111 protein-coding genes and 1 pseudogene (1 of these 112 cut by a window edge) are annotated in these 110,191 nt (G+C 66.1%); 55 read left to right on the top strand and 57 right to left on the bottom strand.

All coding sequences use genetic code 11. The features are described 5' to 3' along the window. The 7 genes from HNQ66_RS09640 to HNQ66_RS09615 form a co-directional block, all read left to right on the top strand. Positions 1-1,051, top strand: the end of a protein-coding gene (locus HNQ66_RS09640; RefSeq protein WP_184143534.1) for a TonB-dependent hemoglobin/transferrin/lactoferrin family receptor. The gene continues 1,205 nt to the left of window position 1, outside the view; 1,051 of the gene's 2,256 nt are visible here — the last part of the coding sequence; the start codon falls outside the window, past its left edge; the stop codon is at positions 1,049-1,051. 295 nt (positions 1,052-1,346) lie between these two features. Then, positions 1,347-3,536, top strand: a complete 2,190-nt coding sequence (locus tag HNQ66_RS09635) for an anthranilate synthase (RefSeq protein ID WP_184143532.1) — start codon at positions 1,347-1,349, stop codon at positions 3,534-3,536. A gap of 297 nt (positions 3,537-3,833) precedes the next feature. Further along, the gene (locus tag HNQ66_RS09630) at positions 3,834-4,754 is read left to right on the top strand and encodes a cation diffusion facilitator family transporter (RefSeq protein ID WP_184143530.1); all 921 of its coding nucleotides are present in this window, start codon (positions 3,834-3,836) and stop codon (positions 4,752-4,754) included. A gap of 139 nt (positions 4,755-4,893) precedes the next feature. Then, positions 4,894-5,472, top strand: coding sequence for an ATP-dependent Clp protease proteolytic subunit (locus HNQ66_RS09625; protein WP_184143529.1), 579 nt, complete (start codon positions 4,894-4,896; stop codon positions 5,470-5,472). A 192-nt stretch (positions 5,473-5,664) separates the two neighbouring features. Continuing rightward, a complete protein-coding gene (locus HNQ66_RS23710; RefSeq protein WP_281396979.1) occupies positions 5,665-5,790 on the top strand; it encodes a hypothetical protein in 126 nt (41 codons plus the stop codon). Between the two features lie 163 nt (positions 5,791-5,953). After that, positions 5,954-7,660, top strand: a complete 1,707-nt coding sequence (leuA, locus tag HNQ66_RS09620; protein WP_184143527.1) for a 2-isopropylmalate synthase — start codon at positions 5,954-5,956, stop codon at positions 7,658-7,660. A gap of 135 nt (positions 7,661-7,795) precedes the next feature. After that, positions 7,796-8,269, top strand: a complete 474-nt coding sequence (locus HNQ66_RS09615; RefSeq protein WP_184143525.1) for a VOC family protein — start codon at positions 7,796-7,798, stop codon at positions 8,267-8,269. A 51-nt stretch (positions 8,270-8,320) separates the two neighbouring features. On the opposite strand, the gene HNQ66_RS09610 is transcribed toward HNQ66_RS09615, so the two are convergent. The 4 genes from HNQ66_RS09610 to HNQ66_RS09595 form a co-directional block, all read right to left on the bottom strand. Continuing rightward, a complete protein-coding gene (locus HNQ66_RS09610; RefSeq protein WP_184143523.1) occupies positions 8,321-9,175 on the bottom strand; it encodes an anti-sigma factor in 855 nt (284 codons plus the stop codon). Between the two features lies 1 nt (position 9,176). Continuing rightward, a complete protein-coding gene (locus tag HNQ66_RS09605) occupies positions 9,177-9,695 on the bottom strand; it encodes an RNA polymerase sigma factor (protein WP_184143521.1) in 519 nt (172 codons plus the stop codon). Between the two features lie 156 nt (positions 9,696-9,851). Continuing rightward, complete coding sequence (locus tag HNQ66_RS09600; protein ID WP_184143519.1) at positions 9,852-10,451, bottom strand: tetratricopeptide repeat protein; 600 nt, start codon at positions 10,449-10,451, stop codon at positions 9,852-9,854. 65 nt (positions 10,452-10,516) lie between these two features. Next, a complete protein-coding gene (locus HNQ66_RS09595) occupies positions 10,517-11,419 on the bottom strand; it encodes a metallophosphoesterase family protein (RefSeq protein ID WP_184143517.1) in 903 nt (300 codons plus the stop codon). 110 nt (positions 11,420-11,529) lie between these two features. On the opposite strand from HNQ66_RS09595, the gene HNQ66_RS09590 reads away from it, so the two are divergent. Next, complete coding sequence (locus HNQ66_RS09590) at positions 11,530-12,027, top strand: NUDIX domain-containing protein (RefSeq protein ID WP_184143515.1); 498 nt, start codon at positions 11,530-11,532, stop codon at positions 12,025-12,027. 1 nt (position 12,028) lies between these two features. On the opposite strand, the gene HNQ66_RS09585 is transcribed toward HNQ66_RS09590, so the two are convergent. Further along, positions 12,029-13,015: a glutathione S-transferase family protein gene (locus HNQ66_RS09585; protein WP_184143513.1), complete on the bottom strand. Its 987-nt coding sequence runs from the start codon at positions 13,013-13,015 to the stop codon at positions 12,029-12,031. A gap of 281 nt (positions 13,016-13,296) precedes the next feature. Between HNQ66_RS09585 and HNQ66_RS09580 the strand changes: the two genes are divergently transcribed. After that, entirely contained in the window at positions 13,297-13,821 is a 525-nt protein-coding gene (locus HNQ66_RS09580) for a GNAT family N-acetyltransferase (RefSeq protein WP_246434259.1), read from the top strand. Positions 13,822-13,994: 173 nt separating this feature from the next. On the opposite strand, the gene HNQ66_RS09575 is transcribed toward HNQ66_RS09580, so the two are convergent. The 5 genes from HNQ66_RS09575 to HNQ66_RS09555 form a co-directional block, all read right to left on the bottom strand. Then, positions 13,995-14,531, bottom strand: a complete 537-nt coding sequence (locus HNQ66_RS09575; RefSeq protein WP_184143511.1) for a glyoxalase superfamily protein — start codon at positions 14,529-14,531, stop codon at positions 13,995-13,997. Positions 14,532-14,706: 175 nt separating this feature from the next. Next, positions 14,707-16,779 carry a hypothetical protein gene (locus HNQ66_RS09570; RefSeq protein ID WP_184143509.1) on the bottom strand — a complete coding sequence of 691 codons (2,073 nt, stop codon included), beginning with the start codon at positions 16,777-16,779 and terminating at the stop codon, positions 14,707-14,709. 1 nt (position 16,780) lies between these two features. Beyond that, on the bottom strand, positions 16,781-19,579 hold the full coding sequence (locus tag HNQ66_RS09565; RefSeq protein ID WP_184143507.1) for a DUF4159 domain-containing protein: 2,799 nt from the start codon (positions 19,577-19,579) through the stop codon (positions 16,781-16,783). Continuing rightward, entirely contained in the window at positions 19,576-20,496 is a 921-nt protein-coding gene (locus HNQ66_RS09560; RefSeq protein ID WP_184143505.1) for a DUF58 domain-containing protein, read from the bottom strand. The genes HNQ66_RS09565 and HNQ66_RS09560 overlap by 4 nt, the downstream gene beginning before the upstream one ends. Positions 20,497-20,507: 11 nt before the next feature. Continuing rightward, the gene (locus tag HNQ66_RS09555) at positions 20,508-21,521 is read right to left on the bottom strand and encodes an AAA family ATPase (RefSeq protein WP_184143503.1); all 1,014 of its coding nucleotides are present in this window, start codon (positions 21,519-21,521) and stop codon (positions 20,508-20,510) included. Positions 21,522-21,699: 178 nt separating this feature from the next. Between HNQ66_RS09555 and HNQ66_RS09550 the strand changes: the two genes are divergently transcribed. The 3 genes from HNQ66_RS09550 to HNQ66_RS09540 are packed head-to-tail and all read left to right on the top strand — an operon-like array spanning position 21,700 to position 24,241. Next, positions 21,700-22,317: a DUF1285 domain-containing protein gene (locus HNQ66_RS09550; protein WP_184143501.1), complete on the top strand. Its 618-nt coding sequence runs from the start codon at positions 21,700-21,702 to the stop codon at positions 22,315-22,317. Next, positions 22,314-22,946, top strand: a complete 633-nt coding sequence (locus HNQ66_RS09545; RefSeq protein WP_184143499.1) for a CoA pyrophosphatase — start codon at positions 22,314-22,316, stop codon at positions 22,944-22,946. The genes HNQ66_RS09550 and HNQ66_RS09545 overlap by 4 nt, the downstream gene beginning before the upstream one ends. Continuing rightward, positions 22,943-24,241 carry a CCA tRNA nucleotidyltransferase gene (locus HNQ66_RS09540; RefSeq protein ID WP_184143497.1) on the top strand — a complete coding sequence of 433 codons (1,299 nt, stop codon included), beginning with the start codon at positions 22,943-22,945 and terminating at the stop codon, positions 24,239-24,241. Before HNQ66_RS09545 ends, HNQ66_RS09540 begins: the two co-directional genes overlap by 4 nt. A gap of 111 nt (positions 24,242-24,352) precedes the next feature. On the opposite strand, the gene HNQ66_RS09535 is transcribed toward HNQ66_RS09540, so the two are convergent. From HNQ66_RS09535 to hemF, 3 genes are all read right to left on the bottom strand, one after another. Then, positions 24,353-24,544, bottom strand: coding sequence for a DUF1059 domain-containing protein (locus HNQ66_RS09535; protein ID WP_184143495.1), 192 nt, complete (start codon positions 24,542-24,544; stop codon positions 24,353-24,355). Between the two features lie 105 nt (positions 24,545-24,649). Next, the gene (locus tag HNQ66_RS09530; protein WP_184143493.1) at positions 24,650-24,856 is read right to left on the bottom strand and encodes a hypothetical protein; all 207 of its coding nucleotides are present in this window, start codon (positions 24,854-24,856) and stop codon (positions 24,650-24,652) included. A gap of 91 nt (positions 24,857-24,947) precedes the next feature. Then, complete coding sequence (hemF, locus tag HNQ66_RS09525; protein WP_184143491.1) at positions 24,948-25,859, bottom strand: oxygen-dependent coproporphyrinogen oxidase; 912 nt, start codon at positions 25,857-25,859, stop codon at positions 24,948-24,950. Between the two features lie 187 nt (positions 25,860-26,046). Here hemF and HNQ66_RS09520 point away from each other — a divergent pair, with 187 nt between their 5' ends. Both HNQ66_RS09520 and HNQ66_RS09515 read left to right on the top strand, forming a co-directional pair. Then, positions 26,047-26,304 carry a hypothetical protein gene (locus HNQ66_RS09520; RefSeq protein ID WP_184143489.1) on the top strand — a complete coding sequence of 86 codons (258 nt, stop codon included), beginning with the start codon at positions 26,047-26,049 and terminating at the stop codon, positions 26,302-26,304. Between the two features lie 133 nt (positions 26,305-26,437). Further along, on the top strand, positions 26,438-27,718 hold the full coding sequence (locus tag HNQ66_RS09515; RefSeq protein ID WP_184143487.1) for a hemolysin family protein: 1,281 nt from the start codon (positions 26,438-26,440) through the stop codon (positions 27,716-27,718). On the opposite strand, the gene soxR is transcribed toward HNQ66_RS09515, so the two are convergent. Beyond that, on the bottom strand, positions 27,711-28,181 hold the full coding sequence (soxR, locus tag HNQ66_RS09510) for a redox-sensitive transcriptional activator SoxR (protein WP_184143485.1): 471 nt from the start codon (positions 28,179-28,181) through the stop codon (positions 27,711-27,713). The two genes, HNQ66_RS09515 and soxR, sit on opposite strands and share 8 nt — an antisense overlap. A 72-nt stretch (positions 28,182-28,253) precedes the next feature. Between soxR and HNQ66_RS09505 the strand changes: the two genes are divergently transcribed. Together HNQ66_RS09505 and HNQ66_RS09500 are read left to right on the top strand one after the other, a co-directional pair. Then, complete coding sequence (locus HNQ66_RS09505; RefSeq protein ID WP_184143483.1) at positions 28,254-28,826, top strand: NADPH-dependent FMN reductase; 573 nt, start codon at positions 28,254-28,256, stop codon at positions 28,824-28,826. Then, positions 28,823-30,037: an MFS transporter gene (locus HNQ66_RS09500; protein ID WP_184143481.1), complete on the top strand. Its 1,215-nt coding sequence runs from the start codon at positions 28,823-28,825 to the stop codon at positions 30,035-30,037. The genes HNQ66_RS09505 and HNQ66_RS09500 overlap by 4 nt, the downstream gene beginning before the upstream one ends. Before the next feature lies 1 nt (position 30,038). On the opposite strand, the gene HNQ66_RS09495 is transcribed toward HNQ66_RS09500, so the two are convergent. After that, positions 30,039-30,500, bottom strand: a complete 462-nt coding sequence (locus HNQ66_RS09495) for a tRNA (cytidine(34)-2'-O)-methyltransferase (protein ID WP_184143479.1) — start codon at positions 30,498-30,500, stop codon at positions 30,039-30,041. Between the two features lie 347 nt (positions 30,501-30,847). On the opposite strand from HNQ66_RS09495, the gene HNQ66_RS09490 reads away from it, so the two are divergent. The 8 genes from HNQ66_RS09490 to HNQ66_RS09455 all read left to right on the top strand — a co-directional run bounded on the left by HNQ66_RS09490 (position 30,848) and on the right by HNQ66_RS09455 (position 39,002). After that, on the top strand, positions 30,848-32,707 hold the full coding sequence (locus HNQ66_RS09490) for an ABC transporter ATP-binding protein (RefSeq protein ID WP_184143477.1): 1,860 nt from the start codon (positions 30,848-30,850) through the stop codon (positions 32,705-32,707). 110 nt (positions 32,708-32,817) lie between these two features. Then, complete coding sequence (locus HNQ66_RS09485) at positions 32,818-33,090, top strand: type II toxin-antitoxin system ParD family antitoxin (RefSeq protein WP_184143475.1); 273 nt, start codon at positions 32,818-32,820, stop codon at positions 33,088-33,090. Beyond that, positions 33,087-33,398, top strand: a complete 312-nt coding sequence (locus tag HNQ66_RS09480; protein ID WP_184143473.1) for a type II toxin-antitoxin system RelE/ParE family toxin — start codon at positions 33,087-33,089, stop codon at positions 33,396-33,398. Before HNQ66_RS09485 ends, HNQ66_RS09480 begins: the two co-directional genes overlap by 4 nt. Before the next feature lie 50 nt (positions 33,399-33,448). Continuing rightward, the gene (locus HNQ66_RS09475; protein ID WP_184143471.1) at positions 33,449-35,317 is read left to right on the top strand and encodes an ABC transporter ATP-binding protein; all 1,869 of its coding nucleotides are present in this window, start codon (positions 33,449-33,451) and stop codon (positions 35,315-35,317) included. Between the two features lie 265 nt (positions 35,318-35,582). Then, positions 35,583-36,161, top strand: coding sequence for a ubiquinol-cytochrome c reductase iron-sulfur subunit (gene petA / locus HNQ66_RS09470; RefSeq protein WP_184143469.1), 579 nt, complete (start codon positions 35,583-35,585; stop codon positions 36,159-36,161). A 14-nt stretch (positions 36,162-36,175) separates the two neighbouring features. Further along, the gene (locus HNQ66_RS09465) at positions 36,176-37,435 is read left to right on the top strand and encodes a cytochrome b (RefSeq protein WP_184143467.1); all 1,260 of its coding nucleotides are present in this window, start codon (positions 36,176-36,178) and stop codon (positions 37,433-37,435) included. A gap of 26 nt (positions 37,436-37,461) precedes the next feature. Further along, entirely contained in the window at positions 37,462-38,340 is an 879-nt protein-coding gene (locus tag HNQ66_RS09460) for a cytochrome c1 (protein WP_184143442.1), read from the top strand. Positions 38,341-38,447: 107 nt separating this feature from the next. Beyond that, positions 38,448-39,002, top strand: coding sequence for an adenine phosphoribosyltransferase (locus HNQ66_RS09455; protein ID WP_184143440.1), 555 nt, complete (start codon positions 38,448-38,450; stop codon positions 39,000-39,002). 192 nt (positions 39,003-39,194) lie between these two features. On the opposite strand, the gene HNQ66_RS09450 is transcribed toward HNQ66_RS09455, so the two are convergent. Both HNQ66_RS09450 and HNQ66_RS09445 read right to left on the bottom strand, forming a co-directional pair. Next, the gene (locus HNQ66_RS09450) at positions 39,195-39,662 is read right to left on the bottom strand and encodes a MaoC family dehydratase (RefSeq protein ID WP_184143438.1); all 468 of its coding nucleotides are present in this window, start codon (positions 39,660-39,662) and stop codon (positions 39,195-39,197) included. After that, positions 39,649-40,149: a MaoC family dehydratase gene (locus tag HNQ66_RS09445; protein WP_184143436.1), complete on the bottom strand. Its 501-nt coding sequence runs from the start codon at positions 40,147-40,149 to the stop codon at positions 39,649-39,651. The genes HNQ66_RS09450 and HNQ66_RS09445 overlap by 14 nt, the downstream gene beginning before the upstream one ends. An 84-nt stretch (positions 40,150-40,233) precedes the next feature. Here HNQ66_RS09445 and HNQ66_RS09440 point away from each other — a divergent pair, with 84 nt between their 5' ends. Then, complete coding sequence (locus HNQ66_RS09440; protein WP_184143434.1) at positions 40,234-41,352, top strand: hypothetical protein; 1,119 nt, start codon at positions 40,234-40,236, stop codon at positions 41,350-41,352. Between the two features lie 34 nt (positions 41,353-41,386). On the opposite strand, the gene ychF is transcribed toward HNQ66_RS09440, so the two are convergent. Further along, positions 41,387-42,490 carry a redox-regulated ATPase YchF gene (ychF, locus tag HNQ66_RS09435; RefSeq protein ID WP_184143432.1) on the bottom strand — a complete coding sequence of 368 codons (1,104 nt, stop codon included), beginning with the start codon at positions 42,488-42,490 and terminating at the stop codon, positions 41,387-41,389. A 155-nt stretch (positions 42,491-42,645) separates the two neighbouring features. Here ychF and clpS point away from each other — a divergent pair, with 155 nt between their 5' ends. Beyond that, positions 42,646-42,957 carry an ATP-dependent Clp protease adapter ClpS gene (gene clpS, locus HNQ66_RS09430; RefSeq protein WP_184143430.1) on the top strand — a complete coding sequence of 104 codons (312 nt, stop codon included), beginning with the start codon at positions 42,646-42,648 and terminating at the stop codon, positions 42,955-42,957. 156 nt (positions 42,958-43,113) lie between these two features. Here clpS and pth read toward each other — a convergent pair whose 3' ends face one another. From pth to HNQ66_RS09410, 4 genes are all read right to left on the bottom strand, one after another. Further along, a complete protein-coding gene (pth, locus tag HNQ66_RS09425; RefSeq protein ID WP_184143428.1) occupies positions 43,114-43,830 on the bottom strand; it encodes an aminoacyl-tRNA hydrolase in 717 nt (238 codons plus the stop codon). Positions 43,831-43,901: 71 nt separating this feature from the next. Next, complete coding sequence (locus HNQ66_RS09420) at positions 43,902-44,651, bottom strand: substrate-binding periplasmic protein (protein ID WP_184143426.1); 750 nt, start codon at positions 44,649-44,651, stop codon at positions 43,902-43,904. Between the two features lie 19 nt (positions 44,652-44,670). After that, positions 44,671-47,064 (bottom strand): putative bifunctional diguanylate cyclase/phosphodiesterase, encoded by a 2,394-nt coding sequence (locus HNQ66_RS09415; protein WP_184143424.1) that lies wholly within the window; start codon positions 47,062-47,064, stop codon positions 44,671-44,673. A gap of 227 nt (positions 47,065-47,291) precedes the next feature. Further along, positions 47,292-47,900: a 50S ribosomal protein L25/general stress protein Ctc gene (locus HNQ66_RS09410; protein ID WP_184143422.1), complete on the bottom strand. Its 609-nt coding sequence runs from the start codon at positions 47,898-47,900 to the stop codon at positions 47,292-47,294. Positions 47,901-48,130: 230 nt separating this feature from the next. Between HNQ66_RS09410 and HNQ66_RS09405 the strand changes: the two genes are divergently transcribed. Beyond that, complete coding sequence (locus HNQ66_RS09405; RefSeq protein ID WP_184143420.1) at positions 48,131-49,585, top strand: hypothetical protein; 1,455 nt, start codon at positions 48,131-48,133, stop codon at positions 49,583-49,585. Positions 49,586-49,588: 3 nt separating this feature from the next. On the opposite strand, the gene HNQ66_RS09400 is transcribed toward HNQ66_RS09405, so the two are convergent. From HNQ66_RS09400 to lgt, 8 genes are all read right to left on the bottom strand, one after another. Beyond that, positions 49,589-50,773 carry a benzoate/H(+) symporter BenE family transporter gene (locus tag HNQ66_RS09400; protein WP_184143418.1) on the bottom strand — a complete coding sequence of 395 codons (1,185 nt, stop codon included), beginning with the start codon at positions 50,771-50,773 and terminating at the stop codon, positions 49,589-49,591. 151 nt (positions 50,774-50,924) lie between these two features. Next, the gene (locus HNQ66_RS09395; protein WP_184143416.1) at positions 50,925-51,533 is read right to left on the bottom strand and encodes a Kazal-type serine protease inhibitor family protein; all 609 of its coding nucleotides are present in this window, start codon (positions 51,531-51,533) and stop codon (positions 50,925-50,927) included. A 134-nt stretch (positions 51,534-51,667) separates the two neighbouring features. Continuing rightward, positions 51,668-52,600 (bottom strand): ribose-phosphate pyrophosphokinase, encoded by a 933-nt coding sequence (locus HNQ66_RS09390; RefSeq protein WP_184143414.1) that lies wholly within the window; start codon positions 52,598-52,600, stop codon positions 51,668-51,670. 126 nt (positions 52,601-52,726) lie between these two features. Continuing rightward, positions 52,727-53,518, bottom strand: a complete 792-nt coding sequence (locus HNQ66_RS09385) for a hypothetical protein (RefSeq protein ID WP_184143850.1) — start codon at positions 53,516-53,518, stop codon at positions 52,727-52,729. Between the two features lie 102 nt (positions 53,519-53,620). Further along, positions 53,621-54,772 (bottom strand): M24 family metallopeptidase, encoded by a 1,152-nt coding sequence (locus HNQ66_RS09380; protein ID WP_184143412.1) that lies wholly within the window; start codon positions 54,770-54,772, stop codon positions 53,621-53,623. A gap of 27 nt (positions 54,773-54,799) precedes the next feature. Beyond that, complete coding sequence (gene pgeF, locus HNQ66_RS09375) at positions 54,800-55,591, bottom strand: peptidoglycan editing factor PgeF (protein ID WP_184143410.1); 792 nt, start codon at positions 55,589-55,591, stop codon at positions 54,800-54,802. 98 nt (positions 55,592-55,689) lie between these two features. Continuing rightward, entirely contained in the window at positions 55,690-56,790 is a 1,101-nt protein-coding gene (locus HNQ66_RS09370; RefSeq protein ID WP_184143408.1) for a class I SAM-dependent methyltransferase, read from the bottom strand. 8 nt (positions 56,791-56,798) lie between these two features. Continuing rightward, positions 56,799-57,611: a prolipoprotein diacylglyceryl transferase gene (lgt, locus tag HNQ66_RS09365; RefSeq protein ID WP_184143849.1), complete on the bottom strand. Its 813-nt coding sequence runs from the start codon at positions 57,609-57,611 to the stop codon at positions 56,799-56,801. A gap of 236 nt (positions 57,612-57,847) precedes the next feature. Between lgt and HNQ66_RS09360 the strand changes: the two genes are divergently transcribed. The 4 genes from HNQ66_RS09360 (at position 57,848) to HNQ66_RS09345 (ending at position 60,326) form a co-directional block, all read left to right on the top strand. Further along, entirely contained in the window at positions 57,848-58,105 is a 258-nt protein-coding gene (locus HNQ66_RS09360) for an accessory factor UbiK family protein (protein WP_184143406.1), read from the top strand. A gap of 391 nt (positions 58,106-58,496) precedes the next feature. Beyond that, on the top strand, positions 58,497-58,997 hold the full coding sequence (locus tag HNQ66_RS09355; RefSeq protein ID WP_184143404.1) for a type III secretion system chaperone family protein: 501 nt from the start codon (positions 58,497-58,499) through the stop codon (positions 58,995-58,997). A gap of 2 nt (positions 58,998-58,999) precedes the next feature. Further along, a complete protein-coding gene (proC, locus tag HNQ66_RS09350) occupies positions 59,000-59,818 on the top strand; it encodes a pyrroline-5-carboxylate reductase (RefSeq protein WP_184143402.1) in 819 nt (272 codons plus the stop codon). 166 nt (positions 59,819-59,984) lie between these two features. Further along, entirely contained in the window at positions 59,985-60,326 is a 342-nt protein-coding gene (locus HNQ66_RS09345; protein ID WP_184143400.1) for a tRNA-binding protein, read from the top strand. Here HNQ66_RS09345 and HNQ66_RS09340 read toward each other — a convergent pair whose 3' ends face one another. The 5 genes from HNQ66_RS09340 to hppD all read right to left on the bottom strand — a co-directional run bounded on the left by HNQ66_RS09340 (position 60,327) and on the right by hppD (position 64,919). Continuing rightward, positions 60,327-61,709: an ATP-binding protein gene (locus tag HNQ66_RS09340; protein ID WP_184143398.1), complete on the bottom strand. Its 1,383-nt coding sequence runs from the start codon at positions 61,707-61,709 to the stop codon at positions 60,327-60,329. Positions 61,710-61,887: 178 nt separating this feature from the next. Beyond that, entirely contained in the window at positions 61,888-62,595 is a 708-nt protein-coding gene (locus HNQ66_RS09335) for a response regulator (protein WP_184143396.1), read from the bottom strand. A gap of 20 nt (positions 62,596-62,615) precedes the next feature. Then, the gene (locus tag HNQ66_RS09330; RefSeq protein WP_246434265.1) at positions 62,616-63,092 is read right to left on the bottom strand and encodes a MarR family winged helix-turn-helix transcriptional regulator; all 477 of its coding nucleotides are present in this window, start codon (positions 63,090-63,092) and stop codon (positions 62,616-62,618) included. Between the two features lie 221 nt (positions 63,093-63,313). Beyond that, positions 63,314-63,577, bottom strand: coding sequence for a hypothetical protein (locus HNQ66_RS09325; RefSeq protein ID WP_184143394.1), 264 nt, complete (start codon positions 63,575-63,577; stop codon positions 63,314-63,316). 238 nt (positions 63,578-63,815) lie between these two features. Beyond that, positions 63,816-64,919 (bottom strand): 4-hydroxyphenylpyruvate dioxygenase, encoded by a 1,104-nt coding sequence (hppD, locus tag HNQ66_RS09320; RefSeq protein ID WP_184143392.1) that lies wholly within the window; start codon positions 64,917-64,919, stop codon positions 63,816-63,818. Positions 64,920-65,006: 87 nt separating this feature from the next. Here hppD and HNQ66_RS09315 point away from each other — a divergent pair, with 87 nt between their 5' ends. The 3 genes from HNQ66_RS09315 (at position 65,007) to HNQ66_RS09305 (ending at position 66,522) form a co-directional block, all read left to right on the top strand. Further along, positions 65,007-65,507, top strand: a complete 501-nt coding sequence (locus tag HNQ66_RS09315; protein ID WP_184143390.1) for an Lrp/AsnC family transcriptional regulator — start codon at positions 65,007-65,009, stop codon at positions 65,505-65,507. A gap of 132 nt (positions 65,508-65,639) precedes the next feature. Continuing rightward, positions 65,640-65,804 (top strand): hypothetical protein, encoded by a 165-nt coding sequence (locus HNQ66_RS09310; protein WP_184143388.1) that lies wholly within the window; start codon positions 65,640-65,642, stop codon positions 65,802-65,804. A gap of 76 nt (positions 65,805-65,880) precedes the next feature. Next, positions 65,881-66,522: an MBL fold metallo-hydrolase gene (locus HNQ66_RS09305; protein WP_184143847.1), complete on the top strand. Its 642-nt coding sequence runs from the start codon at positions 65,881-65,883 to the stop codon at positions 66,520-66,522. A gap of 238 nt (positions 66,523-66,760) precedes the next feature. Here HNQ66_RS09305 and HNQ66_RS09300 read toward each other — a convergent pair whose 3' ends face one another. The 6 genes from HNQ66_RS09300 to HNQ66_RS09275 form a co-directional block, all read right to left on the bottom strand. After that, the gene (locus HNQ66_RS09300) at positions 66,761-67,186 is read right to left on the bottom strand and encodes a BA14K family protein (RefSeq protein ID WP_184143386.1); all 426 of its coding nucleotides are present in this window, start codon (positions 67,184-67,186) and stop codon (positions 66,761-66,763) included. A 133-nt stretch (positions 67,187-67,319) separates the two neighbouring features. Continuing rightward, positions 67,320-67,535, bottom strand: a complete 216-nt coding sequence (locus tag HNQ66_RS09295) for a cold-shock protein (RefSeq protein WP_064330734.1) — start codon at positions 67,533-67,535, stop codon at positions 67,320-67,322. A gap of 413 nt (positions 67,536-67,948) precedes the next feature. After that, the gene (locus tag HNQ66_RS09290; protein WP_184143384.1) at positions 67,949-68,851 is read right to left on the bottom strand and encodes a DMT family transporter; all 903 of its coding nucleotides are present in this window, start codon (positions 68,849-68,851) and stop codon (positions 67,949-67,951) included. Positions 68,852-68,934: 83 nt separating this feature from the next. Then, positions 68,935-70,104, bottom strand: coding sequence for a PQQ-dependent sugar dehydrogenase (locus HNQ66_RS09285; RefSeq protein ID WP_184143382.1), 1,170 nt, complete (start codon positions 70,102-70,104; stop codon positions 68,935-68,937). A 72-nt stretch (positions 70,105-70,176) separates the two neighbouring features. Beyond that, positions 70,177-70,365: a hypothetical protein gene (locus tag HNQ66_RS09280; protein ID WP_184143380.1), complete on the bottom strand. Its 189-nt coding sequence runs from the start codon at positions 70,363-70,365 to the stop codon at positions 70,177-70,179. A 171-nt stretch (positions 70,366-70,536) separates the two neighbouring features. Beyond that, positions 70,537-71,445, bottom strand: a complete 909-nt coding sequence (locus tag HNQ66_RS09275) for an EAL domain-containing protein (RefSeq protein ID WP_184143378.1) — start codon at positions 71,443-71,445, stop codon at positions 70,537-70,539. 313 nt (positions 71,446-71,758) lie between these two features. Between HNQ66_RS09275 and HNQ66_RS09270 the strand changes: the two genes are divergently transcribed. Next, positions 71,759-72,961 carry a pyridoxal phosphate-dependent aminotransferase gene (locus HNQ66_RS09270; protein WP_184143376.1) on the top strand — a complete coding sequence of 401 codons (1,203 nt, stop codon included), beginning with the start codon at positions 71,759-71,761 and terminating at the stop codon, positions 72,959-72,961. 266 nt (positions 72,962-73,227) lie between these two features. Continuing rightward, a complete protein-coding gene (locus HNQ66_RS09265) occupies positions 73,228-73,461 on the top strand; it encodes a hypothetical protein (RefSeq protein WP_184143374.1) in 234 nt (77 codons plus the stop codon). A 6-nt stretch (positions 73,462-73,467) separates the two neighbouring features. On the opposite strand, the gene HNQ66_RS09260 is transcribed toward HNQ66_RS09265, so the two are convergent. The 5 genes from HNQ66_RS09260 to trxB all read right to left on the bottom strand — a co-directional run bounded on the left by HNQ66_RS09260 (position 73,468) and on the right by trxB (position 78,832). Then, on the bottom strand, positions 73,468-74,562 hold the full coding sequence (locus HNQ66_RS09260; protein WP_184143372.1) for a calcium:cation antiporter: 1,095 nt from the start codon (positions 74,560-74,562) through the stop codon (positions 73,468-73,470). 305 nt (positions 74,563-74,867) lie between these two features. After that, a complete protein-coding gene (locus HNQ66_RS09255; RefSeq protein ID WP_184143370.1) occupies positions 74,868-75,989 on the bottom strand; it encodes an alkene reductase in 1,122 nt (373 codons plus the stop codon). 34 nt (positions 75,990-76,023) lie between these two features. After that, positions 76,024-76,329: an ArsR/SmtB family transcription factor gene (locus HNQ66_RS09250; RefSeq protein ID WP_184143368.1), complete on the bottom strand. Its 306-nt coding sequence runs from the start codon at positions 76,327-76,329 to the stop codon at positions 76,024-76,026. A gap of 503 nt (positions 76,330-76,832) precedes the next feature. Then, a complete protein-coding gene (locus tag HNQ66_RS09245) occupies positions 76,833-77,729 on the bottom strand; it encodes a LysR family transcriptional regulator VtlR (protein ID WP_184143366.1) in 897 nt (298 codons plus the stop codon). Between the two features lie 113 nt (positions 77,730-77,842). After that, the gene (gene trxB, locus HNQ66_RS09240; RefSeq protein WP_184143364.1) at positions 77,843-78,832 is read right to left on the bottom strand and encodes a thioredoxin-disulfide reductase; all 990 of its coding nucleotides are present in this window, start codon (positions 78,830-78,832) and stop codon (positions 77,843-77,845) included. Positions 78,833-79,080: 248 nt separating this feature from the next. Here trxB and HNQ66_RS09235 point away from each other — a divergent pair, with 248 nt between their 5' ends. After that, entirely contained in the window at positions 79,081-79,548 is a 468-nt protein-coding gene (locus tag HNQ66_RS09235; protein ID WP_184143362.1) for an Lrp/AsnC family transcriptional regulator, read from the top strand. Between the two features lie 22 nt (positions 79,549-79,570). Here HNQ66_RS09235 and HNQ66_RS09230 read toward each other — a convergent pair whose 3' ends face one another. Together HNQ66_RS09230 and greA are read right to left on the bottom strand one after the other, a co-directional pair. Further along, positions 79,571-80,620 carry a glycosyltransferase gene (locus tag HNQ66_RS09230; RefSeq protein ID WP_184143360.1) on the bottom strand — a complete coding sequence of 350 codons (1,050 nt, stop codon included), beginning with the start codon at positions 80,618-80,620 and terminating at the stop codon, positions 79,571-79,573. 25 nt (positions 80,621-80,645) lie between these two features. Further along, entirely contained in the window at positions 80,646-81,122 is a 477-nt protein-coding gene (gene greA / locus HNQ66_RS09225; RefSeq protein ID WP_184143358.1) for a transcription elongation factor GreA, read from the bottom strand. Between the two features lie 229 nt (positions 81,123-81,351). On the opposite strand from greA, the gene HNQ66_RS09220 reads away from it, so the two are divergent. The 3 genes from HNQ66_RS09220 to HNQ66_RS09210 all read left to right on the top strand — a co-directional run bounded on the left by HNQ66_RS09220 (position 81,352) and on the right by HNQ66_RS09210 (position 83,162). After that, the gene (locus tag HNQ66_RS09220; protein WP_184143356.1) at positions 81,352-81,615 is read left to right on the top strand and encodes a hypothetical protein; all 264 of its coding nucleotides are present in this window, start codon (positions 81,352-81,354) and stop codon (positions 81,613-81,615) included. 208 nt (positions 81,616-81,823) lie between these two features. Then, on the top strand, positions 81,824-82,186 hold the full coding sequence (locus tag HNQ66_RS09215; protein ID WP_184143846.1) for a hypothetical protein: 363 nt from the start codon (positions 81,824-81,826) through the stop codon (positions 82,184-82,186). Between the two features lie 10 nt (positions 82,187-82,196). Further along, the gene (locus tag HNQ66_RS09210) at positions 82,197-83,162 is read left to right on the top strand and encodes an SDR family oxidoreductase (protein ID WP_184143354.1); all 966 of its coding nucleotides are present in this window, start codon (positions 82,197-82,199) and stop codon (positions 83,160-83,162) included. A 189-nt stretch (positions 83,163-83,351) separates the two neighbouring features. On the opposite strand, the gene carB is transcribed toward HNQ66_RS09210, so the two are convergent. Both carB and blaOXA read right to left on the bottom strand, forming a co-directional pair. After that, positions 83,352-86,834 (bottom strand): carbamoyl-phosphate synthase large subunit, encoded by a 3,483-nt coding sequence (carB, locus tag HNQ66_RS09205; RefSeq protein WP_184143352.1) that lies wholly within the window; start codon positions 86,832-86,834, stop codon positions 83,352-83,354. 208 nt (positions 86,835-87,042) lie between these two features. Next, complete coding sequence (gene blaOXA / locus HNQ66_RS09200; protein ID WP_184143350.1) at positions 87,043-87,849, bottom strand: class D beta-lactamase; 807 nt, start codon at positions 87,847-87,849, stop codon at positions 87,043-87,045. Between the two features lie 109 nt (positions 87,850-87,958). Here blaOXA and HNQ66_RS09195 point away from each other — a divergent pair, with 109 nt between their 5' ends. Further along, complete coding sequence (locus HNQ66_RS09195) at positions 87,959-88,846, top strand: LysR family transcriptional regulator (protein WP_184143348.1); 888 nt, start codon at positions 87,959-87,961, stop codon at positions 88,844-88,846. A 4-nt stretch (positions 88,847-88,850) separates the two neighbouring features. On the opposite strand, the gene HNQ66_RS09190 is transcribed toward HNQ66_RS09195, so the two are convergent. Next, positions 88,851-89,510, bottom strand: a complete 660-nt coding sequence (locus tag HNQ66_RS09190; RefSeq protein WP_184143346.1) for a dihydrofolate reductase family protein — start codon at positions 89,508-89,510, stop codon at positions 88,851-88,853. Between the two features lie 79 nt (positions 89,511-89,589). Then, entirely contained in the window at positions 89,590-90,381 is a 792-nt protein-coding gene (locus tag HNQ66_RS09185) for a LytTR family transcriptional regulator DNA-binding domain-containing protein (protein ID WP_184143344.1), read from the bottom strand. 91 nt (positions 90,382-90,472) lie between these two features. On the opposite strand from HNQ66_RS09185, the gene HNQ66_RS09180 reads away from it, so the two are divergent. The 4 genes from HNQ66_RS09180 (at position 90,473) to HNQ66_RS09165 (ending at position 94,980) form a co-directional block, all read left to right on the top strand. Then, positions 90,473-90,994, top strand: a complete 522-nt coding sequence (locus HNQ66_RS09180; RefSeq protein WP_184143342.1) for a DUF2306 domain-containing protein — start codon at positions 90,473-90,475, stop codon at positions 90,992-90,994. A gap of 109 nt (positions 90,995-91,103) precedes the next feature. Next, complete coding sequence (gene ypfJ, locus HNQ66_RS09175; RefSeq protein WP_184143340.1) at positions 91,104-92,042, top strand: KPN_02809 family neutral zinc metallopeptidase; 939 nt, start codon at positions 91,104-91,106, stop codon at positions 92,040-92,042. A gap of 168 nt (positions 92,043-92,210) precedes the next feature. Continuing rightward, entirely contained in the window at positions 92,211-93,464 is a 1,254-nt protein-coding gene (locus HNQ66_RS09170) for a TCR/Tet family MFS transporter (protein WP_184143338.1), read from the top strand. Between the two features lie 148 nt (positions 93,465-93,612). Continuing rightward, positions 93,613-94,980 (top strand): MATE family efflux transporter, encoded by a 1,368-nt coding sequence (locus tag HNQ66_RS09165; protein ID WP_184143336.1) that lies wholly within the window; start codon positions 93,613-93,615, stop codon positions 94,978-94,980. Between the two features lie 64 nt (positions 94,981-95,044). On the opposite strand, the gene carA is transcribed toward HNQ66_RS09165, so the two are convergent. Beyond that, a complete protein-coding gene (carA, locus tag HNQ66_RS09160; protein WP_184143334.1) occupies positions 95,045-96,253 on the bottom strand; it encodes a glutamine-hydrolyzing carbamoyl-phosphate synthase small subunit in 1,209 nt (402 codons plus the stop codon). A gap of 317 nt (positions 96,254-96,570) precedes the next feature. On the opposite strand from carA, the gene HNQ66_RS09155 reads away from it, so the two are divergent. Then, complete coding sequence (locus HNQ66_RS09155; protein ID WP_184143332.1) at positions 96,571-97,020, top strand: GatB/YqeY domain-containing protein; 450 nt, start codon at positions 96,571-96,573, stop codon at positions 97,018-97,020. 11 nt (positions 97,021-97,031) lie between these two features. On the opposite strand, the gene HNQ66_RS09150 is transcribed toward HNQ66_RS09155, so the two are convergent. Together HNQ66_RS09150 and HNQ66_RS09145 are read right to left on the bottom strand one after the other, a co-directional pair. Further along, a complete protein-coding gene (locus tag HNQ66_RS09150; protein ID WP_184143330.1) occupies positions 97,032-97,367 on the bottom strand; it encodes a BrnA antitoxin family protein in 336 nt (111 codons plus the stop codon). Next, a complete protein-coding gene (locus HNQ66_RS09145; RefSeq protein ID WP_184143328.1) occupies positions 97,333-97,623 on the bottom strand; it encodes a BrnT family toxin in 291 nt (96 codons plus the stop codon). Before HNQ66_RS09145 ends, HNQ66_RS09150 begins: the two co-directional genes overlap by 35 nt. Positions 97,624-97,787: 164 nt before the next feature. Here HNQ66_RS09145 and dnaG point away from each other — a divergent pair, with 164 nt between their 5' ends. From dnaG to HNQ66_RS09130, 3 genes are all read left to right on the top strand, one after another. Further along, the gene (gene dnaG, locus HNQ66_RS09140) at positions 97,788-99,743 is read left to right on the top strand and encodes a DNA primase (protein ID WP_184143326.1); all 1,956 of its coding nucleotides are present in this window, start codon (positions 97,788-97,790) and stop codon (positions 99,741-99,743) included. A gap of 231 nt (positions 99,744-99,974) precedes the next feature. After that, on the top strand, positions 99,975-101,807 hold the full coding sequence (gene recQ / locus HNQ66_RS09135; RefSeq protein ID WP_184143324.1) for a DNA helicase RecQ: 1,833 nt from the start codon (positions 99,975-99,977) through the stop codon (positions 101,805-101,807). Between the two features lie 71 nt (positions 101,808-101,878). After that, positions 101,879-102,352, top strand: coding sequence for a VOC family protein (locus tag HNQ66_RS09130; RefSeq protein WP_184143322.1), 474 nt, complete (start codon positions 101,879-101,881; stop codon positions 102,350-102,352). Positions 102,353-102,537: 185 nt separating this feature from the next. On the opposite strand, the gene HNQ66_RS09125 is transcribed toward HNQ66_RS09130, so the two are convergent. Then, positions 102,538-103,308, bottom strand: a complete 771-nt coding sequence (locus HNQ66_RS09125) for an SDR family oxidoreductase (RefSeq protein WP_184143320.1) — start codon at positions 103,306-103,308, stop codon at positions 102,538-102,540. Between the two features lie 121 nt (positions 103,309-103,429). On the opposite strand from HNQ66_RS09125, the gene HNQ66_RS09120 reads away from it, so the two are divergent. From HNQ66_RS09120 to rpoD, 6 genes are all read left to right on the top strand, one after another. Further along, the gene (locus tag HNQ66_RS09120) at positions 103,430-104,158 is read left to right on the top strand and encodes a class I SAM-dependent methyltransferase (protein WP_184143318.1); all 729 of its coding nucleotides are present in this window, start codon (positions 103,430-103,432) and stop codon (positions 104,156-104,158) included. Positions 104,159-104,285: 127 nt separating this feature from the next. Continuing rightward, the gene (locus HNQ66_RS09115) at positions 104,286-104,741 is read left to right on the top strand and encodes a GFA family protein (RefSeq protein ID WP_184143316.1); all 456 of its coding nucleotides are present in this window, start codon (positions 104,286-104,288) and stop codon (positions 104,739-104,741) included. Between the two features lie 46 nt (positions 104,742-104,787). Continuing rightward, positions 104,788-105,975, top strand: coding sequence for a glycine C-acetyltransferase (locus HNQ66_RS09110; RefSeq protein WP_184143314.1), 1,188 nt, complete (start codon positions 104,788-104,790; stop codon positions 105,973-105,975). 33 nt (positions 105,976-106,008) lie between these two features. Next, positions 106,009-107,046: an L-threonine 3-dehydrogenase gene (gene tdh, locus HNQ66_RS09105; protein ID WP_184143312.1), complete on the top strand. Its 1,038-nt coding sequence runs from the start codon at positions 106,009-106,011 to the stop codon at positions 107,044-107,046. Positions 107,047-107,058: 12 nt separating this feature from the next. Next, on the top strand, positions 107,059-107,406 hold the full coding sequence (locus tag HNQ66_RS09100) for a GFA family protein (RefSeq protein WP_184143310.1): 348 nt from the start codon (positions 107,059-107,061) through the stop codon (positions 107,404-107,406). A gap of 416 nt (positions 107,407-107,822) precedes the next feature. Next, positions 107,823-109,877, top strand: a complete 2,055-nt coding sequence (rpoD, locus tag HNQ66_RS09095; RefSeq protein ID WP_184143308.1) for an RNA polymerase sigma factor RpoD — start codon at positions 107,823-107,825, stop codon at positions 109,875-109,877. A 197-nt stretch (positions 109,878-110,074) separates the two neighbouring features. Here the strand turns inward: rpoD and HNQ66_RS09090 are convergent. After that, a pseudogene (locus HNQ66_RS09090) lies at positions 110,075-110,191 on the bottom strand (IS110 family transposase); the annotation flags it as partial.

Here is a 110,191-nt window from a genome sequence, read left to right as displayed (position 1 = left end):
CGACGGCTGCATCGCCGGCACCTATGTGGGGGCGACCTGCGCCTCGTTGCATGCCGACCAGTCGGAAATGCCCGACGTCAACGGCAGCCGCCTCGGCCTGACACTTGATGACAAGATTCGCTACGGCGATTCCGCATGGTCCGTCACGCCGGGCCTCGGCTTCGACTGGTTCAGCTACAACCCGAAGGAAACAGCGGGCTTTACTGGCAATCCGGGATATTCCGGCCTGCCGGACTCGCGCGATGGTGCACGTCTTTCGCCCAAGCTTCTGGTCGGCTACGACGTGAATGAGGATATTGAACTCTTCGGCCAGTGGTCGATGGCTTATCGCGCACCGACCGTCGATGAACTCTACCTGCTCTATACCGGTCAGGGCGGTCCGTCTCAGTATGCCGTCGTCGGCAATCCGGACCTCGAGCCGGAGACCGGCATGGGCTTCGAGCTCGGCGGAAACTACGACGCCGGCGATACCAAGATGCGAATGGTCGGCTTCTACAACAAATACCGCAATTTCATCGATAGCGATGATATCGGGCCGGTCGCGCCTTACACGAACTACACGCAGTACTTCAATCGCGCCCATGTGCGCGTCTCGGGCATCGAATTCAGCGCCTATCACGAACTTGACAATGGCCTGCACCTCAACGGGTCGTTCACCTATACCAATGTGCGGGACACGGATACGGACGAGATGCTGCGTACCGCCGTGCCGTTCAAGGCCATTGCAGGCATCGGCTACGGCCAGGAAAGCTGGGGCGTGGACCTGACGGGCATCTTCGCCACGGCCATGAAGGAGAGCAAGGACGCCACCAAGTTCAACGCACCGGGCTATGGCATCGCCAACCTCACCGCCTGGTGGGAGCCGCCGCAGACCAAGGGGCTGCGCATCCAGGCCGGCATCTACAACCTCTTCGACAAGGAATATTGGGACGGCGTGGCGTTGCGCGACGTGAGCACCGCGACGCCCTCCAACAGCAACACCAACCAGCCGCTCGGCTTCTATTCGGAGCCCGGCAGATCGTTCCGCGTGTCCATCACCAAGACGTTCTGAGCGGATCGCGGCTGAAGCTGCCGGCGGTGCCTGTGGCGCCGCCGTTTTCATTTGGGCCGGAGGCGGCGGTCGCGGATTTACGCGGACAGCGAGATTCCCCGTTGCGCTTGCCCTCATCTACCGCTAACACTTCCGCCATGACGAACATGAACAACATCGCTGGTTGGTGGTGGGCTCGCTGAGGCGGCCTTGACCAGTCATGCGTGATTGAGACGACAAGCCGCCCGAGACCTTCGAGGCGGCTTTCTTGTTTTCGGCCGCCTTGCCGGAACCGGGCCCGAAACGGAGTTGGGGAATGGCCACGAGAATTCTGGAAGACGGCGCGGAAGCCTATGAGACGAAGGGCGGGGTGACCGTCACGCGGCGGCGGCGGGCGGCCGACTATGCCCATGCGATTTCCGCCTATATCGACAAGCTCGACGAGCGGCGCGGCGCGGTCTTCTCGTCGAACTACGAGTATCCGGGCCGCTATACGCGCTGGGACACGGCCGTGGTCGACCCGCCGCTTGCCATCTCCTCCTTCGGCCGCGCCGTGTGGATCGAGGCCTATAACGGGCGGGGCGAGGCGCTGCTTTCCCTCATCGCCGACCGCCTTGCCGCCGTGCCGGAACTGGCGCTGGGCGCGCGCACGGCAACCCGCCTCGACCTCGACGTGAAGCTGCCCGACCGGGTCTTCACCGAGGAGGAGCGCTCCAAGATGCCGACGGTCTTCACGGTGCTGCGCGCCGTGACCGACCTCTTCCATTCCGACCAGGATGCCAGCCTCGGCCTTTACGGCGCCTTCGGCTACGATCTCGCCTTCCAGTTCGACGCCATCGACCTGAAGCTGAAGCGGCCGGACGACCAGCGCGACATGGTGCTCTTCCTGCCGGACGAGATCCTCGTCGTCGACCACTATGCCGCGAAAGCCTGGATCGACCGCTACGATTTCGCCAAGGGCGGGTTTTCGACCGAGGGCAAGGCGGAGACGATCGCACCCGAGCCGTTCCAGACCGTCGACGTCATTCCCCCGCATGGCGACCACCGCCCCGGCGAATATGCCGAGCTCGTCGTCAAGGCGAAGGAGAGTTTCAGGCGCGGCGACCTCTTCGAGGTGGTGCCGGGGCAGAAATTCTTCGAACGCTGCGAGAGCAGGCCGTCGGAAATCTCCCGCCGCCTCAAGGCGATCAACCCGTCGCCTTATTCCTTCTTCATCAATCTCGGCAACCAGGAATATCTCGTCGGCGCCTCGCCGGAAATGTTCGTGCGCGTGTCGGGCCGGCGCATCGAGACCTGCCCGATCTCGGGCACGATCAAGCGCGGCGACGATCCCATCGCCGATAGCGAGCAGATCCTGAAGCTGCTGAATTCCAAGAAGGACGAATCCGAGCTGACCATGTGCTCGGACGTCGACCGCAACGACAAGAGCCGCGTGTGCGAGCCGGGCTCGGTGAAGGTCATCGGCCGCCGGCAGATCGAGATGTATTCGCGCCTCATCCATACGGTCGACCATATCGAGGGCCGCCTTCGCGACGACATGGACGCCTTCGACGGCTTCCTTTCCCACGCCTGGGCCGTCACCGTCACGGGCGCGCCGAAACTCTGGGCGATGCGCTTCATCGAGGCGCATGAGAAGAGCCCGCGCGCATGGTATGGTGGGGCGATCGGCATGGTCGGCTTCAACGGCGACATGAACACGGGCCTCACGCTGCGCACCATCCGCATCAAGGACGGCATCGCCGAAGTGCGCGCCGGCGCGACGCTGCTCTACGATTCCAACCCGGAAGAAGAAGAAGCCGAAACCGAACTGAAGGCCTCCGCCATGATCGCAGCCATCCGGGACGCAAGGTCCGGCAATTCCGCCAAGGTGCAGCGCGACGTCGCAGCCGTCGGGGCAGGGGTGAACATCCTCCTCGTCGACCATGAGGACAGCTTCGTCCACACGCTCGCCAATTATTTCCGCCAGACGGGCGCGAGCGTCACGACCGTGCGCACGCCCGTGCCGGAAGAGGTGTTCGACCGGGTCAAGCCGGACCTCGTCGTGCTCTCGCCCGGCCCCGGCACACCGAAGGATTTCGACTGCAAGGCGACGATCAGGAAGGCGCGGGCGCGGGGCCTGCCGATCTTCGGCGTCTGCCTCGGCCTTCAGGCGCTTGCCGAGGCCTATGGCGGGGAGCTGCGCCAGCTTGCCGTCCCCATGCACGGCAAGCCCTCGCGCATCCGCGTGCTGGAGCCGGGCATCGTCTTCTCCGGCCTTGGCCGCGAGGTGACGGTCGGCCGCTACCACTCGATCTTCGCCGATCCCGCGACCCTGCCGCGCGACTTCGTCATCACGGCGGAGAGCGAGGACGGTACGATCATGGGCATCGAGCATGCCAGCGAGCCGGTCGCCGCCGTGCAGTTCCACCCCGAATCCATCATGACCCTCGGCCATGACGCCGGCATGCGCATGATCGAGAACGTCGTGGCGCATCTGTCGAAGAAGGCGAAGGTGAAGGCGGCCTAGTTTTTCGGCAAGGTCTTTGCCCCTCACCTGCCTGCCGGCATCCTCTCCCCGTAAACGGGGCGAGGAGCGACGGGCTCACCGCTTTCCTCCTTCGCCCCGCTTGCGGGGAGAAGGTCCCGGCAGGGGGATGAGGGGCCATTCCATCGCCTGCTTTCGCGCCGGAAGCCTTTGACAAACCCGCCCCGCTGGTCCATAGCGGACCCATGAGAAAGAACCGCGTGCACGTCCCCGTGCGCGCGGTTTTGCGTTGATGGGCCAGGCTTTTTGCAACTCGTTTGCATGCGCATGGAGAACGGCATGGAAGATTCGAACACGGTCGGGCGGCTCGCGCTCTGGAGCATTCCGCTCGCGCTCTTCGTGATGGGGCTGAAGCTCGTGGCCTGGTGGGTGACGGGCTCGGTGGCGCTTTTGTCGGACGGGCTGGAATCGAGCGTCAACGTCGTGGCGGCCATCGTCGCCTTCGCGGCGATCACCTATGCGGCAAAGCCCGCCGACAAGACGCATCCCTTCGGCCATCACAAGGCGGAATATCTCTCGGCTGTTCTGGAAGGCGTGCTCATCGTCGTGGCGGCGCTGCTGATCGTCATGGAGGCCCTGCCGGCGGTGCTGGCGCCGACCGCCATCGAGGCCCCCGCGCTCGGCCTTGCCATCAACTTCGCCGCCGGCGTGATCAATGCCGGCTGGGCGTTCCTGCTCATCCGCGCCGGGCGCCGTCATCGCTCGCCGGCGCTCTCGGCGGACGGGCAGCATATCCTCTCGGACGTCGTCACCTCCATCGGCGTTCTGATCGGCCTGGTGCTGGCGATTGCCACGGGCTATCCGGTGCTCGACCCGCTGCTGGCGATCCTCGTCGCGCTCAACATCCTCTACCAGGGCTGGAAGGTCATCGCCCATTCGGTCGACGGGCTGATGGACCATGCGGTGGAGGCGGGGGAGGCCGATGCGATCAAGGCGGCCATCGCGGCGAACGGCGCGGGCTCGCTCGGCGTGCACGACCTCAAGACCCGCCGGGCGGGGGCGGCGACCTTCGTGGACTTCCACCTCGTCGTGCCGGCGGCCATGCCCGTGGGCGAGGCGCATGACATCTGCGACCGGCTGGAGGACGCCATCCGCGCCGTGCAGCCGGGCGCGCAGATCGCCATCCACGTCGAGCCGGAGACGGAAAAGGCCCATGGCGAGCGCGTGCGCGTCGCCCCGCCCGCCGAGGCCGCGTCCTGAAGACCGGCGCGTTTACCGTGTTTTCCGGTGGCGCGGGGAGGGCCTATCGCCGGCAATCGGTTTTGTTGCATTGTCTTGGCAGGTGAGTCGCATTATCTGACAGCGACAGGACCATTGACGAGCAATCCGGAGACTTTGGATGAGCGACGAGGACGACAAGAAGACGGAACTGCCCCTGGGCAAGGAAACGGAGGCGAACCTTTTCAAGTCGCGTTCGATCTTCATCTACGGGCCGATCAACCAGGAACTGGCGCAGAAGGTGTGCTCGCAGCTCGTGGCGCTCGCCGCCGCCAGCGACGACGACATCCGCATCTACGTCAATTCGCCGGGCGGGCATGTCGAATCGGGCGATTCGATCCACGACATGATCAAGTTCATCAAGCCGAAGGTCTGGATGATCGGCACGGGCTGGGTCGCCTCGGCCGGCGCGCTGATCTATGTCGCCGCGCCCAAGGAGCAGCGCCTGTGCCTGCCCAACACCCGCTTCCTGCTGCACCAACCGTCGGGCGGCACCCGCGGCATGGCGTCGGACATCGAGATCCAGGCGCGCGAGATCATCAAGATGAACGAGCGTCTCAACAAGATCTTCGCCGACGCCACCGGCCAGCCGATCGACAAGATCGCCAAGGACACGGACCGCGACTACTGGCTCTCCGCCGAAGAGGCCAAGGGCTACGGCCTCGTCTCACGCATCGTGACCTCGCAGGCGGATATCTGAGGGCGCGATTTGCCCCTCACCTGCCTGCCGGCATCCTCTCCCCGCAAGCGGGGCGAGGAGCGCTGGGCGCGCCGTTCTGCCCCTTCTCCCCGCTTGCGGGGAGAAGGTCCCGGCAGGGGGATGAGGGGCAGTTCCGCCAAAATTTCGCGCCGACTTGCGCTCTCCCATCCCAACCGCTATAAGCGCCCCATCATGTTGAAGACCAGCGCACACATCATCGAACGCATTTCCCGTGGCGGCATTGCTGTCGCCGAGCGCTCGCGCGGCTTCTCCTCGCTTCTTCTTCTCGGCCTTACGCGCGGTTGCCGGGTTCGCTGAGGAGCGCCCGGCGGCCGAAAAGCCCGCCCGGCAATAGCTCCTCGTTTCACCCCATGCATTAATTCCGGTTTCGGCCGCCCACGGCCAGCATTCGCCGTCGCAAAATGCGCATTGTTGCGCTAAGACGCTTTCGCGAATGCCGGGACGACGAAGAGAAGACGCGATGATTCTGAAGACCCACACCCCCAAGCAGGGCATGCCCGACGCGGCCACCAAGTACCAGCCCTATCCGACGATCAACATTGCGGACCGCACCTGGCCCGGCAAGACGATCACCGAGGCGCCGATCTGGTGTTCGGTGGACCTGCGCGACGGCAACCAGTCGCTGATCAACCCGATGGGCCACGACCGCAAGGCCCGCATGTTCCAGCTCCTGCTGGACATGGGCTTCAAGGAAATCGAGATCGGTTTCCCCTCCGCCTCGCAGACCGATTTCGACTTCGCCCGCTGGTGCGTGGAAGAGGGCAACGTGCCCGACGACGTCTCCCTGCAGGTGCTGGTCCAGTGCCGGCCGGAGCTGATCACCCGCACCTTCGAGGCGCTGGAGGGCGCGCGTAACCCGATCATCCACTTCTACAATTCCACCTCCGAATTGCAGCGCCGCGTCGTGTTCGGCAAGGACGTCGCCGGCATCAAGCAGATCGCGACGGATGCGGCCAAGATGATCACCGACATGGCCGCGAAGGCCGGCGGCGGCTACCGCTTCGAATATTCGCCGGAGAGCTTTACCGGCACGGAGCTGGAAGTGGCGCTGGAGATCTGCAACGCGGTCGTCGAGATCGTGAAGCCGACAGCCGACAACAAGCTGATCCTCAACCTGCCGTCCACCGTCGAGATGGCGACGCCGAACATCTATGCCGACCAGATCGAGTGGATGTGCCGCAACATCGACAACCGCGAGAACGTCATCGTCTCGCTGCACCCGCACAACGACCGCGGCACGGGCATCGCCGCGACGGAACTGGCGCTGATGGCCGGTGCGGACCGCGTCGAAGGCACGCTCTTCGGCAACGGCGAGCGCACCGGCAATGTCGACGTCGTCACGCTGGCGCTCAACATGTACACGCAGGGCATCGATCCGAAGCTCGACTGCTCGGACATCGAGCGCATCAAGGCGGTCTACGAATATTCCAACGAGATGGCCATTCCGGAGCGCCATCCCTATGTCGGCGAGCTGGTCTACACCGCCTTCTCCGGCTCGCACCAGGACGCCATCAACAAGGGCATGAAGGCCATCAAGAAGGCCAACAAGCCGCTCTGGGAAGTGCCCTACCTGCCGATCGACCCGCAGGACGTCGGCCGTTCCTACGAGGCGATCATCCGCATCAACTCGCAGTCCGGCAAGGGCGGCATCGCCTATATCCTGCAGGAGGACTACGGCATCAACCTGCCGCGCAACCTGCAGGTGGAGTTCCGCGAGGAGATCCAGCGCATCACCGACGAGGAGGGCGTCGAGCTGCCCTCCAAGCGCATCTACGAGAGCTTCATGGAGCGCTACGTGACGCAGCCGGGCACGCGCCTGCGCTTCGTCGACCACCACACCTATCCCGAGACCGGGCAGAAGGGCCTCAGGATCGTCGCGGCGGACATCACCGACGGCGGCGAGAACAAGCGCATCGAGGGCAAGGGCACCGGGCCTATCGACGGCTTCATCAACGCGCTGTCGATCTATCTCGGCATTCCGATGTCGGTGGCCGATTATTCCGAGCACTCGCTGCAGCAGGGCTCGAACGCGGCGGCCATCGCCTATGTCGAGGTGGAATATCCGGGCGGCAAGCTGTTCGGCGTCGGCATCAACACCAATATCGTGACGGCCTCGCTCGAAGCCATCGTCTCGGCCGCCAACCGGGTGCTGGCGACGCGCCGCTGACCGGCCGGAAATCGAAACGATAAAAACCCGGCAGCTCGGCTGCCGGGTTTTTCTTTTGGCGCATGTCGGACTGGAGAAGCCGGGTTCGTCTTCTACCTACAGGATCACGAAACCCACGCTCGAAAGGACGAGACAATGGCCAAGAACACCATCTGCGTTTGGTACGACAAGGATGCCGAGGCGGCCGCCCGCTTCTATGCCGAGACCTTCCCCGACAGTTCCGTCGACGCCGTCATCCGCGCGCCGGGGGATTATCCGTCCGGCAAGGAGGGGAACGTCCTCGTCGTCGAATTCACCGTCGCGGGCATTCCGTGCGTCGGCCTCAACGGCGGCACGACCTTCCGGCAGACGGAGGCCTTCTCCTTCCAGATATCGACGGAAGACCAGGCGGAAACCGACCGCTACTGGAACGCGATCGTCGGAAACGGCGGGCAGGAGAGCGAATGCGGCTGGTGCAAGGACCGCTGGGGCGTCTCCTGGCAGATCACGCCGCGCGTGCTGCTGGAGGCGCTCAAGGTCGGCGGCGCGGAAGCGAAGCGCGCCTTCGATGCCATGATGACGATGAAGAAGATCGACGTCGCGGCGATCGAGGCGGCGCGCCGAGGATAAGCTTTGCCGAAAAGACGGAGCGGCGTCCGGCCCGGCCGGACGTCCACGGCGCTAGATGTTCGCCGATACCACCTCGGCGATGCGCTCGAGGTCCGGATCGGCCGAGGGGCCGACGACCACGTAGGAGGCCTTGCCCTTCTGCCAGGTGACGAGGCCGATGTCGTTGCGCATGCTTTCGGCAAGCGGCGTCGTGCCTTCCACCGGTTCGCTTTGCAGGAAACAGATGGCGAAGATCTCGTTTTCCGCATCGCGGTAGAGGAGCTGCGCGGTCGGCTTGCCGCCGGCCACCAGCAGGCGCGCGCCCTCGAAGGTCAGCTTCTGGGCGGACAGATCGGGCAGGGCGAACGGCACGCCGGTGCTGGCCGAGAGCCAGTCCACGATATGCCCGCTCTCGCTCGCCGGCACTTCCACCAGATGGCGCGCCTGGCGCGAATAGATGCGATGGTATTCCGCCACGTCGTCGAGCCAGGTGCGCGCCGGGGCGAACTGGTTGGAGGCGGCCTGGAAGGAGGTCTGCTTCTGCTCGGAGATGAGATAGCCGGCGGCCCCGCCCGCAAGGAAGATCACCAGCGAGGCGGAAAGCGCCTGCGGCCAGAAGGCGCTGCGGCGGTTTGCGGGAATCTCTGCTGCGGGAACGGCGGCGAAGCCGAGCTTCGACGGGTCGTCCTCGTTCCGGCCGGCTTCCTTGATGTTGCGCACGAGATCGAGCGGGATCGGGTCCTGCAGCATCCTGTCGAAGGCGCGCGCGCCGAACTCGCTGCCGAGCTTGAGCTTCTCGTAGACCACGCGCGCCTCGTCGTCGCCGGCGAGGATGGCGTTGATTTCTTCCACTTCCGCTTCGGGCAATTGGCCGTCGAGATAGGCCGACAACCGTACTTCGAGCGGGAGACCCTGTGTGCTTTCCACGTCAGGCCCTCCTTTCTGTCTGTTCGGAGATCATGGTCGCAAGCCGGATGCGCGCGGCCGAAAGCCGGCTCATCACGGTGCCGATCGGTATGCCGAGGATATCGGCGGCCTCGCGGTAGCTGTGGCCTTCCACGTTCACCAGGAGAAAGACGCTGGAAAGGCCTTCCGGCATGGTCATGATCAACTTGTGCAACTGTTTGGCATAGACCGCCTTGTCGGCCGATGCCTCGATGTGCAGGTTATCCTGCTCGGCGACATCTACGGTTCCGGACCCTGTGCGGACCTTTCGCTTGCGGATCTCGTCCACCCAGAGATTGCGCGTCATGGCATAAACCCAGCTTTCCAGCCGGCCTTCCCCGTTCCACAGATGGCTCCGCGTGATGGCGCGCTCGCATGCCTCCTGCACGAGATCGTCCGCGTCGCTGCCGTTGCGCGTCAGCGTCATGGCGAAACGGCGCAACTTCGGCAGCAGATTGACCAATTCTCGCCGGAACTCATTCGCTTCTGCCGTCGGACGCATTGCTTTTCCAAGGAAACGTTCGGGATCAAAACTCTATTCGCCCCCGGCCGGGCAGCGACCGTCTGATATGAAACATTCTTCCCGTGAACTGCAAGCGTGAACGGCATCGGGGAGCGCAGTTTCCCGCGCTCCCTTTCGATATCGGCGCTGATGCGCTCAATAGGTGGTGCGTTCGCCGCCCAGCGACTGGAGAAGCGCGCGATAGGCCCAGGTGCCTTCGCCGCCGCGGTCGCGGATCTCGACGAGCTGGACGCGGGCGCCCTCGATGTCGCCCTGCTCGATCAGAGCCTGGCCCATATAGGAGCGGGCGAGGATGTAGTTCTCGTCCTTCTGGAGCGCGCGCTTGTAGTAGGTCATGCCCAGCGCCATGTTGCCGAGCTTGCGGGTGTTGTAGCCCATGTAGTTGAGGATGCGCGGGTCCTCCTGGTCGTAGGCGGCGCGCAGCGCCTTCAGGGCGTTCTCGTACTGGCCGGCATAGGCGAATTCGCGGGCGGCCGCATAGAGCTTGTCGTCGATCAGCCGCTCGGTCTTCTTTTCCTCTTCGGGCTTCGTGCCCTCGGCCGGCTTCAGGTCTTCCGGCGCGACGCATTCCTTCTTCTCGTCGCTCCAGATCTTGCCGTCGGTGCAGGTCGTCGTGGTTTCCGTCGCGACCGGCGGGGTGGTCGTGTCGGAATCGGCGGCGCGCGCGGCCGGCAGCGCCGTCAGCGACATGGCGGTGCAGAATGAAAGCAGCATGGTGTGGCGAAGCATGGTCATGGGTTTCCTCCTGGTCGGGCCGGAAAGTATGACGATTGGAGCGGGCGTTTTATTCCCCGGTCCGGCTAGAAATGCGTCGTCTCGGCGAGCGACAGGCCGAGCCCGTCGGCCGTCAGGGCGTAGCGCTCGCGCGTGACGCTCCAGCTTCCCGGGCCGCCGGAGATCGAAAAGAGGTTGTAGCCGGCCGGCGGCTTGTGGCCGCCCGGTCCCTGCGAGGCCGAGGCGATGCCGACCACCGGCACGGGCTTCGTCTGCCCCGCCAGCCAGTGCACCGTGTCGAGATGGGTATGGCCGTGCAGCACGAGCTCGGCGCCGCCCGTCGAGATCGTCGCGGCGAAGCGGCGGATGCCGATCATGCGCTTGTGGAAGGCGGTCGCGCCGCGGATCGGCGGATGGTGGATGAGGACGACGCGGAAGAGCCCGGCTTCGCCGGCCGCGCGCAGCATGTTGACCGTCTCGCGCGCCTGCCGGCTGCCGAAATAGCCGGAGGCGGAGAAGGGCGGGGTGGCGACGGCCGTCGAACAGCCGACGATGGCGACCGGCCCGCGCACGCGCAGGTACGGGAAGACGTGCATGCCCTCCTGCCATTCCTCCGGCGCCGCATCGCCGCGCATATAGGGATACCAGGCGCGGGTCGCCTTCTCGTAGGCGCCGCGCACATAGGCGTCGTGGTTGCCCGGAACGAGCGAGACGTCCTCCGGCGGGCCTGCCTCGGGCAGCCAGCGCCTGACGGCGGCGATCTCCAGCGAGGAGGCGAGGTTCACGAGGTCGCCGGTGATGGCGAGATGATCGGGCGCCTGCCGCCCGATATCGTCCAGCACCACGTCGAGCGTGTTGGTGAAGAGGTGCCGGCGGCGGTTTCGGTGCCAGTTGACGAAGCCGGTGATGCGCTTGGAAAACAGCTCCAGGAAGGTGAGGGCAGGCAGCGGCCCGAGATGGACGTCCGAGATATGGGCAAGTCTGAACATACCCCTCCTTAGAGCATAAGGGGCTTCAGGGAAACGCGAGGCGTGGATATTCCCGGGCTTTGGCCGCGCGCGGGCTTGATTTGGCGGGAAGGTTCCGGCGAAGTGCCGGCATGGAGCAGGACCCGCCTTCGGAACTCCCGACCCGCAGCCCGCTCGCGCGGCTCGTGACGCGCGTGCTGCACGTCTATTTCGCGCTGTCGCGGGGCATGACGATGGGCGTGCGCGCGGCCTGCTTCGACGAGGCCGGCCGCGTCTTCCTCGTGCGCCACAGCTACGTGCCCGGCTGGTATCTGCCGGGCGGCGGCATCGAGCGCGGCGAGACGGCGCTGGAAGCGCTCGCCAAGGAGATGCGGGAGGAGGGGAACCTCGTCCTCGGCGCGCCGCCGCGCCTCGTGCATGCCTATTTCAACAGCCGGATCAGCAGGCGCGACCATGTGCTCTTCTATCGCTGCGACGGCGTCACGCAGACGGCGCCGCGCCTGAAGGACCGCGAGATCGTCGAGGCCGGCTTCTTCGCGCTCGATGCGCTACCGGCCGACGCGACCGTCGCCACCCGCCGGCGGCTCGACGAGCTTGCCGGGCGGGTGCCGTTCACGGATTTCTGGTAGGTCAGGCCGCTTTCAGCCGTTCCCGGCCGTGCGGGGAGGCAAGGTCGATCTCCGGGCCGACCGGCACCACGCCCGTCGGGTTGATCGTGGCGTGGCTGCGGTAATAGTGCTCCTTGATGTGGCGCATGTTCACCGTCTCGGCGACGCCCGGCACCTGGTAGAGGTCGCGCAGGTAGCCGTAGAGGTTCGGATAATCGGCGATGCGGCGGATGTTGCACTTGAAATGGCCGACATAGACCGGATCGAAGCGCACCAGCGTCGTGAAGAGCCGCCAGTCGGCCTCGGTGATGCGCTCGCCGGTGAGGTAACGCCGGCGCGACAGCCGTTCCTCCAGGCTGTCCAGCATGGCGAAGAGCTTCGTCACGTTCTCCTCGTAGGCTTCCTGGGTCGTCGCGAAGCCCGCCTTGTAGACGCCGTTGTTGACCGCGTCGTAGATCGTCCCGTTCAGGGCGTCGATCTCGGCGCGCAGGTCTTCCGGGTAGAAATCCTCGTGCGAGCCGGTGATGCCGTCGAAGGCCGAGTTGAACATGCGGATGATCTCGGCCGATTCGTTGTTGACCAGCCGGTTCTCCTTCTTGTCCCACAGGACCGGCACGGTGACGCGGCCCGAATAGTGCGGATCGGCCCTGAGGTAGACTTCGTAGAGCGTGGAGGCGCCGAACAGCGGATCGAGCGTGCCGCCGTTCTCGCCCTTGAATTCCCAGCCCTTCGACAGCATCAGCGGGTCGACGACGGAGACGGTGATGAGGTCCTCCAGCTTCTTCAGCTTGCGCAAGATCAGCGTGCGGTGCGCCCAGGGGCAGGCGAGCGAGACATAGAGGTGGTAGCGGCCGGCCTCGGCGGCAAAGCCGCCTTCGCCGCTCGGGCCCGGCGCGCCGTCCGGGGTGATCCAATTGCGGAACTGCGAGGCCGATCGCTGGAAATGGCCCTTCGTCGCCTTCGTATCGTACCAGACGTCGTGCCAGACGCCGTCAACGAGCATGCCCATGGTCTTCTCCTTTGCCGTCAGCGCGGCCTGAACTTGCGTCCATAGATAGCGCACGGGGGCGGGCTGGATAGGCGCTTTTTGGTGAACGGTGCGTTTTGCTCTTTGACAGAAGGAAAAATTCTGCTATCCGCGCTGGTCAGGACCGGCACTTGCGCCGCCAGGGAAGACGACTTCATGTTCTACACGGGAACCCCACGACGACGCTGATGCTTCAGGCTGCGCCCCCTTCGGCGGCGGCGCGATAACCCGCATCCACAGCTTCGTATCCGGTTCCCCGATCCATGAACATGCTCAAGCACGATATCGTCTACCTGACGGAAGATACCTCCCACGACGCCGCCATCGAACTCATCAACGAGGAAGCCTTCGGCCCCGGCCGGCATGTGCGCGCCGCCGCCCGCATCCGCGAGCAGGGCCCGCACGACCTGTCGCTTTCCTTCGTCTGCACGGACGACGGCGAGACCATTGCCTCCGTGCGCATGACGCCGGTGATGGCGGGCGGCGTGAAGGCCCATCTCCTCGGCCCGCTCGCTGTCCGGCCCTCGCACAAGAACCGGGGCATCGGCCGCGAGCTCCTGCGCATCGCCTGCGCCGCCGCGAAACGCAAGGGCTCGGAGGCCGTCGTGCTGGTCGGCGACCCGCCCTATTACGGCCCGCTCGGCTTCGAGAAGGTCGCCTGGAACGCGCTCGCCTTTCCGGGACCTGTCGATCCGGCGCGGGTGCTCGTCATGCCCTTTGCGGAAGATACGCATGAGCGGCTGAAGGGCGTGATCGCCTGGCGGGACGATGCGGCGGACGGGCAATAGTTCCCTTTTTGAGATGTGGCTTTGCCCCTCACCCTAACCCTCTCCCCGCAAGCGGGGAGAGGGGACGTGCCCCACGAACGGTCGTTGCTTGAGGAAAACGGTTCGGCGTCCCCTTCGCCCCGCTTGCGGGGAGAAGGTGGCGGCAGCCGGATGAGGGGCAGCTTGAAAGACCTTCACTCCTTCAATTCCATGAACCGTATCCGGTTCTGGAACGGGTCGGTCACCGTCACCTCCAGTCGTGAGCCTTCGTCCTCCAGCCCCGGCTTCATGTAGCGGTAGTCCTTGCCGATCAGTTCCTTCTGGAAGGCGCGGATGCCCTTCATGTAGACGACCATGTTGCCGCCGGGCGTGGCGTCGCCCGCGTGCTCGGAAAGGTGCAGGCGCAGGCCCGCGCGGGAGACCTGCGTGTAGAGCGGGAAATTCTCGCCGTAGCGGTGCTCCCAATCGACGGAAAAGCCGAGGAAGCCGAGGTAGAATTCCTGCGCCTTTGCCACGTCGAAGATGCGCACGATGGGCACCGCCTGCTCGAAGGCGATACCGGTTTCCGGCGGTTTCGTTTCTATTTTCGAGGACAGGACGTTCCAGGTCTCCATGCCGAACTGGCGGGCGACGATCTCCAGGGCTTCGCTGTGGGGGATGTCGAGATTGCGGGCGGCGAGCGCCTCCCGCATGGCCTTGGCCATAAGCTTGGCATCGCGAAAATCGCGCATGTCCGTTCCTTCCGTTGCGGCGAAGCCTTCGTCAGTGCCCGCATTGCCGACGCCTTCGCCCACGATGAACGGGGGGATAAGGTTTTGGGGGAGGCGTTCGCCATGCCTGGAAAGGCGCGGGTCTGCCGGCCGCCTCCGGCCGTGCGGCAAGACTAGCCGAAACGGGAAATCGCGGTCAACGCCCTTCGCGGTACCACATGGCAGAGAAGGCGAGGAGCAGGAGGCCGATGCCGCCGAAGCCGGCGAAGAGCGGTAGAGAATCGATGCCCTTCAGCACCGTCTCGTCCGTCATGCGCAGCGACAGGCGGTTCTCGTCGGCGGTGCGCACCGCGCCCGAGACGGGCAGCAGCGGCGGCAGGGTGAGCGCCTTGCCGTTCTCGCCGATGAGCCGGCGCACCGTGCCGCGCGTCGCCTCGGCGAGCGGCTTCAGGGTCTCGGTCGTCGAGATCGTCGCCTTGAATTCCGGCGCATCCACCGCCCCGACATGGACAAGGGCGCTGAGGTCGCCGTTGGTGACCTCGTAGAGGCCGGTTTCGCTCGTCGGCACCTCGGCGCGGTAGAGGCCGGGTTCGGCCTCCTTGAGCGCGACGGACTGCGTCTTGCCGGAGGGCAGCTTGAGCGTGGCTTCGCCCGGCGCATCGCCGATCGTCTGGCGGTCGATCCGGAGCGTGCGGCCGAAGGCGCGGGCCGTCAGCGCCTCCTCCTCCAGCGCCGGCTCCTGCATCAGCCAGTGGGCCGTGCGCCGGTAGAGCGAGACATGCGGGCCGCCGCCCTCGAAGCCGCGCGCCCAGAGCCAGCCCTGGTCGGAGAGCAGCATGGCGACGCGCCCCTTGCCGGCGCGGTTGAGCACCAGCAGCGGCTTGCCGTCGTTGGCCTCCATCACGACATTGCCCTGCGGCGGGTCGACGTCGACGGTGCGGAACCAGCGGCCCCAGTGCGGCGGCTCGTCGCCTGCCCCTTCGAGGCCGCGGGTGACGGGATGCTTGCGGCCCTGCTCGGACAGGCGCGGATAGAAGGGCGCGACGTTCATCGTGCCGGTCGGGCTTGCCGGCAGCACGGCCGAGAGCGGCGTTCCGGCGATGGAGTCGGCGCCCGCATGCTCCGGCCCTGCGGCGATCAGCAGCGCGCCGCCGTTTTCCACGTACTGCGCGATGTTGTCGTAGTAGAGGATCGGCAGCACGCCGCGGTGCTGGTAGCGGTCGAAGATGATGAGGTCGAATTCGTTGATCTTGTCGACGAAGAGCTCGCGCGTCGGGAAGGCGATGAGCGAGAGCTCGTTGATCGGCGTGCCGTCCTGCTTTTCCGGCGGACGCAGGATGGTGAAGTGGACGAGGTCGATGGCCGTGTCCGACTTCAGGAGGTTGCGCCAGGCCCGCTCGCCGGCATGCGGCTCGCCGGAGACGAGCAGCACGCGCAGGTTCTCGCGGATGCCCTCGATGACGTGGACGGCGCGGTTGTTCGCCGTGGTGATCTCGCCCTCGAGCGGCGCGACCTCGAATTCAAGGATGTTGTTGCCGCCGCGCGGCACGGTGAAGTCGAGCGGCATGTCGGTGCCGGGCTCGACGGTCTCCGTCGCGATCTCGTTGCCGTTGAGGCGCACCGTCACGCGGGCCGTCTCGCCGGGGCCGGCGCCGTCGTCGACCACGCGGAATTTCAGCTCCTGCGGTTCGCCGACGATGCCGAAGCGCGGCGCGCTGACGACCTCGATGCGCCGGTCGAACTCGTCCGGCCGGCCGGTGATGAGCGCATGGACGGGCGCGTCGAAGCTGGAGAAGGCGGAGGGCGCGGGAATGTCGTGCACCTGGCCGTCGGTGATGAAGATCGCCCCGCCGACGCGCGAGCGCGGCACGTCGGCGATGGCGGAATTGAGGGCGTCGAAGAGGCGCGTCGACGGCGTGTCGGAGGTGCCGTCGTCGCCGGCTTCCACGATGCGCGGCTCGATGCGCGGATAGTGGGAGAAGCGCTCCTTCAGGCCTTCCAGCGCGGCATCCGTCTCGGCCGTGCGCTCCCCGCTCTCCTGGCTCTGGCTGCGGTCGACGATGACCGGCACGACCGTGGAAAGCGCCTCGCGGTCCTCCTGCATGACGACGGGATTGGCGAGCGCCAGCACGAGGAGGCCAAGCGCGAGGGTGCGGATGACGGCGCCGCGCAGGCCCCGCCACAGGCCGATGCCGGCCAGCACGAGGGCCGCAAGGCCGATGGCGGCGATGGCGATCCAGGGCAGGAAGGGGGCGAACTGGAGCGTCATTCTACTGCCCCAGCCGTTCGAGGAGGGCGGGAACGTGCACCTGGTCCGCCTTGTAGTTGCCGGTGAGCATGTACATCATGATGTTGACGCCGGCGCGGAAGGCGTGCTCGCGCTGCGTCTCGTCCGCCGGCACGGTCGGCAGCAGCGGCGCGCCGCTGGCGTCGATCGCCCAGGCGCCGGCAAAGTCGTTGCCGGTGATCATGATGGGCGAGACGCCGTCGCCCGCGCGCGCCGGCCGGGAAGGGTCCTCCTTGCGGTCCAGCTGCGCCTCCACCCAGAGCGGGCTTCCGGCATAGCGGCCGGGGAAATCGGCAAGCAGGTAGAAGGCCTTGGTCAGCACATGGTCCGCCGGCACGGGCTCCAGCGGCGGAATGTCGAGATTGGCGAGGATCGCCTGCAGGCGCTCGGTGTTCGGGCTGGTGGAGCTGCCGTCGAGCGTTGCGTACTGGTCGCGCGTGTCGAAGAGCACGGTGCCGCCGCTCCTCATATAGGCGTCGATGCGGCTGATCGCGGCGCTGGAAGGCATTGCGGCCGTGGCGCTCACCGGCCAGTAGATGATCGGGTAGAAGGCGAGCTCGTCGCTCGCGATATCGACGCCGACCGGCTCGCCGGGCTCCAGCGTCGTGCGGTAGGTGAGGAATTCCGTGAGGCCCGCAAGGCCGCGTTCGGAAATGCGGTCCACATCGGTCTCGCCGGTGACGACATAGGCAAGATGCGTCGTGTCGAGCCGCGACAGGATGTCCTCGTCGCCGGGTTTTGCGTCGTCCGCGCGGCTCTGGCCGGGAACGGCGAGGAGCGCGCCCGCCGCAAGCACCATCAGCAGGACGGCGGCGCTGCGCTTCGGCAGGCGGCGGGAAAGGGCGAAGGCCCCGCCCATGAAGAGCACCACGGCGCAATCGACGAGCAGCAGCAGGGCGGCGAGGGTGAGGAGGTGCGGTTTTGCCGACCATGTCTCCTTGCCGGCCAGCGGCTCGCGGGCAAGCGAAGCGGCCTCGGCGACCGGCAGCGGGCGGATCGTGTAGCCGGCGGGCAAGAGGTTGTGGGCGACGTAGCCGTCCTCCGTGCCGTAGAGGCCGGGCGGGTTGTCGTAGGTCGCGATCTTGCCGCTGCCGGCGGCGGCAAGGGGCTTGGCCTCGCCCGTGGCGGCGGCGAGCGTGCCGCTGGCCGTCATCAGGCGGTAGGGCGGCAGGCCCTGGGCGTCGCCGGCCTTGGCCGAGGCGCCGCCGCCGCGCGAAAGCTGCACGGTGCGGCGAAGCATTTCCACGAAATCGCCGGAGAGCGGCAGGTTGGACCAGCCCGTCTCCGCGCTGACATGGAAGAGCACGATGCGGCCGGCGCCGAGCGGGCCGGTCGTCACCAGCGGCGTGCCGTCGGCAAGACTCGCCCAGGTGCGCCCGGCAAGGTCCGGCGTCGGCTCGGCCAGCACCTGGCGCTTGACGAGGATATCCTCCGGCGCGCGCATGCCGAAGAAGGGACTGTTTGCCGGATAGGCGGAGAGCGGCTGCGGCTCGGACCAGGAGAGCGCGCCGCCGAGCGCGCGTTCGCCCTTGCGCAGGAGGACGGGCACCAGCGGGTCGTCGGCGGGGGCGGCGGCAAGGCGCGGCCCGGCGAAGCGCACCAGCATGCCGCCCGCCTCGATCCAGCGCTCCACCTTGTCCTGCGCCTCCTCCGGCAGGCGGCCGATATCGGCCATGATCAGCACGGACGGGTTCTGGTCGAGGAGTTCGGGAATGGCGACGGACAGGTCGGCGACGCTCGGCTCGATGAGGTCGGCATAGGGGGCGAGCGCGCGGTTGATGTAGTGGAGCGGGGAGAGCAGCGGCTGGCTCGCATCCACCACGTCGCCGGAGAGGAAGGCGACCCGGCGGCGGCGGAAGCCGTCGTCGAGGAGATAGGTGCCGCCGGCATTGGCAAGACCGTCGACGGTGATGCGGGCGAAGTCGTTGCGCAGCTCGAAGGGGGCCGTGATCGTGCCGGTCGCCGCCCGCTCGCCTGCGGCGAAGGTGGCGGTGCCGGTGGCGATGGGCCGGCCGCGCATATCGTGCGCCGTGAGGTTCAGGCTTCGCGGCGCGCCGCCGTCGAGGCGGGTGAGCGTGAGGGAGAGCGCGTCCGCGCCGTTCGCCGCTGCGGTGACGGCGAGCGCGGGCGCGCCGTCGCCGGCGATCAGGCGGAAGTCTACGGGGGAAAGCCCTTGCAGGGCCGCGACCGTGTCGTCCTTCTCGCCGCCGGCCACGCCGTCGGTGATGAAGGCGAGCGTGCCCGGCGCGGTGCCGGCAAGCGCGGTGGCAAGCGAAGCGACGGCGCCGGCCCGGTCGGCCGGCAGCGGACGCGGCTCGGCGGCGGCAAGGCGGGTGCGGGCGGTCGCCGCGTCCACCGGCACGGCGTCGTGCTGGCGCTCGGCGGTCAGCACCAGCGAGATCGGCAGGTCGCGGCTTTCCGCGTCGTCGATCAGCATGCCGGCGGTCTCGACGCGCCGCGGCCAGTCGCTCGCCGCCGCCCAGCTGTTGTCGAGGACGAGGACGAGCGGGCCATTGCCGGAAAGCGTGTTGGTGCGCGGGTTGAAGACCGGGTTTGCGATGGCGAGGATGACGGCGGCGGCCATCAGCATGCGCAGCAGCGTCAGCCACCAGGGGCTCTGCGCGGGCGTTTCCTCGCGCTTGAGGATGGAGGCGAGGACGGCGAAGGGCGGGAAGACCTCCGCGAGCGGGCGCGGCGGCGTCAGCCGCAGCAGCCACCAGATGACCGGCAGGAGGACGAGCGCGACGAGCGCGGCGGGAAAGGCGAAGGCGAACGCGCTCATGGCCTTGCGCCTTCCGCCTTCAGGGCCGGCATGCCGGCGAGATAGGCATGCACGGCGACCAGCGCCTCGGAGGCGAGCCGGTCGGTGCGGTGGGCGATGAAGCTCCAGCCGAGATGGCGCAGCGACCCGGCAAGGGTCTTTCGGCGCGCGGCATAGGCGCGGGCATAGTCGTCCTTCAGCGTCTCGGCGCGGCCGGCCGTCAGCTTCTCGCCGGTCTCCGGGTCGGTGAACTCGGTGCGCCCGGCATAGGGAAAGAGCTCTTCGGCCGGATCGGCGACCTCGATGACATGGCCGGTGAGGCCGCGGCGGGCGAGCGGGCCGAGGCGGTCCATCACCTTCTCGACGGGATCGAGGAAATCGCCGATCAAAACGATGTCGCTGTTGCCGCGGATCATGCCCGTATCCGGCAGGCCGTCGGTGGAGGGGCTGTGCATCAGGGCGGCGGCCAGCCGTTCGGCGGCGTTGCGCGCGGCGATCGGCTCCATGATGCCGGGGCAGCCGATGCGCTCGCCCGAGCGGGCGAGGATCTCGGCGAGCGCCAGCATGAGGACGAGCGCGCGGCTCTCCTTCGAAACGCCGGCGAAGGTGGACTTGTACATCATCGAGGGCGAAAGGTCGGCCCAGACCCAGACGGTATGGGCGGCCTCCCATTCGCGGTCGCGCACATAGGTGTGGTCGTCGCGGGCCGAGCGCCGCCAGTCGATGCGCGACAGGCTCTCGCCGTCGACATAGGGGCGGAACTGCCAGAAATTCTCGCCGATGCCGCGCTTGCGCCGGCCGTGCCAGCCGGCGATCACCGTGTTGGCGAGGCGGCGGGCCTCCACCATGCAGTCGGGGATGAGGGCGGCGCGCGCCTGCGCCCGCGAGAGCACCTCACGGGTCGGGGTGGGCGCGACGATCTCTCCGACGGATGCCATGGCTTTTCCGATCAGCCGCCCGCCTGCCGCACAAGGCCGGCAATGACGTCGCGCACGGACATGCCTTCGGCGCGCGCGCCGAAGGTCAGCGCCATGCGGTGCTGCAGCACGGGTTCGGCAAGCGCCAGCACGTCGTCGACGGAGGGCGCGAGCCGCCCGTCATAGAGCGCGCGGGCCCTTGCGCAGAGCATCATCGCCTGGCCGGCGCGCGGGCCGGGGCCCCAGGCGACGTGCCTGTCGGTCGCGGCATCGCCGTTGCCGGGGCGGGCGGAGCGAACCAGCGCGAGGATCGCGTCGAGCACCTTCTCGCTCACCGGCATCTGGCGGATGAGGGTCTGGATTTCCAGGAGGCGGGCGGCGGAAAGCACGGGTTCGGCCTCCGCGTCACTGACGCCCGTCGTTTCCAGCAGGATCTGCCGCTCGGCGGCAAGGTCCGGGTAGCCGACGTCGACCTGCAGCAGGAAGCGGTCGAGCTGGGCTTCGGGCAGCGGATAGGTGCCTTCCTGCTCCAGCGGGTTCTGCGTCGCCAGCACATGGAAGGGCCTCGGCAGGTCGTTCGGCCGGCCGGCGACCGTGACGTGGTATTCCTGCATGGCCTGGAGGAGGGCGGACTGGGTGCGCGGCGAGGCGCGGTTGATCTCGTCGGCCATCAGCAATTGCGTGAAGATCGGGCCGGGCACGAAGCGGAAGGAGCGCTTGCCGTTCTCGTCCTGGTCCATCACCTCCGAGCCGAGGATATCGGAAGGCATCAGGTCGGGCGTGAACTGGATGCGGCTTGCGGAAAGGCCGAGCACCGTGCCGAGCGTCGCCACCAGCTTGGTCTTGGCAAGGCCCGGCACGCCGACGAGCAGGGCATGGCCGCCGGAGAGCACGGCGAGCAGCGTCTGCTCCACCACGCTTTCCTGGCCGAAGATGACCTTGGCGACTTCCTGGCGCACGCGCGCGATGTCGGAGAGCGCCCGTTCGGCGGCGGCGATGACCGCCTTCTCGTCCAGGCTCGCCTCGGGGGAATTCTGAACGCCCATGTGCTCTCCAATGCGACTCTGCATCTTCGCGAATCGCGGCCTTGCCGCATTCGCTCCTATCATCGAAACCTTATTGGCTCACCCGTGGCTGACAAGCGGCCGCGAAATGACTATCTCGGAAGAAAGCGTGTATCCACCCTTTCTTCTCGCGGAGATAGGATTGAACCGGGACGGAACAATGGCAAAGGGCGAAATTCGCGAAAGCACGGACGCTGCGGGACTGGCCGCGCTCATCGCGCGCGCCGGCGCCGAGACGGGCGGGCGCGGCCTGCCGCCGGTCGAGCGCTGGAACCCGCCGTTCTGCGGCGATATCGACATGGAGATCCGCGCCGACGGCACCTGGTTCTACCTCGGGACGCCGATCGGCCGGGCGCCGCTGGTGCGACTCTTTTCCACGGTGCTGCGCAAGGACGAGGACGGCCGGACCTATCTCGTGACGCCCGTCGAGAAGGTCGGCATCCGCGTCGCCGACGCACCCTTTATTGCCGTCGAGATGAATGCAGGCGGAAAGGGCGAGGCGCAGGCGCTCACCTTCCGCACCAATGTCGGCGACGTGGTCGAGGCGGGGCCGGAGCATCCGCTGCGCTTCGTCATTTCCGGCGAGAACAGCGAGCTGAAGCCCTATCTCCTCGTGCGCGGCCGGCTGGAGGCGCTCGTCTCGCGGGCGGTGATGTACGAGCTGGTGGCGCTGGGCGAGACAATCGCGGTCGACGGGGTCGAGATGTTCGCCGTGCGCTCCGGCGGCATGGTCTTCCCGGTCATGCCGGCGGCCGAGCTGGATGCGCTTTCCCGATGAGCCTCGCCCCCTACAGCGCCGCCGAATTCCGCCGCCGGGCGATGGCGCAGATGCCGACCGTCGGCGAGGAGAGCTGGCGCGAGCATGGCGACAGCCTGCTCAACCCCGCCGCCATTGCCCATCTCGAAGGCATGCACCTGCGCGATGCGGCCGTGCTGGTTCCCGTCGTCGACGACGGCGAGGATGCGCGCGTGATCTTCACCCAGCGCACGGCGGCGCTGCGCAAGCATTCCGGCCAGGTCGCCTTTCCGGGCGGAGCGGTCGATGCGGAGGATGCGGACGCGGAGGAGGCCGCGCTGCGCGAGGCGGAGGAGGAGATCGGCCTTGCGCGGCATTTCGTCGAGCCGGTCGCCCGTCTGCCGCACTACAAGGCGCTCTCAGGCTTCTCCATCACGCCGGTGCTGGCGGTGGTGCGGCCGGGCTTCGATCTTTCGCCCAATCCGGCCGAGGTGGAGCGGGTCTTCGACGTGCCGCTCTCCTTCCTGATGGACCCGCGCAACCATGCGCAGGGCAGCGGCGTCTGGCTCGGCAGCGAGCGGCATTATTATCGCATGCCCTATGAGGGGCATAATATCTGGGGCATCACCGCCGGCATCGTGCGGGTGATCTATGAAAGGCTTTATGCATGACCTCTGTTTCGGGCGAGGCGTGGTTCACCGATCCGGCGCTCGTTTCCGTCCTGGCGCTGCTGAACGATGAAGGCGGGGAGGCGCGCGTTGCGGGCGGGGCCGTGCGCAACAGCCTGATGGGCCTGCCGGTCGCCGATGTCGATATCGCGACGACGCTCCGGCCCGAGGCGGTGGTGGAGCGCGCGAAGGCCGCCGGCATCAAGGCCGTGCCGACCGGCATCGCGCACGGCACGGTGACGCTGGTGCTGGAGGGCAAGCCTTTCGAGGTGACGACGCTCCGGCGGGACGTTTCGACGGACGGGCGCCACGCCGAGGTTGCCTTCGGCACGGACTGGCAGGCGGATGCCGAGCGGCGCGACCTCACCATCAATGCGCTCTATGCGGGCAAGGACGGCACGGTCGTCGACCTCGTGAACGGCCTGCCGGATATCGAGAGCCGCACGGTGCGCTTCATCGGCGATGCGAGCGCGCGCATCGCGGAGGACCACCTGCGCATCCTGCGCTTCTTCCGCTTCTTCGCGCTCTACGGCAGCGGCCGGCCGGACGCGGAAGGGCTGAAAGCCTGCGCGCGGGCGAAGGAGACGCTTTCGAAACTCTCGGCCGAGCGCGTCTGGTCCGAGACGAAGAAGCTGCTCGCCGCGCCCGATCCGGGCCGGGCGCTGCTGTGGATGCGGCAGGCGGGCGTCCTCACCGCCGTCTTGCCGGAGACGGAGAAATGGGGCATCGACGCCATTCCCGGCCTTATCGAGGCGGAGAAGGCCTTCGGCTGGACGCCGGACCCCTTGCTGCGCCTAGCCGCCATCGTGCCGCCGGACCGCGAGCGGCTGGGGCTGCTTTCCGAGCGGCTACGGCTTTCGAAAGCGGAAGCGGCGGTGCTCGACCATTGGGCGTCCGCTCCGCAGATCGCGCCGAAGCTCGCCGAAACGGCCTTCGACCGGCTGCTTTACCGCCACGGGCCGCAAGGCCTTTCCTTTCGCCTGAAGCTGGCGCTTGCATCGGCGCGCACGCGCGGCCTTGCCGACCCGGACGCGCTCGCCTTCGCCGGCCTTTGCCAGCGCCTGCTCGCCCGCGCCGGGAAATGGCAGAAGCCGGCTTTTCCGCTGAATGGCGCGGACGTGCTGGCCGCGGGCGTTCCGGCCGGGCCGAAGGTCGGGGCGGTGCTGGGGAGGATCGAGGAGGAATGGGTGACGGGGAATTTCCGCGACGAGCGGGCGAGGCTGCTGGTGCGGCTGGAGGAAGTGGTGAAGGGGGAAAGACCCCTCCCTAATCCCTCCCCACAAGGGGGAGGGACTTAATCCTCGGCACTCTCGACGTTCAAGATTTGAAGGAAAAGCAGGCTGCAAGCCTTTCTCCCCCCTTGTGGGGGAGATGCCGGCAGGCAGAGAGGGTCTTACCGCTCTGCTCCGTCAGGCCGCGTCCGCCGCCTTCTCGTCGACGATGCGTTCCTTGATGTGGTCGACCATGCTTTCGCGGATGGTGGTTTCGCCGTGGGCGGTGCGCATGTGCTCGACCGCGCGGCGGACGACTTCGGCGTCGTCATTGGCCCGCGTATGCCATTCGCATCCGGGGACGAGTGAACCGCATTCAAAAAGTCTCATGACCTATCTCCTGTCGTTTCAAGGCAACAAGTGTAACAGAAGCGGCCGGATCGGCCAAATTCCGCCAACTCGAACGGGAAACGGCGCGGGAAGTTCCCTGCCTTCTCAGGCCGCGTCCTCGTCCTTCGCCCAGGCGTCGAAGCAGGCGGAGGAGCTGAGGTCCTCGGGCTTTGCCCGCCTGTCTGCAAGGTGGTGGAGGGTGCCGGTCCGCCGCCAGCGGGCCTCCTCGATGAAATAGGCATGGGGAAGGTCTTCGCCGCGCGGAGCGGCAGGGTGCGGCTCTGGAGCCGTGCGTGCTGCATCATGATCCATGACTGCCTCCTTGGTGGAATCACGCTTCAAGCATGGTACCACAAAGGCCCGGCAAGCCGTAATCACAAGGCCGCTAGCGGGATGGCGTTCGTCAAGGCCAGCGCACGACGGGCGGCATGGACGAGAGGATGGACTCGACATTGCCGCCGGTCTTCAGGCCGAAGATCGTGCCGCGGTCGTAGAGCAGGTTGAACTCCACGTAGCGGCCGCGGCGGATGAGCTGCTCGTCGCGGTCCTCCTCCGTCCAGCCCTTGTTGAAGTTGGACCGCACGATCTTGGGGTAGACCATGGCGAAGGCGCGGCCGACATCCTGCGTGAAGGCGAAGTCCGCCTCCCAGCCGCCCGCCTCCTCCGGCGAATGCTGCCAGTCGTAGAAGATGCCGCCGGTGCCGCGCGGCTCGCTGCGGTGCTTCAGGAAGAAATACTCGTCGCACCAGGCCTTGAACCGGCCGTGATCGGCGACGGGATGGCGGTTGCAGGCGATCTCCATCGCCTTGTGGAAGAGCACCGTGTCGGGATCGCTCATCACCCGGCGGCGGTCGAGCACCGGCGTCAGGTCCGCCCCGCCGCCGAACCAGTGGCTGGTGGTGACGACCATGCGCGTGTTCATGTGCACGGCCGGCACGTTGGGATTCACCGGATGGGCGATCAGCGAGATGCCGGAGGCCCAGAAGCGCGGGTCTTCGCTTGCGCCCGGGATCTGGCCGCGGAATTCCGGCGAGAACTCGCCGAAGACGGTGGAGGTGTGCACGCCCACCTTCTCGAAGACGCGGCCTTCCATCATCGACATGCGCCCGCCGCCGCCTTCGCCGCTTTCGCGCAGCCAGTCCTTCGCCACGAAGCGGCCCGCCGGCAGGTCGGAAAGCGGGCCTTCCAGGTCGTCCTCGATCGCCTCGAAGGCCGCACAGATCGCATCGCGCAACTGCTCGAACCAGGCGCGGGCCGCGGCCTTCTTCTCTTCGATATCCTCGGGCAGGCCTTTCGGCAGGTCAGGGCGTTCCATGGTGCTTCCCGCTCGGTTCTTCCCGTCGGCGGCTCCCGCGCCGCCGAATCACATTTTGGCCACAGTTCCCAACTTTGCGCCGTTTGGCAACCGCGCCGGGCCGGCAATGCCGGATGGCGGGACTCGCAAAACGCCCGGAGGCGGCCTATGTTCAACCTGTCGAATAGGCTGCCAGGAGGAAACCTGCATGGCGCGTGTTCCCGGTCCGCCCCCGATGGAGGGGCTTCGGCGCCAGATCGAGCGCCGCCGGCGCGAGACGAACGCCGGGCAGGGCCATTTCGTGCGCGAGACCTTCTGCCTTGAGCGGGCGGAGGCGCGCCGGAAGGCGCGCGAATGGTTCGACCTCTGGCCGAAAGCCGCCTACTGGACCGAGGTGGAAAGCTGGCGGACGCTCGACGGCGACCGCATCGAATTCACCATGCGCCGCCTGCCGAGCGCCGATTGAACGCTTCGAAACATGGCTGCGAAGGCCTGCCGGCGACACGCTCGATTGACGACGGGCCGTCGCATCCTTATCTTGCGCGCATCGTCATCAATAGAAAGGCGCCGTTGCGGTTCTCAAGCACGGCTCATAGCCCTTGTTCGAACTCGCGATTGCCGTCTTCCTGATCCTCTTGAACGGGGTCTTCGCCCTTTCCGAGCTTTCCATCGTCTCCTCGCGCAAGCCGCGGCTGAAAACCATGGCGGCCCAGGGCTCGCGCGGCGCCGCCGCCGCGCTCAAGCTGGCGGAGGACCCCGGCAAGTTCCTCTCCACCGTGCAGATCGGCATCACGCTCATCGGCATCCTCGCCGGCGCCTTCTCGGGCGCAGCGCTCGGCGGGCGCCTGCGTGACATCCTGCATGCGCAGGGCGTGCCGGAATGGCTGGTCGATCCGCTCGGCTACGGTATCGTCATCTCCTTCATCACCTATCTTTCGGTCGTCGTCGGCGAGCTTGTGCCCAAGCAGATCGCGCTGAAGAACCCCGAGCGCTTCGCCACGCTCGTCGCGCCGACCATGTCGCTCCTGTCGAAGGTGGGCGCGCCGGCCGTCTGGGTGCTCGACGCCTCGACGCGACTGATCTTCCGCCTCACCGGCCAGCACGAGGTCGCCGAGAGCGTCGTCACCGACGAGGAGATCAAGACCATCGTCGCCGAGGCCGAGGCGGCGGGCGTCATCGAGGGCGGCGAGAAGCTGATGATCGCGGGCGTCATGCGCTTTTCCGACCGCGAGGCGCGCGGCCTCATGACGCCGCGCAACGACGTCGACTGGATCGACCTCGACGATACGCCGGAGGAAATCCGCCAGCAGATCATCGAGACGCCGCATTCGCGCCTGCCGGTCGCCGACGGCGGGCCGGAAACCATCGTCGGCATCGTGCAGAAGCGCGAGCTGCTCTCGGCCATGCTGACGGGCCAGCCGCTCGACGTGCGCGCCTTCGTCCGCCAGGCGCCCATCGTGCCCGACACGATGGATGCGATGCGCGTGCTGGAGACGCTGCGCAATTCCGAAGTGCCGATCCTGCTCATCCACGACGAATACGGCCACTTCGAAGGCGTCATCACGCCGGCCGACGTGCTGGAGGCGATTGCCGGCGTCTTCCGCGCCGATATCGACGAGGGCGACGACGACTATGCCGTGCAGCGCGAGGACGGCTCGTGGCTGATCGCCGGCTCCATGCCCATCGACGAGATGGCCGACCGGCTCGGCCTGCAGTTGCCCGCCCGCCGCAGCTACCAGACGGCCGCCGGCCTCGTCATCGAATCGCTGCAGAAGCTGCCGAAGACCGGCGAGATCACCGAGACCCAGGGCTGGCGCTTCGAGGTCGTCGACATGGACGGCCGGCGCGTCGACAAGCTGCTCGCCACCCGCCTCAGCTAGCGCCGGGCTCCAGCAGACGCGCGCCGGGGCCTTCCGCCCCCAGCGCGTCCAGCGGGTTGCGCAGCGGACATTCCTGCATGGAAAGGCAGCCGCAGCCGATGCAGCCGTCGAGCTGGTCGCGCAGCTTCGTCAGGCGGGCGATGCGCTCGTCGAGCTGGTGGCGCCAGGTCGCCGACAGCTTCTTCCAGTCCTTCGCCGTCAGCGGCCGGTCGTGCGGCAGCACGGACAGCGCCTCGGCGATCTCGCCGAGCGGAATGCCGGTGCGCTGGGCGACCTTGATCACCGCCACGCGCCGCAGGATGCTGCGCGGATAGCGCCGCTGGTTGCCGCGGTTGCGGCTGCTTTCGATCAGCCCCTTGGTCTCGTAGAAATGCAGCGTGGAGACGGCGACGCCGCTGCGCTCGGCCACTTCGCCGACGGTGAGCTGCCGGGGGGCTCCGTCCCTTGCAGTTTTTTGTGTCATCGCTGTTGACCTCAATATTGGTTGAGGTTTTATACGGGCTGCTCCCTGCTTTTCCAATGGAGCATTTTCCGCATGACAGAAAGACTGACCATCGCCCTCATCTATGGCAGCGGCCGCGAGGGGCGCTTTGCCGATACGATCGCGGGCTGGCTGGAGCCGGAGCTTGCCGGCTTCCATCAATACAACATCGTGCGCATCGACCCGGCCGAGCTTTCCTTCACGCCCGGCGGCCTCGACGAGGCCTCGGCGGAACTGGTCGAGAGCCGTATCTCGCAGGCCGATGCCTTCCTCATCGTGACGCCGGAATACAACCATGCCTATCCGGCGGCGCTGAAGGCGATCATCGATAGCTGCTTCCGGCCCTGGCATGCCAAGCCCGTCGCCTTCGTCTCCTACGGCGGGGTTTCCGGCGGGCTTCGCGCCGTGGAACAGCTCCGGCTGGTCTTTGCCGAGTTGCATGCCGTGGCGATCCGCGAGACAGTGAGCCTTGCCCATGCCTGGACGCAGTTCGACCCCGCCGGCAACCCGTTCCGGCCCGGCCACCTGAACGGCCAGCTTGCCGTGCTGATGAAGCGGCTGACCTGGTGGGCGGACGCGCTGAAGACGGCGCGGATCGCAACCCGATACGACGAGGCGGCGGCATGAAGCCGGAACACTTTGCGGCAGCGGAAGTGGCGCGTTCCCCGGAAGAGTTCCGGCGCAACGCGACGCTGCTCTTCATCAGCACGCTCACCATCATGTCCGGCGCGACGATCTCCGCGTCGCTGCCGGGCATTGCGGCGCGCTTTGCCGATGTGGAGAACGTGGCGCTGCTGAGCCGCCTCGTGCTGACGCTGCCGGCCGTCTTCATCGCGCTCTTCTCGCCGGCCGCGGGCTTCCTCGTCGATCGCTTCGGCCGCAAGCCGCTGATGCTCTTCTCGCTGGCGCTCTTCGCCGTCGCCGGGGCGTCCGGCCTCGTCCTCGATACGCTGCCGGGGCTGCTCGTCGGCCGCGCGGTGCTGGGCATTGCCGTCGGCGGCCTGATGACGGCGACGACGGCGCTCGTCGGCGATTTCTTCCAGGGGGCGGCGCGCGACCGCTACATGGGCCTGCAGCAGGCCTTCGTCGGCGTCGGCGGCACGATCTTCCTGACGGGCGGCGGGTTCCTGGCGGAGGTGCACTGGCGCGGGCCGTTCCTCATCTACACCGTCGCGCTCCTCACCCTGCCGGCCGCGCTCGCCTTCCTGCCGGAGCCGCATCGCGCGCGCCCGGCCGGTCCGGCAACGGCCGGGGAAGGGGACCGGCTCGGCGGGCGGGCGATGGCGCTGCTCGGCCTTCTCTTTCTCGCCGCCGCCATCAACATGATCGCCTTCTACATGATCCCGACGCAGCTTCCCTTCTATCTGAGGGCGCTCGGCTTCGGTGCGCCGAGCCTTGCCGGCGTGGCGATCGGGGCGGGCCAGATCGTCGGCGTGGTGAGCGCACTCGCCTTCGCGCCGCTGCGCCGCCGGCTCGGGCTGGTCGGGCTCTTCGGCCTCGGTTTCACCTCGGCGGGGATTTCCTATCTCCTCTTATGGCACGCCGAAAGCTATGCGGCGGTCCTCCTCGCCATGACGGTTTCCGGCATCTGCATGGGCACGATCATGCCGACCTTCGCAGCAAGCGCCATGCTGCTCGCCCCGCCGGCCCTGCGCGGGCGCATTTCCGGCCTTCTCGTCTCGGGTATCTTCGCCGGCCAGTTCCTCTCGCCGATCGTCTCGCAGCCGCTGGTCGGCAGCCTCGGCTTCGGCGGGGCCTTCGCCGTTGCCGGGGCGGTCACGCTCGCCATCGGCCTTGCGGCCTTCGCCGCGTGCCTCCTGCGGTCCGGCCATGGCTAGGTCAGGCAAAGCCCGTCTGGCGCAGCGCCTCGCCACAGATCATGGCGGCCGACAGCGCGACGTTGATGGAGCGCTGCCCCTCGACCATGGGGATGAGCACGCGGCCGTCCGCCGTCTCGTGCACGCGGTCCGGCACGCCGGCGCTCTCGCGGCCGAAGAGCAGAATGTCGTCCGGAAGGTAAGCGAAGTCCGTGTAGAGCCCGGCCGCCTTGGTGGAGGCGAGGACGAGGCGGCGGCCGCCTTCCGCCCGCCATTCCTCGAACCGGTCCCAGCTCACATGCCGCGTCAGCGTCACGGCGGCGAGGTAGTCCATGCCGGCCCGCTTCAGGCTGCGGTCGGAAATGTCGAAGCCCGCCGGCTCTATGATATCGACCGAAAGGCCGAGGCAGGCGGCAAGGCGCAGGATCGTGCCGGTATTGCCGGCGATATCGGGCTGGTAGAGGGCGATGCGCAGGGCGGACATGGCCTTCCGCCTAGCGTGCCTGTGGCGCCGTGGCAACAGAATTGGGCGCAGATGCGCATTTGCGACGAAGCCACTGGCAAATTGCGCCGTTTCGGGCTAACCAAGGGGCATCTTCAACGCGAGAACAGGGAGGATCAAGATGAATATCACGCATCGGCGCCGCCTCCCGGCCGGCATCACGCCTCTTCTCGCGTAGGCACATCGCCGCCCAAATCCCCTTCGCAGACCCATTGTTTCAATTCGCCGCGTGACGCCTTTCGTCGCCCCGCGGCATTCCTCCGGAGCCCCGGCCGCGCCCGTTTTGCGCCGTCCGTGCCGGTTCCGTCTTTGATATTACGGAGATAGCCATGTTCGGCTGGTTCGAAAGACGTTTGAATCCCTATCCTTCCGAGGCGCCCTCGCTGCCGCCGAAGGGCCTTTTCGCCTTCCTGTGGCACTATACGAAGCCGGCGGCGCCGTGGCTTTTCGTGCTCGGCTTCTGCTCCATGGCGCTCGGCATCGCCGAGGTGCTGCTGTTCCAGTTCCTCGGCAATATCGTCGACTGGCTTTCGGCGGGCGATCCGGGCACCTTACTTGCCCGCGAGGGCGGCACGCTCGTCTGGATGGCCGTGCTGCTGCTCGTCCTCATTCCGGGCATCGGCGCGCTGCACACGATGACCATGCACCAGGCGCTCGCCGGCAATTTCCCGATGATCGCCCGCTGGCAGATGCACCGCTACCTCATCCGCCAGAGCATGACCTTCTTCTCCAACGAGTTCGCCGGCCGCGTCTCGACGAAGGTGATGCAGACGGCGCTCGCCGTGCGCGAGACGGTGATGAAGATCATCGACGTCTTCATCTATGTCATCAGCTACTTCGTCTCGATGATCGCGATCATCGCCTCGGCGGACCTGCGCCTCGTCGTGCCGCTGATGGTGTGGCTGGTCGTCTACCTCGGCATCCTGCGCTATTTCGTGCCGAAGCTCATGGTGGTCTCGCGCGAGCAGGCGGATGCGCGCTCGATGATGACGGGCCGGATCGTCGACAGCTACACCAATATCGCGACGGTCAAGCTGTTCTCCCATGCCGGACGCGAGGAAACCTATGCCCGCGAAGGCATGGACGGGTTCCTCCAGACCGTGCACAGGCAGATGCGGCTCATCACCGCCTTCAACATCGCCATCGACATCAATAACGTCGTCGCGATGGCCCTGACGGCTGCGGTCGGCATCTATTTCTGGATGTCCGGCGACGTGACGGTCGGTGCCGTAGCGGTCGCCGTCGGCCTTGCCATGCGCATCAACGGCATGTCGCAATGGGTGATGTGGGAAGTGACCGCGCTCTTCGAGAACATCGGCACGGTCTTCGACGGCATGGGCATGATGACCAAGCCGCACGACATCAAGGACCATCCCGAGGCGCCCGCATTGCCGGTCGCGAGGGGCGCGATCCGCTTCGACCACGTCCGCTTCCACTACGGCAAGAACAAGGGCGCGATCGAGGACCTGTCGCTCGACATCGCCGCGGGCGAGAAGGTCGGCCTCGTCGGCCGCTCCGGCGCCGGCAAGACGACGCTGATGAACGTGCTGCTGCGGTTCTACGATCTCGAAGCCGGCAGGATCACCATCGACGGCAAGGACATCGCCACGGTGACGCAGGACAGCCTGCGCTCGCAGATCGGCGTGGTCACGCAGGATACCTCCCTGCTGCACCGCTCGATCCGCGACAACATCGCCTACGGCAAGCCGGAGGCGAGCGACGCCGAGATCATCGAGGCGGCCAAACGCGCCAATGCCTGGGAGTTCATCGAGGGGCTTTCCGACCAGCAGGGCCGCTCCGGCCTCGACGCGCAGGTCGGCGAGCGCGGCGTGAAACTCTCCGGCGGCCAGCGCCAGCGCATCGCGATCGCCCGCGTCTTCCTGAAGGACGCGCCGATCCTGGTGCTGGACGAGGCGACCTCGGCGCTCGATTCGGAAGTCGAGGCGGCGATCCAGGAAAACCTCTTCGCCCTCATGCAGGGCAAGACGGTGATCGCCATCGCGCACCGCCTGTCGACCCTGACCGAGATGGACCGCCTCGTCGTTCTCGACAAGGGCCGCATCCACGAGACCGGCACCCACGCCGAGCTCGTCGCCAAGGGCGGCATCTACGCCGACCTCTGGACCCGCCAGTCCGGCGGCTTCATCGCCGACGACGCCGAGGCGGAGCCGGAAGTGGCTGCGGAGTAAGCCTTCGAAGACGCCCTTCTCGAAAGGGGAGGGTGTCTTCCTATTTGTTCTTATCTGTTGGGATAAGTTGAGAATCCTGCTATAGAGAACGAAGAGGAAGGAATGCTGCGATGGCGACGATCACGATCTCCCTGCCCGATACCCTGAAATCTTTCGTCGAGAGCCAGATCGAGACGAAGGGCTACGGCAATGTCAGCGAATATTTCCGCAGCCTCCTGCGCGATGCTCAGGAGAAGGAAAAGGACGCACGGCTGGAGGCGTTGCTGCTCGAAGGCCTCGCTTCCGGAAAGGGCGATGTCCCGGATGCTGCCTTCTGGACGGAGCTGAAGACCGAGGCCGCCCAGCTTCTTGCAGCGCGTCCGCGCAAAAGCGGCGCGCGTTGAAAACCCTCGTCCTTCCTGCCGCCCGTGCGGATATCGTCCGGCAGGTCGGTTATTTCATCGAGATCGGTCAGGAGCATATAGCCGACCGTTTTCTCGTCGCTGCCCGTATCGCCATCGAGCATCTTTCCCATACGCCGCAGGCAGGAGCGCCGCGCCCGATGAAGAGCCCACGGCTTGCAGGTTTGCGGACGTGGCCGATCGAGGGATTCGACGATATGAAGATCTATTATCTCGTCGCCGATGACGCCCTCACGGTCGTTCGGATTCTTCACGGGCGACGGGATATCGAGCGGATTTTGGAACGGTAGCTTTCCGATCTTTAATTTGCCCGCCGTTCAAAACGGCCTATATCGGGGGCATGATCTTCCGGCCGCTTTTCTCCTTCTTCGAGAACTGGATACAGCCCTTCGCGCGGCGGGACGACCTGCGGCCGCCGCGGGAGCTGTCCGCCTTCGTCTGGTTCTATGTCCGGCAGGCCAAGGCGCCGTTCGCCGCGCTCCTGGTGCTCGGCGGCATCACGGCGGGGATCGAGGCGGCGACGTTCTGGTTCGTCGGCCGGCTCGTCGACATGCTGGCGACCGTGAAGCCGGGCGAGGGGTGGAGCGGGCTTCTTGCCGCGCACGGGCCGGAACTCCTCATGATGCTCGCGCTCATCGGCATCGTGCGCTTCGCCGTCGCGTTCCTTGCCGCGCTGGTCGACCAGCAGGTCATCACGCCGGGCTTTTATAATCTCGTGCGCTGGCAATCCTATGTGCATGTGGCGCGCCAGTCGCTTTCCTTCTTCCAGAACGATTTCTCCGGCCGCATCGTCACCAAGGTCTGGTCGGCGGGGCAGGCGACGGGCGACGTCATCACCTCGTTCCTCGAAAGCATCTGGTTCGTGACGATCTACACGGCCTCGACGCTGGTGCTGCTCGGCCAGCTCGACTGGAGGCTGGCGGCGGTGCTTTTCGTGTGGCTCTCGGTCTTCGCCGTGCTGGCGCGCTACTTCGTGCCGCGCATCCGCGAGCATTCGCGCCAGTCGGCCGAGGCGGCCTCGATGATCAGCGGCCGCATGGTCGACGCCTATTCCAACATCCAGACGCTGAAACTCTTCGGGCGCGACGAGGCGAACGACCGCTACATGCGCGATGGCTTCGATGTCTTCCAGACGACGATCCTCGATTTCACGCGGCTGCTCACGTCGCTGCGCGCCTCGCTCGCCTTCCTCTCCGGCCTGATGATCGCCGGCATGGCGGTGCTGTGCATCCACCTCTGGCTCACCGGCCTCATCAGCTCGGGCGCCGTCGCCTTCACCATGGCGCTGGTGCTCAGGCTGAACTTCCTGCTGAACCGGCTGATGACGCAGCTCAACAGCATCATGCGCAATATCGGCACGATCCAGAATTCCGCCGACCTCATCTCCCAGCCGATCGGCCTCGTCGACAAGCCGGATGCGCCGGCGCTGACGGTCGAGCGGCCGGATGTCCGCTTCGAGAATGTGCGCTTCCACTACGGCCGCGCCTCCGGCGTCATCGACAATCTCTCGCTCTCCATCCGGCCGGGCGAGAAGGTCGGCATCGTCGGGCGCTCGGGCGCGGGCAAGTCCACGCTCGTCAACCTGCTGCTGCGCTTCTACGATCTGGAAGGCGGGCGCATCCTCGTCGGCGGCACGGATATCGCGACGGTCACGCAGGAGAGCCTGCGCGCCAATATCGGCATGGTCAGCCAGGATACGGCGCTGCTCCATCGTTCGATCCGCGACAACATCCTCTTCGGCAATCCCGATGCGAGCGAGGCCGAGATGATCGAGGCGGCCCGGCGCGCCGAGGCGCACGACTTCATCCTTTCCCTGGAAGACCAGCGCGGCCGGACGGGCTACGACGCCCATGTCGGCGAGCGCGGCGTAAAGCTCTCCGGCGGCCAGCGCCAGCGCATCGCCATTGCCCGCGTCATGCTGAAGGACGCGCCGATCCTCGTGCTGGACGAGGCGACGTCGGCGCTCGATTCGGAGGTCGAGGCGGCGATCCAGTCGAACCTTGAGCGTCTGATGCGCGGCAAGACCGTGCTCGCCATCGCGCACCGCCTGTCCACCATCGCCGCGCTCGACCGGCTGATCGTCATGGATCGCGGCCATATCGTGGAGGAGGGGACGCATGGCGCGCTCGTTGCGAAGGGCGGGCTCTATGCGGATCTGTGGTCGCGCCAGTCGGGCGGATTCCTCGGCCATGAGGACGCGGCGCAATAGGACGGCCAAGCGTCGTATTTCGCTGGCTTTTTCACTTCGGAAATGCCGAATGTTCAGGGCGATGCGTCCGGCCTGTCAAGATGGCCCGTTTTTCCCGCGACAATGTGCCCACCTCCCCTTGCCAAGGCTGGACATAATTTGCGATCAAGCATAGAACGCGCCGGATTGACGGGGAATCTATGGCCGTATTGTGTCCGGATCTTGCCGGTTTCCAAAGGGGCGTTGCGGGTTTCCGCGAGACTTTGCGTGAGAGGATGGTTTAGCCGTGAGCGAACACGAGACAACAAGCGAATCCCTGGGCGAGCCCACTCGCCGCGATTTTCTTTACCTGACCACGGGTATGGCGGGCGTCGTGGGCGGCGTGGCGGTCGCCTGGCCGTTCATCGACCAGATGCGCCCGGACGCGTCCACGCTGGCACTCGCCTCCATCGAGGTCGACGTCTCCAGCCTCGAGCCCGGCATGTCGCTGACGGCCAAGTGGCGCGGCAAGCCGGTCTTCATCCGCAACCGCACGGACAAGGAAGTGGAAGAGGCCAAGGCCGTTCCGCTGACCGACCTCAAGGACCCGGTCGCCCGCAACGCCAACATTCCCGCCGATGCCGAAGCGACGGACGTCGACCGTTCGGCCGGCGAGGGCAAGGAGAACTGGATCGTCATGATCGGCTCCTGCACCCATCTCGGTTGCGTTCCGCTCGGCCAGGCCGGCGATTTCGGCGGGTGGTTCTGTCCCTGCCACGGTTCGCACTACGATACAGCAGGCCGCATCCGTAAGGGTCCGGCACCGCAGAACCTCGCCGTGCCGACCTACTCGTTCGTATCCGACACAGTCATCAAGATCGGTTGAGGGGACTACTGATAATGAGTGCTGAACATTCAACCTACCAGCCGACGACTGGCATCGAAAAATGGGTCGACTCGCGCCTGCCTCTGCCGCGCATGATCCATGACAGCTTCGTTTCCTATCCGGTTCCGCGCAACCTGAACTATGCCTACACCTTCGGCGCCATGCTGTCGGTTATGCTCATCGTGCAGATCCTCACCGGCGTCGTGCTCGCCATGCACTATGCCGCCGAGACCTCGGTCGCGTTCAATTCGGTCGAGAAGATCATGCGCGACGTGAACCACGGCTGGCTGCTGCGCTACATGCACGCCAACGGCGCGTCCTTCTTCTTCATCGCGGTCTATCTCCACATCGCCCGCGGCCTCTACTACGGCTCCTACAAGGCGCCGCGCGAAATCCTCTGGATCCTCGGCGTCGTCATCTATCTCCTGATGATGGCGACCGGCTTCATGGGCTACGTCCTGCCCTGGGGCCAGATGTCCTTCTGGGGCGCGACGGTCATCACCGGCTTCTTCTCGGCCTTCCCGTGGGTCGGCGAGTGGATCCAGCAGTTCCTGCTTGGCGGCTTCGCGGTCGACAACCCGACGCTGAACCGCTTCTTCTCGCTGCATTACCTGCTGCCCTTCATGATCGCCGGCGTCGTCGTGCTGCACATCTGGGCGCTGCACGTCACCGGCCAGACGAACCCGACGGGCGTCGAGGTGAAGTCCAAGACCGACACGGTCGCCTTCACGCCCTATGCCACCGTCAAGGATGCGCTCGGCGTTTCGGTCTTCCTGATCGTCTTCGCCTGGTTCATCTTCTACATGCCGAACTACCTCGGCCATCCCGACAACTACACGATGGCCAACCCGCTGAAGACCCCGGCCCACATCGTTCCGGAATGGTACTACCTGCCGTTCTACGCGATGCTGCGCGCCATCACCTTCAACGTCGGCCCGATCGACTCCAAGCTCGGCGGCGTCCTCGTGATGTTCGGCGCGATCATCGTGCTGTTCTTCCTGCCCTGGCTCGACACGTCGAAGGTCCGCTCGGCCGTCTACCGTCCGTGGTACAAGCTGTTCTTCTGGCTGTTCGTCGCCAATGCCATCATGCTCGGCTGGCTCGGCGCCCAGCCCGCGGAAGGCGTCTACGTCGTCCTCTCGCAGCTCGGCACGCTCTACTACTTCGGCTTCTTCATCGTCCTCATGCCGCTCCTCGGCCTGATCGAAACCCCGAAGCGCATTCCGAACTCCATCACGGAAGCGGTTCTGGAAAAGAACACCGCCAAGGCCTGATCTGAGCGACGAAAGGAACAATGACAATGAAAAAGCTAGTCGCAGGCATTCTGTCGCTTGCCCTCGTCGCCGGCCTCGGCGTCTCCTTCGCCACGGCGGAGGATGCAGCGCCCGCCGCCGGTGCGGAGGCCGAACACGCCACGCCGCACTATCCCCTCCGCCACCCGAAGGAGCAGGAATGGTCCTTCGCCGGTCCGTTCGGCAAGTACGACAAGGGCCAGCTCCAGCGCGGCCTGAAGGTCTACACCGAAGTCTGTTCGGCGTGCCACTCCATGCACCTCGTGTCCTTCCGCACGCTGGAAGGCCTCGGCTATTCCGAAGCGCAGGTGAAGGCCTTCGCGGCGAACTACGAAGTGCAGGACGGCCCGAACAGCGACGGCGAGATGTACACCCGCAAGGCCCTGCCTTCGGATCACTTCCCGTCTCCGTTCCCGAACGACGAGGCCGCCGCCGCCGCCAACAACGGCGCTGCTCCCCCGGACATGTCGCTGCTCGCCAAGGCACGCGGCATCACCCGCGGCTTCCCGCAGTTCATCTTCGACATCTTCACGCAGTACCAGGAAGGCGGGCCGGACTATATCTACTCGCTGCTGACGGGCTACGACGAAGAGCAGCCGGCGAATATCGAAGTCGCCGAAGGCACGCACTACAACCCGTATTTCGCAAACGCCGCGGCGCTCGCCATGGCCAAGCCGATCTCCGACGACCAGGTCACCTATGACGACGGCTCGCCGCAGACGGTCGACCAGTACGCCCACGACGTCGCCGCCTTCCTGATGTGGGCCGCCGAGCCCCACCTGGAAGAGCGCAAGCGCACCGGCTTCATGGTCATGGTCTTCCTGGTGATCTTCACCGGCCTGATCTACCTGACGAAGAAGTCGGTCTACGCGAACAAGGAACACTGAGCGGTCTTCCCGCGCGGTTGAAAGGCGGCCTCCGGGCCGCCTTTTTTGTTGAGGCCGGCGGCCGCACCTGCAATAACCGGACGAAGCGCCGCAGCCGGGAAACCCTCATGTCCAGCCTGAAATCCACCGTCGAAGAAGAACTCATCGCCGCGATCCGCAATATCCCGGACTATCCCAAGCCCGGCATCGTGTTCCGCGACATCACCACGCTGCTCGGAAACCCGCGCGCCTTCCGCCGCGCGGTGGACGAGCTGGTGCATCCCTATGCCGGCATCGGCGTCGCCAAGGTCGCCGGCATCGAGGCGCGCGGCTTCATCCTCGGCGGCGCCATGGCCCACCAGCTCTCCACCGGCTTCGTGCCGATCCGCAAGAAGGGCAAGCTGCCGCACGAGACCGTGCGCATCGCCTACAGCCTGGAATACGGCGTGGACGAGATGGAAATGCACAAGGATGCGGTCAAGCCGGGCGAGAAGGTCATCCTCGTCGACGACCTCATCGCCACCGGCGGTACGGCGGAAGCGGCCGTCAAGCTCTTGCGCCAGATGGGCGCCGACATCGTCGCCGCCTGCTTCGTCATCGACCTGCCGGGCCTTGGCGGGCGCCGCAAGCTGGAAGCGCTGGGCGTGGAAGTGCGCACGCTGATTTCGTTCGAGGGGGATTGAGGCGGGTCCGGCGTTCGCGGCTCACCCCCCTCTGCCCTACCGGGCATCTCCCCCTCAAGGGGGGAGATTGGATGGAGTGATGTTTCGCCCTTCTCTAACGTTGCGATTTGAGCAATGCCCTTGCGTCTTGCCGATCTCCCCCCTTGAGGGGGAGATGGCCGGCAGGCCAGAGGGGGGTAAGCCCCCGCGCCCTCAAATAAACTCCAGCACCGTGCTCTCGAAGCGGATGACCGGCTCGTCGTTCTGGTTGCGGCCGGCGCAGAGGATCGTGTTCATCACGCGGTCCGGGTAGGAGGCAAGCGCGCGGGAGCCGAGGAGGCTCACAGAATAGGTGATCGTGTCGCCGGCGAAGACCGGACGCAGCCAGCCGAGCCTGGTGAAGCCCGGCGAGGGGCCGAGGTTCGGCGGCGTGATGCCCTTTTCCGCAAGCCGCCGGCATTCGCCCGCCCAGAAGGCGAGGAAGCATTTCATCCAGCCGGCGCTGGTGTGCCAGCCGGAAGCGCAGAGGCCGCCGAAGAGGGTATCCCTGGCAAGCTCCGCGTCGAGATGGAAGGGCTGCGGGTCGAAGTCCCGCGCAAAGTGCACGATATCCTCCGCCGTGAAGGTGAGGCTGCCGATATCGACCGTCTCGTTGAGAGCGTAAAGCTCAGTCATGCGCATGGCCGGCTCCCGTCGCCGCAAGGCGCATCATGTTGATATATTCGCAGACCGCGACGACCTCGTCGCGCTGGTTGGTCACCTCGGCGCGCAGGCGCACGATGCCGATCTCCGGCCGCGAGCGCGAGACGCGCGCCTCCAGCACCGCGCAATGGCCGCCGAGCGTATCGCCGGCCAGCACAGGGCGCTTCCATTCCATGAGGTCGACGCCGGGCGAGCCTTCCGAGGTCGAGCCGTTTATATAGGCCTCGTAGAGCATGCGCATCATCACGGCGCTGGTGTGCCAGCCGGAGGCGGCAAGGCCACCGAGGATGCTGGCCCGGCCGGCCGCCTCGTCGAGATGCATGGGCTGCGGGTCGAATTCCCGCGCAAAGGCGATGATCGCGTCTGCCGTCATCGTCCGCTTCTCGAATTCGAAGCGGCGGCCCGGCGTAAAGTCTTCAAAAGTATAGCTGGCCACGTCCCGTCCGTCCTGTTGCGGGCAGAGCATGGCGGGCGGGGCGGCCTTTTGCAAGCCTTGCCAGCGGCCCCCACGCGTTTAAGGTGCGGGTCGGCCGTCACCGGAGATTCGACCATGCAGACCTTGAAATCCGTGCTCGATGGAGCGGCCGGCGAGGGCCTCCTGTCGCCCGAGCAGGCGGCGCGGCTGCTGCCCTACATGGAGGCGCGCGGCGTCGGCCTCGCCGTGCCGGCAGCGGGCGCGGCGCTCGACATTGCCAGGCCGGCGGAGGCGGAGGTGATCGCCCCGGTCGAGGATACGGAGGCGCCGCGCTTCATCCGCGGCTTCCACGACGTGCTGATCACCATCGGCCTCTGCATCGCCATGGCCGGCGTCTGGGGCGTCGGCTCGCTGTTCGGCGTGCTGCCGGCGGTGATCGTCCTTGCCGAGATTCTGGTGCGCCGGCAGCGGCTCGCCCTTCCGGCGGTGGCGCTGACGCTGATCTTCGCGCACTGGATCTTCATGACGAGCATCGTCCTGCTCGAGGACCGGCTCGGGCCGGATGCCGAGCCGATGCTGCGCTTCGTGCTGACCATGCTGCCCTTCACGCTGCTGATGGGGCCGTTCTACCTGCGCTACCGCATTCCGCTGGCGCTCAGCCTGTGGATCGTGTCGCTTGCCGGCATCGCGCTCGGCCTCGTGTTCCTCGGCCTGTCGAGGGTGAGCGGGCAGGGGGATTTCATCCTCGCCCATCCCTCGGCTTCCGCGGCGATCTTCCTTGCCGGCGCGCTGGCGCTGTTTACGGTGGCGATGCGCTACGACCTTTCCGACCGCTTCCGGGTGACGCGGCGCTCGGACGTCGCCTTCTGGCTGCACCTGGCGACGGCGCCGGCGCTGCTCTATGCGATGCTGGCGCTGGTCTTCCTGAGGGATTTCAACGACGATGCCCTCTTCAGCGCCGAGAAGGGCCTGCCGGACGCGCTGATCGTCATCGCCATCGTCGCGGTGTTCATGACGATCGGCCTTGTCATCGACCGGCGCGCCTTCGTCACCTCGGGGCTGGTCTCCCTTGGGATGGCGACGGCGAGCATGCTGCGCAACACGGCCGCCGGGCCCGAGACCTACGTCTTCGTGACGCTGCTGATCGTCGGGCTCGTCGTGCTGACCATCGGGGTCGGCTGGCCGCATTTCCGGCGCTGGGCCGTCACGCCGCTGCCGCTGGCCCTGAAAGAGAAACTGCCGCCTCTTCGGTGAAGGGCGGCAGCGGGATCGGCAGAGACAAGCGATCTTACGTGTTGAAGCGGAAGTGGATGACGTCGCCGTCCTGCACCACGTATTCCTTGCCTTCGTCGCGGCCCTTGCCGGCCTCCTTGGCGCCGACTTCGCCCTTGTAGGCGATGTAGTCGTCATAGGCGATGGTGAAGGCGCGGATGAAGCCGCGCTCGAAATCCGTATGGATGACGCCGGCGGCCTGCGGGGCCTTGGTGCCGCGCACGATGGTCCAGGCGCGGGTCTCCTTGGGGCCGACGGTGAAATAGGTGATGAGGTCGAGCAGGTGATAGCCGGCGCGGATGAGCCGGTCGAGGCCGGCTTCCTCGAGGCCGAGCGCGGAAAGGAACTCGGCCGCTTCCTCCTCGGGAAGCTGGGCGACCTCCGATTCGATGGCGGCGGAAATGACGACGCATTCGGCGCCCTGTTCCTTCGCCATGGCGGCGACGGCCTCGGTATGGGCGTTGCCGGTCGCAGCGTCGGCTTCCGCGACGTTGCAGACGTAGAGGACCGGGTGCGAGGTCAAAAGGTTGAGGCCCTTGAGGATGTCGATCTCCTCGGGCGCCAGCGTCTTGAGGAGAAGGCGCGCCGGCTTGCCTTCGTTGAGGAGCTTGATGACGGCTTCCATGACCGGAAGCTGCGCCACGGATTCCTTGTCCTTGCCGGTGGCGCGCTTGCGGGTCTGCTCGACGCGCCGCTCCAGGCTCTCGAGGTCGGCGAGCATCAGCTCGGTCTCGATCGTCTCGGCGTCGGCGACGGGGTCGATGCGGCCTTCGACATGGGTGATGTCGGTGTCCTCGAAGCAGCGCAGCACATGCACCACGGCATCGACTTCGCGGATGTTGGCGAGGAACTTGTTGCCGAGGCCTTCACCCTTGGAGGCGCCGCGCACGAGGCCGGCGATGTCGACGAAGGAGATGCGCGTCGGGATGATCTCCTTGGAACCCGCGACGGTGGCGAGCGCCTTCATGCGCGGGTCCGGCACGGCGACTTCGCCGGTGTTCGGCTCGATGGTGCAGAAGGGATAGTTCGCCGCCTGCGCAGCCGCCGTCTTGGTCAGCGCGTTGAAGAGGGTCGACTTGCCGACATTCGGCAGACCGACGATACCGCATTTGAAGCCCATGGAGGTGGTCCGTTCGTCTCAGGAAAATCGTTGCCCTCGCTATGGGGGAAGGACGGGGCAGGGTCAAGGGCCTCGGGGCCGCCGGCCTTGAAGTCGCCCGGTCCCGGGTGCACAATGGAGGGCACACCGCGCGAAGCCGATGCGAGGAGCTTCCCATGAGCAACGGTGACACCGTCCTCACCCCGAAAACGACCGTGAAGCCGAAGCTGGAACGGCCGCGGCTCTACAAGGTCATCCTCGTCAACGACGACTACACGCCGCGCGAATTCGTCGTCCTGGTGCTGAAGGCCGTGTTCGGCATGAGCGAGGAGACGAGCCACCGCGTGATGCTGACCGCGCACAAGATGGGCACCTCGGTGGTGGTCGTCTGCGCGCGCGACATCGCCGAGACCAAGGCGAAGGAGGCGACGGACCTTGCCAAGGAAGCGGGCTTTCCGCTGCTGTTCCAGACGGAGCCGGAGGAGTAGGTCTTCGAGACCCCTCCCTAAATCCCTCCCCACAAGGGGGAGGGACTTACCGTGCGGCACCCTCCGCGTGAAAACTGAAGGGAAAAGCAGTCGTCTGGCGTTCTCCCCCCTTGTGGGGGAGATGCCGGCAGGCAGAGAGGGTCTTCATGAACGCGCCTACTCGTCCTTCCCGCCAAGCAGCTTCTTCAGCATCTCGGCCATCGGGCCGCTCGCGGGCAGGATCTTCGGCTGGACGTGGTTGCGAGCGGGGCGGATGTGGGACTGGGCGGCGGGCTTCTTCGCCGGCGCGGCCTCGGCTTCCGGCTTGCCGCCGGTGACGAGCACCAGTTTGTTCATGAGTTGCGAATCCTCGCCGCGCACCAGCATGGCGGCGTTGAGGGCGAGTTCGTCGAGCAGCGGGTCGAGCCAGGTATGGTCGACTTTCGCGAAATCGCCGAGCACATGATGGGTGACGAGTTCCTTCACGCCCGGATGGCCGATGCCGAGGCGCAGGCGCCGGTAGTCCTTGCCGCAATGGGCGTCGAGCGACTTGATGCCGTTGTGCCCGCCGTGGCCGCCGCCCACCTTGATGCGCGCCTTGCCGGGGGCAAGGTCGAGCTCGTCGTAGATGGCGACGATGTCCTTCGGCGCGAGCTTGTAGAAGCGCATGGCCTCGCCGACCGCTTCGCCGGAAAGGTTCATGAAGGTCTGCGGTTTGACGAGCAGCACCTTCTCGCCGGCAAGCTCTCCCTCGGAGATCTCCGCCTTGAACTTCTTCGACCAGGGCGAGAACGGGTTCTTGCGGTGGATGGCGTCGAGCGCCATGAAACCGATATTGTGGCGGTTGCCCGCATATTTTGCGCCCGGATTGCCGAGCCCGGCGATGATCAGCATGGATTGCTCCGCCCTGGGAATGTCTTTCCCCTTCACCAGCGCGAATGCGGGCGGAAGTCAACCGTCCGCGGTCATTTCCCGGCGTCGTTTTCTGCCGTGCGGGCGTTCGGCGGCAGGCCGTAGGCGGTGAAGATGCGGTCCTGCTCGCCGTTGAGGATGAGCTTGTCGAGCTCGGCCTGCAGGCGCTCGACGATGGCGTGCGGCATGTCCTTCTGGCAGGCGATGCCGTAGACCTGCCCGGCCATCATCATCGCCTTTTCCACCGGCAGGCCGTCCTTGACCATCTTGCGGTAGGTCTTGATGGAGGTCGGCATCAGGTCGATGCGGCCGGAGAGAAGCTTCCGCACCGTCAGGTCGATGTCGGTCGCAAGGTCGATGTTCTTGAAGCCCATCAGCGACAGGGCCTCGACGGCGAAATCGTCGCGCTGCGAACCCACCTTCAGCTCCATCGCCTCGGCGAGCGTCAGCCCGTCGCGCCCGTCGTCCTTGCGCTTGAGGAGGACCATCTGGTCCTTCAGCAGCGGATTGATCCAGACGAAGCGGCCGGCGCGCTCGCGGTTGTAGCCCGTGGTGAAGACGCAGTGCATCGGCTGCTTCTCCGCCAGCGCGAAGGCGCGCGCCCAGGGCATGATCTCCAGCGTGTAGTCGATGCCGGCGGCCTTCGCCATCGCCTCGACCTGCTCGACGGCGATGCCGGTGATCCGGCCGTCCTTCGAATAGTTGAAGGGGGCGTATTCCTCGGTGACGAAATGGACGGTCTCGGCGCGCGGTGCGGAAAAGGCGGCAAGGGACAGGCAGAGCGTCAAAAGCAGCGTCTTCATCTTCCCGTCCCCTTCCGTTTCAGGACGCCGCGGCCCGGCGCCCGGGGCTGTCCGGCATGGCGAATTGGTCCAACTTTTCCAGAAGCGCGTCAAGCGGCAGGGGCCTGCTGAGGAGATAGCCCTGGCCGAACTCGATATGCATGTTCTGGAGGATGTTCCATTGCTCCTCCGTCTCGATGCCCTCCGCGACCACGGCGCAGCCCATCTGGTGCGAGATGGTGCGGATGCCTTCCACCAGCATGCGGCTCTTGCGGCGCACGTCCGGCTGCTCGGAGGAGAGCGAGCGGGTGAAGGACTGGTCCACCTTGACGATATCGACCGGGAAGCGGTTGAGGTAGCTCAGCGAGGAATAGCCGGTGCCGAAATCGTCGAGCGCGATGCGGCAGCCGAGGTCGGAGAGCGCGTCGAGCACTTCCCGCACCACGGGATTGTCGAGCATCAGCACGGCCTCGGTGATCTCGACGACGATGCGCGAGGGCGTAATGCCGTTTTCGAGGAGCTGGGCGGCAAGGCGCGCGGGCAGGGTCGCCTCGAACTGCAGGGGCGAGAAGTTCACCGCCAGATAGGTCTCGTTCATTCCTTCCAGGCGCGAGATGGCGGCAAGGCTTGCGAGCGCCTTCGACAGGATGCGCTCGCCGATGCGGCCGATGGAGCCGTTCTCCTCGGCGACGCCGACGATCTCGGCCGGCGGCAGGATGCCGCGCTCGGGGTGGGAAAGGCGCATGAGCGCCTCGAAGCCCGACACGCGCCCGTCGGCGAGGCCGACGATCGGCTGGAGGTGGACGGTGAACCAGTCCTCGCGCAGGCCCTGGTCGATGAACTGCTCGACCTCCAGGCGCCGGCGGGCGATGTCGACCATGTTGTTGTCGAAGACCTGCACGCCGTTCTTGCCGCCGCGCTTGCGCGCATACATGGCCATGTCGGATTTCTGGATGAGGCAGGCGGCGGTGCCGGCATGGTCGGGATAGACCGCGACGCCGATGCTGGCGCTGACATGCAGCTCCGCGCCGTTGACGAAGAGGGCGGGCTTGAGGCTCGCGACAAGCCGGTCGCTGACGTCGAGGGCGAGCTGGCGGGCGTTCGGCGCGCTGAGCAGGATGGCGAACTCGTCGCCGCCGAGCCGGGCGATCACGTCGTCGGTGCGAAGCTGGCGGCGCAGGCGCATCGCCACCTGGCACAGCACGTCGTCGCCGCTGGCATGGCCGAGATTGTCGTTGATCCACTTGAAGCGGTCGAGGTCGACGAAGAGGCAGGCGAGCTGGTGGCCGCGCCGGTCGGCCTCCACGATCAGCTCGTCGAGGACGGATTCGAAGCCCTGCCGGTTGAAGAGGCCCGTCAGGTGGTCGGTGATCGCCTGACGGTGGTTGCGGTTCTCCGCTTCCTTGAGGTCCGTCACGTCCGTCATGACCGAGAGCGAGAGCGGCTGCCGGCCGCTGCTCCCCGCCATGCCGGTCTCCAGGATCAGCACGTCGATGAGGCCGTCGTCGGCGCAGCGGAAGCGGAGCGTCACCTCGACGATGCCGTCTTCCTGCCCGCTTGCCGCATGGCGGCTGCGATAGGTCTCGCGGCAACCCTCGTCGACGAAATCGGTGAAGTCCCGGCCGATCACCCGGCTGCGCTCGTAGCCGGTCGCCTTCAGCCAGTAGTCGCTGACGGCGGTGATGCGGTTCTCAGCGTCGATGGAGAACAGCATGGCCGGCGTGAGGTTGTAGATGTCGGTGGCGCGGGCATGCGCGCGTTTCAGCTCGTTCTCCTCGCGCTCCAGCTTGCTTTGCATCTCGTTGAAGTTATGGGCGAGCGCGCCCATCTCGTCGTTCGAGGTCCAGTCGACGTGGTGGCGCGAGCCGAGCCTGCGAGTCGCCTCGATTGCCGCGGTCAGGCGCATCAGCGGCCGGATGATGGTGATGCGGTTGCCGATGAGCGCGGCGATGAAGAGCGTCGCCACGGCGAAGAAGAAGATGGCGAAGATCGTCATCTCGTCCTTGGAGAAGCGCGAGAAGATGCCCTGCTTCTTTAGCCAGATCTCCGCGGTGCCCACCTTCTGGAGGCCGTCGCTCGTGCGGTGGAAGATATCGGTGGTGACGATGGAGCGGGCTTCGTCCGGATCGGGCGGCGTGTCGGGCTGGCGGATGTCGATGACGTCCGACGTGTCCTGCACGCGCACGAAGCCGATGTCGGCATCGGCCTGCAGCGCGGTGACGATCTGTTCGATGCTCTCCTTGTCGAAATCCCACAGCGGCTTGCCGAGCGCCTGGACATTGGCTTTCAGCAGAACGTCGGTGTTTTCCAGCCGCTCGCGGGCCACGCGGTCGGAGGACAGGATGAGGAAGAGCACGAACAGCGGCGCGACGAAGACGAGCAGGGCGCCGATGACGATGGCGATGAAGCGGCTTTCCACCGAATGCACTTTCATGCCGGTTGCCCTTCTGCCTGCATGCAAAGCCTGCCCATGACGCCCCTCTTGGCTTTCGTCATTTCAAGCGCACAGCCTTTCACCAAAGTCTTAAATGTTGCTGAAATACCGATCCGGAAAAGTGTTGGTGATTCAAGCCTCCCGCAACGGTAGTGGCGGACGGCGGGCAAAGAAAAACCCCGCATCCGGGGATGCGGGGTTTTCCGGGAACTGCGCTGCGAGGAGGATTATTCCTCGGTCGCTTCCGCTTCTTCTTCCTTCACGCCGGCAGCCGGGACGGCGATCGTGGCGATCGTGAAGTCACGGTCGGCGATGACCGGGCTCGTGCCCTTCGGCAGCTTGACGTGCGAGATGTGGACGCCGTCGCCGACCTTGAGGCCTGCGAGGTCAGCCGTGATGAATTCCGGGATGTCGCCGGCAAGGGCGTGCAGCTCGACAGCGTGGCGAACGACGTTCAGGACGCCGCCGGCCTTGATGCCCGGGGACTTCTCTTCGTTGACGAAGTGAACCGGAACTTCGACCACGACGTGGGTGTTGCCCGAAACGCGCAGGAAGTCGACATGCATCGTGAAGTCGCGGACCGGATCCAGCTGGTAGTCCTTCGGCAGGACGCGGATCTTCTCGCCGTTGACGTCGATCGTGGCGACGGTCGTCTTGAAGCCGCCGGCGTGGATGCGCTGGGTCACTTCCTTGGTGGAGATGGCGATGGCGAGGGGGGCCTGCTTGTCGCCGTAAATGACTGCGGGAATAAGACCGTTGCGGCGAAGTTCACGGGAGGACCCCTTACCAACCCGTTCGCGCGTTTCGGCCTTGAGTTCGTAGGTATCGTGGCTCATGGCTTTTTCTTTCGTCTGTTACTGGAGCGTTCTTCACGGATCGGCATTCGCCGGCCGCGCAAAACGTGAGGATTTTGGAAAGCCTCATCCGCGGTGCCTCCAAGGGTGTCTACGCGGACGGGGGCTCGATAACCGAGAACGCCCGAAAATGCAAGGCCCGCCGCCGGATTGACACGGCGGCCCTGCGATTGGATGCTCGTATGCTTCGGTTCGGCAATGGAGGCCATAGAATGAGACGACAGATCCTGATGGCCTCGGCCGCCCTTGCCCTTCTTTCCGCAAGCCCGGCCTTCTCCCAGCAGGTCACGTCGTCCGAGGCCGAAAGCCTCCAGCAGAAGCTCACCCGCTACCTGCCGAAGGAGATGGTCGATGCCGGCCTCGTGACGGTGCGGGCGGCGACCTCCTTCTACGAATTGCGCTTCGATCCGGCCATCCTTCTCGACAAGGCGAAGGCGGGGCCGATGACGATCGACGGCCTGAAGCCGATGACGGCCTATCTGAGGCCGATGCCGGAGGGCACCTACCATGTCGAGGCGAACGACAGTTTCGACATCAAGGGCACGGTCGATGCCGCGCCCGGGAAGAACACGTTCTCCTATGTCATCGATTCGATGAAGCTCGACGGGATCTACGATCCGGAAATCCTCTACTTCACCTCCGCCGACTGGGCGGCGCGCAGGCTCACCTTCACCAGCACCTCGCCGCAGGAGAGCGTCACGGCGAGCTTCGGCGAGACGGCCATGCGCGTTGCGGCCGAGAAGAAGGCCGAAGGCCTGCTCGACGTGACGAGCACCGGCGTGATGAAGGCCTTCGCCGAGACGGTCACCGGCGGGCAGGGCGGCCGGGTCGATATCGGCGCCGACACCGTCGATATCGACGTGAGCATGGACGGCGCGCGCTACAAGGTGGTGCAGGACCTCACCTTCTTCGTGCTCGACCACCTGAAGGCCGAGCGGCTGGAGGCGGCCGATGCCGAGCGGCTGAAGGGATTGCTGCGTGACGCCCTGCCGGTCTTCGACAACCTGACGGAGAATATCCGCGCCTCGAACGTCACGGTCGGCACGGAGAAGGGCACGTTCGGCGCCGACGCCATCACCTACGATATCGCCATGAACGGCATCGCCCATTCCACCCGCCTCGGCTTCGGCGTCGGCGTGGAGAAGCCGAAGCCGCCGGCCGGCATCCTGCCCGCCGCCTTCGCGGAGGCGGTGCCGGAGCGGGCCTCCTTCAAGGTCGCCGTCACCGATCTCGACCTTGCCGGCGCCGTCGACTACTTCGTCGACCATGCGGATTTCACCAGGGCGCAGCCGCTGACCGACGAACAGAGCCGGGAGATCGGCCGGATCGTCCTGCCGGACGGAAAGATGACGGTGGAATTCGAGGACGTCTCCGCCGTCTCGCCGATCTACGATGTGCATCTTACCGGCAAGATGCTGGTCTATCCCGACGACAAGGACCGCCACAGCGCCGCGGTGACGATCACCATGCGCGACTTCGACAAGACGGTCGCCTATCTCCAGAAGAACGCCGCCACCGTGCCGGAATTCGGGCAGGCGTCCTTCGTGCTCCTGATGATGAAGGGGCTGGCGCGCGATGGCGGCGGCGGCGCGCAGGTCTGGGATGTGGCGGTCGGCGAGGACGGCAAGGTGCTGATCAACGGCCAGCCGCTGCCCTTCCAGCAATAGCTTTCAGGCGCGGCGCCTGGCCGTGAAGCGGGCGAGCGCCAGCATCAGTCCGCCGGCGACCAGTCCCCAGAATGCGCCGGAAATGCCGGCGAGCGACACGCCCGAGGCGGTGACGAGGAAGGTCACCGCCGCCGCCTCGCGGCTTTCCGGCTCGCGGAAGGCATTGAGCGCGGAGGCGGCGAAGGCGCTGATCAGCGCAAGGCCCGCCACCGCCTCGATGAGGATCGGCGGGGCGAGGCTGACGAAGGCCGTGACGGCGCCGGCGGCAAGGCCGAAGATCACGTAGAAGATGCCCGCATTGATCGCCGCCCAGTAGCGCTTGGCGGGATCGGGATGAGCGTCGGAACCGGCGCACATGGCGGCGGTGATGGCCGCAAGGTTGACGGCATGGCCGCCGAAGGGCGCGGAGAACAGCGAGAAGAGGCCGGTCGTGGCGAAGAGCGGGCCGGGATTGGGCGTATAGTCGTTGACCTTCAGCACGGCGATGCCGGGAATGTTCTGCGAGGCCATGGTGACGATGAAGAGCGGCAGCGCGATGCCGACGAGGCCGGCCACGGTGAAGGCGGGTGTCACGAATTCGGGCCTCGGCAGCAGGGAATCCGCAAGGCCGGCGAGCGCGCCCGCCGGAATGTCGACGCCGAAGGCGAGCACGCCGATGAAGGCGAGGAGCGCCGCCGGCACCGCATAGAGCCGGTTGATGCTGCCGACGAGCGCCCAGGCGAGCACGATGGGAAGGCCCAGCCTCGGGTCGAAGGCGACGGCCTTGACCGGCGCGAAGCACAGGCCGATCAGCACGCCGGAGAGCATGGCGTTGGCGAGCGTCGCCGGGATGGCGGCGACCATGCGGCCGAGCGGCTTCCACAGGCCCGCGACGACGATCAGCGCCGCGCAGACGAGGAACCCGCCCACCGCCGTCGCAAAGCCGCCTTCCACCGCGCCGGAGCTTGCCAGCAGCGCCGCGCCCGGCGTCGACCAGGCGATGGAGACGGGCAGGCGCGTGACCGTGCTGAGGACGATGGCGCAGATGCCCATGGAGACGGAAAGGGCCATCAGGCCGGAGGCGGCCTGCGCCTCGCTCGCCCCGACGCCGGCGAGGCCGTGCAGCACGACGGCGAAGGAGCTGGCGAAACCGACAAAGGCGGTGAGCAGGCCCATGAAAAGGGCTTGGGCGGAAAAATCACGAAGCATGACAGGATCGATACTGGAAAGGGATGCGCAGTCGTAACAGGCCGCATCGGGCTTGGGAACAGGGTTTTCCCGTTTCATCGCGGCGGGCGGCCAAAGAAAAACCCCGCCGTGTGCGCGGCGGGGTTTCGAGCTTCAGGCCGTGTATCGCCCGTCAGCCGCGGCATTCGCCGGGGCTGACGACCCGGTAACCCTCGGCATCCGCCGAGCAGGCATTGCCGAACGTCCGGATATCGCGGCCGCGCTGGCCGCAGACAGGCCGGTATTCCATCGTGCAGACCTTCTGGCCACCGCGGTCGCGGTCACGGTCGCGCCAATCCGGGCGGTCGCCGTCCGGCCGGCGTGCCTGGCATTCGCCGTTGCCGATGACGTCGTAGCCGCTCTTGCGCGCTTCGCAGGCATTGGCGAACGTCTGCCGGTCGCGGCCGTTCGCGCCGCAGACCGGCGCATATTCCCGCGTGCAGGCGCGGCCTTCTCCCGGATAGGGATCCGGCCGTCCGCCGCCGCGGCACTCACCGCGCCCGACGACCCGGTAGCCGCTCGAACGCGCCTCGCAGGCATTGGCGAAGGTCTGCTGGTCATGGTCGCGCGCGCCGCACACGGGAAGATATTCCATCGTGCAGGCCTGCGGGCGCGGACGCGGGCGATAGCCGCCGCCCCCTTCGTCGACCTCGACGGAGCAGGCCGCCAGCGCGGCGCCGGCGGCAAGGAGGATGGCGATGCGTCCCGCCATCCGGCATAGGAAGGGCGATATCGAAATCATGGGGCTCTCCTGATCAAACCGCGTCGACCCTAGCGTAAAAACAAAGGCCCCGATATCGGGGCGCGGGCAAAAAGCAGGGGATGGCGGAGGGAGAGCCTGCGCGGCCGGAAGGCATGCGCAGGCCCGAAAGGGGGTCAGTCGAAGAGGCTGGAGACCGATTCTTCCGCGCTGGTGCGGTTGATCGCCTCGCCGAGCAGGTTGGCGGTCGTGATGACGCGGATATTGTGCGCCGACTGGACGGCCGTGGTCGGCTGGATCGAGTCGGTGATCACCAGCTCCTTGAGCTTGGAGGAGGTGACGCGCGCCACGGCGCCGCCCGAGAGCACGCCGTGCGTGATATAGGCGGTGACGCTGGTCGCGCCGTTCTTCAGAAGGGCCTCGGCCGCGTTGCACAGCGTGCCGCCCGAATCGACGATGTCGTCGATCAGCAGACAGTCCTTGCCGGTGACGTCGCCGATGACGTTCATGACCTCGGATTCGCCGGCGCGTTCGCGGCGCTTGTCGACGATCGCCAGCTGGCAGTCGAGACGCTTGGCGAGCGCGCGGGCGCGCACCACGCCGCCGACGTCCGGCGACACGACCATGACGTTCTTGAGGTCGTAGTTCTCCTTCACGTCACGCGCGAGGATCGGTATGGCGTAGAGGTTGTCGGTCGGGATGTCGAAGAAGCCCTGGATCTGGCCGGCATGCAGGTCCAGCGTCAGCACGCGGTCGGCGCCGGCCTCGGTGATGAGGTTGGCGACGAGCTTGGCCGAGATCGGCGTGCGCGGGCCGGGCTTCCGGTCCTGGCGGGCATAGCCGAAATAGGGAAGCACCGCCGTGATGCGGCGCGCCGAGGAGCGGCGGATCGCATCGATCATGATCAGGAGTTCCATCAGGTGGTCGTTGGTCGGGAACGACGTCGACTGGACGACGAAGACGTCCTCGCCGCGCACGTTCTCCTGGATTTCAACGAAGATTTCCTGGTCTGCGAAGCGTCTGACCGTGGCGCGGCCGAGCGGGACATTCAGATAATTGCAGATCGCTTCGGCGAGTAGCCGGTTCGAATTGCCCGCGAAAACCTTCATCTATGGTCCGCCTGTGATTATGCTGATAGGGGGGCGTTTAAGCGGCTCAATCCGCGAATGCAAGGGCTTTGCCGGTTCGAAAAAGCGATTCTTCGCATTTCTCCGCGATTTACCGTTTCCCCTTCGCTAACCGGGCAGCGAACCGCGCCAGTCGAGATATTGGCGGATGGTCTTGCGGGCGATGCCCTCCATCGTTCCGGCCGGCACGGCCGCCCATGGATCGGCCGCCGTTCCGGACACGGTCTCCTGGCCCTGGATGCGGTGCAGGCGCGCGCCGCTGCCGTCGAGCACGTCCCAGACATAGACGACGGTGGTCTTGCCGCTATCGTTCATGGCCGAGAAATAGCCTTTCAGGATGTATTTCGCGGAGGTGTCCGAGGCGCTGCGGATTGTCAGCCCGCTCGAGCGGGCTTCCGCGCCGAGCCGCCTGGAAAGCGGTGTGACGGCCTCAACCGGCGCGCCGATGATCGGCAGGAAGCGGATCGTCTCGCCGCCCGTCGCGGAGGCGCGCGGCAGCGCGGCGACGTCCGACGCGCCTTCGGAGGCTTCCTCGGCGGCCAGCGAGCGCCGGGTCGCGGTGCTCGCCATTTCGGTATCGGTATTTGCCGCTGCCCGGTTGCGCGCGAGCGCGTCGGCCTGGCCCTGCAGCGTGCCCGCCGTGTCGCGGCCCGTCGAGCCGCCGGCGCCGTCGAGGCCGGACGTATCGGCAAAGGCGGTCTGCTGGGCGGTCGCCACCGGCATGGTGGTGACCGGGCTCGTCTCCGCGCTCATCTGGTCGAGATCGCCCTGCGTGACCGGCGGCGAGTTGAAACTGCTGCTGCCGACATCGACGCGCGGGATCAGCGCATCCGTGCTGTTGCAGCCGGCGAGTGTGGCGATGAGGCCGACCAGCGCCAGCCGCTTCATCAGCGTGTGCATCGTCATCGTCCCGTGTCCTCAGGGAGGCATTTTCGCCTCCTCCGTTCCCCGCAACGATTTATGGGTGCCCGGCCGGCCCCTGTCAATTACAGGATGTTGGGGTCAGGCCTCGATGAAATCCAGCCCGTAGCGCGAGAGCGGGCGGGGCGTATCGGTGGTGGTGAGGTAGGTCTGGCCGAGCGTCATGGCGGTGTTGCTGTCGGAATCGAGCAGGATCGTGTGGACGAAGAGCGCCATGTTCGGCTCGATCTCCTGCGGATTGCCCATCAGGAACATCTGCGGGTCCATCCAGGACGGGGCAAAGCGCGCGCCGACGGAATAGCCGCAGGTGTTGAGCCGGTGGCGGGCAAGGCCGCGCTCGTCGACGATGCGGGCGAAGGTCTCGAAGACGGTGCCGAACGTGTTGCCGGGGCGCAGCACCATCTCCATCGCCTGCATGGCCTCGCGGCAGGCGCTGTAGAGTTCGCGGTGACGGTTGCTCACCTCGCCGATGAGGGCGGTGCGCATCATCGGCGCATGGTAGCGCGCGCAGACGCCGGACCATTCGAGGGTGAGCTGGTCGTTCGCATCGAGCCGCCGCCGGCCGGATTTCGAACGGCAGAGCAGGGCGTCGGCCCCCGAGCCGATGACGAATTCGTTGGCCGCGTAGTCGCCGCCGCCGGCAAGCACGGCATTCTGCAGCGCGGCGAGGATCGCCGCCTCGTCGCCGCCGGGCACGATCAGCGGCAGGGCGGCGTCGAGCGCGTCGTCGGAGAGCGCGGCGGCGCGCTCGACATAGGCGATCTCCGCCGGGCTCTTGATGAGGCGCAGGCGGCTGACGAGGGCGGAGGCGTCGACGATCTCGCCGAAGCTCTGCAACTGGTTGTCGAGGAGGCGGGCGTTGCGGCCGGTGAGGCCGTGCGTGTCGTATTCGACGCCGATGCGGCAGCCGAGGAGGTCGAGATCGGAGAGAAGGTTTTTGAGGTCCATGGTCGGGTCCGCGTTGACGCGGTCGATCCAGATCTCGATCTTCTCGATAGTGGAGGTGCGCCGGGCCTGGCGCAGGTCCGCCGAGCGCGTGAGCAGAACCATCTCGCCATTCGCCTTGACCACCAGCGTCTGGAAGAAGCAGTAGCCGAAGGTATCGTAGCCGGTCAGCCAGTACATGCTCTCCTGCGAGAAGAGCAGCATGGCGTCGATCTTCTCCTCCCGCATCCGGGAGGTCAGGCGCTGGAGCCGGTTGGCATATTCCTCGCTGTCGAAGTGAAAGGCCATGGGTGTCTCCCTCGTCTTTTCGGGCATTCAGCCCCTTATCATGATCGCCGAAATCTGGCGGCCGTAGTCGGGTTCCTGCCGGTGCACGGTGCGCCGGTAGGAGAAGAAGCGGTCCTCGTCCGGATAGGTGCAGATGTCGAGGTTCTCGGCCGTCACCCCGGCATCCGCAAGGCGCTGCGTCGTCAGGCCCGGCAGGTCGAACATGGCATGGCCGGGCTTGTCGGATAGCGTGAAATAGCGCCCGTAGTCCTTGTCGACCGACAGGAATCGCTCCACGAATTCCGGGCCGACCTCGTAATTGTGCCGGCCGATGGAGGGGCCGAGGCTGGCGAGGATGTTTTCCCGCTTCGCGCCGAGCCGTTCCATGGCGGCGACGGTGCTTTCAAGCACGCCGTAGAGCGCGCCCTTCCAGCCGGCATGGGCGGCGCCCGCGACGCGGGCCTCGGGGTCGCAGAAGAGGATCGGGCCGCAATCGGCCGAAAGAACGCCGAGCACCATGCCGGGCGTGGCGCTTACCATGGCATCGGCCTGAGGGCGTGCGCCGTCGTAGTTTTCGTCGACCAGCACGACGTCCGGCGAATGGACCTGATGGACGGTCGCAAGCCGGTCCGGTGTGACGGAGAACCAGCGGGCGACCCGGGCACGGTTCTCCTCGACCCTTTCGCGCTCGTCCTTCGAGCCGAGGCCGACATTGAGCCCGCGGTAGATGCCTTCCGAGACGCCGCCCGCGCGGGTGAAGAAGCCGTGGCGCGCCGCATGGCCGGCGCGCTCCGCCAGAAGCGGGCTTTCGATCGGGGAGGGGAGCGCCTGGTCGGTCATGGTCTCTCGGCTGGCTTGGAACGGGCCGCCGGGCAAGGATGTCGCCGGGGCATGCGGGTGCAAATCGGGCCGGATGTTGTCCGGCCTTTTCGGGCGTGTCAATCCGGCTGGCGGAAGGGAAAGAGCGCAAGCGGCGCGCTGCCGACGGCCAAGACCTTGAAAAGATCGCCCATTTTGCCCGCGCCGGAACCGGCGAGCCGGTCGACGTCGGCAAGGATGGCGGCCTGCGTCGCCTCGTCGCGGTGGCGCCCGAGCGCGGAGGCCCGCTCGCCGATGCCGAGGCCGACGAGGAAATCGCCCTGGTGCAGCATGCCGTGGACATGGAGCCCGGCGGCGGCGGCCGCGCCGGCAAGGCGCTCGAAATCGACATGGCTCGTCAGGTCCGCTTCGCCTGGATGGGCGAGCGGCGGGTCGAAGTCGTGTTTCAGCACCGCCTGGAGCGTATCGCCGAAGCCGGTGACGAAATGGCCGTAGTCGATGATCACCGCCGTGCCGCCGAAGCGGGCGATGCGCTCGCCGATCGTCGCCATGACCGCCTCGCGGGCCGGGGCGATCTCGAAGATCGTGCCGTTCGCCACGGCCTTGTGGTTTTCCGGCAGGAGCGCCGGGTCGATGCCGGCGACGCCCGCGGCGAAAGTCAGCTCGTCATCCGCATCGAGGCCGACCATGCGCTCGCGGAAGCCGGAGGCGGTCTTGACGAACTGGCGGATGGGAATGGCGTCGAAGAGCTCGTTTGCGGCGAGCAGCACGAAGCCGTCCGGCAGTTCCTCGAAACTGTCGTGCCAGGCGACGCGGGAGGCGTGGGTGCCGAGCGTCTCGTGCTGGACGGCGCGCAGCTTCGGGCTCGTCTCGACGAGGTGGAAGGTCGCGCTCTCGTAGAGCTGCGGAGCCAGCTTCGATATGACGCGCAGCATGTCGGCCATCATCGTGCCGCGGCCGGGGCCGATCTCGGCGATGCGCACCTCCGCCGGCCCGCCGTGCTTCTGCCAGGCGTGGACGAGGAAGACGCCGAGCATCTCGCCGAAGAGCTGGCTCACCTCCGGGGCGGTGACGAAGTCGCCGGCCGTGCCGAAGGGATCGCGCGTGCGGTAATAGCCGTATTCGGGATCGGCCAGGCAAAGCGCGAAATAGTCGGTGAGGCTGATCGGGCCGTTGGTGCGGATCAGCGCCTTGATCTTGCGGGCGAGGGGCGTCGGCATGGGCGGGCTCAGGCGTTCTTCGACGCAGCCGCACGGGCGCGGACGATCGCCCAGACGCCGACGGCGAGCATCGGCAGCGACAGGAGCATGCCCATGGTCAGCCAGCCGCCGTAGAGATAGCCGAGCTGCGCGTCCGGCTCGCGGAAGAACTCCACCGTGATGCGCGAGAGCGCATAGCCGCAGACGAAGAGGCCCGTGACGAGGCCGGGACGCTTCAGCGCGCCGAAGCGCCAGATGGCGAGCGCCAGCACCGCCAGAAGCACGATGCCTTCGAGGCCGGCTTCGTAGAGCTGGCTCGGGTGGCGCGCGAAGGGGCCGGCCTGCGGGAAGACCACCGCCCAGGGCGCATCGGAAAGGCGGCCCCACAGCTCGCCGTTCACGAAATTGGCGATGCGGCCGAAGAAGAGGCCGATCGGCACGACGGCGGCGACGATGTCGAACAGGCTCCAGACGGGGATGCGGTGGCGCCGCGCGAAGAGCAGCATGGCGAGCGTCGTGCCGGCGAAGCCGCCGTGGAAGGACATGCCGCCGTTCCAGATCTGGATCGCGCGGAGCGGCTCGGCCGCGACGTTCGGGAAATCGTAGAAGAGGATATAGCCGATGCGCCCGCCGAGGATGATGCCGACGGCGGCCCAGACGAGGAAATCGTCGAGCTGCACGCGGCTCATCGGCGCTTCGCCCGCCCACAGCCGCGGCGTCTCGATCAGGCGCCGGGCATAGAACCAGCCGAGCATGATGCCGACGACATAGGCGATGCCGTACCAGTGGACGTCGACGGGACCGACCGAAAAGGCGATCGGGTCGATCTCGGGATAGGGCATGATGGCGAAAAGCTGGGCGATGTTCGTCAAGATCGGGATATTCCTTTTTCGCGCGGAAGATGGCGATGGCTTACGGCAGGGTCAAGGCGATAAATCGCCGAGCGCCGATGTGCCCGCCCGCAAGCGGGAACGATCCACCGGAATCCGCTTGCAAGCGGGGCTGCAAGACCCTACCTCAGGTTCAGGACGCGGGCGAAAGGCCCGAAAGAGGCATCCAGACCCCAGGAGGGCAGACCATGACCACCGGCGCGAACCGCATTCTCGACGACTTCGCCAAGCTGATGACCGATGCCGCCGGCGCAGCCCAGGGCGTGCGCAAGGAGGCCGAGACCATGTTTCGCGCGCAGGCCGAGCGCTTCTTCAACGGCATGGACCTCGTCAAGCGCGAGGAATTCGAGGCGGTGCGCGAAATGGCGATCAAGGCGCGCGACGAGAACGAGGCGCTTTTGAAGCGCATCGAGGCGCTGGAAGCGCGCCTTGCCGGCAAGGATTGAGCCGTTCCGGCACGCCTTTGCCCCGACAGGACTCGGTTGGCGTGATTCACATCGCGCCAACCGTTTTTTTTAATAAAATTTTTACCCCTGTGGACACTTCCGAAAAGCCCTTTGCGCAGAGTCTCTTAAGCGTCCGACCTGAATCTTTTTGCAAAGCGCTTTCCACAACCGGCCGGGGAAAACACCGGGGCGGGGGCTGGCGTCATGACTCCGCCGTTATACACTGATTTTAAATGATGATTCGAGACGGGCAGCGCAAGGTTCGGGCAGGGTAAGTCGTCCAGATTGCGCCAAGTGCCGAGCAATCATTCAGTGTTGTATCCGGAGTATGGTTTGCCGCGTCGCGTGTGTGAGCGCGATGGCGCATGCCTTCCGGCCTTGAAGGTGATGCATGAGCCTTATGGAATTGGATATCGGGCGTCAGTCCAACCCGGTCGACATGATCGAGTTCGTCGCGGCCAATAACGACTGGGCGTTCGAGCGCGCGGGCGAAGACGAAATCGCGATGACCGTCGAGGGCAAGTGGACGGACTACCATGTCTCCTTCTCCTGGATGGAAGAGTTCGAGGCGCTGCACCTTGCCTGCGCCTTCGACATCAAGGTCCCCGAAAGCCGCGTCAACGAGGTGCACAGCCTGCTCTCGCATGTGAACGGCCAGGTGCTCATGGGGCATTTCGACCTCTGGCGCCGCGAGGACGTCGTGATCTTCCGCCAGTCGCTGCTGCTGGCAGGCGGGGCGGAGCCCACCAACCGGCAGGTCGAGGTGCTGCTTTCGAGCGCGCTCGAAACCTGCGAGGCCTATTTCCAGGCGTTCCAGTTCGTCGTCTGGTCCGGCATGGATGCGCAAGCCGCGGTCGACGCGGTGCTGTTCGAAACGGTCGGAGAGGCGTAAGCATGGCGGCTGCTGGTTCGGGTCCCATCGTCCTCATCGGTGCCGGGAACATGGGCGGCGCGATGCTCGCCGGTTGGCTGAAGAACGGCATTTCCGGCTCCTCCGTCCTCGTCATCGATCCCGGCCCGTCGCCGGCCATGGCCGAGCTGATCTCCGGCAACGGCGCGCGCCATGAGACGGCGGCACCGGAAGGCCTCAAGGCCGGCGTCCTCTTCCTCGCGGTCAAGCCGCAGGTGATGGACCAGGTCCTGCCGCCGCTGAAGGGGCTCGTCGGGCCGGAGACGGTGGTCGTCTCGGTCGCCGCCGGCAAGACCGTCGCCAATCTCGAAAGCCATCTCGGTCCGGCCGCCGTCGTGCGCGCCATGCCGAACACGCCGGCCATGATCGGCCGCGGCGTCACGGGCGCTTTCGCCAACGAACGCGTTTCCGAAGGGCAGCGCGATTTCGTGCATTCCCTGCTCAAGGTGAGCGGCCCGGTCGAATGGGTTGCGACCGAGGGGGACATCGACGCCGTCACGGCGGTCTCGGGCAGCGGCCCGGCTTATGTCTTTTATCTCGTCGAGTGCATGGCAGAGGCAGGACGCAAAGCGGGCCTGCCGGCGGACCTCGCCATGCGACTCGCACGGGAAACCGTCGCGGGGGCTGGTGAACTGCTTCACCAGTCCCCCGACGCCGCCAGCCGGCTGCGCCAGAACGTGACCTCGCCCGGCGGCACCACCGCCGCTGCGCTTTCCGTGCTGATGGCCGAGGACGGCATGCAGCCGCTCTTCGACAAGGCCATCGCGGCTGCGCGCAAGCGCGCCGAGGAACTGGCGGGCTGAAGACCCCTCCCCAACCCCTCCCCACAAGGGGGAGGGACTTAACCTGCGGCACCCGCAGCGGGTAAATGGGACGGAAGAGCAAGCCCCTAGCGTTCTCCCCCCCCTTGTGGGGGAGATGCCGGCAGGCAGAGAGGGTCTTTGCCCTTTTCATACGAGGACCGTTTTCATGACCGACACCATCACCTACGCCGATTTCGAGCGGGTCGACATCCGCGTCGGCACCATCGTCGAGGCGCTGCCCTTTCCCGAGGCGCGCAAGCCCGCTTACAAGTTGCTGATCGATTTCGGCCCCGAGATCGGCACGAAGAAATCCTCCGCGCAGATCACCGTGCACTATACGCTGGAGGAGCTTGTCGGGCGGCAGGTGCTGGCGGTCGTCAACTTCCCGCCGCGGCAGATCGGCCCGGTGCGCTCGGAAGTGCTGACGCTCGGCTTCGAGGACGAGACGGGCGCGATCGTCCTGGCCGGCGTCGGCCAGACCGTGCCGAACGGCAGGAAGATGTGCTGATCAGGCCGGCACGCGGATCGTCGCGCGCAGGCCCCCCATCGGACTATCGGAAAGCGTGACGTCGCCGCCGTGGCTGCGGGCGATGTCGAGGGCGATGGCAAGGCCAAGGCCGGTGCCGGAGGCATCGAGGTTGCGCGCCTCGTCGAGCCGGAAGAAGGGCTTGAAGACGTCCTCGCGCGCCTTTTCCGGAATGCCGGGGCCGTCGTCGTCGATGGTGATCGTCAGCCACTTGGCGCGGTGGCGCGCCTCCACCCGCACGGTCTTCGCATAGCGCAGCGCATTGGAGACGAGGTTGCCGACGAGGCGGCGGAAGGCATTCGGACGCACCAGAACCGCATCCTCGCCGTCGATCCCGTAGGAGAAGGCGCGCTCGTGCAGCTCGGCCTCCATCGCCAGCCGGTCGAAGAGATCGGAAAGGCGCACTTCGCCGACGTCTTCCTCGGCATCCCCCCGCGCGAAAGACAGATAGCCCTCCAGCATGGTCTGCATGTCCTCGACATCCTTGTTGAGCCCCTGCAGGTCGGGATTGTTGCCGGCGAGCGCAAGCTGCAGCTTGAAGCGGGTGAGGATGGTGCGAAGGTCGTGGCTGACGCCGGTGAGCATCGCCGTGCGCTGCTCCATCTGCCGCTCGATGCGCTCGCGCATCAGGATGAAGGCAAGGCCGGCGCGACGGACCTCGTCGGCGCCGCGCGGCGCGAAGTTGTCCGGCATCTTCTGGCCCTTGCCGAAGCTCTCGGCCGCCTGCGCCAGCGTGAGGATCGGGCGGATCTGGCCGCGCAGGAACAGGATCGATATGCCGATCAGCACCAGCGACGCGCCGACCATCCACAGGATGAAGATATGGGTGTTCGAGGCATAGGCCTGGTTGCGGCGGGCGTAGACGCGCAGGATCTTGTTGTCGAGCAGGATGCGGATCTCGACGAGATTGCTTTCGCCCACCGTGTCGATCCAGAACGGGCGGCGGATCTGGCGGACGATCTCTTCGCTCAGGATCTCGTCGAGGATGTTGAAGAAGGGCTTGCTGCGCGGCGGCGGCAGGTCCTTGCCCGGCTCGATGGAGATGATGAGCTCCAGCCGCTCGCGGGCGATGCGGGTGATCTCGGTGTAGTTGGCGTCCTGCGGGTAGGTCTCGATGAGGTCGATGATGGCGGCGATGTCGCGCGTGACGGCCATGGACAGGCGCTGCGTGACGAGCTGCCAGTGCCGCTCCATGAAGACGAAGGCCACCACCGCCTGCAGCAGCACCATCGGCAGGATGATGATGAGCAGCGAGCGCGCATAGAGCCCCGTCGGCATCTGGTGGCGCAGCCAGCGGGTGAACCGTTTCCAGCCGGCCCGCGGCGCACGCTCGATGTCGCGGCGGAAGGTGGAGAAGAGGCTCATCGGCGGGGTTCCGGGATAATGTGTGGAGGCTTACCCCCCTCTGCCCTGCCGGGCATCTCCCCCACAAGGGGGGAGATCGGCTTGGGGCAAGGCGGTGTCACGATCAATCTCCCCCCTTGTGGGGGAGATGCCCGGCAGGGCAGAGGGGGGTGTCCCCGCATGCCGCCCCGCTCCACGCTCACCCCTGTTCCACGCTGAGGCGGTAGCCGATGCCGCGCACCGTCTGCAGCCAGACGGGATTGGAGGGGTCGTCCTCGATCTTTCGGCGCAGGCGGTTGATCTGCACGTCGATGGTGCGTTCGCCGACCTCGGTCTCCTCGCCGATCAGCTCGTGGCGCGGAATGGTCTCGCCGGCGCGCTGGGCGAAGAGCAGCATGATGTCCTGCTCGCGGTCGGTGAGGCGGATCGGCTCGGCGCCGCGCTTCAGCTCCTTGCGCACGATGGAGAAGGTATAGGGGCCGAACATGACCTGCTCGATCTTCGGGGCGGCGGGCGAGGCGTTGCGCTTGAGGATGTTGTTGATGCGCAGCACCAGTTCGCGCGGCTCGAAGGGCTTGGAGAGATAGTCGTCGGCGCCGGCCTCCAGGCCCTCGATGCGGGCTTTGGATTCGGCGAGCGCCGTCAGCATGAGGATGGGCACGGGGCGGATCTCGCGCAGGCTCTTCGTCAGCGACAGGCCGCTTTCGCCGGGCATCATCACGTCCATGATGATGAGGTCGAAATCGAGGCCGCGCAGCTTGCGCCGCGCCTCGTCGGCGTCGCCCGCGACGGTCACGCGAAAACCCTGGTCCTTCAGGTAGCGGTTCAGGAGATCGCGGATGCGGGTGTCGTCGTCGACGACGAGGAGATGGGATGCGTCGTCGTTGGGCGTGCCGGCAGCGGTCATCGTCTCGGCCTCCTCGAACCTTACTCGCTCTTGGCGTTCTGCATGCCGCTCAGGAAGCGGACCACCGCCCGGCGGTCGTCCGCATCCATGTCCTCGAATGCACGGGCGATGCGGCGGGATTGCGGCTCTGCGAGCGCGAGCGCCAGTTCCCGTCCCGTGCGCGTGGGATAGAGCTTGCGCTGGCGGCGGTCCTCGGGGCCGGCCACCTGCTGGATATAGCCGGAATCGATGAGCTGCTTCAAGACGCGGGCGAGGCTCTGCTTGGTGATCTTCAGCGTGTCGAGGAGGTCGGCGACCGTCATGCCGGGCTCGCGGTTGACGAAGTGCACGACCCGGTGGTGCGCGCGGCCGAAGCCGCTCTTTTCCAGGATCGCGTCGGGATCGGAAATGAAGTCGCGATAGGCGAAGAACAGGCCTTCGATGATCTCGAAATCGATGCGGCCATCGCCCGTCATGGCATCTTCGTGCAACTCGCCCATGCCGTTCTTGTCCGGCATCTGTCGGGCCACGTTGTCATTTCCTTTCATGCGCTGCCGTCCCCGCGTGCTTTTTCGTTCCAGGTCCCCGATGGCGCCAGTCCAGCGGCGATCCTGCCCGTTTTCTGGTTAGACCGTAACAGGCGGAACAATCAACTTGAAAGAATGGGGGGGACAGGGCGCCGCCACAAGACAAAGGCGGCCTTTCGGGCCGCCTTTCCCTTTCAGCGAACGGGCGCTGCCTATTTCTTGCCGAGCACGGCGCCGACGATGGCGGTCAGCACGCCGCCGCCGACGAGGCCGCCGATGCCATCGGCAACGAGGCCGCTGAGGCCGGCTTCACCGCCGAGCATCTGCAGGAGAAGGCCGCCGCCGACACCGCCGATGGCGCCGACGATGGTGCGGACGATCGCGCTCACGGCGGCCTGCTTGAGGGCCGCACCGGCGACGTTGCCCCCGATGGCGCCGGCGATGAGCTGCGTGATGATAGGCATCAATGCTTCCATGGACTTCCCCTCCAATGGTCCGCCGGAAAGGAGTGCCCGGCCGGACAGGTTGCCTTGCTGCCGGGGCGCGGTCTGGAGCCCGCAACTCCGGTGCCGAAAGGTCGGCATCTGCAACCTGCGGATAATTTTGGGAGATGTCAATTTGGCCCGAGGCACGCTGCACCGGGTTCTTCGACGTAAAGAGGCGGCCGCAAGCGGCCGCCTCTTCCTTCCCCGCATGGCTTGGTTGCCGCGGTTGTTATTCTGCTGCGATGACGCCCCGGCGGATCTGGTCTTCCTCGATGCTCTCGAAGAGCGCGCGGAAATTGCCCTCGCCGAACCCCTCGTCGCCCTTCCGCTGGATGAACTCGAAGAAGATCGGGCCGATCACGGTCCTGGAGAAGATCTGGAGGAGGATCTTCGTCATGCCGCCGTCGACGACGCCCTCGCCGTCGATGAGGATGCCGTGCTTCTTCATGCGCTCGACAGGCTCCTCATGGCCGACGACGCGCACATAGGAGCGGTCGTAGTAGTTGTCCGGCGGGCCGGGCATGAATTTCAGGCCGTTTTCGGCAAGGCGGTCGGTCGCGTCGTAGATCGCATCCGTGCCGACGGCGATATGCTGGATCCCTTCGCCCTTGTACTTCTTCAGGTATTCGACGATCTGGCTCGTCTCGTCCTTCGATTCGTTCAGCGGAATGCGGATCTTGCCGCAGGGCGAGGTGATGGCGCGCGACACGAGCCCCGTGATGCGGCCGTCGATGTCGAAGAAGTGGATCTGCCGGAAACCGAAGAGCTCACGGTAGAAGTCCCACCACTTGTCCATGTTGCCGCGATAGACGTTGTGGGTGAGGTGGTCGAGATAGTAGAAGCCGACGCCCTGGGGCTTGGGATCGCGCGCGCCGGTCCATTCGAACTCGGCATCGTAGGCCGAGCCCTTCGCGCCGTATTTTTCCACGAAGTAGAGGAGCGAGCCGCCGATGCCGACGATGGCGGGCACGTCGAGCGCCTTGTCGTCGCCCTCATAGGGCGTCGCGCCCTTGGCGACGGCATGCTCGAAGGCGTGCTTCGCATCGACCACGCGCCAGGCCATGGAGGCGGCGCAGGGGCCGTGCTCCTCGGTGAACTTCATCGCGTGGGAGCCGGGCTCGGCATTCAGCACATAGTTGATGTCGCCCTGGCGCCAGACGGAGATCGCCTTGCTGCGGTGCGTTGCGACCTTGCTGTAGCCCATGCGGGTGAAGAGGTCTTCGAGCTTTTCCGGCTCGGGATGGGCGAACTCGACGAACTCGAAGCCGTCCGTGCCGGCCGGGTTCTCCGCGGTGATCTCAGCCGGCGGTGCGTCGTGCGGGAAAGGGCCCATCTTCGTCCTCCTCGAAATTGATGTGAGGCAAGTATGGCGCCGTTGCCATGCAATGTGCATGCATAGTGCTTGCGCTTTGGCAAATCCATGCGATGTTCGTGCGTGAATTGGCGTAATGGAGGGCAATCCGTGCAACTGGACGACTTCGACCGAAAACTGCTCGCGCATTTGCAGGAAGATGCGCGCCTGACGAACAACGAGCTTTCCGAGCGCATCAACCTGTCGCCCTCGCAATGCTCGCGCCGGCGCATCCGGTTGGAGGAGGAGGGGATCATCCGCGCCTACAGGGCCGAGCTCGACCGGGAAAAGCTCGATCTCGGCATCGTCATCGTGGTGACGGTGACGCTTTCCACGCACAACCGCGACAATGCGCTGCGCTTCGCGCGGCTCATCTCCCGCCTGCCGGAGGTGCTGGAAGCCTATTCGCTGACGGGGGAGATGGACTACATCATCAAGGTCGTCGTGCCGAACCTCAAGGCGCTCTCGGCCTTCGTCAACGACGTGCTGCTGCCGCACGAATCCGTCTCGCATGTGAAGACCGCCATCGTGCTCGATACGCTGAAGGAGACGACGGCGCTGCCGCTCTGAACCCTGTGGCGCCGGCGCAACACTTCCCGCTCCGCGCGTGTTCCCCGCGGAACAGGAGGGAATCCCGCGCCGTTGTACAACCGAACGACAACGAGGAAAGGCCGCGACGGCCGAAACCGAAGGGAACCGACGATGCGCCCCGAACCCGAAAAGCCGCAGAACCCTGTTGCCGCCCGGCTCCGCCCGGTGGTCTATCTCTATGCCGCGCTCAACATCGCGGTCGCGGCGCTGCTCTTTTCCACCGTCTCGCCGACCTTCGCCACCGGCCCCGCCTCGGAAATGGCGAGCCTGCGCTGACTTCAGGCTTGGTGCCAGCCCACGCTTGCGGCTATAGGGAGGAAACGAGCGGCAACCGAGCGAGGGCCCCATGGGCATGCTTCAGGCGGGCATCATTCCCGTCACCCCCTTCCAGCAGAACTGCACCATTCTCTTCGACAGCGAAACGAAGGAAGGCGTGGTCGTCGATCCCGGCGGCGACGTCGACACGATCCTGGAGACGCTGAAGAACAACGGCATCACCGTGAAGGCGATCTGGCTGACGCACGGCCATATCGACCATGCCGGCGGCGCGAAGGAACTGAAGGAGGCGCTCGGCGTCGACATCGTCGGCCCCCACAAGGACGACCTTTCGCTGCTCCAGCGGCTGGAGGCGCAGGCTTCGATGTTCGGCGTGCCGATGAAGGTCGCCAACGTGGTACCGGACCGCTGGCTGGAGGACGGCGACACCGTCTCCTTCGGCGATCACGACTTCGAGGTCTACCACACGCCGGGCCATGCGCCGGGGCATGTGATCTACTTCAACCGCAAGCAGGGCTTCGCCCATCTCGGCGATGTGCTTTTCCAGGGCTCCATCGGCCGCACGGACCTGCCCGGCGGCAACCACCAGCAACTCCTGGATTCGATCCGCGACAAGGTGCTCCCGCTCGGCGACGAGGTCGGCTTCCTCTGCGGCCACGGACCGGGAGGAAGGATCGGCGAAGAGCGGCGCAGCAATCCGTATTTGCGCGGGCTTTGATTTTTTACCGACGTGCCGGCAGGCGGCTTTGCCCCTCACCCTAACCCTCTCCCCGCAGGCGGGGAGAGGGGACTTGCCCCAGGAACCGGATTGCTTGAGGAAACCGGCGCGGCATATTCCTTCTCCCCGCTTGCGGGGAGAAGGTCGCGGTAGCGGGATGAGGGGCAATCCTCTCCAGGGCAACAAAAAGGCGGGTGCCTCTCAGCACCCGCCTTTTTCATTTCATGCCGTCCCGCTGTCAGCCGGCGGTGCAGAAGTGCTCGCGGCCGTCGTAGCCGACGAAGGTGCCGCTGTTCGGGTTGAACGTGCGGTAGCGCTGCGAGCAGTAATCGTACCAGGACTGCGTCCAGGGCTCGTAGCTCGGGGCCGGGCGGTAGATCACGCGGCGCTCGGGGTAGTATTCGGGTTCCGGCTCCACGTAGACGCGGCGTTCGACGTAGCGCGGCTGGGAGGCGATGGCGCCGCCGATGATCATGCCGGTGGCAAGGCCGATCGCGCCGCCGACGAGGGCGTCGCGGTTGTGGTGGCGGCGATAGGGGCGATAGTCGCCGCCGTCGCGCCAGTAGCCGTGGCGGTCGCGCGCTTCGACGACGCCGGCCGTGGCGGTGAGCGTCGTCGCGGCGACGGCAGCGGACAGCACGAGTGTCTTGATGACTTTGTTCATGACGTCGTTCCTTTAAATCCGGCTCATGCCGGTCGATGACGTCATCAAACTAGGAGAACGAGGCTGAATGGAGGCTGAACGAAAAAACCCGGCATCTCTGCCGGGCTCCAACTTGAAATCCTGAAAGCGCCGGTCAGCCGGCGATCTGCAGGTTGACCGCCTTCGGGCCCTTGCCGCGGCGATCGGGTTCCGTGTCGAAGCTTACCTTCTGGTTCTCGGAAAGGCCGTTCAGGCCGGAGGCCTGCACAGCGGAGATGTGTACGAAGATATCCGCACCACCGTTGTCGGGCTTGATGAAGCCGAAGCCCTTCTCGGTGTTGAAGAATTTTACGGTGCCAGTTTCGGCCATGCGTCAGGTCCTTTTCTCTCTGCCCGTATATTGGCGGCGGGCAGCATATCAGTTTTGCCCCGAAGGGCGTTAGGCAGGCAGTTCTCGAGGTTGAGGAAAGGGTCCTGTTTTCACCGCAGCCAGCCAACCGCTTGGTCCTTGGACCATCCAGATGTTGGCCGCCCGGAATTGTTTCGCGTCTCCGGCGCGCTTTTATTCAAGGTCTTCCCATGTTCGCAAATTGCCCGAACGGCGCAAGAGTGATGTGTTTGCTTCAAATTGGCAAGCAAAAGTTTTGCAAGCTCTTCCACACGCCTCACTTTGGTCAAATTGCGGGCGATTGCCGAAAAAACCCGCAGCATTCGCCGGGTTTCTTGAGGTTATGGTATGATTTATATTGCGATGCGAAAGAAGGGTGGCGCCGGCAGTCGCCGTCATACTTCGACGGAAGCGCCCTGCCTGCGACCGCGCAGGAGTTCCGGCACCAGTTCCACGGCCAGCATGGCGAGGAAGATGATGGCGCAGCCGGCATAGCCGGCCGGGCTGATCGTCTCGCCGAGCAGGAGCACGCCGAAAAGGGCGGCGAACAGCGCCTCGCTGGACAGGAAGATGGCCGCCTGCGGGGCGGTCGTGTAGCGCTGGGCGACGTTCTGGAAGATGAAGGCAAGGCCGCTGGAGAAGAGGCCGGCATAGAGGATTTCCGGCAGCGCGCCCTTGATCGCCGCAAGGCTGATGGGCTCGAAGAGGGCCCCGGCCACGCAGCCGAGCACGGCGCAGACGGCGAACTGCACGACGGAAAGCCCCAGCGGCCGGCCCGAGCGGCCGCCGAAGACGCCGACGCAGATCATCTGCACGGACCAGAGCAGCGCGCAGACGATGGTGAGGAAATCCCCGACCGTCAGGGCGGCGAGCGTGCCGCCCGAAAGCAGGAAGATGCCGAGGCAGGCCATGAAGGCGGCGGGCCAGACGATCCAGTGCGGCAGCCGGCGCAGCACCAGCACGGTGAGGATCGGCGTGAAGACGACGTAGAGCCCGGTAAGGAAGCCCGAATTGGTGACGGTGGTGGTGAGAAGCCCCACCTGCTGGAAGGCGGCGGCGGCAAAGAGCGCGATGCCCGTGACGACGAAGCCGCCGATATCGGCCCGCCGGACGGGGCCGGTGGCGCGGGCTTTCTCCCAGAGCGCGAAGGGCAGGGCGACGACGGTCGCCATGGCGAAGCGCAGGCCGATGAACCAGATCGGCCCCAGCGCATCCATCGCCGTCGACTGCGCGATGAAGCCCGCGCCCCAGATGGCGCCGGCCAGCAACAGCAGAAGGTTCGCCTGAACGCGCGTCATGCCTATCGTCCCGGATGGAGGAAACCGGCGCGGTCGCGCCTTGCTTCGTGCTAGCAGGGCGGCCGTTGCAAGGCAAGCCGGTCCTAATCCGTCGTGGCGGCGGTGCGGGAGACCCGCAGCAGCGCGCCGTCCTCGCCGTCGACGAGGAGCAGCAGCGCGCCGTCGGGCGCCACGACGACATCGCGCAGGCGGCCGAACTCGCCGTCGAACAGCCGTTCCTCGGCGACGACCGCCCCGCTCTCGTCGCGCTCCAGCCGGGCGACGAGCTGGTATTTCAGGGCAGTCACGATGAGGTTGCCGTCCCATTCGGGGAACATCGCGCCGTGATAGACCGCGATGGCGCTTGGCGCGATGGAAGGGTCCCAATAATAAAGCGGCTGCTCGTAGCCCCTGGCGGACGAGCCGAGGTCGAATTCCGCGCCGGAATAATGCCGGCCGTAGGAGACCAGCGGCCAGCCGTAGTTCCTGCCCGGCTGCGGCAGGTTCACCTCGTCGCCGCCGCGCGCGCCGTGCTCGACGGAGATCAGCGTGCCGTCCTTCGGGTCGATGGTGAGGCCCTGCGGGTTGCGGTGGCCCTTCGACCAGATTTCCGGCCGCCCGTCCGAGGTGCCGAGGAACGGATTGCGGGCGTGCGGGCTGCCGTCCGGGTTGATGTGCAGGATGGAGCCGGCATCGTCGCGCGGGTCCTGCGCGCGCATGTCCTCGCCGCGGTCGCCGATGCCGAAGAACAGGCTGCCGTCCTTTGCGATCGCGATGCGCGAGCCGAAGTGATGGTCGCTCGCCGTCAGGCCGTTCATCAGGAAGATGCGCGTCGTGTCTTCCAGCGCGGTGCCGTCGTCGGAAAGGCGCGCCCTTGCGACGGCCGTGCCCTCGCCGCCTTCGCCGCGGGCGGCATAGGTGAGGTAGAGCGTGCGGCTCGTTGTAAAATCGGGGGCGAGGGCGATGTCGAGAAGGCCGCCCTGGCCGTTGGTCGCCACTTCCGGCACGCCGCGGATGGGAGCGGAGAGCTTGCCGCCGGAAACGATGCGCAGCGTGCCGCCCTTTTCCGAGACGATGTAGCGGCCGTCCGGCAGCACCTCGACCGACCAGGGCTGGTCGAGGCCTTCCACCACCGTTTCCACGGAGAGCGGCGCCTTCTTGCTGGAGAATTCGCGGGGTTCCGCCGAAGCGGGCGAGGCGGCGGAGAGGAGGGCGGCAAGGCCGGCTGCTGCCGTGCCCGTGATGATCCCGTTCAAATGCTTGCTGTGGCGCATCGCTGTCTCCCGTCCCGCCGTTAACTGGCCCAGGTCGCGGGCGCTTTCAAGAGCGGCGGGCGGCAGCGGGCATTACTTTTGCGCCGGCACCGTCTGCTGGATGCCGGAGGTCTGGATCGTATCGACCGCGATGGCGGGCGGCGACATGAGGCCGACGACCATCGCCACGCAGGCGGCCAGCGCCATCATGGCCATCAGGAACAGGGCGCGCGACTCCCGTGCCTTGGGCTTCCTGCCGATCTTGTCGTCATCCAGAAACATCGTCGTCCCCCGTGCTTTCGTCCTCGCTACGACAGCCAAAAGGCCCGCCGAAATCGGCACGACAAGGACGGAATTGCGGCAAGGCCCGACATTTATTGCGGCGAAAAGATGGCAGGGCGAAAAAGCATGGTTTTCAGCGTCTTCCGCCGAATAGACCGTTCCCCGCTCGTTCTAGACGCCTCGTTTGCCGAACTGGCGGAGGGGTCTTGCGATGCGGCTTTCGAGGGGCATGACGCCGCCGGCCGGCAGGGCCTCGCCGGAGGCCGGCGCAGGCTCGCCGGCGGGCTCGGGAAAGGCGGCGGCAAAGCCCGTCGGGGCGAGTTCCGGCCGCGCGAGGAGATAGCCCTGCATCAGCGGGCCGCCCATGCCGCGGCAAAGGGAGATGGTCTGCTGATCCTCGATGCCGGCGACGATGGCGCGGATGCCTTTCTGCGCGAACTGGCCGACGACGACGCGAAGGAGCGCAAGGCCGGCGGAGTTTTCCGCAAAACCGCGCAGCCAGGCCGTGTCGAAGGTCACGAATTGCGGTTTCAGCCGTTCCATGCGGTCGAGGTCGCGGTCATCGCCGGTATACTCGTCGATGGCGACGGAAAAGCCGGCCTCGTGCAGGCGCGCGGCAAGGCGGGCAAGGTCTTCGGGGGAATCGCCCGGGTGCTCGCGGATCTCGCAGGCGATGCGCTCCGGCGCCATGCCGGCCTCGTGGGCGGCAAGGCGCAGGCGCTCCATCTCCTGCCGCATCGCCTGCGCCGTCAGGTGCAGGCCCGCCTGCATGTTGACGATGAGGGCCGTATCCGGCCGGGCGAGCGGGCCGGCATTGAGGATGTGCAGGCTCCGGCAGAGGCCGTCCACCGCCGCGCGCTCTTCCTCCGGCACCTCCTGGAAGAATTCCGCCGGCGAGCAGGGCATGTCGCCCATGCCCGCCCGCACGAGCCCCTTGAAGGCGGCGATGCCGAGGGCGCCGTCCGGGCGCTCGATGAAGATCGGCTGCAGGGCCGATTGCAGACGATAGGCGCCGTAGGCCGCGCTGAACGCGCCATCGGGCTGGCGGACGAGATTGGAGAAGATGCTTTTCTCGCTCATGCAGCGCACCACCCGCTGGAACGATGTCGACGGCAGAAGGATAGGTGATATCCGTTAACGCCGGTTTAATCTTTCGCGTAAAAATCACGATGGTTTTCGTCTGTCTCAACCAATTGGTGTGCGGGGCCGCCGATCCATTCGCATCGCTGATGGCGTTCATGAAATTTTGCGTGGACGCCCGCATTTCCCGCTTTTTTCGCCCTTCGCGCTTGCAAGACAGGCCCACATTCGACATAGACCTAACCGCTATGGAGCCCGGCGCTCCGGGTCCATGGCGTCCAGCCGCCTTTGAACCCGATGAGGACATTGCATCATGGCCTTTCTTGCCGACGCCCTTTCCCGCGTGAAGCCCTCCGCCACCATCGCCGTCTCGCAGAAGGCGCGCGAACTCAAAGCGAAAGGCCGCGACGTCATCGGGCTTGGCGCGGGCGAGCCGGACTTCGACACGCCGGACAACATCAAGCAGGCCGCCATCGAGGCGATCAACCGCGGCGAGACGAAGTACACGCCCGTCTCCGGCATCCCGGAGCTGCGCGAGGCCATCGTCAAGAAGTTCAAGCGCGAGAACAACCTCGACTACACGCCCGCCCAGACGATTGTCGGCACGGGTGGAAAGCAGATTCTTTTCAACGCCTTCATGGCCACGCTGAATGCGGGCGATGAAGTCGTTGTCCCGACACCTTACTGGGTGTCCTATCCCGAGATGGTGTCGCTGTGCGGCGGCACGCCGGTCTTCGTCGCCACCACGCAGGAAAACAAGTTCAAGCTGAAGGCTGAAGACCTTGAAAAGGCGATCACGCCGAAGACCAAGTGGTTCATCTTCAACTCGCCGTCCAACCCCTCGGGCGCGGCCTACAGCCATGACGAGCTGAAGGCGCTGACGGACGTGCTGATGCGCCATCCGCAGGTCTGGGTGCTGACGGACGACATGTACGAGCACCTGACCTACGGCGACTTCAAGTTCGCGACGCCGGTGGAGGTCGAGCCCGGCCTCTACGACCGCACGCTGACGATGAACGGCGTCTCCAAGGCCTATGCGATGACCGGCTGGCGCATCGGCTATGCGGCAGGTCCCCTCGCGCTGATCAAGGCCATGGACATGATCCAGGGCCAGCAGACGTCCGGCGCCTGCTCGATTGCCCAGTGGGCTGCCGTCGAGGCGCTGAACGGCACGCAGGCCTTCATCCCGGAAAACAAGAAGATCTTCGAGGGCCGCCGCGACCTCGTCGTCTCCATGCTCAACCAGGCGAAGGGCATCGAGTGCCCGTCGCCGGAAGGCGCCTTCTACGTCTATCCGTCCTGCAAGGGGCTGATCGGCAAGACCGCGCCTTCGGGCAAGGTCATCGAGACGGACGAGGATTTTGTCTCCGAGCTGCTGGAAACCGAGGGCGTCGCCGTCGTGCACGGCTCGGCCTTCGGCCTCGGCCCGAACTTCCGCATCTCCTACGCGACCTCGGAAGCCCAGCTCGAAGAAGCCTGCAAGCGCATCCAGCGCTTCTGCGCGGCCTGCAAGTAAGCCATTTCGCTTCGCAATGAGAAACCCGCCGGAGACGGCGGGTTTTTTGCCGCGCCTGCCCCACGCTCTGCGTCATCCTCGGCCTTGAGCCGAGGTTCCACGCGTCCCCTGCGGCGGGGAATGGATGCTCGGGTCAAGCTCGAGCATGACGGAGGAGAGGGCGTGGCATGGGCGTCATCGTGCGATGCTTTTTTCCCGTCGATCGGTGAAATTTTCGCCTTCGTCACCGATATAAGGAAGCGATACGGAAACACCGGAGCAGCATCATGAAAGCCACATCCCTTTTTCTCGCCGCCCTGCTGGCGCTGGCTGCCGCGACGTCCGCGCTTGCTGCGGACCGCTACGACGAGCGGAGCGAGAAGGCGTCGCACGGCAAGGTCGTCGTCGGCGAGCATCCGACCATGATGACGGTCTGGGACTATTTCTTCCACAACCCGGAAAAGTACCGCACCATGCGCAACGGTCCCGGCGAATACTACCGGGGCATCGAACGCCCCTGACCGTCCTCACAGCCCGATCAGCGTCAGCATGACGAAGGTGGCGAAGAGGATGAAATGCGTCATGCCCTCGATGGCGTTCGTCTCGCCGTCGTTGAGGTTGATGGCGGCGGCGATCAGCGTGATCGTCACCATCACCGTCTGGGTCGGCGACATGGCCATGACGAAGGGTTGGCCCGTGTAGAGGGCGATCGCCTCCATCACCGGCACCGTGAGGATGACGGTGGAGAGCGAGGCGCCCATGGCGATGTTGACGACCGACTGCATGCGGTTGGCGAGCGCCGCCCGCAGCGCCGTCAGGATTTCCGGCGCGGCCGAGATGGCGGCGACGACGACGGCCATCAGCGCCTGCGGTGCGCCCGAGCCCTTGAGGCCCGCCGTCAGCAGCACGGACATCGCTTCGGCGAGCGTACCGATCAGCACCACGCCCACGACGATGACGACGATGGAAAGGGTGGCCGGCTCGTTCTCCTCCGGCGCCTTGCTCGGCAGGCCCTCCCTGCGCTCGGCGCGCGGATAGGCGTAGCTGAAGAAATAGCTGTGCGCGCCCACCTGCATGCGCAGGAACAGGGCATAGAGCGCAATCATCGCGCCGATGGTGAAGGCGGAGTAGAGGTGCCAGCTCTCGCGCGGCACGAATTCCGGCACCACCATGGAAATGCCCATGGCCGTCAGGATCATCACGCCGTAGGTCTTGCCCGAATCGTCGTTGTAGGGCTGCTCGCCGTGGCGGATGCCGCCGAGAAGGGCGGCAAGGCCGAGGATGCCGTTGATGTCCAGCATCACGGCCGCGTAGATCGTGTCGCGCACCAGCGTCGGCGAGGTCTCGCCCTGCATCATGATGGCAAGCACGACGACCTCCACCATCACCGCCGACAGCGTCAGGATCATCGTGCCGTAGGGATCGCCGACCTTCGAGGCGAGGATCTCGGCATGGTGGGCAATGCGGGTGGAGACGAGGATGATCGCCACGATGAGCGCGAAGGCGGCAATCAGCACCGGCAGCCGGCCCATGTCCAGAAGGGTGTGCTCGCTCGCGTAAGCGATGACCGCGACGGCAAGGCCGATGAACAGGAAACGTTCCTTCAGCAGGCTGGACAGCATGGGCGGCGGGACTCCTCGGCAGGTGCAGTTAGGCTAGATGTAGCCGAGGCTGGTGAAAAGGAAACGCCCGCGGAACAGAAATCCGCGGGCGTTTTGTGATGTCGAGGCCGAGTATGCCGCAACACCCCCCTCTGCCCTACCGGGCATCTCCCCCACAGGGGGGGAGATCGGCAAGGGGCATGTGCTTGCTCAATCTGCGACGTCTACGAAGGGCGAGACGTTCCCCCATCCAATCTCCCCCCTTGTGGGGGAGATGCCCGGCAGGGCAGAGGGGGGTGTTGCAATGCCCGCCTTGAGATGTGCTCTCAGGCCACATTCTCCAGCGCCGGATAGTCGGTATAGCCCTTGGCGCCGCCGCCGTAGAAGGTGTCCTTGTCCGGCGTGTTGAGCGGCAGGTCCTCCTTCAGGCGCTTCACCAGGTCGGGGTTGGCGATGAAGAGCTTGCCGAAGGCGACGAGGTCGGCCCTGCCGCTGGAAACGGCATCGAGGGCGAGGTCTCGGTCGTAGCCGTTGTTGACCATCCAGCCCGCCTTGCCGCCGGCCGCGCGATAGGCGGCGTGAAGGGCGGCATAGTCGAAGGGCTTGTCGCCCTGCTGGTAGTCGCGGGGCCCGCCCGTCGCGCCTTCGATGACGTGGACATAGGAAAGGCCGTAGCGGGCAAGGCCCTCGACCACATGGGTAAAGAGCGGCTGCGGATCGGGGTCGAAGGCGTCGTTGGCGGGCGTGACGGGCGAGATGCGGATCGCCGTGCGGCCGGCGCCGATTTCCTTCGTGATCGCCTCGACGACCTCGAAGAGGAAGCGGGCGCGGTTCTCGATGGAGCCGCCGTAGTCGTCGGTGCGCCGGTTGCTGCCCGAGCGCAGGAACTGGTCGATGAGGTAGCCGTTGGCGGCGTGGATCTCGATGCCGTCGAAGCCGGCCTCGATGGCGGCGCGGGCGGCGCGGCGGTAATCCCCGACGATACCGGCAAGCTCGTCACGCTCGAGGGCGCGGGGCTCGGAGGTTTCCGCGAAGGCGCCGCTGCCGTCGGCGTTGATGAGGTAGGTCTTGGACTGGGCGCGGATGGCGGACGGGGCGACCGGCTTGCCGCCGTTCGGCTGCAGGCTCTCGTGCGAGATGCGGCCGACATGCCACATCTGCGTGACGATCTTGCCGCCGGCCCTGTGGACGGCGTCTGTGACCTGCTTCCAGCCGGCGAGCGCTTCCGGCGTATAGAGGCCCGGCACGTCGGCATAGCCCTGGCCCTGCTGGGTGATGGGCGTGCCTTCCGTGATGATGAGGCCGGCCGAGGCGCGTTGCTCGTAATAGGCGGCGTTCAGCGTGTTCGGCACGGCGCCCGGGGAGCGGTTGCGCGTCAGCGGCGCCATGACGATGCGGTTGGCGAGCTGGATGTCGCCGATGACGATGGGATCGAAGAGCGAGGTCATGGATGGTCCTTCTTCTGGCTGGGAGGAGGGGCGCCTAGAGGGCGCCGTTGATGTGCTGGAGGAAGGCGGCGATCGCTTCCTCGTCACGCTTGAAGAACACCCATTGGCCGACCTTGCGCGTCGTCACGAGGCCGGCGCGCTGGAGGGTGGCGAGATGGGCGGAAACGGTCGACTGCGAGAGGTCGCAGCGCTTTTCGATCTGTCCGGCGCACACGCCGAATTCCAGGGGATGCTCCTGACCGGCGAAATGCCGCTCGGGCTCCTTCAGCCAGGCGAGGATTTCCATCCGCCTGGGATGGGCGAGGGCTTTGAGGATTTCGTCGGTGTCGGTCGGGCTCATGTTTATCGTGATCCGGCGATGAGTATATCGTTAGATAGCGATATTGGGATCGACGCTTGCCGATGCAAGGGGCATGGGCAAAAAAAGAGGGCCACAAGCGAAAGCCTGGGCCCTGCTAGGTTGAAGGCTAAAGAACCTCCAGAGGGGAACAGCCAACGCGCGGCACTGGGAGGAGAAAGACCGCACTGCGCTGGCTGTCCTAGATATGGGCAAGCAAGGGCGTGTCTTCAAGGGATGGGTTTGCCGTGTTTTGCCGGAATGGTGAAAATTTCGTTCCGGTCAACGGAAGGCAAAAAAAGAGGGCCGCAAGATCAACTTGGGCCCTTTATAGTTTTGAAGGTAATAAAACCTCCAGAGGGGAACAGCTGCTGCGGTGGCACTGGGAGGAAAAAGCCACCAAAATGCATCAGCTGCGGGCGATATGATGCTTTCGCGGGCATATGGCAATCATTTAATGCGCATGCCAGCCATGCGCATGGCGCAGGACTGTGCAAAGCCGCCCGTCAGAAGTTCCAGTTGCGTGCCTTGGCGACGATGAAGTCGCGGAAGACCTTCAGTTTCGCCGAGTTCTTCATCTCGCCGGGATAGCAGAAATAGGTATCGAACGAAGGAATGTCGGCGCTGACGGGGAGCTGGATAAGTCCCGGATCGCGCCCGACAATATAGTCCGGCAGCATCGCGATGCCGATGCCGAGTAGGCAGGCCCGCTTGATCGAGGTCTGGCTGTTGATCTGCAGCACCGAGGGGCGGGGATTGTCGGAATCGCGTCCGGCGATCTCCAGCCAGTTGACGTCGAGCAGGTAGCTCGGCGCCGGCTCCCCGAAGGTGATGATCTTGTGGCCGTCGAGGTCGTCGATGGACTGCGGCTCGCCGTAGCGGTTGATGTAGGAGGGCGCGGCGTAGATGTGCATGTGCACGGTGAAGAGCCGGCGCTGGATGAGGTCGGACTGCTGCGGCTCGCGCAGGCGGATGGCGCAGTCGGCATGGCGCATGTTCACGTCCAGCTCCTCGTTGTCGAGGATGAGCTGCACCTGCATGTCGGGATAGAGCGCGAGGAATTCCTGCACCTTGTCGGTCAGCCAGCCCTGGCCGAGGCCGACCGTGGTGGTGATGCGCAGCTTGCCGCTCGGCTTCTCGGTGTTCTCCGTGAGCTGCACGCGCACGCTTTCGAGCTTCATCAGCACGTCGTGCGCGGTGCGGTAGAGGATTTCGCCCTGCTCGGTGAGGATGAGGCCGCGGGCATGGCGGTGGAACAGCTTGATGCCGACATCCTGCTCCAGGGCGCTCACCTGGCGGCTGATGGCCGATTGCGAAAGGTGCAGCTTGTCGGCCGCATGCGTGAAGGAGCCGGCCTCGGCCGCGGCGTGGAAAATCCGCAGCTTGTCCCAGTCGAGCGCCATTCTATCCCCCATATGTCTGTGAGGCGGGGAGCGCACGCTTCCCGCCCGGTCGCTGATTGAACTGTTCCCACACGGGCGGTCGGACCGGGTCCGCCGCCCTTTGTTGGCGGCTTCTACTCGGCCGCAATTGCGACAGGCATATGACCTGCAAGGTATTTTTCGGTTTCAAGGGCCGCCATGCAGCCCATGCCGGCGGCCGTGACCGCCTGGCGATAGATGTCGTCCGTGACGTCGCCTGCGGCAAAAACGCCCGGCACGTCGGTCGCGGTGGAATCGGGCGCGGTCCAGAGGTAGCCGTTCGGCTTCTGGCGCAGCTTGCCCTTGAAGAGCTCGACCGCCGGTGCATGGCCGATGGCGACGAAGACGCCGTCCGTGACCATGTCGCGCGTCTCGCCGGTCTTGACGTTGCGCAGCTTCACGCCGTTGACGGAGGCCGGCATCGGGGGCTTTGCCTCGGCGCCGAGATATTCGACGACCTCATGGTCCCAGACGACCTTGACGTTCTCCTTGGCGAACAGGCGTTCCTGCAGGATTCTTTCCGCGCGGAAGGAATCGCGGCGATGCACGACGGTGACCGTCTTTGCGAGGTTGGAAAGGTAGAGCGCCTCTTCCACCGCCGAATTGCCGCCGCCGACCACGATGACGTCCTTGTTGCGGTAGAAGAAGCCGTCGCAGGTCGCGCAGGCCGAGACGCCGAAGCCCATGAACGTGTGCTCGGTCTCGATGCCGAGCCACTTGGCCTTGGCGCCCGTCGCGATGATGAGCGCGTCCGCGGTCCATTCGGTGCCGCTGTCGGTGGAGATGCGGAAGGGACGCACGTCGAGATCGACATTCGTCACGAGGTCGTTGACGATCTCGGCGCCGACATGGCTCGCCTGCTTGAGCATCTGCTCCATCATCCACGGACCCTGCACCGGATCGGCATAGCCCGGATAGTTCTCCACATCCGTGGTGATCATGAGCTGGCCGCCCTGTTCCATGCCGGCGATCAGCACGGGCTCCAGCATGGCGCGGGCGGTATAGATCGCGGCGGTATAGCCGGCCGGGCCGGAGCCGATGATCAGCACCTTGACGTGACGCGAGGAAGCGGGGCGGGCGGACATGGTCGTTCCTTCCGGGCACGTGGCCCAATCGGCCCGCCCGCGCGGTCTCGCGTAGGGCACGGGCCAGCGTGTCTTTGTTCGATCCTCATTTATGAGGGGACTGCCGGCAGTTTCAAGTGCGTGCGGCGCTTTGCCAACAGGCAAGCGACGGCGCGTGACATATTTGTGCCTCTTCCAGTAACAATCTTGCGCCGATGACGCGATTCGGGTTACTTCCGGTCGTCTTCCCGAAAGGTCTTTCCATTCCCATGTTTCGTGCCGAACTCGACGCCATCGACATCCGCATCCTGAAAGAGCTCCAGGCCGACGGGCGGATGACCAATGTAGAGCTGGCCGCGCGCGCCGGCATCTCCGCCCCGCCGTGCCTGCGGCGGGTGCGCAAGCTGGAGGAGGCCGGCATCATCGAGGGCTATACGGCGATGCTGAACGCGCCCGCGCTCGGCTACGACCTCGTCGCCTTCTGCATGGTGGGCCTCAAGCACCAGTCGGAGGCGAACCTCAAGGCCTTCGCGCTGGCGACCAGCGCCTGGCCGATGGTGCGCCAGGCCTGGATGGTCTCCGGCGACAGCGATTTCCTGCTGCATTGCGTGGCCGAGAACCTGACGCGCTTCCAGGACTTCGTCATCGAAGAGCTGACCGCCAACCCGCAGGTCGATACTGTGCGCACCATGCTGACGATCCGGCAGGTGAAGAAGGTGGGACTGGTGGAGCTTTAAGAGGGTAGCTTGCCGCCGGCCGTTACAGCAAGCCCGCATAGACTGCGTTGACCGCCTTCGCCTCGTTCTCCAGCGCGAAATTCTCCCGCACCTCGGCAAGGCCCGCCGCGGCGTGGCGTTCCGTCATGTCGGGGTCGGCGAGATAGGGGCGGATGGCCTCGCGCAGCGCTTCGTAGTCGCCGGCCGGTACCACGGCGCCGGTCTTGCCGGGCGTGATCATCTCGGCATAGGCGCCGGCATCGCTGGCGACGACGGCGGTCTGCGAGGCCATGGCTTCGAGCGGCGTCAGGCCGAAGCCCTCGTTGCGCGAGGGGGCGACGTAGAGCGAGAGGCGGCGATACCAGACCTTCACGTCCGGCACTTCGCCGAGGAAGAGGATGCGGTCGGAAAGGCCGGCCGCGGCGATCTCGGCCCTGAGGCCGTCGGCGAAGGCCGTATGGCTCGCCGTCGCGCGGCCGCAGACGATGGCGGTCCAGTCCGGATGGTGCGGCAGAAGCTCGATCATCGCCCGTACGAAGAGGTCGGTGCCCTTCTGGTGGCGGATGCGGCCGAAGCAGCCGACGAGATGGCGGCCCGGCAGGCCCGAGGCCGCGATGGTGTCGTCCGCGCCGCGCGGCGGGTGGAAGGCATCGAGATCGACGCCGTGGTGGATGACGCGGAAAGGCACCTTGAGGAAGGAGGCGGAACGGTCGCTGGTGGCGATCACCGCGTCCATCCGGCGGATGAGGAAGCGCGTATAGGCGCTGTGCCGACGCTGCGCGGCCGAGGTGAAGACGAGCTTCAGCGGCATGCGCAGCACATCGCGCAGGAAAAGGCCGAAGCCCATCTCGTTGTTGCGCCGTGCGTGCCAGATGCGGTGCCTGCGCCCCCTGGGCGCGCGCCAGAGGCCGAGAAGCGCGGCAAAGCCGATCTTCGGCAGGCCGGCATTGTCCGGCAGCCCCGGACCGATCACGGCGATGCGCGTGCCGAGCTTCGCCTGGAAGGGCACGAGCTGGACGATCGTCGACGTCACGCCGGAGAGCCGGCGCTTGAAGTTCGGCGCGATCACGTCCACGTCCTTGATGTCGGCCACCGCCCCGGCCCCCGGCAAGCGGGCCTCAGCCCCAGGTGACGGCGAGGATTTCGTAGGCCTTGGAGCCGCCGGGCGCGTTGACCTCGATCGAATCGCCGACTTCCTTGCCGATCAGCGCGCGGGCGATGGGCGAGGAGATGGAGATGCGGCCGGCCTTCACGTCGGCTTCCTGGTCGCCGACGATCTGGTAGACCTTCTCCTCCTCGGTGTCCTCGTCGACGAGCTTGACGCGGGCGCCGAACTTGATCTTGGAGCCGGACATCTTGGACAGGTCGATGACCTCGGCGCGCGCGACGAAGTCTTCCAGCTCCGTGATGCGGCCTTCGTTGTGGCTCTGCGCTTCCTTGGCGGCATGGTATTCGGCATTTTCCGAAAGGTCGCCATGGGCGCGCGCTTCGGCGATCGCCTCGATGATTCGCGGACGCTCTTCCTGCTGGCGCCAGCGCAGTTCTTCCTGCAGCTTGACGAACCCGTCCTGAGTCATCGGTACCTTTTCAACCATTTTTTCCCGTCCTTCATACCGCGCCGCCCGGGCAAAGGACCCGCGCGAACGCAAAAAGAAAACGGTCTCCGGAGAGTTTTCCCCGGAACCGTCGAAAGCATTTGAACACCCCTTATAGCAGATCGCCCGTCCCGAAGGCCAGTTATTTCGCCGGCCGGCTCCTGCTGCCCACAGCCGCCGGAACAATCCCCCGGCGCCTCCGTTAGCCGGAAGAACGCGGGAGCAAGGCATGGCCATCGACAATTCGGCGCATCTGGAAGGCAGGATCAACGCGCATCGGCGCCTGCTGGTGGAGTTGATCTCCGTGGTCGCCGCCATCCCCGAGGCGCGCGCGGCGCTCGTCGCCATGGCGCAAAGCACGGAAACGGTCATGGACCATGAGGAGGATCCGGGCATCGAGCCCGACCCAGCCTTTGCCGCCCAGCAGATCGCCGACGACGAGATTCGCGGCATCCTGGCGGCGGCGATGGCCCGCGTCGAAACCAAACAGTGAGGATTGAACGATGGGTGTGATGGAGAAGATTTCCGCTTACTGGAAGCAGTTTTCCGGTGAAGTCACCGGTGATCAGGCGAAATACGACGAGGGACGCCGTCAGGCGGCCGCCTCGGACGCGCCTTCCTTCGAAGAGCGCGGTGAGAACGGTGTTCCGGGCGCCGTGCCGCGCGTTCTCGCCGGCAGCGAGGGTGCTGTGACGCCTGCCATGGAAACGCCCGCGCCCGTTGCCGACTATTCCGACGTCGAGCAGTTGAAACTCTTCCGGCTCGTTCCCGTCGCCGCGGCGAACGACACGAACTGGGACAATGCGCCGAACCAGGGCGAGGTCGTGGTGCGCGCCCGCTCCAGCGGCGATGCGCGCGTCGTGGCGGCGGAAGCCGAGCTCGACTTCATGGAGATCGATGCGCTGCCCGCCGACGGCAATTCCACGACCTCGTCGAGCGCCTTCCGCAACGAGAAGCTCTACACCGTGATCGACGAGACGGACCCGTCCTATCCGGTGGAGGGGCCGCGCGAGGTCGTCGCCGGCACCGTCCGCGTCGACAACATCCGCCCCAGCGAATTCTGAGGAGACCGTCATGACCCCGAGCCAGTCCGCGAGAACCGTGGAGAAGCAGCGCGATATCCAGGAGGAGGTGGCGAAGGCCGACCGCAAGGGAGGCGGCGGCAAGCCCGGGGCCATGCAGGCCGGCGCGCGGCCCTATCCCGTTCCGCCCTTTCCCGAACAGCACCAGCCCAAGCCCGGCCACGAGGCAAAGCTCGATCCGCCGCCGATGTACGATGCGCCCTTCTACAAGGGCTCGGAAAAGCTGAAGGACAAGGTGGCGCTCATCACGGGCGGCGATTCCGGCATCGGCCGGGCCGTCGCGGTGTTTTTCGCGCGCGAGGGGGCCGATGTCGCCATCGTCCACCTTGCCGAGGGTGCGGATGCGAAGGAGACGATTGCCGCCGTCGAGGCGGAGGGACGCCGCTGCATGGCCTTTGCCGGCGACGTCAAGGACAAGGCTTTCTGCGCGCAGACGGTCAAGTGCGTGGTGAAGGACCTCGGCCGGCTCGACGTCCTCGTCAACAACGCCGCCTTCCAGGTGCATAGCAAGGATATTCTCGACCTTTCGGAAGAGCATTTCGACGAGACGCTGAAGACCAATCTCTACGGCTATTTCTTCATGGCGCAGGCGGCGGTGCCGCACATGGAGCCGGGCTCGGCCATCGTCAACACCGGCTCGGTCACCGGGCTCGAGGGCTCCAAGGACCTCCTCGACTATTCGATGACGAAGGGCGGCATCCACGCCTTCACCCGTTCGCTCGCCAGCCAGCTCGTGCCGCGCGGCATCCGCGTCAACGCAGTCGCGCCGGGTCCGGTCTGGACCCCGCTCAACCCCTCCGACAAGGAGGCCGGGGACGTCGCGAAATTCGGCGCCAAGACGCCGATGAAACGCCCCGCCCAGCCGGAAGAACTCGCCCCCGCCTACGTCTTCCTCGCCTCGCCGCACTGCTCCAGCTACATCACCGGAGAGGTGCTGCCGATCATCGGCGGGTATTGAGGACGAAAAAGGCCGGGCGGTGAACCGCCCGGCCTGACTTGATGACGAACCTCACTCCGCCCTCAGGCGTCATCCTCGGCCTTGAGCCGAGGATCCAGATATCACCCCGTCGGGTGGATGCTCGGGTCAAGCCCGAGCATGACGGAGGAGGAGAGGGCCGGGCGTCTAAAAGTCCCGGGCTTTTCTCTCTCAGAAATACGCCTGCAGCGGGCGGACTTCCAGTTGTCCCTGCTTGAGGGCCTTGATGGCCTGGGCGGCGGCCTCGGCGCCGGCCATGGTGGTGTAGTAGGGCACCTTCTGCATCAGGGCGGCGCGGCGGAGCGACTTCGAGTCGGAAATCGCCTTGCTGCTGTCCGTCGTGTTGATGACGAGGCTGACCTGGCGGTTGCGGATGGCGTCCTCGACATGCGGACGGCCTTCCTGCACCTTGTTGACCTTCACCGCCTCGATGCCCTTTTCGGCAAGGAAGCGGGCGGTGCCGGAGGTCGCCATGACCTTGAAGCCGATGTCGGTGAGGAGGCGCACGGCCGTCAGCACGCGGTCCTTGTCCTCGTCGCGAACGGAAACGAAGACCGTGCCGCCGCGCGGCAGGTCGACGCCGGCGCCGAGCTGCGACTTGGCGAAGGCCAGCGCGAAGTCCGTGTCGAGGCCGATGACCTCGCCGGTCGAGCGCATTTCCGGGCCGAGCAGCGTGTCGACGCCCGGGAAGCGGGCGAAGGGGAACACGGCCTCCTTGACGGCGATGTGCTTGAGGTTGCGCGGATCCGGCTTCTTGCCGTAGGCGGCGATCGCCGCATCAAGGCCTTCGCCGGCCATGACGCGGGCGGCGATCTTGGCGATCGGCGCGCCGATGGTCTTGGCGACGAAGGGCACCGTGCGCGAGGCGCGCGGGTTCACTTCCAGCACGTAGATTGTGCCGTCCTTGATGGCGTACTGCACGTTCATCAGGCCGCCGACGTTGAGCGCCTTGGCGAGCGCCTTGGTCTGGCGCTCCAGTTCGTCGACGATCTCGGTGGAGAGCGTGTGGACCGGCAGCGAGCAGGCCGAGTCGCCCGAATGGATGCCGGCTTCCTCGATGTGCTCCATGATGCCGGAGACGAAGACGTCCTTGCCGTCGCTGAGCGCGTCGACGTCGACTTCCACGGCGTTCGACAGGTAGCTGTCGAAGAGCAGCGGGTTCTTGCCGAGCAGCGTATTGATCTGGCCGGTCTTGTCGTTCGGGTAGCGCTGCTTGATGTCCTCCGGCACCAGTTCCGGCACGGTATCGAGCAGGTAGGTCTGGAGCTGGCCTTCCGAATGGATGATCTGCATGGCGCGCCCGCCGAGCACGTAGGACGGGCGCACGACCAGCGGGAAGCCGATCTCGCCGGCGACGAGGCGGGCCTGCTCGACCGAATAGGCGATGCCGTTGTTCGGCTGCATCAGGTCGAGCTTCATCAAAAGCTTCTGGAAGCGGTCGCGGTCCTCGGCAAGGTCGATCATGTCGGGCGCGGTGCCGAGGATCGGGATGCCGTTCTTTTCCAGCGCTTCGGCGAGCTTCAGCGGCGTCTGGCCGCCGAACTGCACGATGACGCCGACGACCTCGCCGTTGGTCTGCTCGGCTTTCAGGATCTCGATGACGTCCTCGGCCGTCAGCGGCTCGAAATAGAGGCGGTCGGAGGTGTCGTAGTCGGTCGAGACGGTTTCCGGGTTGCAGTTGACCATGATCGCCTCATAGCCGGCATCCTTCAGCGCGAAGGCGGCATGGCAGCAGCAATAGTCGAACTCGATGCCCTGGCCGATGCGGTTCGGCCCGCCGCCGAGGATGACGACCTTCTTGCGGTCCGAAATGCCGGCTTCCGAGCGCGTGGCGCCCGCGAACGGCGTCTCGTAGGTCGAGTACATGTAGGCCGTCGGCGAGGCGAATTCGGCCGCGCAGGTATCGATGCGCTTGAAGACCGGGCGGACGTTGAGGCCGTTGCGCAGCTCGGCGACTTCCTTGGGGCGCTTGCCGGAAAGGGTGGCAAGGCGCGCGTCGGAGAAGCCCATGGCCTTCAGCATGCGCAGGTTCTCGGCGTCCTCCGGCAGGCCGTGCTCGCGGATGCGGGCCTCCATGTCGACGATCGCCTTGAACTGCTCGAGGAACCACGGGTCGATCTTCGAGCCCTCATGCACCTCTTCCAGCGTCAGGCCGAGGCGCAGGGCCTGGGCGACCATGCGCAGGCGGTCCGGCGTCGGGGTAGAGATGGCGGCGCGGATGGCGTTCTTGTCGTTGCCGTCGCCAAGGCCGGGGATCTCGATCTCGTCGAGGCCGGTCAGGCCCGTTTCGAGGCCGCGCAGGGCCTTCTGGAGCGATTCGGCGAAGGTGCGGCCGATGGCCATGACCTCGCCGACCGACTTCATGGCGGTGGTCAGCGTCGGCTCGGCGCCGGGGAACTTCTCGAAGGCGAAGCGCGGAATCTTCGTGACCACGTAGTCGATGGACGGCTCGAACGAGGCCGGGGTCGCGCCGCCGGTGATGTCGTTTTCCAATTCGTCGAGCGTGTAGCCGATGGCGAGCTTGGCGGCGATCTTGGCGATGGGGAAGCCGGTCGCCTTGGAGGCGAGTGCGGAGGAGCGCGAGACGCGTGGGTTCATCTCGATGACGACGAGGCGGCCGTTTGCCGGGTTGACGGCGAACTGCACGTTCGACCCGCCGGTCTCCACGCCGATCTCGCGCAGCACCGCGATCGAGGCGTTGCGCATGATCTGGTATTCCTTGTCCGTCAGCGTCAGGGCAGGGGCGACGGTGATCGAGTCGCCCGTGTGGACGCCCATCGGATCGATGTTCTCGATGGAGCAGATGATGATGCAGTTGTCCGCCTTGTCGCGGACCACTTCCATCTCGTACTCCTTCCAGCCGAGGACGGACTCCTCGATGAGCACTTCCGTCGTCGGCGAGGCGTCGAGGCCGCCGGAGACGATGTCGAAGAATTCCGAGCGGTTGTAGGCGATGCCGCCGCCGGTGCCGCCGAGCGTGAAGGACGGGCGGATGATGGCGGGAAGGCCGATCTCGTCCAGCGCCTGCGCACCGATGGCCATGGCATGGCTCATGTAGCGCTGCTTGCGGTCGGTCTCGCCGAGGTTCCAGCGGTTCTCCAGCTCGTCCAGCGCCTTGTCGAGCGCATCGCCGGAAAGCTCGGCCTTGAGCTTGGCGCGCTCGGCCTCATGGGCCTTGCGGTCCAGTTCCTTGATGTCGGTGGCGTTGGCCAGCATCGACTTCGGCGTTTCGAGGCCGATCTTCGCCATGGCCTCGCGGAAGAGCGCGCGGTCCTCGGCCTTGTCGATGGCTTCCGGCTTGGCGCCGATCATCTCGACATTATAACGGTCGAGCACGCCCATGCGCTTCAGGGAGAGCGCCGTGTTGAGCGCCGTCTGGCCGCCCATGGTCGGCAGCAGCGCGTCGGGTCGCTCCTTGGCGATGATCTTGGCGACGACTTCGGGGGTGATCGGCTCGACATAGGTCGCGTCGGCAAGGCCCGGATCGGTCATGATCGTCGCCGGGTTGGAGTTGACGAGGATGACGCGGTAGCCTTCCTCCTTCAGCGCCTTGCAGGCCTGGGTGCCGGAATAGTCGAATTCGCAGGCCTGCCCGATGACGATCGGCCCCGCGCCGATGATGAGGATCGATTTCAAATCTTGGCGCTTGGGCATCTCTCTATCCGTTCTCGTTCGCTTCGGCCGCGTGCGCGAAAAAACCGGCATGGCGATGGGTTCACCGGGCCGGGCGCGCAAAAATGGTCTTTCAAGGCTAGAAGCGGCTTATAGGCAAATGCGGAGGAGAGCGGAACCCCGAAAATCGCCGAATCGACAGGAAAATGCGGGGCCTCGTTACGGCGCGGCTGCCGCACGAGGCCGCCGTTCACTCCGCCGCCAGGATGGCCGGCAGTTCCCGCAGAATGGTGTCGCGTGCCCGCAGGCTCGTGCGGGACGTCTGCTTCCTTTCATCCTGGATCAGCCGGGCGAAGACGACGGTGCGGTCGTCGCGGCTCGCCCAGCCGATATACCAGCCGTAGGGGCGGCCGTAGTTCGGCGTTCCGTCGGGCTTTTTCGAATAGGCCATGCCGGTCTTGCCCTGCACGCCCCAGCCCTCCGCGATGTCGCGCCGCTCGACGATCGTCATGGCCGCATCCATCGCGTCGGCGGAGACGGGCAGTTCGTGGTTGACCAGCTTCCTCAGGAAGGCGACCTGCTCGCGCGGCGAGATTTTCAGCGAGGAGGCGATCCAGGCACGCTCGAGGCCGTTGTCCTTGCCGGGGTCGCCCGTCATGTCGGCATTGCCGTAGTCGAAGGCCTCGGCATAGTCGCGCAACTGCTCGTAGCCGAGGAACCTGGTGATCTGCTGCGAATACCAGACGACGGAATATTCCAGCCAGCGCTTCGGCGTCGTCGGCTGGCGCCAGGCATCGCCGCCCCAGTCGGGATAGCCTTCCATGAAGGGCAGCACCGGCTCCTCGGCATTTTCCAGGAAACCGGAATCGTAGCCCATCACCGCCAGGGGCACCTTGAAGGTGGAGGCGGGCGTGACGCGCGTCTTGCAGTCGCCCTTCTCCAGGATGATGTCGTCGCTGGCCGCATCGGCGACGATTGTACAAATAATACGGGCTTCGGCGGGCGCGGAGAAGCCGGCGGCTAGCAGGGCGCTGGCCGCGACAAGACGAAAATCCATCGCGTTTCCTCGAAATATGAATGGCTTGCATCCCATGGATAGCAGTGCTCTTGTGGCCTGACAAAAGATGAATACTGGTCTCAGCCATTAGGAAAATTAGGGCATTGCCATGGTTCGGCCTTATCTGCCGCTCAACGCCTTCCGCGCCTTCGAGGCTTCCGCCCGGCATCTCTCCTTCACGCGGGCGGCGATCGAGCTGAACGTGACGCAGGCGGCCGTCAGCCATCAGGTCAAAAGCCTCGAAGACCAGCTCGGGGTCGCGCTCTTCAAGCGCCTGCCGCGCGGGCTGATGATCACGGCGGAGGGCGAAAGCCTTTTGCCGGTGCTGCGCGACGGCTTCGACCGCATGGCCGATGCGCTGGAGCGTTTTCGCGGCGGGCATGTGCGGGAGATCCTGACGGTGGGTGCGGTCGGCACCTTCACCGTCGGCTGGCTGCTGCCGCGCCTTGCCGCCTTCCGCGAGCGCCACCCTTACGTGGAGGTGCGGCTTTCGACCAACAACAACCGGGTCGACCTTGCCGCCGAAGGCCTCGATTTCGCCATCCGCTTCGGCACGGGCGCATGGCACGGCACGGATGCCGTCCGCCTCTTCGAGGCGCCGCTTTCCGTTCTCGCCGTGCCGGCGGTCGCCAGGGACCTGAAGGAGCCGGCGGACCTTCTTTGCCTGACGCTGCTGCGCTCCTACCGGCGCGACGAGTGGACGCGCTGGTTCGAGGCCGCCGGCCTGCCGCGCACGCCGCCGCCGCAGAACGCGGTCGTCTTCGATACCTCGCTCGCCATGATGGAAGCGGTGTTGCAGGGCGTCGGCGTCGGGCTCGCGCCGCCGCTGATGTTTTCGCGCCTGCTCGCCTCCAGGGCTGTCGTCCAGCCCTTTGCGACGAGCGTCGCGCTCGGCAGCTACTGGCTGACGCGGCTGCAATCGCGCAGCGTCACCCCCGCCATGTCCGCCTTCGCCGCCTGGCTGGAGGAGACGGTAGCGGGGGAGGGCCTCGCCTGAGCCGTCAGGTGAGGTTGCGGCGGCGTTCCAGCTCGGCGTCGGTCGGCGTGTCGAACTCGAAAGAGCCGGTGGCGACCTCGCCGGCGCGGGCATATTGGTTCATCGTCACGCCCGTGTCGCTGGTCTTCGAGGAGATCAGCGTCAGCGCGCGCGGGAAGGAGGCGTCCGCGAAGAGCCGCTTGCCCTTGCCGAGGATGACCGGGAAGATCGAGACGTGGATCTCGTCGACGAGGTCGTTCTCGAACAGCGCCTTCAGGAATTCGGTGGAGCCCTGTGTGAGGAGGTCGGGACCCTCGCCCGCCTTGAGGGCGCGCACGGCGGCGACGGCGTCCGGACCGAGCACATGGCTGTTCTGCCAGGTGGGCGCGAAGGCCGGGTTGCGCGTTGCGACAAATTTGTCGATGCGGTCGAAGAGCGGGCCGATGGGATCGTCCGCCGCCGCATAGGGCCAGTGGGCGGCGAAGATATCGTAGGTCTTGCGGCCGAGCAGCAGGTCGAAGGGTTTGGCAAAGGTCTCGCCGACGGACTCGCCCATCTTCTCGTCGAAGAACGGGGCCACCCAGCCGCCGAAGCGGAAGCCGCCGATGGGATCCTCCTCGGGCCCGCCCGGCGCCTGCATGACGCCGTCGAGGCTGACGAAGGCGCCGACAATGATCTTTCGCATGGGGTCTCTCCCGGCATGGTGTTGAAGGATACCTAGAGACGCGCGGCGGAACGGCAATCCGACAGGCGCCCCGAAAAAATCAGTCCCAGCGGGAGCGCACCGCCTCCAGGCGGCTGCGGCTGACGGGGATTTCCGCGCCGTCCCTGAGCACGACCGCAAGCCGCCCGTCGGCGCGCACGAGCCTTGCCACATGGGCGTCGGCCACGAAATGCGAGCGGTGCACCTGGAGGCCGGGCGTATCGCCGACCTCCTCCAGCGCATCGGAAAAGCGCAGCAGGATGAGTTCGCGCCCGCGGCTGGTCGTCACCTCGGTGTAATGGTCGGCGACGGTCATGTGCAGGATGGGCCCGCGGTTTTCGGGCTTGAGGCGGCGCAGCAGCGGCACGTCGGACGGCGCCTCGGCAGACGGCGGCGGCGCGGCGGCAAGGGCGGCGGCCTGCCGGCTGCTCATCGTGAGGAAGGTGAGGCCGCAGAAGAGCGCGGAGAGGAGGAGGCCGCTCACGATGCCGCCGGCAAGCGTGGAAAGCGTCGGTTCGCCGCCGAAGGTGAAGAGGCTGATCGCCTCCGTCGCCAGCCCCACCGGAACGCCCGCGACGACCGTGCCCACGGCCATGCGGCCAGGGAGGCTCGGCATGCGCGGCCGCAACGCCGTGTCGACGAGGACGATAGTGACGACCGCGATGCTCCAGGCGACGGCATGCAGCACGAACCAGAAGCCGAGGCGCGGCACGGCGGCGAGCCGCTCGGCGGTGCCGTAGGGGCCCGTCACCCAGAAGATCAGCACGACCGCCGCAAAGGTCGCCCAGAAGCGCGGCGAGCGCAGGAAGATCTGCAGTTCACGAAGCGCGGATTGCAGGAAGGGGCTTTTCACGAAGTTTTCCGTCCGTTCGGGCCAAAGCGTTTGAGGCGGACCGATCAATGGCGCAAGCCGGCTGCGAATTCAACCGCACCGGAGCCCTTCCATGACCTTCGCGCCGCTTCTTGCCGCCCCCTTCGCCATCCAGTTCCATGTCGCGACCGTGCTGCCCGCCGCGCTCCTCGGCGCCTTCCTGCTCGCCCGGCCGAAGGGCACGCCCGCCCACCGCCTTCTCGGCAAGGTCTGGCTGGTGCTGATGGTGGCGACGAGCGTTTCCACCTTCTTCATCCACGGCATCGACATGGCCTTCGGCTTCAGCCCGATCCATATCCTCTCGCTCTATGTCATCGCCGGCAGCTTCAAGGCGATTGCGGCCGCGCGCCGCCGCGATATCCGTGCCCACTGCGCCCATGTCGCGGGCATGTATTTCGGCGGCATCGTCGTCGCCGGCCTCTTCACGCTGGTGCCGGGCCGGTTGATGAGCACGATGATCTTTGGCGGCGCCTCCGGCCTCCAGGGCGGACTTTCGGCCGCCGTCATCACGCTGCTCATCGTCGGCGCGGGCTCGCTCGCGCTGCACCAGGGCGGCTGGGCCGAGCGTTTCAACGCCGTCCTTCGCCGTCGTTGACGGGCCGCTTTTCGTTTTGCAAGGCGCATGCGCAGGCCCTATAAGCGGGTGCTGAGGAACGAATTTACGCCACAAGCGTTCGTCGGCCATCAACGCGGGGAAATGCGCCATGGAATGGAAAGGTCGTCGCCAGTCGGACAATATCGAGGACCAGCGCGGAGCCGGGCCCTCGATGGGAGGGAGCAATCCCTTCGGGCGCGGCAGCGGCGGCGGTTTCCGCATTCCGATGGGTGGCGCGCGCCGGGCCGGCGGCGGCATGAGCATCGGCACGATCATCTTCCTCGTCGTCATCTACTTCGTCCTGAAGATGATGGGCATCGACCTCCTGCAGGTGATGGGCGAGGGCGGCCAGACCTCCCAGCCGGGCTTCGAGCAGACGGAAACCGCAAGCCGTCGCTCCTCCGCGCAGGAGGAGGAGACCAAGGCCTTCATGGCCACGGTGCTCGCCGAGACGGAAGACACCTGGAGCGGCATCTTCAAGGCGGCCGGCGAGACCTACGAGGAGCCCAAGATGGTGCTCTTCTCCGGCTCGGTGAAATCGGCCTGCGGCTTCGCCTCGGCGGCTTCCGGCCCGTTCTACTGCCCGGGAGACCACAAGCTCTATCTCGACATGAGCTTCTTCGACGAGCTCGCCAACAAGTTCGACGCGGCCGGCGATTTCGCGCAGGCCTATGTCGTGGCGCACGAGGTCGGCCACCATGTGCAGAACCTCACCGGCATCCTGCCGCGCTTCAACCAGCAGCGCCAGCGCATGAGCGAGGTCGAGGCCAACCAGATGTCCGTGCGCGTCGAGCTTCAGGCCGACTGCTATGCCGGCATCTGGGGCAAGTATACCGAGCAGAAGGGGCTTCTGGAGAGCGGCGACCTCGAGGAGGCGCTGAATGCCGCCACGCAGATCGGCGACGACACGCTGCAGAAGCGCATGCAGGGCTATGTCGTGCCGGAAAGCTTCAACCACGGCACCTCCGAGCAGCGCCGCCGCTGGTTCAAGCGCGGCTTCGACAGCGGCCGGCTCGACGCCTGCAACACCTTCCAGGGCGATATCTGAGATATCGCCCCTCACGGCGGATGCGGCGGAAATCCCCGCATTCGCTGATGGACGTATCAAAACAATTGCAATGTTCATGGATTGTTTCGCCCGGAAAAGTGAAATAGAACACGCGGCCTGACATTTTGCCCCCGCGTGGGCACCGTTCATTTTTTCGAGGTCTGTTCCATGGTCGATGCCCGGTCCGCCCGGCGGGGGCTCTTTCTCGTCTTCATGATCATGTTCCTCGACGTGATCGGCATCGCCATCATCATGCCGGTGCTGCCGACCTATCTGCGTGAGCTGACGGGCGACGACATCGGCCAGGCGGCCGTCGACGGCGGCTGGCTGCTGCTCGTCTATGCCGGCATGCAGTTCCTCTTCGCGCCCTTCGTCGGCAATCTTTCCGACCGTTTCGGCCGCCGGCCGGTGCTGCTCGTGTGCATCCTCACCTTCGCCTTCGACAACCTCATCTGCGCGCTGGCGACGAGCTACTGGATGCTCTTCGTCGGCCGCGTGCTGGCGGGGCTCAGCGGGGCGAGCTTCAGCACGGCTGCCGCCTATATCGCCGATGTCTCGACGGACGAGACGCGCTCGAAGAACTTCGGCCTGATGGGCATCGCCTTCGGCACGGGCTTCGTGCTCGGGCCGGTGATCGGCGGCTTTCTCGGCGAGTTCGGGCCGCGCATTCCCTTCTACGGCGCGGCGGCGCTCGCCTTCCTCAATTTCGTCGCGGCCTGGATCCTGCTGCCCGAGAGCCTGGAGGCGAAGAACCGCCGCCCGTTCGAGTTCGTGCGTGCCAATCCGCTCGGCGCGCTTCTGCAGATGCGCAAATATCCGGGCGTGCTGTGGGTTGGCCTCGTCTTCTTCTGCTACGGGCTGGCGCATGTCGTCTATCCGGCCGTCTGGTCCTTCGTCTCGGCCTACCGCTACGGCTGGAGCGAGGGGCAGATCGGCTTTTCGCTTGGCATCTTCGGCGTCGGCAGCGCGCTCGTCATGGGGCTGGTGCTGCCGCGCATCGTGCCGCGGCTCGGCGAATACCGCACGGCGGTCATCGGCCTTTCCTTCGCTGTCCTCGGCCTTGCCGGCTATGCCGCGGCCGTCGAGGGCTGGATGATCTATGCCGTGATCGCGCTCACGGCGCTGGAGGCGCTGGCCGATCCGCCGCTGCGCTCCATCGCCTCGGCGCGCGTGCCGGCCTCCGCGCAGGGCGAGCTGCAGGGCGCGCTCACCAGCGTCTCCAGCATCACGACCATCATCGGCCCCTTGATCTTTACGCAGGTCTTCAGCGGCTTCACGCAGCCCTCCGCGCCGTTCGTCTTTGCCGGCGCGCCCTTCGCGGTCGCCGCGCTGATCCTCCTCGTGGGGCTCGTCGTCTTCGTGACCAAGCTGCGCGGGGCGGGGGCGGGCCCGACGGCCGATCTTGCGGCGGAGAAGGCCTGAAGCGCTTTCAAGCGTGACATTCCGGTGAAAATCCGCCCGGAAAACGCCGGCAAGGCGCCGTTTCGCGCAAGTTTGATGAGAAGATCACACCTATTCGATTGATCGCGGCGGGAACTTGTGATCCCAAGCGGTCGAAAGCGAGAAAATCATGTACACGGCAACGCAACGCGGGGACAATGGCTGGGGAACGCATTTCCGGGCGACCTTTTCGCTCGGTATCCCGCTGATCGGCGCACAGCTCGCCCAGCTCGGCATCCACACGACGGACGTGGTCATCCTCGGCCGGCTCGGCGCCGCGCATCTGGCGGCCATTGTCCTGTCGGCGCAGTTCTTCTTCACCGTCTTCATCCTCGGCTCGGGCTTTGCCAATGCCGTCATGCCCATGGTCGCGCAGGCCTACGGGCGGGGCGATGCCGTTTCCGTGCGCCGTGCCGTGCGCATGGGCATGTGGGTGGCGCTCGCCTATTCGGCGCTGATGATCCCGCTCTTCTACAATGTCGAGGCGATCCTGCTCTATGCCGGCCAGAAGCCGGAAGTGGCGGCGCTCGCCGGCAGCTACCTCAAGATCGCCCAGTGGGGCATGGCACCGGGCCTGCTCTTCATGACGCTGCGCGGCCTCGTGAGCGCACACGGGCGCGCCGGCATCGTGCTCTATGTCACGATCATCATCCTGTCGGTCAACGCGTTCTTCGCCTATGCGCTGGTGCTCGGCCATTTCGGCTTTCCGGCCCTCGGCATGGAAGGGGCGGCCATCGTCTCCTTCTGCGTGAACCTTCTCAGCTTCCTGCTCATCACCGCCTATATCCAGTCGCGGCCGGACATGCGCCGTTACGAGCTGTTCGTGCGGTTCTGGAAGCCGGACTGGGGCGCGTTGCGCGAAGTGGTCCACCTCGGCCTGCCGATCGGCCTCACCATGCTCGCCGAAGTCGGGCTTTTCACCGGCGCCTCGCTGCTGATGGGCAATATCGGCACGCTGCAGCTCGCCGCCCACGGCATCGCGCTCCAGCTCGCCTCCATCGCCTTCATGATCCCGCTGGGGCTCGCGCAGGCCGGCACGGTGCGCGTCGGCGTGGCGCACGGGCGGGGCGACCGGCTCGGCGTCGTGCGCGCGGCGCTGGCGGTGCTGATGATCGCGGCGGTCATCGCGGTCAGCGGCGGCATCCTCTTCGCGCTCGTGCCGACGACCCTCGCTTCGATCTTCCTCGACAAGGCGGGTGCGGATTCGGCGGCCGTCCTTGCCATTGCCGGCCCCTTCGTGGTGATCGCCGGCATCTTCCAGCTCGTCGACGGGCTCCAGGCGATCGCCGCCGGGCTCCTGCGCGGGCTGAAGGACACGCGCATCCCGATGGTCCTGGCGCTGATCTCCTATTGGCCGATCGGCTTCTTCTGCGCCTGGTTCTTCGCCTTCCCGGCTGGCTTCGGCGGCATCGGCGTGTGGTTCGGTTTCCTCAGCGGCCTTGCCGCGGCCGCCGTGCTGCTCAACTGGCGCTTCTACCGGCTGGTTCGCACCGCCTGACGAATACGGAAAGGCCCCGGACGCTGCCGTCCGGGGCCTTTCTGCATTCGATAGGGAAAAGAGCTTACGCCCGTTCCGGAATGGCTTCCTCGCCCTTCTTTTCGCGCACCAGGTTGATGAAGCGGCGGAAGAGGTAGTGGCTGTCCTGCGGGCCGGGGGAGGCCTCCGGGTGATGCTGCACGGAGAAGACCGGCTTGCCGACGAGGCGCAGGCCGCAATTCGTGCCGTCGAACAGCGAGACGTGGGTTTCCTCCACGCCCTCCGGCAGGGTGGCGGAGGCGACGGCGAAGCCGTGGTTCATCGAGACGATCTCGACCTTGCCGGTCGTGTGGTCCTTCACCGGATGGTTCGCGCCGTGGTGGCCCTGGTGCATCTTCTCGGTCGTGGCGCCGACGGCAAGGCCGAGCATCTGGTGGCCGAGGCAGATGCCGAAGATCGGAATGCCCGTCTCGATCAGCTTGCGGATGACCGGCACGGCATATTCGCCGGTGGCCGCCGGGTCGCCCGGGCCGTTGGAAAGGAAGATGCCGTCCGGCTTCTGGGCCAGCACGTCTTCGGCGCTGGAGGTCGCCGGCATGACGGTGACCTTGCAGTCGAGCCCCGTGAAGAGGCGCAGGATGTTGCGCTTCACGCCGTAGTCGAGCGCGACGATGTGATACTTCACGTCCGCGTCGGAGAGGTCTTCGTAGCCCTCGTTCCACACCCACGGCTTCTCGCTCCAGCGCGAGGACTGGCCGGAGGAGGCGACCTTGGCAAGGTCGAGGCCGACGAGGCCGCTCCAGGCTTTGGCTTCGGCCTTCAGCGTCTCGATGTCGAAGACGCCGTTCGGATCGTGGGCGATCACCGCGTTCGGCGCGCCATTCTGGCGGATCCAGGCGGTCAGCGCGCGCGTGTCGATGCCCGAAAGGCCGATGATGCCGCGCGCCTTCAGCCAGGCGTCGAGGTGCTTTGCGGCGCGGTAGTTCGACGGCTCGGTGATGTCGGCCTTGAAGATCGTGCCGACGGCGCCGTGGCGGGCGGCGGGCGTCAGGTCCTCGATGTCCTCGTCGTTGGCGCCGACATTGCCGATATGCGGGAAGGTGAAGGTGACGATCTGGCCGAGATAGGAGGGGTCGGTCAGGATTTCCTGGTAGCCCGTCAGCGCCGTGTTGAAGCAGACTTCCGCGGTCACCTTGCCGGTGGCGCCGATGCCCTTGCCCTCGATGACCGTGCCGTCGGAAAGGACGAGCAGGGCGGTGGGCTTTTCGGTGGTCCATGCGGGGGTCGAGGTCATGAGTATCCCGTTTCCGGTGCCGCGCTTGAAAGGGTTCGCGGCGGGCACCATTTAAGATCGCAGGCAAAGGCGCGCGGAAACCCGCGTTGGTGCGCCCTGATTGCCAATTTTCGTGCAGGTGCCGGAAAATAGACAATGCGGGCGGCGGGGTCAACCGTCGCCCTGTGAATTGCGCGGAATTATAAAGCGTGTAATTTCACGCACTTGCGCAATCCGTTTGCCCGCAGCCCGCCTGCCGGGCTATGAGCATCGACAATCGAACGACGATCGAGGCCTTGGCCGCGCATTCCGCGCGGGGGCCTCCAATGGAGAAAAGAATGCGCGAGACCATCGCAAACGCCCTCAAGGATGCGCTCAAGGCAAGGGATGCCTGCCGTGTCTCCACGCTGCGCCTCATCCAGGCGACGCTCAAGGACCGCGACATCGCCAACCGCGGTGCCGGCAAGGGCCCCGTCGAGACCGACGAACTGCTGCAGATCCTCGCCAAGATGATCAAGCAGCGCGAGGAATCCGCCAAGATCTTCGCCGAGAACGGCCGCCCCGAGCTCGCCGCCCAGGAGCGCGAGGAAATCGCCGTCATCAAGGGCTTCCTGCCCGAGCAGCTTTCCGACGAGAAGGTCAAGGACCTCATCGCGGGGATCATCGCCGAGATCGGCGCGCAGGGCCTGCGCGACATGGGCAAGGTCATGGCCGTGCTCAAGGAGCGCTACCCCGGCCAGATGGATTTCGCCAGGGCCTCCGGCGTGGTGAAGGAGCTGCTGAAGTAAGGGGAGCGGCGTCAGCCGCTCTTCTTGCCCTTGCCCTGCTCGTCCATGTAGTGGCGCAGCACGGCGTTGATGCGGGTCTGGTAGCCCTTTCCCGTCGCCTTGAAGAAATCCACGATATCGGCGTCGAGCCGGATGGAGATCGACGTCTTCTGTGCCGGAACGACGATCTTCGTCTTGGACCAGTCGACGTCGATGAAATCCGCCCAGTCCGGGTCGTCGCGCATGTTGGCGAGGATATCCTCGTCCGTCATCGCATCGACGCGGGCCCAGTCGCTTCGGTCTCCGCCCTTGGCGATCTTCTCCTCGATTTCCTCAAAGGTATACCTGACGATACGGTCTTTGCTCATTTTTACGTGCCGCCCTTGCTGAGATGATCCTGCATATGTCGCCCCGCATCGTATAGACGACCGCGATGAGGCGATCCGTCAGCGGGCAGATTGCAAGGGTCCTGATTTCGCCGTTGCGTTCCGACGGTTTGTCCAGCCGGGGTCCATTGAGAGCGGACGCCGCGCGCGGAAAATCGATGCCGTGTTTGGCGAGATTGGCTTCCCTTTTCAGCTCATCCCATTCGAAAGATGAAAAATAGCTCTGCTCTTCGCGCATGAATCGTACCCTGTTCTAGGTTTCCGACCAGCACTCATGCGCGGTGTCGTTTTCAAGTGTATATACAATCGTCATGCTGTCAATCTGTGAATTGCGGGCAACGCCATCCTGCACCATAGCAATGCCGGCTTTTTGGCTCTATGGGTCGGGGAACCGAGGTAACCATGCGCTTTTCCAACGCCTTCCTAGACGAGATCCGCGACCGCGTTTCGATTTCCGACGTGATTGGCAAACGCGTGACCTGGGACCGGCGGAAGACCAACGTCTCGCGCGGCGACTACTGGGCCTGCTGCCCGTTCCATGGCGAGAAGTCGCCGTCCTTCCACTGCGAGGACCGCAAGGGGCGCTACCATTGCTTCGGCTGCGGCGTTTCGGGCGATCATTTCCGCTTCCTCACCGACCTTGAAGGGCTGTCCTTCCCGGAGGCCGTGCAGCAGATCGCCGACCTTGCGGGCGTCGCCATGCCCCAGCCCGACCGCGAGGCCGAGCAGCGCGAGAAGGAGCGCATGGGCCTCGTCGAGGTCATGGAGATGGCGGCGCGCTTCTTCGAGGACCAGCTCCAGACGCCGGCCGGCGCCAAGGCGCGCGCCTACCTGCGCGACCGCGGGCTGACGGGCCGCACCATCGAGACCTTCCGCCTCGGCTATGCGCCGGAGAGCCGCAACGCGCTGAAGGAGTATCTCGCCGGCAAGGGCGTGCCGAAGGAGGCGATCGAGGCCTGCGGTCTCGTCGTGCACGGGCCGGATATCCCGGTCTCCTACGACCGCTTCCGCGACCGCATCATGTTCCCCATCCTCTCGCTGCGCGAGAAGGTCATTGCCTTCGGCGGGCGCGCCATGTCGCCGGACGCGCCGGCGAAATACCTCAATTCCAACGAGACGGAGCTCTTCCACAAGGGCAGCGTGCTCTACAATCACGCACGCGCCCGCAAGGCCATCCAGACCGCCGGCACGGTCATCGCGGTCGAGGGCTACATGGACGTGATCGCGCTGCACCAGGCCGGTATCGAAAACGCCGTCGCCCCGCTCGGCACGGCGCTCACCGAAAACCAGTTCGATCTTCTCTGGCGGATGACGCCGCAGCCGGTGCTGTGCTTCGACGGCGACGGAGCGGGCATCCGCGCGGCCAACCGCGCCGCCGACCTTGCGCTCCCCTTCATCAAGCCCGAGCGCACCGTGCGTTTCGCCCTGCTGCCGGACGGCAAGGACCCGGACGACCTCGTGCGCCACGAGGGCCGCGCGCCCTTCGACAAGGTGATGGCGGGCGCCCGTCCGCTTGCCGAGATGATCTGGAACCGGGAGGTGCAGGGCGCCAATTTCGAGACGCCGGAAAGCCGTGCGGCGCTGGAGGCGCGCCTGCGCCAGGTGACGGCCGCCATTGCCGACGAGGATGTGCGCCGCCACTACCAGCAGGACATGCGCGACCGGCTGAACGCCTTCTTCCGCCCGCCGCAAAGGCAGGGCGGCACTTTTGCCGGCAACCGCCAGGGCAGGGGCGGCGGGCGCGGGGCGCCGCAGGGCAATGCCGGTCCCTCCGGCATCTCCGACCGGCTCGCCCGCTCGGCGCTGGTGCGCGGCGCGCAGGAGCTGCCGGCGCTGCGTGAAAGCGTGCTGGCGCTCACCGTCGTCAACCATCCGGGCCTGCTCTTCAGCGATTACGACGAGATCGCCATCATCGAATACGAGAACCGCGACCTCCAACGCCTTTGGTCGGCGCTCCTCGGCATTGCCGGCTCGGTCGGCGCGCGGCTCGAGCGCGACCGCCTGCTCGAGGAGCTGGAGGCGGCCGGCTTCGACGCGCTGCTCAAGGGGCTGGAGCAGCAGATCCGCAATTCCCGCCTGTGGACCGCGACGGCGGAGGCCGCGCCGGAGGATGCCCGCGAAGGCTACCTCCAGGCGCTCGCTCTGCACAAGCGCACCCGCGCGCTCCTCTGGCAGCGCCGCGAGCTGGAGCGGGAACTCGCCGTCTCGACGGAGGAGGGCGACGACGAGCGCGTGCCGCAGATCCTGCGCGCGCTGCAGGAGGTGCAGATGGAGACCGTGCGGATGGAGAACCAGGAGGCGATCATCGAAGGCTTCGGCGTCCTCTCCGGCCGCGTGAAGGGGCCGGCGGGGAAGTAGGCGGCGTGAGGTGTGGATCCTCGGGTCAAGCCCGAGGATGACAGAAGAGGGGCAAGAGCGAAAAGCGATGTTCCCCTTTGCCGCGCCGTTTGACGACCGCTCGACCTCTCCTCCTCTCCGTCATCCTCGGGCTTGACCCGAGGATCCACGTGACACCGCGCGCCATTCCCTTCGCGGGTTGCCTCCCCGCGGCGCAGACGCCATAGTCGCCGCAAACGAAGACGGAATCGCATGCTCGATACTTCCACCCACAACGCACGCCCCCTCGACGTGCTCAAGCGCGTCTACGGCTACGACGCCTTTCGCGGCAAGCAGCAGGCGGTGGTGGAGCATGTGACGGCGGGCGGGGACGCGGTGGTGCTCTTCCCGACGGGGGCGGGAAAGTCGCTCTGCTTCCAGATCCCGGCGCTCTGCCGCGATGGTGTGGGCATCGTCATCTCGCCGCTGATCGCGCTGATGCGCGACCAGGTGGAGGCGCTGAAGCAGCTCGGCGTGAAGGCGGCGGCGCTCAATTCCTCGCTGACGCGGGACGAGTTTTTTGCCGTGCGCGATGCGATGCGCGCGGGCGATCTCGACCTTCTCTATGTGACGCCCGAGCGCATCGTCACGGAGGGCTTTGCCGACCTCGTCGCCGAGGCCCGCATTTCGCTCTTCGCCATCGACGAGGCGCATTGCGTGTCGCAATGGGGGCACGATTTCCGGCCGGAATACCGGGCGCTCGGCATGCTCGGCGAGCGCTATCCGGGCGTGCCGCGCGTCGCGCTGACGGCGACGGCCGATCCGCATACCCGCGACGATATCGTCGAGCGATTGGGGCTCCAGCACGCGGAAATCTTCACCACCAGCTTCGACCGGCCGAACATCGCCTACGAGATCGCCGAGCGCGACCAGCCGCGCCAGCAGCTCCTGCGCTTCCTGTCGAAGCACCAGGGCGAGAGCGGCATCGTCTATTGCCTGTCGCGGGCAAAGGTCGAGGACACGGCCGAGTGGCTGAACGCGCAGGGCATCCGCGCGCTGCCCTACCATGCCGGGTTCGACCGGGCGGTGCGCGACGCCAACCAGGATGCGTTCCTCAAGGAAGAAAACCTCTGCCTCGTCGCCACCGTCGCCTTCGGCATGGGCATCGACAAGCCGGATGTGCGCTATGTCGCCCATCTCGACCTGCCGGGCTCGGTGGAGGCCTATTACCAGGAGACCGGCCGCGCCGGGCGCGACGGCCTGCCCTCCGACGTCTGGATGGCCTACGGCATGGCCGACGTCGTGCAGCGCCGCAGGATGATCGACGAGGGCGGGGCGGCCGACGAGATCAAACGCATCGAGCGCGCCAAGCTGACGGCGCTGCTCGCCATCTGCGAGACGGCCGGCTGCCGGCGCAAGGCGATCCTCGCCCATTTCGGCGAGAGCCACGCCGGGAACTGCGGCAATTGCGACACCTGCCGCAACCCGGTCGAGACCTGGGACGGCACGGAAGCGGCCATCAAGGCGCTCGCCGCCGTCTACCGCACCGGCGAGCGCTTCGGCTCCGGCCATGTCATCGATGTCCTCATGGGGGTCGAGAACGAGAAGACGCAGCGCTTCGGCCATACGGACATGCCGGTCTTCGGCGCCGGCAAGGACATCGCGCCGCGCGTCTGGCAGTCGATTTTCCGGCAATTGCTCGCCATGGGCCTCGTCAGCGTCGACCATTCGGCCTATGGCGCATTGAAGCTGGAGCCGGAGGCGCGCGCCGTCTTCCGCCACGAGCGGGAGGTGTTCTTCCGCAAGGACCGGCCGCAGGCGGGACGCAGGGCGAAGGCGGGCAACTCGCCCGCCGCGCGCGAGCGTTCCAATCTTTCCGGCTCGGACCGCGAGCTTTTCGAGGCGCTGCGCGCCGAGCGCCTTGCCATCGCCAAGGACCTCGACGTGCCGCCCTATGTGGTCTTCCCGGATACGACGCTGATCGCGCTCGCCAAGGAGCGCCCGCGCGACCTGGAGGAACTGCTCGACATCCCCGGCATCGGCGTTTCCAAGCGCGACCGTTTCGGCGAGGCGTTCCTTGCCGTCATCGAGGATTTCTCCGGCTGATTTTTTGACGCGCTGTCGGAACGTTGGGTGCGCCTTCGTCCTTGTGCAGGATCGTCAAGGAGGACGCCACGATGAAGGTCACGCAGCATCTCTGGTTCGCCAAGGACATGGAGGCGGCCATCGGCTTCTATGCCTCGCTCATCCCCGGCTCGTCGGTGCACTGGGTCTCGAAGATGCCGGCCGAAAGCCCGAGCGGCCCGCCCGGCAGTGTGAAGATCGCCAGCTTCACCCTCGGCGACCAGCGCTACATGGCGATCGAGGCAGGGCCGCTCGATCCGTTCAACCATAGCTTCTCCATCATGGTCGAATGCGAGACGCAGGGCGATCTCGACCGGCTGTGGAACGCGCTGAAGGAGGGCGGTTCGGTGGAGCAATGCGGCTGGCTGAAGGACCGCTGGGGCCTGTCCTGGCAGATCGCCCCGGCGCGGCTCGGCGAGCTGATGAACGATCCCGACCAGGCGAAGGTCAGGCGCGTCGCCGAGGCGATGCTGAAGATGGTCAAGCTCGACATCGCCCCGCTGGAAGCGGCCGCGGCGGCGGAGTAGGGGGCGCGGCGGCGGCTGCCCCTCATCCCGCTGCCGCGACCTTCTCCCCGCAAGCGGGGAGAAGGGGCACGCGGATAGGGTTTCCCGAATTTCCAAGGCTGTCCGATCGTGGAAGAGCTTGCATCCCTTCCTTCTCCCCGCTTGCGGGGAGAAGGTCCCGGCAGGGGGATGAGGGGCGCCCTTTGCTACATCCGCACCGTCATGCCGCCATCCACCACCAGCACATGGCCGTTGACGAAGGAGGCGGCGTCGCTGGCGAGGAAGAGGGCGGCGCCGGCGATCTCGTCGGCGCGCGCCCAGCGCTGGACGGGGATGCGCTGGCGCACGAAGGGCATCAGCTCCGCGTTGGCGGCCATCGCCGCGTTGGTCTCGGTGGCGAACCAGCCGGGCGCGATGGCGTTGCTGGTGATGCCGTAGGGGCCGTATTCCACGGCCATGCTGCGCATCAGGCCGGTCAGCGCCTGCTTGGCGGCGGGGTAGACGCCGTCGTTCGGCATGGCGACATGGCCGCCGATGGAGGTGACGGCGATCAGCCGGCCGCTTGCCTGCCGCATCATGATCGCCGCCGCATCGCGCGAGAGGCTGGCGGCGGCGGAAAAGTCGGTGCGGACGAGCTCGTCTATTGCTTCGTCGTCCATCTGCGAGAGCGGCCGGCGGTCGCGCGCGCCGACATTGTTGACCAGCACGTCGAGCCGGCCGTGCCGTTCCTCGATGGCGGCAAGCGCCGCGCGCTGGGCGGCGCGGTCGGCGATGTCGAAGGCGGCGGCCGAGGCGCTTCCGCCCGCCGCGGCGATCTTTTCCACGGCCTCGTCGAGCGTCGCGGCGGTGCGGCCCGTCACCACGACATGCGCGCCGGCCTCGGCCAGCGCCCTGGCGATCTCGAAGCCGAGGCCGCGCCCGCCGCCGGTGACGAGGGCGACGCGCCCCTTCTGGGAAAACCTGTCCAATATCGTCATGGCCGCTTCCTTTCGGCCGCCAACGGACAGGCGCGGGGCGCCGCTGTCAACCCCGAAGGCGGGATCGCACGGCTTTGCCCCTGGCGGCAAACGCGCTATGCCCGGCGCAAAGGAGTTTCCCATGGCGCAGAACATCTACGACGACCCTGCCTTTTTCGAGGGCTACAGCGGCCTTCCGCGCTCCGTGCACGGGCTTGCCGGCGCGGCGGAGTGGAAATCGGTGCGCGCGCTGCTGCCGCCGCTTGCCGGCCGGCGCATCGTCGACCTCGGCTGCGGCTTCGGCTGGTTCGCGCGGTATGCGGCGGAAGAAGGAGCGGCGAGCGTGCTCGGCCTCGACCTTTCGGAGAACATGATCGCGCGGGCGAAAGCCGAGACGGCGTCGCCCGCCGTGCGCTACGAGATCGCCGACCTCGACACGCTCGACCTGCCGCAAGGCGCCTTCGACCTTGCCTATTCCTCGCTCGCCTTCCACTACATCGCGGATTTCGACCGGCTGGTGCGTACCGTCCATGCGGCGCTTACGCCGGGCGCATCCTTCGTCTTCACCATCGAGCACCCGATCTACATGGCGCCGTCGCAGCCGGACTGGGCCGAGGTCGGCGGCCGGCAGGTCTGGCCGCTCGACGATTATCTCGTCGAGGGCCGGCGCACGACGGACTGGCTCGCCAAGGGCGTCGTCAAGCACCACCGCACGCTCGGCACGACGCTGAATGCGCTGGTGGCGGCCGGTTTTGTCATTCGTCATGTCGAGGAGTGGCGGCCGAGCGAACAGCAGCTTGCCGAGCATCCGCAATGGCGGGCGGAGCTCAACCGGCCGATGTTCCTGCTGATCGCCTGCGCGCGCCCCTGAGGCGCCGAAAGATGGGAAGGGGGCCTTTACGCCGCCTGCGGCTGCGCTAGAACTATGCATGGAGCCAATGGCCGGCATCACGATAAAAACGACAAGCCGGCGATAATCGGAAGGGAAGCCGAAGGCCATGACACGACTTCAACTGCCGCTCGACGGCGCCTGCCGTTGCGGGCGCGTGAAAATCCGCATCAGCGCGCCGCCGCTGCTCACCATGGCCTGCCATTGCACCGGCTGCCAGCGCATGTCGGGCAGCGCCTATTCGCTGAGCGCCGCCATTCCGGCGGAGGGCTTCGCCGTGACGGAGGGCGCGCCGGTCGTGGCGGGCGCAAGCCCGGAGGCCGGGCATCACTTTTGCCCCGATTGCATGACCTGGATGTTCACCCGGCCGCCGGGCGTCGATTTCTTCGTCAATGTCCGGCCGACCATGCTCGACGACACCGGCTGGTTCAGCCCCTTCATCGAGACCTATACGAGCGAGAAGCTCGCCTGGGCGACGACGCCCGCCGCGCACAGCTACGAGCGCTTCCCGCCGATGGAAGACTACGAGACGCTCGTCGGCGCCTACCGGGCGAGCGCGGCGTAAGCCGCCGCCCATCCCGCCCTTTCCCCGCATCCAGCGAGTGCATGCCATGACAGCCGCCTTCATCGACCATCTTCGATCCGAACTCGACACGCTCAAGTCCGCCGGCCTCTACAAGGCCGAGCGCGTCATCACCTCCAAGCAGGCCGGCGCGATCACCGTCGCTTCCGGCGAGCGCGTGCTGAACTTCTGCGCCAACAACTATCTCGGCCTTGCCGACAACGAGGAGCTTGAGGAGGCCGGCCGCAAGGCGCTCGACCGCTACGGCTACGGCATGGCCTCCGTGCGCTTCATCTGCGGCACGCAGGAGGAGCACAAAGAGCTCGAGGCGCGGATTTCTTCCTTCCTCGGGCTTGAGGACACGATCCTCTATTCCTCCTGCTTCGATGCCAATGGCGGGCTCTTCGAGACGCTGCTTTCCGAAGAGGATGCGATCATCTCCGACGCGCTGAACCACGCCTCGATCATCGACGGCGTGCGCCTCTCCAAGGCGAAGCGCTTCCGCTACGCCAACAACGACATGGCGGCCCTGGAGGAAGAACTGAAGAAGGCCGAGGGCAGCCGCTTCAAGCTGATCGCCACCGACGGCGTCTTCTCGATGGACGGCATCATCGCCAATCTTCAGGGCGTCTGCGACCTTGCGGAGAAATACGGCGCGATGGTCATGGTGGACGACAGCCACGCGGTCGGCTTCGTCGGCAAACACGGCCGCGGCTCGGCCGAGCATTGCGGCGTGGAAGGGCGCATCGACATCATCACCGGCACGCTCGGCAAGGCGCTCGGCGGCGCCTCGGGCGGTTATACGGCCGGCAGGCGCGAAGTAGTCGAGTGGCTGCGCCAGCGCTCGCGGCCCTATCTCTTCTCCAACACGCTCGCCCCGGTCATCGCGGCCGCCTCGCTGAAGGTCTTCGACCTCATCGACAGCGGCGATGCGCTGCGCAAGCGCCTTTATGCCAATGCGGACCTCTTCCGCGCCGAGATGACGAAGCTCGGCTTCACGCTTGCGGGTAAGGGGCATCCGATCATCCCGGTCATGCTGGGCGAGGCGGCGCTGGCGCAGGAGATGGCGGCGCGCATGCTGGAGAAGGGCGTCTACGTCATCGGCTTCTCCTTCCCCGTCGTGCCGCGCGGGCAGGCGCGCATCCGCACGCAGATGTCGGCGGCGCATGACGAGGCCGACGTTCGCAAGGCGATTGAAGTCTTCGCCGACGTCGGGCGGGACCTTGGCGTCATTTGAAGAGTCTTCTGAATCCCTTGCGGAGTTTTCGTCATGTCGAACATGATGCGTGCGCTGGTTAAAGCAAAGCCTGAAGTCGGCCTCTGGATGGAGCATGTGCCGGTGCCGGAGATCGGCCCGAACGACGTGCTGATCCGGGTGAAGAAGTCGGCGATCTGCGGCACGGACGTGCATATCTGGAACTGGGACCAGTGGGCGCAGAAGACGATCCCGGTGCCGATGGTGGTGGGCCACGAGTTCGTCGGCGAGATCGCCGAGATCGGTTCCGCCGTCACCAAGTACAGGGTGGGCGAGCGTGTCTCGGGCGAGGGGCACATCGTCTGCGGCAAGTGCCGCAACTGCCGCGCCGGGCGCGGGCACCTCTGCCACTACACCAAGGGCGTCGGCGTCAACCGGCCGGGCTCCTTCGGCGAGTTCGTCGCGATCCCGGAATACAATGTCGTGCCGATCCCCGACGACGTGCCGGACGAGGTGGCGGCGATCTTCGACCCGTTCGGCAATGCCGTCCACACGGCGCTTTCCTTCGACCTCGTCGGCGAGGACGTGCTGGTTACCGGCGCGGGGCCGATCGGCATCATGGGCGCGATGGTGGCAAAGCGCTCCGGCGCGCGCAAGGTCGTCATCACCGACATCAATCCCGTCCGCCTCGACCTTGCCCGCAAGGTCGGCATCGACCATGTCGTGGATGCCTCGAAGGAGGACCTCAAGGACGTCATGACCGCCATCGGCATGACGGAGGGCTTCGACGTCGGCCTCGAGATGTCCGGCGCGCCGCCGGCCTTCCGCTCGATGATCGACACGATGAACAACGGCGGCAAGATCGCCATCCTCGGCATCGCGCCGGACGGTTTCGGCATCGACTGGAACAAGGTCATCTTCAAGATGCTGACCTTGAAGGGCATCTACGGGCGCGAGATGTTCGAGACGTGGTACAAGATGATCGCCTTCGTGCAGGGCGGGCTCGACCTTGCGCCGATCATCACGCACCGCATCAAGATCGACGATTTCCGGGAGGGTTTCGAGGCGATGCGCTCGGGCAATTCCGGCAAGGTCGTCATGGACTGGTACTGAGAGGAGCATGCCATGAAGTACGAGGGAAGCTGTCACTGCGGCAATGTCGCCTTCGAGGTGGAGGGCGAATTCGATACCGGGCTCGACTGCAACTGTTCCATGTGCCGCAGGCGGGGAGGCCTGCTCGCCTTCGTGCCGGCGGAAAACCTGCGGCTGACCACGCCGGAGGAGAACGTGTCGACCTACACGTTCAACCGCCACGTCATCCGGCATCACTTCTGCGGCAAATGCGGCATCGCCACCCACGGCGAGGGTTCGGATCCGAAGGGCAACCGGATGGCGGCGATCAACCTTCGCTGCATTCCGGCGATCGATCTTGAGACATTGACGATCAAGAAAGTGGACGGGCGTTCGTTCTGAACGGGCCTCTGCGAATCGGTGCCGTCGCGGCGCGGAATCCGGGAAGGTGGACGGCTCTTGTCTTTTGCAGAAAGACGCCTACATGAAGGCTCAATCGCCCGGATCCGCTCCCTTTCCCGTCCGCGAGCCCGAATCGACGGCTTTTGCGGCTTTTTTGCCGGAAGAGCTTGACGGAACCGAAAATTCTGGGAATCACCATTGTTGGCTGAGAAGGAATGGGTACGGCGGATCGGGAAGTCATGTCAATCGTGTTGCTGCGGCAACATTTCCACGCTTCCAAGGGCCGGGACGTGGTTAATCTGGATTTAATTGTCAATCCGTTAGGTCAGGGACGCTAAGTCGCGGTACGCTGGAAAGCGTTTGGCTGCGAGCCCCTAACCGCTTGGAAACTGATGCTCAGGAAAGCGACGAAATAAATGGCGACAAAGGTTAAAGAGAACGAGGAAGTCGAGAACGAACGCGAAGGCGCATCCGACGGCCCTCTTCTCGATCTTTCCGATGATGCCGTCAAGAAGATGATCAAGGCCGCCAAGAAGCGCGGCTACGTCACGATGGACGAGCTGAACTCGGTGCTGCCGTCCGAGGAAGTCACCTCGGAGCAGATCGAGGACACGATGGCCATGCTTTCTGACATGGGCATCAACGTCATCGAGGACGAGGACGCGGAAGAGGCGGCCCAGGGCGGCGAGGAAGACAGCGGCGACGACGACGGCGACAGCGAGGGCGGCGAGCTTGCCCCTTCCGGCGGCACCGCGCTTGCGACCGCCAAGAAGAAGGAGCCGACCGACCGTACGGACGACCCGGTGCGCATGTACCTGCGCGAGATGGGTTCCGTCGAGCTCCTGTCGCGCGAGGGCGAAATCGCCATCGCCAAGCGCATCGAGGCCGGCCGCGAGACGATGATCGCCGGTCTCTGTGAGAGCCCGCTGACCTTCCAGGCCATCATCATCTGGCGCGACGAGCTGAACGAAGGCCAGACGCTGCTGCGCGAGATCATCGACCTCGAGACGACCTATTCCGGTCCCGAGGCGAAGGCCGCACCGCAGTTCCAGTCTCCGGAAAAGATCGAGGCCGACCGCAAGGCGGCCGAGGAGAAGGAAAAGAACCGCAAGCCGCGCGCGGCCAACGACGACGACATCACCAATGTCGGCGGCGAGGGCCTGCCGGCCGAGGAAGAGGAAGAGGACGACGACGAATCGAACCTCTCGCTCGCCGCGATGGAAGCGGAGCTGCGCCCGCAGGTCATGACGACGCTCGACACGATCGCCGAGACCTACAAGAAGCTGCGCAAGCTGCAGGACCAGCAGGTGGAAGCCCGCCTGCAGGCGACCGGCACGCTGTCGCCCGCCCAGGAGCGCCGCTACAAGGAGCTGAAGGACGAGCTGATCACGGCCGTGAAGTCCTTGTCGCTCAACCAGAACCGCGTCGACAGCCTCGTCGAGCAGCTCTACGACATCAACAAGCGCCTCGTGCAGAACGAGGGCCGCCTGCTGCGTCTTGCCGAGAGCTACGGCGTCAAGCGCGACTCGTTCCTGGAACAGTACAACGGTGCGGAACTCGATCCGAACTGGATGAAGTCGATCGCCAACCTTGCGGCCCGCGGCTGGAAGGAATTCGCGAAAAGCGAGAACACGACGATCCGCGACATCCGCCAGGAGATCCAGAATCTCGCCACCGAGACCGGCATCTCGATCTCGGAGTTCCGCCGCATCGTGCACATGGTGCAGAAGGGCGAGCGCGAGGCGCGCATCGCCAAGAAGGAGATGGTGGAAGCCAATCTCCGCCTCGTGATCTCGATCGCCAAGAAGTACACGAACCGCGGCCTGCAGTTCCTGGACCTCATCCAGGAAGGCAATATCGGCCTCATGAAGGCGGTCGACAAGTTCGAGTATCGCCGCGGCTACAAGTTCTCCACCTACGCGACATGGTGGATCCGGCAGGCGATCACCCGGTCGATTGCCGACCAGGCCCGCACGATCCGCATTCCGGTGCACATGATCGAGACGATCAACAAGATCGTCCGTACCTCGCGCCAGATGCTGCACGAGATCGGCCGCGAGCCGACGCCGGAGGAACTGGCCGAAAAGCTCGCCATGCCGCTCGAAAAGGTCCGCAAGGTCCTCAAGATCGCCAAGGAGCCGATCTCGCTCGAAACCCCCGTGGGTGACGAAGAGGACAGCCACCTCGGCGATTTCATCGAGGACAAGAACGCGCTGCTGCCCATCGACGCCGCCATCCAGGCGAACCTGCGCGAGACGACGACCCGCGTGCTCGCCTCGCTGACGCCGCGCGAGGAACGCGTCCTGCGCATGCGTTTCGGCATCGGCATGAACACCGACCACACGCTGGAAGAAGTCGGCCAGCAGTTCTCGGTGACGCGCGAACGTATCCGCCAGATCGAGGCGAAGGCGCTGCGCAAGCTCAAGCACCCGAGCCGATCGCGCAAGCTGCGCTCGTTCCTCGATAGCTGAGGCGGACGATACGATTGGAAAAGCCCCGCGGTCCTGAAGGCCGCGGGGCTTTTTTGTTTGTGGGGGGTGCCCCTCACCCTAACCCTCTCCCCGCAAGCGGGGAGAGGGGACGTGCCTTGCGAACGGGTATTGGTTGGGGAAGACACCACGGCATACCCCCTTCGCCCCGCTTGCGGGGAGAGCGACTGTCTTTGTGGTCAAGCGTTTTTCCATGGTTTGCCGTCGCGGATGATTGCGTTGAGGATGGTGAGGAGTTTTCGCATTGTCGCGACGATGGCGACGATCTTCGGCTTGCCGGCAGCCACGAGCCTGTC

It is taken from the genome of Shinella fusca, assembly GCF_014203155.1.
Classification (GTDB): domain Bacteria; phylum Pseudomonadota; class Alphaproteobacteria; order Rhizobiales; family Rhizobiaceae; genus Shinella; species Shinella fusca.
This window is presented reverse-complemented; position numbering and strand designations above follow the sequence as displayed.

Coding starts and splice junctions, on each gene's coding strand:
- HNQ66_RS09635 (WP_184143532.1), top strand. CDS start 1,347: ATGGCCACGAGAATTCTGGAAGACGGCGCGGAAGCCTATGAGACGAAG.
- HNQ66_RS09630 (WP_184143530.1), top strand. CDS start 3,834: ATGGAAGATTCGAACACGGTCGGGCGGCTCGCGCTCTGGAGCATTCCG.
- HNQ66_RS09625 (WP_184143529.1), top strand. CDS start 4,894: ATGAGCGACGAGGACGACAAGAAGACGGAACTGCCCCTGGGCAAGGAA.
- HNQ66_RS23710 (WP_281396979.1), top strand. CDS start 5,665: ATGTTGAAGACCAGCGCACACATCATCGAACGCATTTCCCGTGGCGGC.
- leuA (WP_184143527.1), top strand. CDS start 5,954: ATGATTCTGAAGACCCACACCCCCAAGCAGGGCATGCCCGACGCGGCC.
- HNQ66_RS09615 (WP_184143525.1), top strand. CDS start 7,796: ATGGCCAAGAACACCATCTGCGTTTGGTACGACAAGGATGCCGAGGCG.
- HNQ66_RS09605 (WP_184143521.1), bottom strand. CDS start 9,695: ATGCGTCCGACGGCAGAAGCGAATGAGTTCCGGCGAGAATTGGTCAAT.
- HNQ66_RS09600 (WP_184143519.1), bottom strand. CDS start 10,451: ATGACCATGCTTCGCCACACCATGCTGCTTTCATTCTGCACCGCCATG.
- HNQ66_RS09595 (WP_184143517.1), bottom strand. CDS start 11,419: ATGTTCAGACTTGCCCATATCTCGGACGTCCATCTCGGGCCGCTGCCT.
- HNQ66_RS09590 (WP_184143515.1), top strand. CDS start 11,530: ATGGAGCAGGACCCGCCTTCGGAACTCCCGACCCGCAGCCCGCTCGCG.
- HNQ66_RS09585 (WP_184143513.1), bottom strand. CDS start 13,015: ATGGGCATGCTCGTTGACGGCGTCTGGCACGACGTCTGGTACGATACG.
- HNQ66_RS09580 (WP_246434259.1), top strand. CDS start 13,297: ATGAACATGCTCAAGCACGATATCGTCTACCTGACGGAAGATACCTCC.
- HNQ66_RS09575 (WP_184143511.1), bottom strand. CDS start 14,531: ATGCGCGATTTTCGCGATGCCAAGCTTATGGCCAAGGCCATGCGGGAG.
- HNQ66_RS09570 (WP_184143509.1), bottom strand. CDS start 16,779: ATGACGCTCCAGTTCGCCCCCTTCCTGCCCTGGATCGCCATCGCCGCC.
- HNQ66_RS09565 (WP_184143507.1), bottom strand. CDS start 19,579: ATGAGCGCGTTCGCCTTCGCCTTTCCCGCCGCGCTCGTCGCGCTCGTC.
- HNQ66_RS09560 (WP_184143505.1), bottom strand. CDS start 20,496: ATGGCATCCGTCGGAGAGATCGTCGCGCCCACCCCGACCCGTGAGGTG.
- HNQ66_RS09555 (WP_184143503.1), bottom strand. CDS start 21,521: ATGGGCGTTCAGAATTCCCCCGAGGCGAGCCTGGACGAGAAGGCGGTC.
- HNQ66_RS09550 (WP_184143501.1), top strand. CDS start 21,700: ATGGCAAAGGGCGAAATTCGCGAAAGCACGGACGCTGCGGGACTGGCC.
- HNQ66_RS09545 (WP_184143499.1), top strand. CDS start 22,314: ATGAGCCTCGCCCCCTACAGCGCCGCCGAATTCCGCCGCCGGGCGATG.
- HNQ66_RS09540 (WP_184143497.1), top strand. CDS start 22,943: ATGACCTCTGTTTCGGGCGAGGCGTGGTTCACCGATCCGGCGCTCGTT.
- HNQ66_RS09535 (WP_184143495.1), bottom strand. CDS start 24,544: ATGAGACTTTTTGAATGCGGTTCACTCGTCCCCGGATGCGAATGGCAT.
- HNQ66_RS09530 (WP_184143493.1), bottom strand. CDS start 24,856: ATGGATCATGATGCAGCACGCACGGCTCCAGAGCCGCACCCTGCCGCT.
- hemF (WP_184143491.1), bottom strand. CDS start 25,859: ATGGAACGCCCTGACCTGCCGAAAGGCCTGCCCGAGGATATCGAAGAG.
- HNQ66_RS09520 (WP_184143489.1), top strand. CDS start 26,047: ATGGCGCGTGTTCCCGGTCCGCCCCCGATGGAGGGGCTTCGGCGCCAG.
- soxR (WP_184143485.1), bottom strand. CDS start 28,181: ATGACACAAAAAACTGCAAGGGACGGAGCCCCCCGGCAGCTCACCGTC.
- HNQ66_RS09505 (WP_184143483.1), top strand. CDS start 28,254: ATGACAGAAAGACTGACCATCGCCCTCATCTATGGCAGCGGCCGCGAG.
- HNQ66_RS09500 (WP_184143481.1), top strand. CDS start 28,823: ATGAAGCCGGAACACTTTGCGGCAGCGGAAGTGGCGCGTTCCCCGGAA.
- HNQ66_RS09495 (WP_184143479.1), bottom strand. CDS start 30,500: ATGTCCGCCCTGCGCATCGCCCTCTACCAGCCCGATATCGCCGGCAAT.
- HNQ66_RS09490 (WP_184143477.1), top strand. CDS start 30,848: ATGTTCGGCTGGTTCGAAAGACGTTTGAATCCCTATCCTTCCGAGGCG.
- HNQ66_RS09485 (WP_184143475.1), top strand. CDS start 32,818: ATGGCGACGATCACGATCTCCCTGCCCGATACCCTGAAATCTTTCGTC.
- HNQ66_RS09475 (WP_184143471.1), top strand. CDS start 33,449: ATGATCTTCCGGCCGCTTTTCTCCTTCTTCGAGAACTGGATACAGCCC.
- HNQ66_RS09465 (WP_184143467.1), top strand. CDS start 36,176: ATGAGTGCTGAACATTCAACCTACCAGCCGACGACTGGCATCGAAAAA.
- HNQ66_RS09460 (WP_184143442.1), top strand. CDS start 37,462: ATGAAAAAGCTAGTCGCAGGCATTCTGTCGCTTGCCCTCGTCGCCGGC.
- HNQ66_RS09455 (WP_184143440.1), top strand. CDS start 38,448: ATGTCCAGCCTGAAATCCACCGTCGAAGAAGAACTCATCGCCGCGATC.
- HNQ66_RS09450 (WP_184143438.1), bottom strand. CDS start 39,662: ATGCGCATGACTGAGCTTTACGCTCTCAACGAGACGGTCGATATCGGC.
- HNQ66_RS09445 (WP_184143436.1), bottom strand. CDS start 40,149: ATGCTCTGCCCGCAACAGGACGGACGGGACGTGGCCAGCTATACTTTT.
- HNQ66_RS09440 (WP_184143434.1), top strand. CDS start 40,234: ATGCAGACCTTGAAATCCGTGCTCGATGGAGCGGCCGGCGAGGGCCTC.
- ychF (WP_184143432.1), bottom strand. CDS start 42,490: ATGGGCTTCAAATGCGGTATCGTCGGTCTGCCGAATGTCGGCAAGTCG.
- clpS (WP_184143430.1), top strand. CDS start 42,646: ATGAGCAACGGTGACACCGTCCTCACCCCGAAAACGACCGTGAAGCCG.
- pth (WP_184143428.1), bottom strand. CDS start 43,830: ATGCTGATCATCGCCGGGCTCGGCAATCCGGGCGCAAAATATGCGGGC.
- HNQ66_RS09420 (WP_184143426.1), bottom strand. CDS start 44,651: ATGAAGACGCTGCTTTTGACGCTCTGCCTGTCCCTTGCCGCCTTTTCC.
- HNQ66_RS09415 (WP_184143424.1), bottom strand. CDS start 47,064: ATGAAAGTGCATTCGGTGGAAAGCCGCTTCATCGCCATCGTCATCGGC.
- HNQ66_RS09410 (WP_184143422.1), bottom strand. CDS start 47,900: ATGAGCCACGATACCTACGAACTCAAGGCCGAAACGCGCGAACGGGTT.
- HNQ66_RS09405 (WP_184143420.1), top strand. CDS start 48,131: ATGAGACGACAGATCCTGATGGCCTCGGCCGCCCTTGCCCTTCTTTCC.
- HNQ66_RS09400 (WP_184143418.1), bottom strand. CDS start 50,773: ATGCTTCGTGATTTTTCCGCCCAAGCCCTTTTCATGGGCCTGCTCACC.
- HNQ66_RS09395 (WP_184143416.1), bottom strand. CDS start 51,533: ATGATTTCGATATCGCCCTTCCTATGCCGGATGGCGGGACGCATCGCC.
- HNQ66_RS09390 (WP_184143414.1), bottom strand. CDS start 52,600: ATGAAGGTTTTCGCGGGCAATTCGAACCGGCTACTCGCCGAAGCGATC.
- HNQ66_RS09385 (WP_184143850.1), bottom strand. CDS start 53,518: ATGCACACGCTGATGAAGCGGCTGGCGCTGGTCGGCCTCATCGCCACA.
- HNQ66_RS09380 (WP_184143412.1), bottom strand. CDS start 54,772: ATGGCCTTTCACTTCGACAGCGAGGAATATGCCAACCGGCTCCAGCGC.
- pgeF (WP_184143410.1), bottom strand. CDS start 55,591: ATGACCGACCAGGCGCTCCCCTCCCCGATCGAAAGCCCGCTTCTGGCG.
- HNQ66_RS09370 (WP_184143408.1), bottom strand. CDS start 56,790: ATGCCGACGCCCCTCGCCCGCAAGATCAAGGCGCTGATCCGCACCAAC.
- lgt (WP_184143849.1), bottom strand. CDS start 57,611: ATGCCCTATCCCGAGATCGACCCGATCGCCTTTTCGGTCGGTCCCGTC.
- HNQ66_RS09360 (WP_184143406.1), top strand. CDS start 57,848: ATGACCACCGGCGCGAACCGCATTCTCGACGACTTCGCCAAGCTGATG.
- HNQ66_RS09355 (WP_184143404.1), top strand. CDS start 58,497: ATGAGCCTTATGGAATTGGATATCGGGCGTCAGTCCAACCCGGTCGAC.
- proC (WP_184143402.1), top strand. CDS start 59,000: ATGGCGGCTGCTGGTTCGGGTCCCATCGTCCTCATCGGTGCCGGGAAC.
- HNQ66_RS09345 (WP_184143400.1), top strand. CDS start 59,985: ATGACCGACACCATCACCTACGCCGATTTCGAGCGGGTCGACATCCGC.
- HNQ66_RS09340 (WP_184143398.1), bottom strand. CDS start 61,709: ATGAGCCTCTTCTCCACCTTCCGCCGCGACATCGAGCGTGCGCCGCGG.
- HNQ66_RS09335 (WP_184143396.1), bottom strand. CDS start 62,595: ATGACCGCTGCCGGCACGCCCAACGACGACGCATCCCATCTCCTCGTC.
- HNQ66_RS09330 (WP_246434265.1), bottom strand. CDS start 63,092: ATGCCGGACAAGAACGGCATGGGCGAGTTGCACGAAGATGCCATGACG.
- HNQ66_RS09325 (WP_184143394.1), bottom strand. CDS start 63,577: ATGGAAGCATTGATGCCTATCATCACGCAGCTCATCGCCGGCGCCATC.
- hppD (WP_184143392.1), bottom strand. CDS start 64,919: ATGGGCCCTTTCCCGCACGACGCACCGCCGGCTGAGATCACCGCGGAG.
- HNQ66_RS09315 (WP_184143390.1), top strand. CDS start 65,007: ATGCGATGTTCGTGCGTGAATTGGCGTAATGGAGGGCAATCCGTGCAA.
- HNQ66_RS09310 (WP_184143388.1), top strand. CDS start 65,640: ATGCGCCCCGAACCCGAAAAGCCGCAGAACCCTGTTGCCGCCCGGCTC.
- HNQ66_RS09305 (WP_184143847.1), top strand. CDS start 65,881: ATGCTTCAGGCGGGCATCATTCCCGTCACCCCCTTCCAGCAGAACTGC.
- HNQ66_RS09300 (WP_184143386.1), bottom strand. CDS start 67,186: ATGAACAAAGTCATCAAGACACTCGTGCTGTCCGCTGCCGTCGCCGCG.
- HNQ66_RS09295 (WP_064330734.1), bottom strand. CDS start 67,535: ATGGCCGAAACTGGCACCGTAAAATTCTTCAACACCGAGAAGGGCTTC.
- HNQ66_RS09290 (WP_184143384.1), bottom strand. CDS start 68,851: ATGACGCGCGTTCAGGCGAACCTTCTGCTGTTGCTGGCCGGCGCCATC.
- HNQ66_RS09285 (WP_184143382.1), bottom strand. CDS start 70,104: ATGCGCCACAGCAAGCATTTGAACGGGATCATCACGGGCACGGCAGCA.
- HNQ66_RS09280 (WP_184143380.1), bottom strand. CDS start 70,365: ATGTTTCTGGATGACGACAAGATCGGCAGGAAGCCCAAGGCACGGGAG.
- HNQ66_RS09275 (WP_184143378.1), bottom strand. CDS start 71,445: ATGAGCGAGAAAAGCATCTTCTCCAATCTCGTCCGCCAGCCCGATGGC.
- HNQ66_RS09270 (WP_184143376.1), top strand. CDS start 71,759: ATGGCCTTTCTTGCCGACGCCCTTTCCCGCGTGAAGCCCTCCGCCACC.
- HNQ66_RS09265 (WP_184143374.1), top strand. CDS start 73,228: ATGAAAGCCACATCCCTTTTTCTCGCCGCCCTGCTGGCGCTGGCTGCC.
- HNQ66_RS09260 (WP_184143372.1), bottom strand. CDS start 74,562: ATGCTGTCCAGCCTGCTGAAGGAACGTTTCCTGTTCATCGGCCTTGCC.
- HNQ66_RS09255 (WP_184143370.1), bottom strand. CDS start 75,989: ATGACCTCGCTCTTCGATCCCATCGTCATCGGCGACATCCAGCTCGCC.
- HNQ66_RS09250 (WP_184143368.1), bottom strand. CDS start 76,329: ATGAGCCCGACCGACACCGACGAAATCCTCAAAGCCCTCGCCCATCCC.
- HNQ66_RS09245 (WP_184143366.1), bottom strand. CDS start 77,729: ATGGCGCTCGACTGGGACAAGCTGCGGATTTTCCACGCCGCGGCCGAG.
- trxB (WP_184143364.1), bottom strand. CDS start 78,832: ATGTCCGCCCGCCCCGCTTCCTCGCGTCACGTCAAGGTGCTGATCATC.
- HNQ66_RS09235 (WP_184143362.1), top strand. CDS start 79,081: ATGTTTCGTGCCGAACTCGACGCCATCGACATCCGCATCCTGAAAGAG.
- greA (WP_184143358.1), bottom strand. CDS start 81,122: ATGGTTGAAAAGGTACCGATGACTCAGGACGGGTTCGTCAAGCTGCAG.
- HNQ66_RS09220 (WP_184143356.1), top strand. CDS start 81,352: ATGGCCATCGACAATTCGGCGCATCTGGAAGGCAGGATCAACGCGCAT.
- HNQ66_RS09215 (WP_184143846.1), top strand. CDS start 81,824: ATGGAAACGCCCGCGCCCGTTGCCGACTATTCCGACGTCGAGCAGTTG.
- HNQ66_RS09210 (WP_184143354.1), top strand. CDS start 82,197: ATGACCCCGAGCCAGTCCGCGAGAACCGTGGAGAAGCAGCGCGATATC.
- carB (WP_184143352.1), bottom strand. CDS start 86,834: ATGCCCAAGCGCCAAGATTTGAAATCGATCCTCATCATCGGCGCGGGG.
- blaOXA (WP_184143350.1), bottom strand. CDS start 87,849: ATGGATTTTCGTCTTGTCGCGGCCAGCGCCCTGCTAGCCGCCGGCTTC.
- HNQ66_RS09195 (WP_184143348.1), top strand. CDS start 87,959: ATGGTTCGGCCTTATCTGCCGCTCAACGCCTTCCGCGCCTTCGAGGCT.
- HNQ66_RS09190 (WP_184143346.1), bottom strand. CDS start 89,510: ATGCGAAAGATCATTGTCGGCGCCTTCGTCAGCCTCGACGGCGTCATG.
- HNQ66_RS09180 (WP_184143342.1), top strand. CDS start 90,473: ATGACCTTCGCGCCGCTTCTTGCCGCCCCCTTCGCCATCCAGTTCCAT.
- ypfJ (WP_184143340.1), top strand. CDS start 91,104: ATGGAATGGAAAGGTCGTCGCCAGTCGGACAATATCGAGGACCAGCGC.
- HNQ66_RS09170 (WP_184143338.1), top strand. CDS start 92,211: ATGGTCGATGCCCGGTCCGCCCGGCGGGGGCTCTTTCTCGTCTTCATG.
- HNQ66_RS09165 (WP_184143336.1), top strand. CDS start 93,613: ATGTACACGGCAACGCAACGCGGGGACAATGGCTGGGGAACGCATTTC.
- carA (WP_184143334.1), bottom strand. CDS start 96,253: ATGACCTCGACCCCCGCATGGACCACCGAAAAGCCCACCGCCCTGCTC.
- HNQ66_RS09155 (WP_184143332.1), top strand. CDS start 96,571: ATGCGCGAGACCATCGCAAACGCCCTCAAGGATGCGCTCAAGGCAAGG.
- HNQ66_RS09150 (WP_184143330.1), bottom strand. CDS start 97,367: ATGAGCAAAGACCGTATCGTCAGGTATACCTTTGAGGAAATCGAGGAG.
- HNQ66_RS09145 (WP_184143328.1), bottom strand. CDS start 97,623: ATGCGCGAAGAGCAGAGCTATTTTTCATCTTTCGAATGGGATGAGCTG.
- dnaG (WP_184143326.1), top strand. CDS start 97,788: ATGCGCTTTTCCAACGCCTTCCTAGACGAGATCCGCGACCGCGTTTCG.
- recQ (WP_184143324.1), top strand. CDS start 99,975: ATGCTCGATACTTCCACCCACAACGCACGCCCCCTCGACGTGCTCAAG.
- HNQ66_RS09130 (WP_184143322.1), top strand. CDS start 101,879: ATGAAGGTCACGCAGCATCTCTGGTTCGCCAAGGACATGGAGGCGGCC.
- HNQ66_RS09125 (WP_184143320.1), bottom strand. CDS start 103,308: ATGACGATATTGGACAGGTTTTCCCAGAAGGGGCGCGTCGCCCTCGTC.
- HNQ66_RS09120 (WP_184143318.1), top strand. CDS start 103,430: ATGGCGCAGAACATCTACGACGACCCTGCCTTTTTCGAGGGCTACAGC.
- HNQ66_RS09115 (WP_184143316.1), top strand. CDS start 104,286: ATGACACGACTTCAACTGCCGCTCGACGGCGCCTGCCGTTGCGGGCGC.
- HNQ66_RS09110 (WP_184143314.1), top strand. CDS start 104,788: ATGACAGCCGCCTTCATCGACCATCTTCGATCCGAACTCGACACGCTC.
- tdh (WP_184143312.1), top strand. CDS start 106,009: ATGTCGAACATGATGCGTGCGCTGGTTAAAGCAAAGCCTGAAGTCGGC.
- HNQ66_RS09100 (WP_184143310.1), top strand. CDS start 107,059: ATGAAGTACGAGGGAAGCTGTCACTGCGGCAATGTCGCCTTCGAGGTG.
- rpoD (WP_184143308.1), top strand. CDS start 107,823: ATGGCGACAAAGGTTAAAGAGAACGAGGAAGTCGAGAACGAACGCGAA.